Here is a 112,857-nt window from a genome sequence, read left to right on the forward strand (position 1 = left end):
GGATGTCGACCGGCTCGACCCCGAACGCTCCCAGGCCCTGGTCAGCCACCCCGAGCGGATCTCGGGCCTCCAGCAGGAGATCGCCCGGGACGTCGGCCACGGCACCCGGGACGTGGCACTGCGCTCCTGCGTCGCGGTCGTCTCCGGCGCGATGGCGCTCGGCCTCGCCGTCTACCGCCGCCCCCGCCGCGCCCTGGCCGCCGGCGGCCTCTCCCTCGCCCTGCTCGCCGCCTGCGGCCTCTCCGCGTACGCCACCTGGAACCCGGAGTCGGTGATGGAGCCGAAATACTCGGGGCTGCTCACCTCGGCCCCGCAGGTCGTCGGCAACGCGCGCTCGATCGTGACCGAATTCGGCGTCTACCAGCAGGAGCTGGCGAAGCTCGTCACCAACGTCACCAAGCTGTACGACGCCGCCTCCACCCTCCCCGCCTACCAGCCGGACCCGGCCACCCTGCGCGTCCTGCACGTCTCCGACATCCACCTCAACCCGGCCGCGTGGCACATCATCGCCTCGCTCGTCACCCAGTACCGGATCGACGTGATCATCGACTCCGGCGACACCATGGACCACGGCAGCACCGCCGAGAACCGCTTCCTGGACGCGATCCCCGACCTCGGCGCCCCATACGTCTGGGTGCGCGGCAACCACGACTCGGCGGCGACCCAGCGCTACGTCGCCGGGCTCAAGAACGCGCACGTCCTGGACGACGGGCAGACCGTCACGATCGCGGGCGTACGCATCGCGGGGATGGGCGACCCCGAGTTCACCCCGGACCGCTCGGCCGCGGACACCGACCCCGACGGCGCCGAACGCACGGCCGGGGGCCGGCTCGCCGCCGCCCTGCGCGCCCGGGCCCGCGCCGGAACCCCGGCCGACATCGCGGTCACCCACGAGCCGGCCGCCGCGCGCGAGACCGACGGCACGGTCCCGCTGGTCCTCGCCGGGCACCTCCACCGCCGGGAGACGGAGGTCATGAAGCTCGGCACCCGCCTGAAGGTGGAGGGCTCCACGGGCGGGGGCGGCCTGCGCGCCCTGCAGAACAAGGAACCCGAGCAGGTCCGCGCCTCGGTCCTCTACCTCGACAGCAACACCCACCACCTCCAGGCCTGGGACGAGGTGACCCTGGGCGGCCTGGGCCTGACCACGGCCGAGGTCGGGCGCCATCTGCCGACGCCCCGGTGACCTCCCGGGAAACCGTTTTGGCGATACCCCCCCGCAACCCGTATGCTTCTCACGTCCCCGACGCGCTGCGAAGCGCCCAGGCGGGCCAATTAGCCCTCATCGTCTAGTGGCCCAGGACGCCGCCCTTTCAAGGCGGTAGCACGGGTTCGAATCCCGTTGGGGGCACGCACAATCCTGTGCGAGACTTGTTCTCGCGCAAGCTTGGTCCTGTGGAGCAGTTTGGAGTGCTCGCCACCCTGTCAAGGTGGAGGCCGCGGGTTCAAATCCCGTCAGGACCGCTGTAGTTCACTTCGGTGGACTACGTGGCTGGGTAGCTCAGTTGGTACGAGCGATCGCCTGAAAAGCGATAGGTCGCCGGTTCGACCCCGGCCCCAGCCACCACCCGAAAGCCCCGTTCACCGAACGGGGCTTTCGTCGTACCCGGGGTGGGCCCGCCCAGTGTCCGGGATGGGCCCGCCCCCCCCCAGCGGGCCCCTCCCCTCAACTCAGGACTCCTCCGGCTCCCGGGTTCGTGCCCGCCAGCCCCGTACGCCCAGGACGATCGCCGCCAGTGCGGCCAGGGCTGTCAGGAGGGCCCAGTCCGGGACCGCGTCCGCGATGCCCTTCGTCCACTCCTCCACCGCGTACGAGTCGTCCACATCCAGCAGTCCGGGCAGCGCCGTCGCCCCGTCGTACGCCAGGAACAGGGCGCCCAGGGCGATGAAGAACAGGCCGGACAACAAGGACGTGGTGTGGAGTTCGAAGCGGCCCACCTTCAGCACCCTGCCGCGCAGCCACCTGCGGCCGCCCAGTTCGAAACGTTCCCAGAGCAGGGCCAGGAGGAAGAGCGGCACCGCCATGCCCAGGGCGTACACCGCGAGGAGCAGGCCGCCGTAGACCGGGCTGCCGCTCACCGCCGCCACCGTCAGGACGCTGCCCAGGATCGGGCCCGCGCAGAACCCGGCGAGGCCGTAGACCGCGCCCAGCGCGTACACGGACAGCGCGGTCGTAGGGCGGATCTTGCCGGACAGCTCCGTCATGCGGCGGCTCGCGAAGCCCATGCCGACGATCTGCGCGACGCCGAGCGCGATGATCAGCCAGCCGCCTGCCAGCACCAGCTGATCCCGGTGGCCGTAGAAGATCCGGCCCGCGTACGAGCCCGCCGCGCCCAGCGGGACGAGGGTGGTGGCCAGGCCCGCGTAGAAGATGCCGGTGCGGGCGAGCAGCTTGGTGCGGCTGGAGATCGAGTACGCGAAGAACGCGGGCAGGAGCAGCGCGCTGCACGGGCTCAGCAGCGCGAGCAGGCCGCCCAAAAACGCGGCGAGGTAACCGATGTTCGGGGTCACTTCTTCGCCTTCGCCGCCGCCTCGATGGCCTGCGCGAACGCGTCCATCGGCTGGGCTCCCGCGATGGGGGTGCCGTTGATGAGGAAGGAGGGGGTGGAGCTGGCGCCGAGGCCGTACGCCTCGTCCTGGTCCTTCTTCACGGCCGCCTTCGCCGCGTCGCTGTCGAGGTCCGTCGCGAAGCGCGCCGCGTCCGGCACGCCGGCCTCCTTGGCGAGCTCCTTCAGGCGGTCCGCGCCGAACCCCTTCTCCTTGGAGCCCTGCGCGTACGCCGCCGCGTGGAACTGCCAGAACTTCCCCTGCTGCCCGGCCGCCCAGGCCCCGCGCGCGGCGGCCTCCGACTCGGCGCCGAAGATCGGGAAGTTGCGCCACTCGATGCGCAGGGTGCCGTTGTCGACGTACTTCTTCACGAGCTGCTGCTCGGTGTCGCGGGCGAACTTGCCGCAGTACGAGCACTTGAAGTCGGCGTACTCGATCATGACGACGGGCGCGTCCGCGCGGCCCTGGGCGAGCGGGTCCTTGGCGTCGCGGCGGGCCAGCTTCTCCAGCTCGGGGTGGGCGCCGGCGGCCGGGTCGGCGGTGGACGCGGAGTCGTTGACGGTGGGCTTCGTGTCCGGGGAGGTCGCCTGGTAGGAGGCGATCCCGAGGACCGCGGCGGCGGCCACCGCGGCGATGCCGATCAGGATCGGCTTCCGGGACTTGGCGGCGGGCTTCGAGGGCGTCCGGCCGGTCTTGGCGGCGGGCTTCGCGGCGCTCTTGCCGGCCTTCGTGGACTTGGCGGGCTTCGTGTTCTTGGGCATGCGGAACTCCGGTGCGTACGGAAAATGCGTACGAGAAGAGAGGAAAGGGGGACGGCGGTCGCGTGAGGCGAGGACCGGCGTCTAGACCCTGAGCACCGAGAGTTCGACGGGGGTGGGCGCGCTGAGCGTGGGGCCGCGGACCGGCGGGTTGCGGTGGGCCGCGTACAGGCCGCACAGCGCGGCGGGGGCGACGCGGTCCTCCAGGACCGGGGCCTGGTCGTGGGCGGTGCGGGCCCGGACGGGAGCTGCCGGATCGGAGTCCTGGTGCCGGCCCCCCTGCTTGCAGCCCGGCGCGGCCGAGCCGTCCGTGAAGGCGGGCGCCGATGCCTTCTTCACCGGTACGCCCGCGGGCGCGGCCGAAGCCGTCGGGGCCAGCCCGCACAGCGCCACCGCGAGCACCCCGAGCACCATGAGCAGCACCGCGGTGAGGCGGCGGCGCGGGGCACGGGAGCGGGGCATGCCCGAAATGGTACGGGGTGGGTCCCGGAGCGCGCCTAAATGCGTTCGCCACTCGTCCTGGGCGGGTGAGATCCTGAATCAGGTATGTCTACTTCCTTCGCCGATCTCCAGACGCTGCTCGACGGGGCCTCGCTGCGCGACGCCCACCGCCTGGGCCGCCGTCTCGAAGGCGCCCGCCGCATCCGTAAGCCCGAGGCCCGGCAGGCCGTGCTCGACGAGATCGCCGCCGAGGCCCAGAAGTCCGCCGACCGCATCGCCCGGCGGTCCGCCCGCATGCCCGAGGTCAGCTACCCCGAGCAGCTCCCGGTCAGCCAGAAGAAGGACGAGATCCTGGAGGCGATACGCGACCACCAGGTCGTGATCGTCGCGGGTGAGACCGGCTCGGGCAAGACCACCCAGATCCCCAAGATCTGCATGGAGCTGGGCCGCGGCCTGCGCGGCATGATCGGGCACACCCAGCCCCGCCGGATCGCGGCCCGCACGGTCGCGGACCGCATCGCGGAGGAGCTCAAGGTCCCGCTGGGCGAGGCGGTCGGCTGGAAGGTCCGGTTCACCGACCAGGTCGACCAAGACGCCACGTTCGTGAAGCTGATGACCGACGGCATCCTGCTCGCCGAGATCCAGACGGACCGCGAGCTGCGCGGCTACGACACGATCATCATCGACGAGGCCCACGAGCGGTCCCTCAACATCGACTTCCTGCTCGGCTATCTGGCCCAGCTGCTGCCGAAGCGCCCCGACCTGAAGGTCGTCATCACCTCGGCGACCATCGACCCGGAGCGCTTCTCCCGGCACTTCGGGGACGCCCCGATCGTCGAGGTCAGCGGCCGTACGTACCCGGTCGAGGTCCGCTACCGCCCGCTCCTCGAAGAGGACTCCGAGGACTCCGACCGGGACCAGATCACCGCGATCTGCGACGCCGTGGACGAGCTCCAGGGCGAAGGCCCCGGCGACATCCTGGTCTTCCTGTCCGGCGAGCGCGAGATCCGCGACACGGCGGACGCGCTGATCAAGAAGAACCTCCGCAGCACCGAAGTGCTCCCCCTCTACGCGCGCCTCTCGCACGCCGAGCAGCACCGCGTCTTCCAGCAGCACAGCGGCCGCCGGATCGTGCTCGCGACCAACGTCGCCGAGACCTCACTGACCGTCCCCGGCATCAAGTACGTCATCGACCCGGGCACCGCCCGCATCTCGCGCTACAGCCACCGCACCAAGGTGCAGCGCCTGCCGATCGAGCCGGTCAGCCAGGCCAGCGCCAACCAGCGCAAGGGCCGCTGCGGGCGTACGAGCGACGGCATCTGCATCCGGCTGTACAGCGAGGACGACTTCGTCACGCGGCCCGAGTTCACCGACGCGGAGATCCTCCGTACGAACCTCGCGTCCGTGATCCTCCAGATGACCGCGGCCGGCCTCGGCGACATCGAGAAGTTCCCGTTCATCGACCCGCCGGACCACCGCAACATCCGCGACGGCGTCCAACTCCTGCAAGAACTGGGCGCGTTGGACCCTTCCGAGAAGGATCCGAAGAAGCGCCTCACCCAGCAGGGCCGCAAGCTGAGCCAGCTTCCCGTGGACCCGCGGCTTGCCCGCATGGTCCTGGAGGCCGACCGCAACGGCTGCGTACGCGAGGTCATGGTCATCGCGGCCGCGCTCTCCATCCAGGACCCGCGCGAGCGCCCGAGCGAGAAGCAGGCGCAGGCCGACCAGCAGCACGCCCGCTTCAAGGACGAGACCAGCGACTTCCTCGCCTTCCTCAACCTGTGGCGGTACGTCCGCGAGCAGCAGAAGGAGCGCGGCTCCAGCTCCTTCCGCCGGATGTGCAAGCAGGAGTACCTGAACTTCCTGCGCATCCGCGAGTGGCAGGACATCTACTCGCAGCTGCGTACGGTCGCGAAGACCATGGGCATCCACCTCAACGAGGAGGACGCGCCCGAGCAGCACATCCACACCTCGCTCCTGGCCGGTCTGCTCTCGCACATCGGCCTCAAGGACACCGACAAGAACGAGTATCTGGGCGCCCGCAGCGCCAAGTTCGCGATCTTCCCTGGCTCGGCGCTGTTCAAGAAGCAGCCCAAGCTCGTGATGTCGGCGGAGCTGGTGGAGACGTCCCGGCTGTGGGCCCGGGTGAACGCGAAGGTCGAGCCCGAGTGGATCGAGCCGCTCGCCCAGCACCTGGTCAAGCGCACCTACAGCGAGCCGCACTGGGAGAAGGACCAGGCCGCGGTCATGGCGTACGAGCGCGTGACGCTGTACGGCGTGCCGATCGTGGCCAACCGCAAGGTCAACTACGGCCGCGTCGACCCCGAGGCCTCGCGGGAGCTGTTCATCCGCAACGCGCTGGTCGAGGGCGACTGGCGCACACACCACAAGTTCTTCTCGGACAACCGCAAACTCCTCACCGAGGTCGAGGAGTTGGAGCACCGCGCCCGTCGCCGCGACATCCTCGTGGACGACGAGACGCTGTACGACTTCTACGACCAGCGGGTGCCCGAACACGTCGTGTCCGGCGCGCACTTCGACTCCTGGTGGAAGCACAAGCGGCGCGACGAGCCCGAACTCCTCGATTTCGAGCGCGAGATGCTCATCAACGAGAAGGCCGGGGCCGTCACCAAGGACGACTATCCGGACTCGTGGCGCCAGGGCCCGCTGAAGTTCCGGGTGACCTACCAGTTCGAGCCGGGCGCGGACGCGGACGGCGTGACCGTGCACGTGCCGCTCCAGGTCCTGAACCAGGTCACCGACGAGGGCTTCGACTGGCAGATCCCGGGCCTGCGCGAAGAGGTCGTCACGGAGCTGATCCGCTCCCTGCCGAAGCCGATCCGCCGCCATTACGTACCGGCGCCGAACTACGCCTCGAAGTTCCTGGAGCGCGTCGTCCCCTTGCAGGAGCCGCTGCCGGTCACCCTCGCCAGGGAGCTCCAGCGGATGGTGGGCGTCCCGGTCACGGCCGACGACTTCGACCTGACGCGCGTGCCGGACCACCTCAAGATCACGTTCCGGATCGTCGACGAGCGGCGCCGCAATCTCGCCGAGGACAAGGACCTGGAGGCGCTCAAGCTGCGGCTGCGCCCGAAGGCCCGTCAGGCTCTCTCCAAGGCCGCCGCGGCGACCGCGGGCCCCTCGGGCGAGTCCATCGAGCGCTCGGGCCTCACGGACTGGACGATCGGCACCCTGACGAAGGTCTTCGAGACCCGCAGGGCCGGCCAGCCGGTGAAGGCGTTCCCGGCGCTCGTGGACGCGGGCGAGACCGTCTCCGTACGGCTCTACGACACCGAGGCCGAGCAGCAGCAGGCGATGTGGCGCGGCACCCGGAAGCTGATCCTGCTGAACATCCCGGTGAACCCGGCCAAGTTCGCCTCGGACAAGCTGACCAACCAGCAGAAGCTCGCCCTGTCGCGCAATCCGCACGGCTCGATCCAGGCGCTGTTCGACGACTGCGCCATGGCCGCCGCGGACAAGCTGATCGCGGACCACGGCGGCCCGGCGTGGGACGAGGAGTCGTTCCGCAAGCTGTACGACAAGGTCCGGGCGGACCTGGTGGACGCGACGGTGCGCACGGTCGGCCAGGTCCAGCAGATCCTGGCCGCCTGGCAGGCCTGTGAGCGCCGCCTGAAGGCCACGAACAGCCTGACCCTGGTCAACAACGTCACGGACGTACGGAACCAGCTGGCGGCCCTCGTGCCGCCCGGCTTCGTCACGAAGACCGGCCTCAAGCGGCTGCCCGACCTGATGCGCTACCTGGTCGCGGTGGACCGCAGGCTCCAGCAGATGCCGACGGCCGTCCAGCGCGACACCACGCGCATGGAGAAGGTCCACGAGATGCAGGACGAGTACGCGTGGCTGCTCGAACAGCTGCCGCAGGGTCGGCCCGTTCCGCAGCAGGTCCTGGACATCCGCTGGATGATCGAGGAGCTCCGGGTGAGCTACTTCGCGCACGCGCTCGGCACGGCGTTCCCGGTCTCCGACAAGCGCATCGTGAAGGCGATCGACGCGGCTGCGCCGTATCGCGGCTATCGCTGTGAGTGAGTTCGACCTGACCCGCTGACCTGCTGTACAGTCTCATTCGCAGCCAAGCACCAACGGGCTGCGAAACAAGGTCCTGTGGAGCAGTTTGGAGTGCTCGCCACCCTGTCAAGGTGGAGGCCGCGGGTTCAAATCCCGTCAGGACCGCAGTAAATCGGAGCCCGCATCCCTCACCGGATGCGGGCTCCGGTGTTTCCCGGTGCGGCACCCGCAGCGACCCGAGAAGGCCCGGCTCCCCCAGGATCCGGGCCTTCTCGCCGTCTTGACGGGGTCACCTGCCGCCGGTACCCCTGCAAGGGAGGGGCACGGGGGCTCCCCGAGGAGGTGGTGCATGGCCGCGCCGTCGAGGCACGAGACACGGGCGCTGCTGCGTGCCCATCTGTCGGCCGCTCTGGGCTACCGCCACCTCACGCGTCACTGCGCGGTCTGCCATCGGCTCCTGAGGCTCGCCATGGAGGTCGCCGAGCCCTCGCGCCCCGAGGACGAAAGTCCCCTCAACCGGTGACCTATGGCGGGCCGGCGGCCGCCCCCGGGGTGGGAGGCTCTGACTGGAGGGCTCTTGACGGTGTGACGGGAGTCACGGAATGAGTTTCCGGAACGACTGAACTTACGCACCCCATACAACGCCCCGATTTAATATGTGCAATTGCACCACCCTGGACGGTGGTGCCACGGAGCCGACGGAAGGCCCCCCTGCGGAGCGGTCGCGCGAGGCTCCGGGGAGCTGCCGGAAGTGCCGGACAAGGCCGGACATAAAAAGATCGCGCTGGACCCGGCGGAGTCCAGCGCGATCAATGACGCAGCCCGTTGGGGCGGGCTGGGCGTCATGTGGAGCTATAGGCGGGCCTGGTCGGGGTGGGGGCCCCGGGTGGCCCGGATTATTGGGGTGTTGTTCAGGCCTCGCTGCGCTGCTGCGGAATACCCGCCAGCAGTGCGCGGACCTCTGCCTCGCGGTACCGGCGATGCCCACCCAGCGTGCGGATGGACGTGAGCTTGCCGGCCTTGGCCCAGCGGGTCACCGTCTTCGGGTCCACGCGGAACATCGTGGCAACCTCAGCCGGGGTCAGCAGCGGCTCGGCATCAGGGGTGCGAGCGGTCATGAGCGGCCTCCTCGGGAGAACCGAACCTTCTCGGTTCTTTCCTCTAAATTCTGCACCTTGACCCGCGTTGCCCGAAATGGCGGACGCGAGCCGAGTCGGTTATAGGACGAACGGCTTGTCCTCGGCACTACAACTACACCATCCGTCCAGCCACGTCGGCCAAACCGATGGAATTGCCCTCCCAGGTGTTCATCAGCGACGGAAGCCGATGGACCATGCCATAGCGGACAGTCACGCCACAGTGACGATCAGTCACAGAGCGATCAGGAGTCGTCAGACCCCCCATAGCAAGCAATACCGAGCAATCCGCCCTTAGTTGGGCGGAAGGGATCCTCCCCGGACCCCTTGTCCTATTTTGGCACGAGGGTGGGGTCTGGGCGCAAGGGTGAGATAAGTGCGGTCCGTCACGCTTAGGGCAAAGGCCCGGATCAGGACCTACGTCCTGCGGCGAACCCGCGAAGACCCTCCGAAAGCCTCTCGAAGACCCCCGAAGGCCACACGAAGATCCCACGGATGGCCTCATGAAGACCCTCCACCGGCCCCCCGACGCCCCCTCAGAACCGGCCGGCAGACCTCAGTTGGCCATCCGGCGCTCCTTGACGGCCCGCCAGCGCTCCGTGAAGCGGCCGTACGCCTCCTCCGCGCCGGCGTCGTCGCCGGCCCGCAGCGCAGCGATCCCCTCGGCCACGTCGGCCGCCGAGCGGTCCGCCTCCAGGCTGTCCTGCGAGAGCGCGTGCACGAGGCCGCCGTAGTCCAGCTCGACCATCGAACGCGGATGGAATTCCTCCAGCCAGCGCCCGACGTCCACCAGGCCCTCGGTCAGCGGCCCCTCGTCGATGTGGTCCCGCAGCGTCCGCAGCGCCCTCGCGAGGCGACGGCGGGCCTGGACCATCGGAGTGCGGTAGCGCAGCACGGGCGCGGTCGCACCCTCACCCGGTGCATACTCGCGCTCTTCGTCCGAAAAGACTGTGAACCAGCTCACAGGGATGTGCCAAACGCTCGTCAGGATCCACGGGCGGGCATCCGGATTCCGCTCCCGCCAGTGCTCGTAGTCCGCCTCGGCCTGCCTGCGCACCACCGGAGGCAGCAGCGCGTCCAGGACCGGCTCGGGGAACTGGCCCGCGAGACCTTCCAGGGCCTGCCAGCCGCGCAGCCGGGTCCGCCAGGGGCACACGCACACCACCCCGTCGAGCTCGGCCACGAACGCGTCCCCGCTCTCGTGCACCGGCACCGGGACGGGCGGGGTGGGCACCAAGTCGGCCAGTGCGCGCCGGAGTTCGTCCTGGGCTCCCGGGGTGCGCCCGCGCTCGGCGTAGCGCTGCCAGTGGCCGCGCTCGGGTTCAGGGAAGGCGGCAAGGGGCTCGTACACCCGCAGGTAGGACGCATACGGAACGATCACCGAGGACACCACCGCCATGTCCCGCATCGTCCCACGGGCACGCGCCCCTGTGCTCCTGACGGGGGTGATCCTGAGCACTGCGCCTGATCTACGGACGCGTAGGACTTAACCTGCTCCCGAACCAGGCCCGCCCCACCCGCAGGCGGGCCGTCAACCGCCGCTTCGTACTTGGGAGTCACCACCGTGACCGATGTGACCGGAGCCGATGACGTACTGCACACCCTCTTCCGCTCCGACCAGGGCGGACACGAGCAGGTCGTGCTGTGCCAGGACCGAGCCACCGGGCTCAGGGCCGTCATCGCCATCCACTCCACCGCCCTGGGCCCGGCCCTGGGCGGTACGCGCTTCTACCCGTACGCGACCGAGGCGGAGGCCGTCGCCGACGCCCTCAACCTGTCGCGCGGAATGTCGTACAAGAACGCCATGGCCGGGCTGGACCACGGCGGCGGCAAGGCCGTGATCATCGGTGATCCCGAGACGATCAAGACCGAAGAACTCCTGCTCGCCTACGGCCGGTTCGTGGCCTCGCTCGGCGGGCGCTACGTGACGGCCTGCGACGTCGGCACCTACGTCGCCGACATGGACGTCGTGGCGCGCACCTGCCAGTGGACGACCGGCCGCTCCCCCGAGAACGGCGGCGCGGGCGACTCGTCCGTGCTGACCGCGTTCGGCGTGTTCCAGGGCATGCGGGCCTCGGCCCAGCACCTGTGGGGCGACCCGACGCTGCGCGGCCGCAAGGTCGGCATCGCGGGCGTCGGCAAGGTCGGCCGCCACCTCGTCGGGCACCTGCTCGCGGACGGCGCCGAGGTCGTGATCACGGACGTGCGCGAGGAGTCGGTACGCACCATCACCGACCTGCACCCCGAGGTCGCCGTCGCCGCCGACACCGAGGCGCTGATCCGCACCGAGGGGCTCGACATCTACGCCCCGTGCGCGCTGGGCGGCGCCCTGAACGACGAGAGCGTGCCTGCGCTCACCGCGAAGGTGGTGTGCGGCGCGGCCAACAACCAGCTCGCGCACCCGGGTGTGGAGAAGGACCTCGCGGACCGCGCGATCCTGTACGCACCCGACTACGTCGTGAACGCGGGTGGCGTGATCCAGGTGGCCGACGAGCTCCACGGCTTCGACTTCGACCGCTGCAAGGCGAAGGCCTCGAAGATCTTCGACACCACGCTGGCCATATTCGCTCGTGCGAAGGAAGACGGCATTCCGCCGGCCGCCGCGGCCGACCGGATCGCCGAACAGCGCATGGCGGAGGCACGTCAACACTGAGCCTCCCGGGCGCCCGCCGACCGGGCTGAGAGACATGACTCACGCCGGTCGGCGGGTCGGGCGCCAAGAAGAGGTTAAAATCGCGGTTGACCAGCGAGGACGGGGCTCTTTGTTGGTTCTGCCAAGTGGCGCGTCATGCGGGCGGCGTACCGTATGGCCGCGGAAGCAGGTACCGTTGAAGCCCTACGGACGCGGTCTCTCCACGGAGAGTCCGTTCCGGATCATGAACGCGTGTCAAGACTCTGGGGCCGTCGAGCCCCGTCACCGAGGGGGTCGAGCCATGGGGCGCGGCCGGGCAAAGGCCAAGCAGACGAAGGTCGCCCGCCAGCTGAAGTACAGCAGCGGCGGGACTGACCTGTCGCGTCTGGCCAACGAGCTGGGCGCATCTACTCCGAACCCGACAGTGAGCCAACCGCCGAACGCGGAGCCACTGGAGGACGACGAGGACGACCCGTACGCCCGCTATGCGGATCTGTACGGGAATGACGACGAGGACGAGGACGAAGAGTCCGGTCCGTCGTCGCAGCGCCGCGGCGCTTGACTTCGCTGATCCCGCTTTCGCAGCAACGCATCTCTTCGCTGCTCTGAGCACACCGACCCGGTCCGGGGCCTTCGCCCCAGACCGGGTTTCGTGCTGCCTGTAGCGGCTTACGCGCTGTAGTCACCGACGAGCTCGGCACCGTCGCGGTGCTCGCCCCGCTCGATGATCTCGCCGGCGACCCAGGCATCCACGCCCCGGTCCGCGAGGGTCTGGAGCGCGACGTCGACCGAGGCCTCGGGGACGATCGCCATCATGCCGACGCCCATGTTGAGCGTCTTCTCCAGTTCGAGCCGCTCGACGTTGCCCGCCGTGCCGACGAGGTCGAAGACCGCGCCCGGCGTCCAGGTCGAGCGGTCGACCGTGGCGTGCAGGTGGTCGGGGATGACCCGGGCCAGATTGTTGGCAAGACCGCCGCCGGTGATGTGGCTGAAACCGTGCACCTCGGCCGTGCGGGTCAGCGCCAGGCAGTCGAGGGAGTAGATCTTGGTGGGCTCCAGGAGCTCCTCGCCGAGCGTGCGGCCGAACTCCTCGACGTGCTGGTCCAAGGTCATCTTGGCCCGGTCGAACACCACGTGCCGGACGAGTGAGTACCCGTTCGAGTGAAGACCGGACGAGGCCATGGCGATGACCGCGTCGCCCTCGCGGATGCGGTCGGCGCCCAGGAGCTGGTCGTACTCGACGACACCGGTGCCGGCGCCCGCGACGTCGAAGTCGTCGGGGCCGAGCAGGCCCGGGTGCTCGGCGGTCTCGCCGCCGACCAGCGCGCAGCCCGCCAGGACACAGCCTTCGGCGATGCCCTTCACGATGGCCGCGACCCGCTCGGGGTGGACCTTGCCGACGCAGATGTAGTCGGTCATGAACAGCGGCTCGGCACCGCACACGACCAGGTCGTCGACGACCATGCCGACGAGGTCGTGGCCGATGGTGTCGTACACGCCCATCTTGCGGGCGAGGTCGACCTTCGTGCCGACGCCGTCGGTGGCGGAGGCGAGCAGCGGGCGCTCGTAGCGCTTGAGGGCCGAGGCGTCGAAGAGGCCGGCGAATCCGCCGAGGCCGCCCAGGACCTCGGGGCGCTTCGTCTTCTTCACCCACTCCTTCATCAACTCGACGGCGCGGTCGCCCGCCTCGATGTCGACGCCCGCGGCTGCGTAGCTGGCACCAGTGGTCTCAGATGGCATGGGCATGGCTCTGGAGAACTTTCGTGTCGTACTGCAGGGGTCTTACGGGCGGCGCAGGGCGTCGGCGGCCGCGGTCGCGGCGGGGCCGGAAGCCAGCTCGGACTCCAGGAGCTGCTTGCCGAGCAGCTCGGGGTCGGGGAGCTCCATCGGGTACACGCCGTCGAAGCAGGCGCGGCAGAGGTTGTCCTTGGGGATCGTCGTCGCTTCGATCATCGCGTCGGTCGAGATGTACGAGAGCGAGTCGGCGCCCAGGGACGTGCCGATCTCCTCGATGGTCATGCCGTTGGCGATCAGCTCCGCGCGGGTCGCGAAGTCGATGCCGAAGAAGCAGGGCCACTTCACCGGCGGGGACGAGATCCGGATGTGGACCTCGGCGGCGCCCGCCTCGCGGAGCATCTTCACGAGCGCGCGCTGGGTGTTGCCGCGGACGATCGAGTCGTCGACGACCACCAGGCGCTTACCCCGGATGACTTCCTTCAGCGGGTTCAGCTTGAGCCGGATACCGAGCTGGCGGATGGTCTGCGAGGGCTGGATGAACGTACGGCCGACATAGGCGTTCTTCACCAGGCCCGAGCCGTACGGGATGCCGCTGGCCTCGGCGTAGCCGATCGCGGCGGGGGTGCCGGACTCCGGAGTCGCTATCACCAGGTCGGCCTCGACCGGGGCTTCCTCGGCGAGTTTCCGGCCCATCTCCACTCGCGAGAGGTAGACGTTCCGGCCGGCGATGTCGGTGTCCGGGCGCGCCAGGTAGACGTACTCGAAGACACAGCCCTTGGGCTTCGCTTCTGCGAATCGGGAGGTGCGCAGGCCGTTCTCGTCGATGGCGACGAGCTCGCCCGGCTCGATCTCGCGGACGAAGCTGGCGCCGCAGATGTCGAGCGCGGCACTCTCCGATGCGACGACCCAGCCGCGCTCCAGGCGGCCGAGCACCAGCGGGCGGATGCCCTGCGGGTCACGGGCGCAGTACAGCGTCTGCTCGTCCATGAAGACCAGCGAGAAGGCGCCCTTGACCTGCGGAAGGACCTTGGCGGCCGCTTCCTCGACGGTCAGCGGCTTGCCGTCGTCGTCCGTCTGGCCCGCGAGCAGCGCGGTGACCAGGTCGGTGTCGTTGGTGGCGGCGAGCTGGGTGGCCCGGCCGTTCTCCTTGGGCAGCTCGGCGACCATCTCGGCGAGCTGCGCGGTGTTCACCAGGTTGCCGTTGTGGCCGAGCGCGATCGAGCCGTGGGCGGTCGCCCTGAAGGTCGGCTGAGCGTTCTCCCACACGGAGGCACCCGTGGTCGAGTAGCGGGCGTGACCGACCGCGATATGACCTTGGAGGGAACCGAGCGAGGTCTCGTCGAAGACCTGGGAGACAAGTCCCATGTCCTTGAAGACGAGGATCTGGGAGCCGTTGCTGACCGCGATGCCCGCGGATTCCTGGCCCCGATGTTGGAGGGCGTAGAGCCCGAAGTAAGTGAGCTTCGCGACCTCTTCACCCGGAGCCCAGACACCGAAGACGCCGCAAGCGTCCTGGGGGCCCTTCTCACCGGGGAGCAGGTCGTGGTTGAGTCGTCCGTCACCACGTGGCACGCCACCGAGTGTAGGCGAGATCGACCACTGGTCCGAATTGGGGATACGGACAGGCGGACACCCTGCCCCCTTTTGTAGCTTTCGCGCCTCGCCCCCTCGCGGAGGTCCCCTTTTGCTCTCCGGCCACGTCCCCGCAGGTGGGCCGGGGTACGCGCCGGCCGCTCCCGGTGTTTGCGGCTGCGCCGTGAGGCCGTGCCGAGTGTGACGGAGTTCGCTCCCGGCGCGGGGCCGGGCCGGGGGCCCGGTGTGGGGGTGTGTGCGCTGCGTGAGGGCTGCGTGAGCCCGCTATCCCTGATTGCGCAGTTCCCCGCGCCCCCTAAACCCGCTTTCGACTGCGGACCGTGCATGGCTGGTCGCTCCCCCAAGTTCTCGGCTTCTCCCCCAAGGCCTAAAGGGCCAGGGGGGAGATTGAGGACGAGCGCCCTTCAGGCGCGAACGGGGTCTGGGGCGAAGCCCCAGGACCGGGCGACGGGCCGTAGCCGGGCGGCATCCGCCGAACGGCTACGACATCACCGGCAGCACCGCCGACAGGTCCGCCCGCTCGCCGCTCGCCGCGACCTTCGCCGAGTCCCGCGCCTCGGCCCACCCCGTACGCCCCGTCGCGAGCCGGATCCATGTGAGCGGGTCGGTCTCGACGACGTTCGGCGGGGTGCCCCGGGTGTGCTTGGGGCCGGCCACGCACTGGACCACCGCGTACGGCGGGATCCGCACCTCGACCGAGCCGCCCGGCGCCTTCACGGCGAGCGCGTCGACGAGCAGCCGGGTGCACGCGGCGAGCGCCTGCCGGTCGTAGGGGACGCCGAGTTCGGGCAGCGCGTCGTTCAAGTCGTCGGTGTGGACGACGAGTTCGACGGTCCGGGTCACCAGGACGTCGGCGAAGGTCATCGCGCCGAACCGGGTCGGCATGAGCCGGGTGTCCGCGGTGGCCGCGAAGAGCTCCTCGGTGCGGGCCGCCCGCCGCTCGAAGAGCGCGTCGAGGTCGGCGGTCGACGTCGCCAACTCCCGTGTCTGGTCGGCCACTTGGTCGCCCACCGCAGCCGTGGCGAACGGCCAGTCGAGCAGCGTGAGTTCCTGCTTGATCGGCTCCCCCTCGGCCAGGTAGCGGTCCAGCATGCCGAGCGCCATCGCGTGGTGCACGGCGAGCTCGCGCACCGTCCAGTCGCCGAGCCGGGTGGGCCGGGCGAGCTGCTCGGGCGTGAGAGTGGCGACGGCCTGGCGTACGTGGCCGAACTGGGCGAGGACGGCGGCCCGGATCTTCGCCGGGTCGTACTTGCGGGCGCGCTTCTTGGCCGGGGGCATGAAACCGAGCCTACGCCGGGCCGGGATAGCTCCCCAGACCATTTTCGACCTGCGCGAACGCCCGCTCGGCGCGCTCCGCGGCATCGGTGGCGACCCATCGCGCGGACTCCCCGCCGAGGATGCGGCGGTGGTGCTCGTTGATCAGCGCGTTGCGGGCGCCGGTCAGCTGGGCGGCCGCGACCGCGGCGAGCATCGGGTCGCCCCCCTCCCCGACGAGCAGCTCGGCCAGCTCCCGCTCCGCCTCGCGGAAGGCGAGGGAGGCGCGTTGGAGCAACACCGGTGTGTTCTGGATGAGTTGGCGGGCCTGGAGGGAGCGCGGGTCGTCGTTGAGGCCGACCGACGGGTCGCGCAGCTCGATCATCTCCAGGAACTGCCGGCGCACCGCGGCCACCGCCGACTCGCCGGACTCGCGCTCGCGCACGGCCCGTACGACATCGCCGACATGGTTCATCATCGGCGCGGTGACCAGGTCTTCCTTCGTGCCGAAGTAGTTGAAGACGGTCATCTTCGAGACATCGGCCGCGGCGGCGATCTCCGCCACCGAGACATGGTCGAAGCCGCGCTCGGTGAACAGGTCGAGCGCGGTGCGCCAGATCCGCATCGCGGTCTCCCGCTTCTTGCGCTCGCGCAGCCCCTCACCAGCAGTCATGCACATCACTGTACCAGGATGAAATTTAATCCAGGATGAAAGATTGACTCGGTACATTTTCTGGTCCATGGTGGTGCCCATGACCAAGACCATGACGAGCACCAGGACCATGAAGAGCGCCGACGCCCAGGCCACGAACGCCACTCGGCCTCTCATGACCAAGACCCAGACCCTCATCGCGATGGCCGTCTGCATCGCCACGATCCTGCTGGCCGTGCTCGACATGAACATCGTGTCGGCGGCCACCGTGCCGATAGCCCGCGATCTCGACCCGGCGCACGGAGTCGACAAGATCCCCTGGCTGATCAGCGCCTTCGCGCTCGCCTCGGCCGCGGCGCTGCCCCTGTACGGAAAGCTCTGCGACAGCCTCGGCGCGAAGAAGATGTTCGTCGGCGCCGTCGCCACCTTCCTGCTCGGCTCGGCACTGTGCGGCGCCGCCCAGTCGATGGCGGAACTGATCGCGGCGCGCGCCCTCCAGGGCCTGGGCGGCGGCGGGCTCATGAGCGTCACCATGGTCGTACTCGCCCAGCTCGGGACCGCGGACGGCAAGGGCGGCAAGGGCGGCAACAGGGGGAGCGGTGTCGGCGGGATCGTCGCGGGCACCGGCATGGCGATCGGCCCCTGGATCGGCGGCACCCTCGCGGACCACGCCAACTGGCGCTGGATCTTCTACATCAACCTGCCGCTCGGCATCGCCGCGCTGATCGGCGCCGTCCTCGTACTGAAGCTGCCGGTCTCCCCGGTCCGCCACCGCATCGACTACCTCGGCGCGACGCTGGCCGCCGCGTTCACCAGCAGCCTGCTCCTGGCGACCAGCTGGGGCGGCAAGCAGTACGCCTGGGGCTCGCCCGAGATCATCGGCCTGCTCGTGGCCTGCGTCCTGACCCTCGCGCTGTTCCTGCACCGCCAGACGACCGCCGCCGAGCCGGTGCTGCCGCTTTCGATGTTCAAGGTGCCCCAGCTGCGGTACGGCTTCGCCATCCAGGGGCTGCTCGGCGCCGCGATGATGGGCGCGCTGGTCTACGTGATGATCTACCTCCAGGCGGTGCGCGGCCTCGCCCCCGCGGCCTCCGGCCTCTACCTCATCCCCATGGCGCTCGGCATGACCGCCGTCGGCCTCTCGGCGGGCAGGCTCACCGACCGCGGCTGGCGCATGAAGACCTTCGTGCTGACCGGCACCGTCGCCTCCGCCCTCGCCCTCGCCGTGCTCGCCACCCTCGACACCGCTACCTCGCTGTGGCAGGTCCGGGGCGCGCTCCTCCTCATGGGCTGCGGATTCGGCCTGCTCATAGGCCAGCTCATCCCCTACGTCCAGAACGCCGCCCCCGCCCACCAGCTGGGCATCGCGACCACCAGCATCCGGTTCTTCCAGACGCTGGGGAACGCGCTCGGCGCCGCCGTCTTCGGCACGCTGCTCAGCCGGGTGTACGAGGCGAAGGTGCCGGGCGGCTCGACCAGCACCATCGCCCACCTGACCGGCGCCGCCCGCGACACCGCGGTGCACGGCTTCGTCTCCGCCATGGACGTGGTCTTCCTGGTGGCGGCCGGCGTCATGGCGGTCGCCGCGGTCCTGGCCGCCCGCCTCCCCGCCGAGACCCGGCCCGTCCCCGCCACCCCGGCAGAGACCAGGCAGCTCGTCGACGCCTGAACGCACTTCGGCCCCGTACCTCATCAACTGAGGTACGGGGCCGAGGAGTTGGCGCGTACTAGGCCAGCAGGGCGGGGATGGTCGCCTCGTGGGCCGTGCGCAGTTCGGTCAGTTCGAGGGTGAACTCGCCCTGGACGTCGATGGATTCGCCGTCCACGACACCGACCCGGGTCGCCGGAAGGCCGCGCGCCCCGCACATGTCGGTGAAGCGCAGCTCCTCGGAGCGGGGCACGGACACGATGGCGCGGCCGGCCGACTCGGAGAACAGGAAGGTGAAGGCGTCGAGGCCGTCGGGCACGACGAGCCGCGCTCCCTTCCCGCCCTTCAGGCAGGACTCGGCCACGGCCTGGATCAGACCGCCGTCCGACAGATCGTGCGCGGCGTCGATCATGCCGTCGCGCGAGCCCGAGATCAGGATCTCGCCGAGCAGCTTCTCGCGGTCCAGGTCGACCCGGGGCGGCAGCCCGCCCAGGTGGTCGTGGACGACCTGGGACCAGGCCGAGCCGCCGAACTCCTCGCGCGTGTCACCGAGGAGGTAGAGCAGCTGCCCTTCCTCGGCGAACGCGATCGGGGTGCGCCGGTTCACGTCGTCGATCACGCCGAGCACCGCGACCACGGGGGTCGGGTGGATCGCCGTCTCGCCGGTCTGGTTGTAGAGCGAGACGTTGCCGCCGGTCACCGGGGTGCCGAGCTGGAGGCAGCCGTCCGCGAGACCACGGGTGGCCTCGGCGAACTGCCACATCACGTCCGGGTCCTCGGGGGAGCCGAAGTTGAGGCAGTCCGAGATGGCGAGCGGCTTCGCGCCGGAGGCCGCCACGTTGCGGTAGGCCTCGGCGAGCGCGAGCTGGGCGCCGGTGTACGGGTCGAGCTTGGCGTACCGGCCGTTGCCGTCGGTCGCCATGGCCACGCCCAGGTTCGACTCCTCGTCGATCCGGACCATGCCCGCGTCCTCGGGCATCGCGAGCACCGTGTTGCCCTGTACGAAGCGGTCGTACTGGTCGGTGATCCACGCCTTGGAGGCCTGGTTCGGGGAGGCGACCAGCTTGAGGACCTGGTCCTTCAGCTCCGCGCCGGTCTGCGGACGCGGCAGCTTGCCCGCGTCGTCGGCCTGGAGCGCGTCCTGCCAGGAGGGGCGCGCGAACGGCCGGTGGTAGACCGGGCCCTCGTGGGCGACGGTGCGCGGCGGTACGTCCACGATTCTCTCGCCGTGCCAGAAGATCTCCAGCTGGGAGCCCTCGGTCACCTCACCGATGACGGTGGCGATGACGTCCCACTTCTCGCAGATCTCCATGAAGCGGTCGACGTGCTGCGGCTCGACGACCGCGCACATGCGTTCCTGCGACTCGCTCATGAGGATTTCCTCGGGCGAGAGGGAGGAGTCACGCAGGTGCACGGTGTCCAGCTCGACGCGCATACCGCCCGAACCGGCGCTCGCCAGCTCGGAGGTCGCGCAGGAGAGGCCCGCGCCACCCAGGTCCTGGATGCCCGCGACGAGCTTCTCCTTGAAGATCTCAAGGGTGCACTCGATGAGGAGCTTCTCCTGGAACGGGTCGCCGACCTGGACGGCCGGGCGCTTGGCCGGGCCGGTCGACTCGAACGTCTCGCTCGCCAGGACCGAGACGCCGCCGATGCCGTCGCCGCCCGTGCGGGCGCCGTACAGGATGACCTTGTTGCCCGGGCCCGACGCCTTCGCGAGGTGGATGTCCTCGTGCTTCATCACGCCGATGCAGCCGGCGTTGACCAGCGGGTTGCCCTGGTAGCACGCGTCGAAGACGACCTCGCCGCCGATGTTCGGCAGGCCCAGGCAGTTGCCGTAGCCGCCGATGCCCGCGACGACGCCGGGCAGTACGCGCTTGGTGTCGGGGTGGTCGGCCGCGCCGAAGCGCAGCGGGTCCACGACCGCGACCGGGCGGGCGCCCATGGCGAGGATGTCGCGGACGATGCCGCCGACGCCGGTGGCCGCGCCCTGGTAGGGCTCGATGTAGCTGGGGTGGTTGTGCGACTCGACCTTGAAGGTGACCGCGTACCCCTGGCCGACGTCGACGACGCCCGCGTTCTCGCCGATCCCGACGAGCATGGCGTCGTTCTCGGGGACCTTCTCGCCGAACTGCTTCAGATGGACCTTGCTGCTCTTGTACGAGCAGTGCTCGGACCACATGACCGAGTACATCGCGAGCTCGGCGCCGGTCGGGCGGCGGCCGAGGATCTCCCGGATGCGCGCGTACTCGTCCTCCTTGAGGCCGAGCTCCTTCCAGGGCTGCTCGACGTCGGGCGTCTCGGCGGCGTGCTTGACAGTGTCGAGGCTGTGTTTGATGGTGCCCTCGCTTCGCTCGGTCATCATGAGGCGTTGACCAGCTTCTTCAGGATCGAGGTGAAGAATCCGAGGCCGTCGGTACGGCCCGTACCGATCAGCGGCTCCACGGCGTGCTCGGGGTGCGGCATCAGGCCGACGACATTGCCGGCGGCGTTGGTGATGCCCGCGATGTCGCGGAGCGAGCCGTTGGGGTTCATGTCCAGGTAGCGGAACGCGACCCGGCCCTCGGCCTCCAGCTCGTCCAGCGTGCGCTCGTCGGCGACGTACCGGCCGTCCATGTTCTTGAGCGGAACCTGGATCTCCTGGCCGGCCTCGTAGTCGGCGGTCCAGGCGGTCTCCGCGTTCTCCACCCGCAGCTTCTGCTCGCGGCAGATGAAGTGCAGGTGGTTGTTGCGGAGCATCGCGCCCGGCAGCAGGTGCGACTCGGTGAGGATCTGGAACCCGTTGCAGATGCCGAGGACCGGAAGACCGGCCTTCGCCTGCTCGATGATCGTCTCCATCACCGGCGAGAACCGGGAGATGGCCCCGGCCCGCAGGTAGTCGCCGTAACTGAACCCGCCGGCGAGGACGACCGCGTCGACCTGCTTGAGGTCCTTGTCGCGGTGCCAGAGCGAAACCGGCTCGGCGCCCGCGATGCGCACGGCCCGCAGACTGTCCCGGTCGTCGAGCGTGCCGGGGAAGGTGACAACGCCGATGCGTGCAGTCACTTGGACTGCTCCTCGACCTTGACGGTGAAGTCTTCGATGACGGTGTTGGCGAGGAAGGTCTCGGCCATCTCGTGGATGCGGGCGAGGGCGGCCTCGTCGACCGGTCCCTCGACCTCCAGCTCGAAACGCTTTCCCTGACGTACGTCGCCGATCCCCTCGAAGCCGAGACGGGGCAGTGCGCGCTGCACCGCCTGTCCCTGCGGGTCGAGGATTTCCGGCTTGAGCATGACGTCGACTACGACGCGTGCCACTGGCACTCCCGGTGTGGTGTGGTGCGAAGGCGGTTCCCTCAGAGTACCCGCCCAAAAAATCTACGCGGGTAGATATAGCTGACCTCCGATCACGTTCCGGTTTCGGCCGCGACAACACGTGGGAAAAATCCCGAGAAAAAGTCGCCGAAGTCATTGCGTCGGGACACGCTGATGCAATTGGCTGGGCTTCACATTGCAATGGGTGCCGCTGTACAAAGGAATCCCAGCGAAAGCAACATTGCTCCATAACAGCCGGAAGGCCGGTATCGCCGCACGTCAGGCACGTGGGAGTGGCGAGACCGTAGGAAGGAACCGATATCCGTGGCTCAGCGCGTAGTGGTCACACTCTCCGATGACATCGACGGCGGAGAAGCGGCGGAAACGGTCACGTTCGGCCTGGACGGAAAGGTCTACGAGATCGACCTCAATCCCGCCAATGCAAAGAAACTGCGCAAGGCGCTCGCGCCTTACGTGACGGCGGGCCGGAAGCACTCGAAGTCCGGGAAGACGTATCGGCACACCGCCGTCGCGCCCGACCCGGCGGCCGTCCGCGCCTGGGCGCGCTCCAACAAGATGGACGTGCCGGCCCGCGGCCGGATCCCGAAGAAGGTCTACGAGGCGTTCGCCGAGGCGAGCTGACCTCCCGCCCGGGTCCCGCCCGGGGCAGGCCTGCACCCGCCCCGGACACCGGAGTTGCAAACCCCCCCTGCTGATCAGCTAGAGTCTGGAGCACGCCGAGGGGCAAGGCCGAAAGGCCCGGTCCACCGGAGCGTGCGGGTGTAGTTCAGTAGCAGAACATCCCCCTTCCAGGGGGAAGGCGCAGTGTGCAATTCCTGTCACCCGCTCTGCATTGCGTACCGATCCCCCTTGTGGATCAGGTAGAGTAGTGCTCGCACCACGCAGTGAAAGCTGTGTGGCGGCATGCGGACGTGGCTCAGTTGGTAGAGCATCACCTTGCCAAGGTGAGGGTCGCGAGTTCGAATCTCGTCGTCCGCTCAGGAAGCACTAAGGCCCCAGTTCATCGAACTGGGGCCTTAGTCATGTCCCGGTCCACTCCTGACATTTGTCATGCCTGGTGATGACACCGCGCACTGCCTGTGCCCCGTTTCCCGCGGAACGCTGAAGTCATGGCAGGCACAGCGAATGTGATCGAGGTCGAGGAGCTGCGGCGGACCTACGCCGGGGGCTTCGAGGCCGTTTCCGGAATCTCCTTCTCGGTGGCGCGGGGCGAACTCTTCGCGCTGCTCGGCACCAACGGCGCGGGCAAGACCTCCACCGTCGAACTCCTCGAAGGTCTCGCCCCGCCCAGCGGCGGCAGCGTCCGGGTGCTCGGGCACGACCCGTACACCGAACGGGCCGAAGTGCGGCCCCGTACCGGAGTGATGCTCCAGGAAGGCGGGTTCCCCGCCGAGCTCACCGTCGCCGAGACCGTACGGATGTGGGCGGGGTGCACCAGCGGGCGACTGGAAGGTACGCGGCGGAGCCGCTCCGTGAGGGGCGGTGGTCGGGTGACGGGCGGGCCCGTGGACGAGGCGATGGAGCTCGTCGGCCTGGGGCGGCGCTCCGACGTACGGGTCAAGCAGCTCTCGGGAGGCGAGAAGCGGCGGCTCGACCTGGCGCTCGCGCTGCTCTCGCGGCCCGAGGTGCTCTTCCTCGACGAGCCGACGACGGGCCTGGACGCCGAAGGGCGGCGCGACACCTGGGAGTTGGTGCGGGCGCTGCGCGACGGCGGCACCACCGTGCTCCTGACCACCCACTACCTGGAGGAGGCGGAGGCGCTCGCCGAGCGGCTCGCGATCCTCCACGAAGGGCGGATCGCGGCGAGTGGCCGGGTCGACGAAGTCGTCGCCGCCCAGCCCTCGCACATCGCCTTCGAGCTGCCCGACGGCTACCACCTCGGCGATCTGCCGCCGCTCGACCGGCTCGGCATCAGCAGCCACGAGACGAGCGGCCGCACCGTACGGCTGAAGACCAACGCGCTCCAACACGCCGCCACCGGGCTGCTGTTGTGGGCCAGGGACAGCGGGGTCGAGCTGCGGGGGCTCGACGTGCGCTCGGCCTCGCTCGAAGAGGCGTTCTTGAAGATCGCGCAGGACCAGCGCAAGGAAGAGGAGACCGTTCGATGACGACCACGCTGGACGCGGTACGGACCCCGGTGCGGACGACGGAGCGGACCCCCAACACCGCGGCGGACCGCATGAAGGCGCTGGGGCGCGCCGAACTCACCCTGCTCGGCCGCAACAAGTCCGCGATGTTCACCGTCCTCGCGCTGCCGACCGTGCTCACCGTCTCGATGCACTCGGCCGTCAGCAACCTGGACCTGAAGCAGACCGGGCTCACCGTCGGCACGGTGCTGCTGCCCGGCTCGCTCGGCTACGTCCTGCTGTTCGCGGTGTACTCGACCCTGACCGGCGTCTACGTCGTACGCCGTGAGGAACTCGTCCTGAAGCGGCTGCGCACAGGGGAGTTGCGGGACCTGGAGATCCTGGCGGGGGCGGCGCTGCCCGCGGTGCTCATCGGGCTCGCGCAGTCCGTGCTGCTCGCGGTGGGCGGCTCGGCCGTGATGGGCGTGGCGGTGCCGGGGACGATATGGCTCGCGGTCGTCGGGCTGCTGCTCGGCATGGTCGTGATGGGCGCGCTCGCCGCGGCGACCGCCGCCGTCACCAAGTCCGCGGAGGGCGCCCAGATCGCGGTCATGCCGATGATGATGCTGTCGATCGCCGGCTCGGGCATGGTCGTACCGCTGGACGTGCTGCCCGACAAGCTGGCCTCGTTCTGCGAACTGCTGCCGCTGAGCCCGGTGGTGGGCATGATCCGGGACGGCTGGACCGGCGCGGGCGCGGGCGAGGTGCTGCGGGAACTGCTCGTCATGGTTGTCTGGACGTTCATCGCGGTGCTGGTCGTGCGCAAGCGCTTCCGCTGGGAGCCGCGGCGCTGAGACGGGTCTGGAACAGGGGGACGGCAGGGTGTTCGGCCGGATACGAGCGTGGCATCGACGGCACTGGCACGACCGCAGCAGGGTCGAGAAGGTCGAGGTGCAGAGCCGGCTGATGTGGCGGTGCTCGATCTGGTTCCTCTTCCTCAGCTGGGACGTGCCGTTCATCCTTGAGGGGCTGCGGCACGAACCGCTGCCGCTGCCGCTGGCCCTCGGCGCGGCGACGGTCGTGACGGGCGCGGTGCAGGCCTTCCAGGGCAACAAGGTTCACCGGGCGGCCGTCGACCACTACCTGGGCCACGCCGAGGCGCCACGGCGCGGGCTGATCACGTCCGGGGCGCTCTGCGCGCTCTCGCTCGCCCTGCTCGCGGGGCTCCGGGTGGCGCACGGCATCGCGGATCCGACGCTCCTGCTGGTCGTGCTGTACATCATGTTGCCGTTCGGAATGACGTACTGCCTGCTCCTCCCGCCCCGCACGTTCCTGTGGCGGTTCGCGCTGCTCGGCATCCCGGTCGTGGCGGTGTTCGGGCCGGCCGGAGTGCCGGGCGCCCAGCTGATCGGCATGGCGATCGGGGTGGCCCTGTCCGGCACGTACGCCCTGTTGGTCTCGCGCTGCGGGGCCTGGACGCTGTCGGTGATGTGGGAGTCGGACCGGGCCCGCGAGACCGAGGCCCGGCTCGCCGTCGCGGAGGAGCGGCTGCGCTTCGGGCGGGACATGCACGACGTGCTCGGCCGCAACCTCGCCGTCATCGCGCTGAAGGCCGAGCTCGCCGTCCAGCTCGCCCAGCGCGGCCGGCCCGAGGCGGTGGCACAGATGGTGGAGGTGCAGCGCATCGCCCAGGAATCGCAGAAAGAGGTACGGGAAGTGGTGCGCGGCTATCGCGAGGCGGACCTCGGCGTGGAGATCGAGGGCGCCCGAGGGGTCCTTGAGGCGGCCGGGATCGGCTGCGAGTACAGCGGGCCTTCCGAGGGGCTGACCGTCGAGGTGCAGTCGGCGCTCGGCTGGGTGGTGCGCGAGGCCACCACCAACGTGCTGCGGCACGGGGATGCCCGCAGCGTGGCGATCAGGCTCGCCGTCGGCGGGCGCACCGCGACGCTGGTCGTCGAGAACGACGGCCTGCCGGAGCGACCCAACACCACCCCGGGCTCCGGCCTCGCGGGCCTGCGCGAACGGCTTTCCGCGCTCGGCGGCACCCTGGAGGCGGGCCCGGCGGGCGAGGGTCTTTTCCGGCTGACCGCGGAGGTGCCCAGATGAGCCGCGTACGCGTGCTGCTCGCGGACGACGAGCATCTGATCCGGGGCGCGCTCGCCGCCCTGCTCGGCCTTGAGGACGATCTGGAGGTGGTCGCGGAGGCCGCGTCCGGGCCCGAGGCGCTCGCGATGGCGCGGGCCCACCGGCCCGATGTGGCGGTGCTCGACCTGGAGATGCCGGGGGCGGACGGTGTGACAGTGGCCACAAAGCTGCGGGCCGAACTGCCGTCCTGCCGGACCATGATCGTGACCAGTCACGGGCGGCCGGGTCACCTCAAGCGGGCACTCTCGGCGGGGGTGCGGGGCTTCGTGCCGAAGACCGTGAGCGCCCAGCGGCTCGCCGAGATCATCCGGTCCGTACATGCCGGAAACCGTTATGTGGACCCGGAGTTGGCGGCCGACGCGATCTCCGCCGGGGACTCCCCGCTGACCGTGCGCGAGGCCGAGGTGCTCGGGTTCGCGGCCGACGGGGCGCCCGTCGCGGAGATCGCCGAGCGGGCCGCGCTGTCGCAGGGAACGGTGCGGAACTACCTCTCCTCGGCCGCCGCCAAGCTGGGCGCGGAGAACCGCCATACGGCGGTGCGTCTCGCCCGGGAGCGCGGTTGGGTATAGTGGTCTCCGCGCCACGGCGCATGCGAACGTAGCTCAGCTGGTAGAGCACCACCTTGCCAAGGTGGATGTCGCGAGTTCGAACCTCGTCGTTCGCTCAGAAGAAGAAGCCCCCGGCCACGCGGCCGGGGGCTTCTTTCTGTCCGTCTACGCCCAGCTGTTGCCGGTGAGCTGCTCGTACGCCTCGATGTACTTCCCCCGGGTCGCGTCCACGACCTCCTGCGGCAGCGCGGGCGGCGGCCGCTCACTGGTGCGGTCCCAGCCGGAGGCCGGCGAGGTCAGCCAGTCGCGGACGTACTGCTTGTCGTAACTGGGCTGGGCTCGGCCCGGCTCCCAGGTCGCGGCCGGCCAGAAGCGCGAGGAGTCCGGGGTGAGCACCTCGTCGGCGATGACGAGCTCCTCGCCCGCGAAGCCGAACTCGAACTTGGTGTCCGCGAGGATGATGCCCCGCTCGCGCGCGATGTCGCGGGCCCGGCCGTACACGGCGAGGGTGGCCTGGCGCAGCTGTGCGGCGGTTTCCGCGCCGATCTGGCGGGCCACCTCCTCGTAGCTCACGTTCTCGTCGTGGTCGCCGACGGCGGCCTTGGTGGCGGGCGTGAAGATCGGCGCGGGCAACTCGGACCCGTTGGACAGGCCCTCGGGCAGCGCGAGGCCGCACACCGTACGGGACGCGTTGTACTCGACCAGGCCGGAGCCCGCGAGGTAGCCGCGGGCGACGCACTCCACCGGGACCATGGCGAGCGACTTGCACACCAGGGTGCGGCCCGCCCAGTCGGCGGGGGCGCCCTCGGGGAGCTCCTCCGAGATGACGTGGTTGGGCACCAGGTCGGCGAGCAGGTCGAACCACCACAGCGAGAGCTGGGTGAGCACCCGGCCCTTGTCGGGGATCTCGGTGGGCAGCACCCAGTCGTACGCGGACATCCGGTCGCTGGCGACCATCAGCAGGTCGCCGGCCTCGTTCTGATAGAGGTCACGCACCTTGCCCGTGTGGAGGTGGGTCAGGCCCGGCACCTGCTGCGGCTCGGGCTTTTCTACGAATCCGGACACGGTTCCTCCGCGTAGGTTGATCCAGGAGCGATTCCGATTCTCTCGCATGCGGCCGGGTACCCAGGTCGCGGGTCTTGCGCGACGGCGCTCTTCGGAGTCAGTCCCGCTTGCAGATGCGGTCGAGGAGGTTGGCCGTGGCGCGCTGGATACGGCTGTCCACATGGCCGGGCCGGTCGAGCGCCGGCGACCAGGCGAAAGTGCCCGAAGCGAAGACGAGCGCGCCGGAGGGGGCCCGGTACAGCGACGTCTCCTGGTGGCGGGCGTGCTGCTCGCCGTCCCGGTACGGGGAGTGGGCCAGCAGGATGCGGTCCTGGTGCTCGGGGAGCGCGGTGCGCGGGTAGTAGCGGTCGGCCTCGCCCGCGACCAGACCGTCGATCTCGTCGCCGTCACCGGCCCCGGTCGCCTCCCACAGCCAGTGGTCCGCGTTGCGTACGACCATGGGGTACGGCTCGGGGACGCGGCCCGCGTACTGGATGCCCAGGAGCTGCTGCTCGGGCCGGGCGACCTCGCGCCACAGGGCGGGCCGGCCGGGGCCGCGCCGCTTGCGGCAGGTGAGGAGCCGGTCGGGCACGCCGGACGGGGACGGCCCCAACTCCACTTGCCAGTAAAGGGAGTTGGCGGACAGGAAGACGAGCGAGGTGCCGCCGTCGCGGGCCAGCTCGACGGTGCGGCGCATCGGGGCCGACCAGTACTCGTCGTGGCCGGGGAAGACGAGACCCCGGTAGCGGGAGGGGTCCACGCGGCCGGCGTGCAGGTCGCGGGCGTCCGCGTAGGCGAGGTCGTAGCCGTAGCGCTCGGCCCAGCGGATGAAGTCGTAGGCGTGGCCGACGTGCAGCGGCAGGCCCGCGCCCGCGTACGGACGGTCGAAGGAGACGGTGATCGCCGCGTCCTCCTCGCCGAGCAGCCGGCCCTCCTCGTCCCAGGCGTGGTAGAGGCTGGCGCCGGTGCGGCCGTCCTCCGGGAAGAGGTTGTACGCCTGCCAGGTGATGTCGGGCAGCAGCAGGAGCAGATCGGCGGGGTGGCTGTCGCGGACGGTGAACGGGATGTGCGAGCGGTAGCCGTCGGCGGTGGTCAGCACGGCGACATGCGCGCCGATCGAGGCGTGCGAGGGCACCTGGTAGCGCCAGGACTGCCACCAGTGGTGACAGGAGACCGTGCGGTCGGCCGCCAGTGGGGGCGGCTGGACGATCCCGGAGAGCCGGGGGCTGGTGGCGATCTTCGCGGCCCCGTCGCCGCCGTAGTGCCCGATCCGGTAGACGTCCACGGTGAACTGCTGCGGGGGGTCCACGGTGATGTGGAAGTCGATGGCCTCGCCGGGCGCGACGGCCCCGCTGGAGGCGAACCCCTTGATCTGCTGGCGTACGTCGTCGGCGGTGCGCGGGCCGGTGACCCGGGCGGTGCTGCGCGGGGTGTCGCGCTGGGCCGGCACGTGGTCGACGTACCAGGGCACCACGTGCCCGGTGTCGTCGAAGTAGGTCTCGCTGCCGCGCAGCCAGGGCAGCGGGCCCTGCCCGAAGGGGTCCGAGACGGCGTGCGCGAGGGCACCCGACTCCCAGCGCCGGATGTGGTCCGACCGTTCCACCCCCATGTCACTCCCCTCCCTCGATCCCCCGGGACAACAGTTGATGCGACTGTGGTGCGCCGTCTGACAGCTACCGGTCCCCAGCACATCACATAACGCACGCACTCCGTCACCGTTCGTCGCGAATTGACGTTAAGGGGAAGGCCTCATTCCGGATGTTTTCCGGCTGCCTTGCGCATGCACGGGGCCAACTCGGGGCAGTGGGGGGCCTGTTGAGGGCGGGGCGAGGTGCCCATGCCGAGCGGGGGTGAGTTCGGGCCTGCCGTACCGGCGTTGGGCGGGAGCGCCCCAGACCAGCCGTACCGGCGCCAAGTGGGGCCCTCAGACCAGCCGTACCGGCTTCTCCGGGCGGATGCCGACGGAGGACAGCCAGGCGCGCAGCGCATCCGCGTCCCCGTCCTCGACCAGGGTCAGCACGGGCGAGGCCAGATCCGAGCGGCGTACGTCGTCGACGAGGAGCGAGGGGCCGTCCAGCCAGTCGAGGCCGGGCAGCGCGCCCGCCGTGTCGACCGCCGCGCAGCACACCATCGCCGTGACATGGTCGGCGAGCAGCTCGCGGCCGGTGCGGGGCGGCTGGAGCGGGAAGAGCGGCATCGCGTCGGCACCCCAGGACTCCGGGCCCGGCGCGGGCGGTGCGGACGCGGCCTCCTCGCCGGCCACTTCCGCCGCGATTCCGGCGGCCAGGCGCTCCCCGGCCTCGCCGTCACAGGCGGTGAGGTGGTCGATGACGCGGGCCAGCGTCGGGGCGGCGGGCTCCGTGTCGCGGCGCTCGCCCAGCGCGTCGAGGACCCGGTGCAGCCGGGCCGCCTCGGTGCGCCACTTGCGGTCGACGACCTCCTCCGGGTACGCCGCCCAGTCGACCGGGGCCCAGTCGGGGCCGGGCTCTGCGGGGCCGCCGTGGAACAGCCGGGCGGCGAGCAGCGAGGTCGCCTCGTCCGCGGCGCCGGGCTCCTCCAGGAGGTCGCAGGCCGGCCGCTCGCCGAGCCGGGAGGTGAAGCCCTCGGCCAGCCGGTCGCGCCGGGACAGCTCGGTGAGCGCGGAGACCACTCCCGCATCGAGCCGGGAGGGCCAGCGCCCCATCCGCCAGGCGGGCAGCGCGACCCGGGTCAGCAGCCGGTCCCAGCCCGCGTAGGCGAGCCCGACCTGCTCCTGGGCGACGATGCGCACCCCGTAGTCCACCGCCTGGGCGCGCTCGGACGCGGCGGCGGCGACCCCGCGCTCCATTTCGGCGGCGTGCACCCGGCAACCGCGCAGGAGCAGCCGGGCGATCGATCCGACGAAGCCGAGCGGTATGCGCCGCAGCGGGCCGAGCCCGGGCCTGGTGGCCACGCCGACGGCCGCGTCGAGACCCCGTACGAACCGGCGGGCGGCGGCTATGTCCGGGTGCGCGGAGGGGCCCGTACCGGCGACGACGGGGGCGAGGATCGCGCGCAGCTCGCCGACACGCATCCACCACATGAAGGGCGATCCGATGACCAGGACCGGCGCGGCCGGCATCCGCCGGGCGCGGCCGGAGCGCACATCGGCGCCGCGTATGAAGCGAGCGGGCATCGCCACCTGCTCGGTGGTCGCGTGCGCCGGATGCGTACGGTCCTCCAGCCAGCTGTCGCAGTCGGGCGTCAGGGCTATCGCTGAGGGCGGGGGCACATCGAGCCGCTCGGCCAGGTCCCTGACCAGGCGGTACAGATCGGGGGCGGCCGATTCGGCGAGGTCCACCGTGGGGGACAGGGCCGGTCTGGCCCGGACGATCACTGCCGCCACGGCGGCCGCGAGCAGCAGCACGAGCAGCGCGGTGGCGATGACCGCCCAGCGCGCGCTGTCCCAGCCGCTGCCGTCGATGCGGCCCTGCGCGGCCGCGACGATCAGCACGACGGCGACGGCCGCCGGCAGCAGGGCCACGGCCAGCGCCCTGCTACGGATGCGCAGCACGGCGAGAGCCCGCGAGCGCGCATGCTGCGCACCCGCCTCTCCACCCATTCCGGTACCGGACACAGCCGGACTTCACCCCCTCTGCCCTGCGGCGGCGTTGCTCACTCCCCCACTGTGGCACCCGCCACTGACATCGCAATGCCGGTGGGCCAAGTGCCGGAACGCCTTCGCCGCACCCTAGTTGGGGCGTCGGCAGGAGTCATCCGGATGGGCCACTCGTCACCCGATGGAATGGCTTTGGGCAAAGGTGCGGTTGTTCCGGGCCGGGCCGTCGCGGGGCTTCCGCCGGGGTTCCACGGGACTGCTACACGGCTCCCACAGGGCTTCCGCGGCGCTGCTGCAGGGCTTCAACGGGGTTCCAACGGCGTAGGCCAAGCGCCCGCCGGGGGCCCGGTGGGAAAACAGCGGGGCCCCGGTGCGTACACCGGGCCCCGCGGAATTCTGGCGGAGTTCAGCCCTGTGTCCCGGCCGCCTTGCGCGCGATGTCGGTGCGGTGCTGCGAGCCGTCGAGCCGGATCCGGCCGACCGCCGTGTACGCCCGCTCCCGGGCCTGGGCGAGGTCCTTGCCGGTGGCGGTCACCGAGAGGACCCGGCCGCCCGCGCTGACGACCGCGTCGCCGTCCCGCTTCGTCCCGGCGTGCAGGACGTACGCGGCCGGCTCGTCCTGGGCCGCGACCTCGGCCAGGCCCTCGATCGGGTCGCCGGTGCGGGGCGTCGCGGGGTAGTTGTGCGAAGCGATGACCACGGTCACGGCCGCGTCGTCGCGCCAGGTCAGCGGCGGTTCGGCGTCCAGCGTGCCGTTGGCCGAGTGGAGCAGCACGCTCGCGAGCGGCGTCTTGAGGCGGGCGAGCACGACCTGCGTTTCGGGGTCGCCGAACCGGGCGTTGAACTCGATCACCCGCACCCCGCGCGAGGTGATCGCGAGGCCCGCGTACAGAAGTCCGGAAAACGGCGTTCCGCGGCGGCGCAGCTCGTCGACGGTCGGCTGGAGCACGCTCGCCATGACCTCGTCGACGAGCTTCGGGTCGGCCCACGGAAGCGGCGAATAGGCGCCCATGCCACCGGTGTTGGGGCCCTCGTCGCCGTCGAGCGCGCGCTTGAAGTCCTGCGCGGGCTGGAGCGGCAGGACGGTGACGCCGTCGGTGATCGCGAAGAGCGAGACCTCGGGGCCGTCGAGGAACTCCTCGATGACGACGCGTTCGCAGGCCAGCGCGTGCTCCCGGGCGACGGCGAGGTCGGCCGTCACGACGACACCCTTGCCGGCCGCGAGACCGTCGTCCTTCACCACGTACGGAGCACCGAAGGCGTCCAGCGCCTCGTCGATCTCCTCGGGGGTGGTGCAGACGTAGGAGCGGGCGGTCGGCACGTTCGCCGCGGCCATCACGTCCTTGGCGAAGGCCTTGGAGCCCTCCAGCTGGGCGGCCGCCTTCGAGGGGCCGAAGCAGGCGATGCCCGCGGCCCGCACGGCGTCGGCGACCCCGGCGACGAGGGGCGCCTCGGGCCCGACGACGACCAGGTCGCTCTTCAGCCCGGCGGCGAGGCGGGCGACCGCGTCCCCGTCCATCGGGTCCACGGGGTGGAGCTCGGCGACCTCCGCGATCCCGGCGTTGCCGGGGGCGCAGTGCAGCGCCGTCACGTCGGGGTCGAGGGACAGGGAACGGCACAGGGCGTGCTCGCGGGCACCGCCGCCGATGACAAGGACCTTCACGGCAGCCAGCCTAGCCGCCGCGATGGCGTGATCTTTGTGCGGGCCACCAGGTGGACCCCTACCCCTCGTTCGTATATTCCTCCACCACGGTCGCCCCGAGCTCGCGCACGATCAGGTCGTGCCCGGACAGCGCGTTGTCCACGAGATCCGGGTCGTCGTCCTCCGGAGTGTCGTCCTCAAGGCGCACCGGCGGAGGCTCCTCCTGCCGTACCTCGTGCCGTACGGGAGCGGCGGCCTGCGGCTGCTGCTGCGCGGGCTGTACGGGAGCGGGCGTGGCCGGGGTCGCGGGCTGGGGGGCCTGCGGGGAGGCCTGCGGCGGCTGGTACTGCTGGACGGGCGGGGACGGGGGCCGGGACGGGCCTCCGCCGAAGTTGCCCGCGGCGGGCGGGGGCTGGGTGCCGCCGGACGGGTCGATGATCGCCTCGACCTTCCACTGCACCCCGAACCGCTCGGAGAGCACGCTGCGCAGCACGTCCTCGCTGCCGCTGCTCGCGAAGTTGTCACGGGCGCCCGCGTTGATGAAGCCGAGCTGGACAGTGGTGCCGTCGAAGCCGGCCACCTGCGCGTTCTGACTGAGCAGGATCCAGGTGAAGCGCCGCTTGTTCTTGACGGCCTCCAGAATGTCCGGCCACATGTTGCGCACCTGCAGGGCGTTGCCCTGGGCGGCGGGGGCCGGGGCGGGCGCCTGCTCGGCGGGAGCGGGGGGCGCGGCGGGAGCCGGGGCGGGCTCGGAGGCGGGCGTGGCCGAGGGCCAGGCGCCGGCGGAAGGCGCGGGGGACGACGCGCCGGGCCACGCCCCGGGACGGCCGCCCCCCTGCCCGGGCGCGGCAGCGGACGGCCAGGCCCCGGCAGAACTCTGCTGAGCGGGCTGCGCCGGCTGGGGCTGAACGGCGGGCGCCTGCTGAGCAGGCTGCTGCACAGGGGGCTGCTGCACGGGCGCCTGCTGGACCGGCGGAACGGGAGGCGCGACGGGCCCCGAGTGGGCGGGCCCGCCCACGGGCGCCGGCCCCCCCGCCCCCGCACCCCGCACAGCAGCCCGAGCAGCCTCGGGCCCGCCGGGGCCGCCCTGCATCGGCGCATGCGCCTCGGGCCCGGGCACGTATCCCATGGCGAGCCCACCGGCAGGCGCCGCCTGGAAGTTGGCCCCGCGCTCAAGGCGGTCGATACGGGCCTGGAGCGAGCGCTCGTCGTCGTACGCGGCGGGCAGCAGCACCCGGGCGCAGATCAATTCGAGCTGGAGCCGGGGCGAGGTGGCCCCGCGCATCTCGGTGAGCCCGGCGTTGACGAGATCGGCGGCCCGGCTCAGCTCGGCGGCCCCGAACACCGAGGCCTGCGCCTGCATCCGCTCGACGACATCGGCGGGGGCGTCGATGAGCCCCTTCTCCCCGGCGTCGGGAACGGCGGCGAGGATGACAAGATCCCGCAACCGCTCCAGCAGATCGGCAACGAAGCGACGGGGATCGTTACCGCCCTCGATAACGCGATCGACCACCTCGAACGCGGCAGCACCATCGCCCGCCGCGAAGGCATCGACAACGGAATCGAGCAGAGACCCATCGGTGTACCCGAGCAGGGCGGTGGCCATGGCGTACGTCACACCGTCCTCGGCGGCACCGGCGAGCAGCTGGTCCATGACCGACATGGAGTCACGCACGGACCCGGCCCCGGCCCGCACGACGAGCGGCAGCACGCCGTCCTCGACGGGAATGCCCTCGCGACCGCAGACGTCCCCGAGGTACTCCCGAAGCGTGCCCGGCGGCACAAGACGGAAGGGATAGTGATGCGTACGCGACCGAATGGTCCCGATGACCTTCTCGGGCTCGGTGGTGGCGAAGATGAACTTGAGGTGCTCCGGCGGCTCCTCGACGACCTTCAGGAGGGCGTTGAAGCCGGCCGAGGTCACCATGTGCGCCTCGTCGATGATGTAGATCTTGTACCGGCTGGACGCGGGCCCGAAGAAGGCCTTCTCGCGCAGCTCACGGGCGTCGTCGACACCACCGTGCGAAGCGGCGTCGATCTCGATCACATCGATGGAACCCGGTCCGTTGCGCGCGAGATCCCGGCAGGACTGGCACTCCCCGCAGGGCGTGGGCGTCGGACCCTGCTCACAATTGAGACATCTGGCAAGAATCCGGGCACTGGTCGTCTTGCCGCAGCCACGCGGCCCGCTGAACAGGTACGCGTGATTGACCCGGTTGTTCCGCAGCGCCTGCTGCAGCGGGTCGGTGACATGCTCCTGCCCGATGACCTCGGCGAACGACTCGGGGCGGTAGCGGCGGTACAGCGCAAGGGACGACACGCATACGAGGTTATCGGGGCCCACTGACAACCGGCCCCGCCGACGGCGCTCCGGCCACCGCGCACCTGCCGAAACAGCGCCCCACCCAGGGGAAACGAAGTCCCCCGCCCCACAAAATCAAGCGCCCCCCACGCACCCGCCAGAGCCAACCTACCCTTGCTGCCTTCCGGCCCTGGGGGAGTTCAGTCAGATAGCGCCACGTGAGGGGCTCCGCACAGGGTACCCGATCCCTGACGTGGGAACGAGTTCGCGAGCACCCCTCAACGTCTTGTATTGTTTGCCGCGGAGGATTCGCCTAGTGGCCTAGGGCGCACGCTTGGAAAGCGTGTTGGGGGCAACCCCTCACGAGTTCGAATCTCGTATCCTCCGCCAGTGCCTCACCGGGCACGATGTCGATGGGCCCCACCGTTCGCGGTGGGGCCCATCGACGTTTGTGGTCTCGGTTCGACGTTTGTGGTCTCGGTCCTGGTCTCGGCTGCACCCGCACCGGAACGGGATGAGCTCCGTACGCATGCTCATCCCGCGCTCCTTTGGGCAGCGCTCAGACCCCGGTCGAGATCCCGAACTCCGCTCCCGAGATCTCCGCAAGGGATGCCGTCACGGCTCGGAGGGGCTCCTGCAGGGCGCCCAGGTCCGTGCGGAACGCCTCGGCCTGGGGCCAGGTGCGCTCGTGGTCGAGCGGGCTGACGTGCGTCGGGCGGTGGGCCTCCCAGGCCGTGAGGAGGGGGTGCCAGCGCGTCATGAAGGGGCGGAGAACCTCGTTCAGGAGGTCATGCGCCACCGACTGGACGCTGGGGGCCGGCCCCGGCTCCAGGCCGATGCTGTAGCGGCGGAGCGTGTCGCGGGTGAACGGGAACAGGCTGTTCAGGGAGGTGAGCGCCTCGCGCAGACTGCCGCTGTCGGCGGGGAGTTGCTGTACGCCGATGCGGCTCACCAGCTCGACCTGCAGGTCGAAGGCGGCCATCCGCTCGGCCTCTGTGACCCTCATCGGCATGCTCTCCTTCCGTACGCCGGGAACCGGGAGTCCGGGGCTGTCCAGCGTAGTGGCCGTGGCTCCCAGGCTGGAGAGGACCGCGCGGCGCAGTGTCTCCGCGCGGGCCGAGTCGCCTTCGTGGTGGAGCCAGGAGTGCGCCGTGATCGGGTGCAGGTGATGCGGGACGGGCGTGAGCAGTCCGCGGGCGGTCAGTTCGGCCAGACCGGCGCTCGCGCGGCGCAGGGCAACGGCACGTGGCAGCCGGTCGGCCGAGGCGAGGACGGTGGCCACGGTCTCGGCGGTGGCCGGAAGCGGGGACAGGGCGAGTGCGCAGCGCAGCACATCCTGGGCCTCGGCGGGTGCGGTCAGGGCGTCGCGCACGTGGTCCGCCGTGACCTCGTCGCCGGCGAGGATGTCGAGCAGGGAGCGTCCCGGTTCGTACAGCCGGCTGGCCAGGGCCGCGGGACTCTGACCGGCGGCCACCGCACGGCCGAGCAGTCCGAGTGCCCCGGGGTGTCCCGCGGCGGCATCGGCGAGCTCGGAAGCGCCGGCGAGGGCGGCGGCCGCCGCTTCGGGGAGTGGTTCCAGATCGAGGTGTTCGCCGTGTCCCCCATAGGCGCGGCTGCGGGTGATGAGCAGCGTGCGGACCAGGGGGTGCGGAGCCGTGAGCTCCGTGACGGCGCGCGGTGACAGGCCGTGGGGCACGTCGTCCACGACGTACAGACAAGGGCCGTCGGGTGCCTGCGGCGGCTGCGGGGCGCCGGCGCGTACCCAGTGCACGCCGCCGGGGAACACGGTGCCGAACCGCAGCGCGTACTCCCGTGCGAGCCGGGTCTTGCCGATGCCCGGCATGCCGCGCAGCTGCACGGGGCCGGCCGAGGTGCGGCCGGTGACGAGGGGTGCCTCCTGGGCGTGCAGGGCACTGTGCAGGCGCCACAGTTCGGGCAGCCTGCCCGTGAACTCCCCCACCGCGGCGGGCAGATCGCCGTGCACGCGTGGGGGCGCGGCGTCCAGCCGCATGGGGCCGGGCACCTGCCGCAGGTGCGCCAGCACATCCTGGACCAGGGTCTCCGGTTCGCCGTGCCGGGTGTCGCGCAGCTCCACCGGGTGGATGTGCGCGGTGTCCGGTTCGGGGTTGACCACCAGGACGCGGCGGCGCGGATCGCCCTCGCCGAGGCCCGCGAGGAACGCGGCGGTCAGCTCCCACTGACAGGCGGGGCGTTCGGGGTAGCCGAGGGAGTAGTACGCCAGCAGGACGCGGGAGTCGGCGAGCGCGCAACGGATGGTGTCGCTGATGCCGGCGAATCCGGCGACCGCGGACTCGTCCGTGAACACCTTCAGCCCGACCGCAATGAGCTCCTCGTGGAGTCGACGGACTTGCCCGGCGTCTTTGCGGCTGTAGCTGAGGAAGACGTCCCACACGGTGCCATACCCTACTGTGGGGAACCGGGGAGGCGATCATGACGCAGTCCGGCGAGGCGCCGCGGCGCGGGCGTACGGGACCTTCGCAGGTCACGGCGAAACTGACGATCCCGTTCGTCGGCGAGGTGACGGGCATCTGGGAGCCTGCGGACGCCGAGCGCACGGCCGCCTGGGAGCTCTACTTCCAACTGGCCAGCCGGGTCGCGGTCGTTCCGCTGGAACGGGACGAGGGTGTGCTGCGCGAGGCGCTCACCTCGCTGTACTCCCTCTATGACGTCACCCGCGGCATCCTGCACAAACACGGCCCGGCCGTCGCACCGCCGGTGCCACAGGGCCGGCTCACCTTCGGCGTGCTGGCGATGGTGACGCTCAACCGCGTCCTGCGGCCACTGCTGACGGTGTGGCATCCACGGCTCGCGGCGTATGAGGCGCTGCGGCCGGAGGGCACGGATCCGGTGAGTTACGAGCGGGCCTGGCCCGAAGCAGACGAGTTGCGGCGGCAGCTGGACACCACCCGTCAGGCACTGCATTCACTGGCACGAACGCTGCAACAGGTGGCCGAGGTGGGCGATCTGATCGATCTGCCGGTGCCCAGACCGCCCCTGCCTCCGCCGGCTCGTGCACCACTGCAGCCGCCCACGCCGCCGGACCACCCGGGCCGGCGTGATGGCGAGGGGCCCGTTGGGGGCACCCCCCCCCGCTGATCAGGGGTAGTACGGCGTCCTGCCGAGGTCGGCGCCGCGGGCGGTGTGCAGCTCATCGGACGCGCCCCCATGGTCGACCAGGCCTCAGGGCCCGCCGGGCAGGGCGAGTTCGTGGTCGCCGTCCGTCAGGGGCGGTGGGAGGCGGTCGAGGACGGTGAAGGCGGAGTCCAGGCCGGTGAGCCGGAACAGCCGCATGACGCTGCGCCTCCCGCGGACCAGCCGCAGGGTGCCGCCTCGTGCGGCCACGTCGTCCTGGATCTCGTCGAGGAGCCGCAGGCCGCCCGCGTCCATGAACGTGACCGGACGCAGATCGACCACCACTTCCGGCGCTTCCCGGTCGATCATTCGCTCCACCGCGGGGCCGAGGACAAGCCGCGCCTCGATGTCGATCTCCCCGAACAACTCCAGGACGGTGGCCGTTTCCGCCGCCCGATCCCACAGGCCGAACCCGGACACATCGGCACGCATGAGAAACCCCCCAACGATCCCCTCGGGAAAACGATCCCTTCGGGGCGGACGGACAGCACACGGGCCGGCCGGCCACTCCCCAGCGCCGGAAGCAGAGCAGAGCCGCCAGGGTCCGGGGCCGCACTGCTCGTGGCGTCCTTTCATCATGCCCGTTTGTCGCCCATCCGACCCGCTTCCGACCGGAGTTGACCGGACCTGCCCAGCCCCTTACGTACCCGTACGTACCCGATTCATCATGCTTCGCCTCACAGTGGTGGTTCCTCCGACTGGCGGGGGACGCGGATCGTCTCCGTGGGGCGTAACTGGCGGCGTCTGGCGGGGAGCTGGGCCGGTTCCGCCGGGTGGTTGCGGGGGCCGCGGGCGCGGGAAGCGGGGCCGGTCAGGAGGGTGCTCGTGCGGTACAGGTACTGGACCTTGATGCGCAGGGCCCAGGGGTCGATGGGCTTGATCAGGTAGTCGGCGACACCCAAGTGCAGTGCCTGGGAGGCCATTTCGCTGTCCTGGCCCATGCCGGTCACCAGGATGACGGGGATCAGCTGCGTCTGCGTCAGGCGGCTCAGATAGCGGGCCACGTCCAGACCGCTCACGCCCGGCATCACGACATCGAGGATGGCGACCGCTATTCCCCCGTGCAGCGCGGCCTTGAGGGCGGCGTCCCCGCTGGTCGCGAGCTCGAGCGGATATCCGAGCGGCGCGAGGATGCTCTCCATGGCGAACAGGTTGTCCTCGTGGTCGTCGACCAGTAGCACCTTCATGTCCGCGGACATGGCCCCATCACCTTCACTCGGGAGCGCCGGATAGGCATATGCCCGTTCGCGGCCGCTCGTACGCAGTCGGGGAGCACCACTGTGGTGTGCATGTGGGGGATGCACATGTGGCGTGCATGGCCGGGTCTGTCCGTACATAGTGTTCGGCTGACTCGTGTGGACCGAATTCTCGCACCGAGCGCCCCGGAACATCAGGGTGTCGACAATGCCCGTTCCGCCCCTCTTGGCGACACGGGGTGCCGACACGCACGTGCCACTGGCTCATGTCCCGCCCTGCTCACACCTATGGGTGAACCCCTGCCACTCGGATCCGGGGCCCGTCGGAGCTGCGAAAACCCCAAGATCCGCTTGCAGCGGACGCGGAAGCCCGGCTTCCTGCCGCCTGAACCACCGTTCACTGTGCGGAACTTGATACCGATCAGCCTCCAGAATGACCGGATGATGATCCCGTCATCCCCTTTCGTACGGTACGCGGCCAGGAACGGCGAGCGATGAACACACCCGCCTCCCCCATGCTCTTCACTTCGTTCGAGCAGGGGGGACCCCCGTCGGCCCGCGACCACTCGGCCGCCCTCACCCCCGCGGTGATCGGCGCCGTACTCGTGCTCGTCGCCGGCTGGCTGCTCCTCGCCACCGTGCCCCGCACGCTCGACGAGGAGCGGGCGTTCGCGTCGGCGGCCGGCTGCCCGGTCGCCGAGGTCTCCACGGAGTGCAGACGCACCGTCACGGCCACGGTGACCTCCGCCACGGCCGACCACAAACACCGCTCGACGTACTACTGGCTGGGTATCGGCCACCTCCAGGAGGGGCCCGGGGTGCTGCCGGGGCGGCTCAAGTCCGGTCCACTGAGGGCAAGTTCAGCAGCGCGGCCCGCCGCGGGGGTGCCGCGGCGCGTCAAGATGGACGGCCGCACGCCGGTGTTCGCCGCCGTGCGACCCGGCGCCGCGCTCCACCTCACGTACTGGCGCGGCGAGATCAGGTACGTCGAGTTCCGGGGCCTGCGCCAGTACACGACGGCGGATCCGCGGGGCGGCTACCGGCTGCCGCTGGCCGCGGCGCTCGTGCTGCTCTCCGTGGGCGGGGCGTGCCTGCGCAGCGCGTACTGCTGGGTCCGGCCCGCCGAACCGCCCGCGCACGAGCCCTGGCGGATCACCGTGCCGCTGGCGTCGGTGCTGCTCATCTCGTGCTTCGCCTTCGGTACGCCGTGGGTCACCGGCGGGGTGCCGACCGCTCTGCTGCTCACGGCGGTCGGGGCCGTGCCGCTGCTCGCCGGGGCCGTCTGGCTGGCGCGCCGCCACCATCGGCGCACCACCGACACGATCAAGGTGACCCCGCTGATCCCGCTCGGCGAGCAGTGCTTCCCTGGCACGATCTTCGGCGAAGTCCCGTACAGCTACGAGGAGTTCGGTCATCTGGTGGCCGCTCCGGGGCTGCTCGCCGCCACCCCCGATCCGGCCGGTCGCATCGCCCGCCGTCCCGTGCCGCGCACCCTGACGGCCGTTCGGGTCCGTCCGCCGTACTGGACCGACCCGGGCCCCCGGCCCGCCCCCGGCGCGCAGGTGGTGGAGTGCCGGGATGGGGCGACGCCGGTCTATGTGGTGACCGAACAGCGTTACACCGCTTTGGTGTTGGGTGCGCTCAGGCGTCCTGCGGAGGTGCAGCTGCGGGCGAGCTGCACCGCTCTGTGGGCGTAGCGTCCACAGAGCGGCAGCCCATATGGAGGTCGGCCCTACGCCTGAACGGCACCGAGCCCCGTGGGCCCCTACACCCCGAACGGCGCGGGGTAGCGGATCACTCCCGTCGGGGCGGCCGCCCCGTCCGGCCGCAGCCGGAGCGCCATCATCGCCTCGTCCGGTACGTCGAAGGGGGCCCGGATACCGAGGCCGGAGGCCGGAGTGAAGCCGAAGCGGGGGTAGTAGTCCGGGTGGCCGAGTACCAGGACCAGGTCCTCACCCAGCTCCCGGGCGGCATCGAGCGCGGCCCGCACCGCTGCGGAACCGGCGCCCGTGCGCTGGTACTCGGGCGCCACCGCGACCGGCGCGAGGGCCAGCGCCGGGGCGTCGCCGACCCGGCACCGGGTCAGCAGGGCGTGGCCCACGACCGTGCCGTCCCGCGTCTCGGCCACCATCGAAAGGCCGGGGATCCACGCCGGGTCGTCCCGCAGCGCGTCCACGAGGTCGGCCTCGTCCGCGGTGGGGAACGCGGCCAGGTTCACGGCCCGTACGGCTGCCCTGTCCGCCGCGTCGGCCCCGTCCGCAGCCGCCTCGGGCCGCGTTCTCCAGGTGTTGCCGGAAGCCATGTGCGGGGCGGAAGCCATGTGCGGGGCGGAAGCCATGTGCGGGGACGACGTGGCGCCAGAGGCCTTGTCGGCCAGGTCCGCCATGTCGGCGGGCGTTGTGTGGCCGGGAGACGTGTGGTCGGGAGACATGTGTGGGGTATCCATATGCTGCCGATCGTTCCATTTGCCGCAGGCCCGAGCCACCGGATTATCGCCGGGCACCCTACTCGTCCGGGACCTCCGCCGGGCAGCTCGTTCCCTCCTCCGGCACCGTGCCGTTCGCGAAGAAGGCATCCACCTTGGCGCGGATGCACTGAGAGGCGGAGTACGCCCCGTGCCCCTCGCCCTCGTATGTCATCAGGACACCGGAACCGAGCCGTTTCGCTGTGTCCTGGGCCCATGGGTACGGCGTCGCCGGGTCGCCCTTGCCGCCCACGACCAGGATCTTGGGCGCACCGGGATGGTCTATCCGGCGGATGTAGTCGGTGCCCGTCGGCCAGCCCGCGCAGGCGACGGCACGCCCGGCCGAGCCGGGCCCGAAGTACGGTGATTCCTCGGCGAGTTGCTTCTGTACGGAATCGAACTCCTTCGCCGGGTCGGCCGGCCGCACCGGATCGTCCGCGCAGTTGATCGCGAGCATCGCCTCGTCGGAGTTGTCGGCGGGCGCGTAGTCCATGCCCTCGTTCAGCGAGGCGAGAACGGTGGGGTCGTCCTCCTGAAGGAGGGCGGCGATCCCCGCGGACAGCGTGGGCCAGGCGGCCTGGCTGTAGAGGGCGGCCTGGACCGCGCTCTGCAGGTCGTCGCCGGTGAAGTCCCGGTCGTCGGCACCCGTCACCACGTTGCCGTCGGCGAGTTTCGCGACCGCCGTCTCGAAGGTCGCCCTGACCTCCGCCGGGCTGGTGCCGAGCTCGCAGTTCCGCTGGGCGCAGCCCACGAAGAACGCGTCGAGCGCCTTCTGGAACCCCTTCGTCTGCACCAGCGCGTCCTGCTCGGCGCTGCCCTGCAGGGTGTCGACGGCATCGAGGGCCATCCGCCCGGTCTTCTTCGGGAACTGGCTCGCATAGACAGCGCCGAGCCGTGTCCCGTACGAAATCCCCAGGTAGTTGAGCTTCTTGTCGCCGAGCACCTGGCGCAGTACGTCCATGTCGCGGGAGGCGTTGATGGTGCCGACGTGGTCGAGGACCGGGCCGGTCTTCTGGCGGCAGGCCTTGGCGACCCGCTCCGCCTCGGCGACCGCGGCGGCCCCCGTGTCCGGCGCGTGCCGGCTCTCGCCCTCCAGTTGCGCCGGCTCGTCCTCGCCGCCGCAGCGCACGGGGGAGCTGCGCGCGACGCCGCGCGGGTCGAAGCTCACCAGGTCGTAGTGCTTGCCGATCCCGGCGGCCTCGGCGCGGAACGCGGCCAGGCCGTCGACCCCGGAGGCGCCGGGTCCGCCGAAGTTGAAGACGACGGAGCCCATGCGGTCCTTACCGTGTGCCGCGGTCTTGAAACGGGCCAGCGCCAGCGATATGGCCCCCTTGCCGAGGTCCCCGTAGTCGACCGGCACGCTGAGGGTGCTGCACTCCATCTCCCTTACGGAATCGAGGAGTTCACCGGTCTGGCCCTCGGTGGGCTTGCACGGTTCCCAGCCGATCTTCTGCTGGTAGAACCGGCTCAGATCCGGATCCGGCCCGGCGGCGCGGGGTCCGGCCGCGGGGCCGATGAGCACGAGGGTCGCTGCGCCGGCCCCGGCTGCGATTGCACGTCTCGCGAGCATGGGCTCTCCCTTCCAGGAGGCCGAGTCCCTCGTTCAGGCTAAGCGCTTTGCGGGATATGCGGCGATTTGAGTGGGGGCTGGCCGCTCCCGGGCCGTGGCATCGTGCGGCTCCGCCGCGTTGGGGCGCACCCCAGGCGCGACACCTATCGCACCGGTCGCACTCCGTAGCCCCTCTGTGACTGCTCCCCCAGCCACTCCGCGAAGCCCACGGCCCCCTGGACGTCGGGGTGGGTGGAGGCGAGGTGGCCGGCTCGGAGGGCTCGGCCCATGCGGCCGGGGACGGGGGCGGGCAGGAGGACGGCGCGGCGCGCCGTGGCGGCGCGCCAGGTCGCGGCCAGGGCGTGCAGGTCGGTCCGCTCCGGTCCCGCCGCCTCGATACGGCGGCGGCGCGGGGCGGCCTCGGCCGCGTCCGCGACGGCCCGGGCGGCTTCCACGGCGGCGATCGGCTGCGTGATCACACTCTTCGACGCGAGCAGGACGCGGGCCCGGGCCGTCGCCTTGAACACTCCCGCGATCAGCTCGTGGAACTGCGTGGCCCGCACAATCGTCCACGGCACCGGGCCCGCCATGACGGCGTCCTCCTGGGCCACCTTGACCTTGTAGTACGGCATCGGCACCCGGTCGCAGCCCACGATCGACACGCACACGTGGTGGCCCACGCCGGCCGCGCGCTCCGCCGCGACCAGGTGTTTCGTACCGTCCACGAGGGTGGCGCGCATGGTGCGCGGGGAGACGGAGTTCGCGGCGTCGACCACTACGTCGCAGCCCGCGAGCGCAGCCTCCAGGCCCTTGCCCGTGGACAGGTCGACCGGGTACTCGGCCGAACTCCGGCTCAGTACCCGCACGTTGTGCCCGCGTGCCCGCAGCTCCTCGACGACATGGCGGCCCAGCGTGCCGGTGCCTCCGGCGACGGCGATGTCCAGGGTGCTGGTGCCGTCGGCATTGATGTGGTTCGCGTCTGTGTGGTTCATGCCCAGGGGACGGGACAGCCCCGTCAGCTGTGACACGTCATCCGTGAACACGTCGTCCATGACACACACCGCTGACGATCAGGTGTGGAGGGATTCCGCGGCCTCGCTGTGGCCCTCGGGTTCCAGCTGGATCGTGGAGTGGGCCACGTCGAAGTGGTCCCCCACGCAGCTCTGGAGCCGGGTGAGCAGTGCCCCGTACCCGCCGTCCAGGGCGGCCTCCTTCACCACCACATGTGCGGTGAGCACAGGCATCCCGGAAGTCACCGTCCAACCGTGCAGATCATGTACGTCGACCACACTCGGCTCGTCGAGGAGGTGGCGGCGCACCTCGGCGAGGTCGACGTCGTCCGGGGCCGCCTCCATCAGGACGTGCAGGGCGTCGCGCAGCAGTCCGTACGTCCTCGGCACGATCAGCAGCCCGATGACGATGGAGGCGATCGGGTCGGCGGCCTGCCAGCCGGTGAACAGGATGACCAGGCCGCCCACGATCACCGCGACCGAGCCCAGTGCGTCGCCGAGCACCTCCAGATAGGCGCCGCGCAGGTTGAGGCTCTTGTCCTTGGCATCCTTGAGCAGCCACAGGCCCACGAGGTTCGCGGCGAGCCCGCCCACCGCGACCGCGAACATCAGCCCGCCCTTGACCTCGACCGGCTCGCTGAAGCGGCGGATCGCCGACCACAGCACCCAGACGAAGATCGCGGCGAGAAGCAGGGCGTTCAGGACCGCCGAGAGGATCTCCACCCGGTAGAAGCCGAAGGTCCGGCGCGGCGTCGGGGCGCGCTGGGCGAGCGTGATCGCGCCCAGTGCGAGGGACACCCCGATCGCGTCGGTGAGGCTGTGCGCGGCGTCGGCGAGCAGCGCGAGGCTGCCGGAAAGCAGCGCGCCGACCACCTGGATGAGGGTGATCGACGCGCTGATGCCGATGGTCCACAGGAGCCGCTTGCGGTACGTGCCGCTGAGCGTGCCGGATGCGGCGGAGGGCGCGCCGTGGTCGTGTCCCATGCGCGCCTCCTCGTGTGGGTGTGGCCCCCGCACATTAGAGGATCACGAGGTGTGGGCTCCCGCCACTGAAGGCACGACCGCCAGTGAAGGCACGACCGCCGCCGGCACCTCGGGCAGCCGCACCCGGTCCGCCGAGGTCCCCGTCCCGGTGGGCCGCATCCACCCCGGGGCCGCCCCCGTCTGAGCCGCGGTATGGGGGTGGCTGCCATGCGGCAGGGCTTCCGGGAGGTCCTCGGCGCCATAGCGGCGTACCGAGAGATGCCAGTTCAGGATGCCCGCGATCCAGTCCTGGAGTTCGGCCACGTAGGTGTCGAGCACCGCCCGCCCGTGCTCGTCCAGCTCGAAGTCCTCGTAAAGAACGGGCAGTTCGTTCTCGATGACGTGCTGGAACTGGCGCAGCCGCGAGCGCATCAGGTCGTCGACGATGCGCAGGCCCGTCGGGTAGTCGCAGTTGAAGAAGTTCTGCACGACCAGGATGCCGTTGTGCAGCTCGCCCTCGTACTCGATCTCCTTCTGGTACGAGAAGACGTCGTTGAGGAGGCAGCAGTAGTCGGCCGCCGCGTTCTCCAGGCTGCGGATGGGGCCGCTCTCGTGGATCCCGGGCGGCAGTTGGCCCGCGTGGCGGAGCCGGGAGAGGCTCATGGTGAGGTCGGAGCCGAAGGTGTTCCGGCGCATCTCGATGTAGTCGACGGGGTCGGGGATGCGGTGCTGGGCCTGGTTGTGCAGCTCCCAGAGCCAGCTCTCCAGCATGAATTCGACGGACCGGCGGAACGCGGCGCGGGCCTCGGGGGACATCGGTCCTGCGGTGCGTGCCCACAGGTCGGCGAGGCCGCGCTCCATGGGGGTCCGGGCCAGCGGGAGCCCGGCCTCGGGCTCGTCGACCGGCATGCACGCGGAGAGCCGCTCGTTGTTCGCCCGCGCCCCGGCCAGGTTGCGCGGGCGCCCGTAGATCAGCGGGTAGTAGTCGTCGCCGTACGTGCCCCAGGTCAGCCACTGGGCGCTGAGTTCCAGCTCCTCCGGGGTCGCGTCGGGGTCGAGTCCGGCGGAGCAGAGCGCGAAGTCGTAGCCCGCCAGCTTCTCCTTGTCCCAGATGTCGTGGAGCAGCCCCATACGCTCCGCCCAGTCGAGGGACGCCACACGTGCGCGGGCCACATGTGGGCTGAGCGACAGTGGGTACGGCACATCGAACTCGGGCAGCAGCGACGGGCCGACCTTCTGCATCGGTACGTGCGTGAAGCTGCGCTGCCGGGCGGCGGCCGGGCGCCCGAACAGTGTGGTGACGTCGAGCGCCGAGGTGCCGAGCACCCCGCCGAAGAGGGAGGGACCGACGACGGCGTCCTCGTTCATGTAGCGGCTGGAGCGCATGTGCCACTCGTGGCCGCCGGACTGCCAGTCCTGGAGCCCCTTGACATACGCCGCGACGCCCGCGCACTGGTCCGGCGTGAGGCCCTTCTCCAGGCACAGGGCGGGGACTTCGGTGAGCGCGGTGTTCTCGAACTGCTGGATCCGCGAGGTCAGCAGATCGTTGACGGCCTCTGCGGCCTCCTGCGTCGTGCACCCGAGAAAGGTCTCAAGTACCAATACGCCATTGCTGAGTTCGCCCTCGTCCTCGACCTCGCGCTGGTAGGAGAAGAGGTCGTTGCGCAGGTGGACGCCATCGGCGAAGGCGTCGGTGAGGACCCTGAGCGGCCTCGACCCGGCTACGCAGGCGGGGAGTTCGGCGTTCGCGGCGTACTCGATGAGACCGGCGGACCAGGGTGCGCCGCCCACCTTGCGGCGCATCTCGATGTACTCGACGGGGTTGGCGATCCGCCCCGCGTTGATGTTGGCGAGTTCCCACAGCGACTCGTTGAGCAGGTTGCGGGTGCTGATGGCGAAGCGCTCGCGCCACGCCTGCGTCATCGACGGGACGGTGCGCGCCCACAGGTCGGCGAGGCCCGCCTCGACCGGGTTGGTCGCCTCGGGGAACCCGTCGGCGAGGTCCATCGGCATGAACGCGGGCAGGCGGTCGAGGTACTCCTTGCCGCCCTTGCGGTCCAGGGTCCGTTTGAACATCTCCAGGAAGTGGTCGTCGAAGAAGAACACCCACACGTACCAGTCGGTGACCAGGGCGAGCTGCTCCGCGTCGCAGTCGGGGTGGGTGTACGAGCAGAGCAGCGCGTAGTCGTGCGCGTCGAGGTCCTTCAGCTCCCAGATCCCGGAGCCCTCCAGCATGCCCATCTGCCGGGCCCAGGTGCGGGAATGCGCTCTGGCGGACTCCAGATGGGGATTGAGCCTGGCCGGATACGGCAGATAGAAATCCGGCAGGACAAAAGGCTGGCTCACTGCGGTGGCTCCTCCTGGATACGCACGTGCCCGATATGCACATGGCTGATACGCACATGGCCGGTACGCACATGCTTGATACGCACGTGATGGTCCGAGCCGAACTACCCGGCCGGGCCACGGGCATTCGGGGGCCTCAGGTCTGTCATACGAAAGCGTGATGCGAAGCGCGAGCCGATTCGAACGGGCCCTCTGTCGCCGGGTGGGGGCCGCGTGCGGCTGTGTCTGTGCGCGGTGGAGTTCGCGTGCGGCGGTGTCCGCGTGCGCCGACGCCTTCGGCCGTCGATCATCTAGGCATGAACACACCCCTTCGGCTCGCCCAGCAGCCCGAGGCCGACGAGCTGCTCGGCCGCAGCCCGCTGGCCGCGCTGGTCGGCATGCTGCTCGACCAGCAGGTCCCCATGGAATGGGCGTTCTCCGGCCCGTACACGATCGCCCGGCGCATGGGGGCGGACGATCTCGACGCCGGGGCCATCGCCGCGTACGACCCCGAGGCCTTCGCGGAGATCCTCAAGGAGAAGCCGGCCGTACACCGCTACCCGGGGTCCATGGCCAAGCGCATCCAGCAGCTCTGCCAGTTCCTCGTCGAGGAGTACGGGGGTGACGCGGCGGGGGTGTGGACGGGGGTCGGGACCGGCGCCGAGCTCCTGGCCCGCCTCAAGGCACTGCCCGGGTTCGGCGAGCAGAAGGCGAAGATCTTCCTCGCGCTCCTGGGCAAGCAGCTCGGGGTCCGGCCGAAGGGGTGGCGCGAGGCGGCCGGGCCCTACGGCGAGGCGAACTGCTTCCGCTCCGTGGCCGACATCACCGGGCCGGAGTCGCTGACGAAGGTACGGGCGTACAAACAGGAGGCGAAGGCGGCGGCGCGGGGGAAGTGAGCGGTCTGGGGGTTCTGGGCCCCCCGGGGAACCGGCCCGCCGGTGGCCCAGCAGCACCGGCAGGCCCAACCTCCTGGGCCACCGCCCCAGACCCCGGGGCCCCACCGACCCGCCCGCGCAGGGGGTCGGGAGGGCCGAACCCTGGGGCTCCGCCCCCGACCCCTACGAGGGGCTCTACCCCTCGCGGCAGGGCTTCGCCCCTCAGCAACCTCACCCACCGGGCACCCCGCGCAGCGGCAGATCTCAGCCCCTCCGGCGCTTGAGGAGCGGGGTCTGGGGGCGGCGCCCCCAGTGCCGAGCCGGCCACCGGGCCGAAGGCATCCCCACTCCCCCGGAGGGTCTGGGGAAGGGGCGGGGTGGGGGGATCCCAGCAGAACACCCTGCCCCCTGCCCCCTGCCCCCTCTCCCTACCTCCTCCGCGTCCCAAAGATCGAACGTGAAATCTCCCGCCCCAGCTGCGTCCCCACCGACCTCGCCAGTGAGCGAAAAATCCCGCTCCCCACCACCTGCTCCGCGAGCGACGCATCCTGCTTCCTGGGACGCGCCGAACCCTTTTCGGACGGAGCGTCCAGTGCGGCCTGTACCGACGCCGCTTCCCTCGCCTGTTCCGCCGCCGACAGCTTCTCGAAGGCCGACTCGCGGTCCACCGGTTCCGCGTAACGGGCGTACAGGAGAGAGGACTTGACTGCCGCCTCCAGGGCCGCCGCGTCCACGGGGGCCATCAAGGACTGCGGGGCCCTCAGGCGCGTCGCCGCGACCGGGGTCGGCGCGCCGTTCTCGCTCAGTACGGTGATGACCGCCTCGCCCGTGCCGAGCCCGGTCAGGACTTCTTCGAGGTCGTAGGGGGAGTTCGGGAAGGTCCGTACCGTCGCCTTCAGGGCCTTCGCGTCGTCCGGGGTGAAGGCTCTCAGCGCGTGCTGGACGCGGTTGCCGAGCTGGGCGAGGACGTCGCCGGGGACGTCTTTGGGGGTCTGGGTCACGAAGAAGATGCCCACGCCCTTGGAGCGGATCAGCCGTACCGTCTGCGTGATCGACTCCAGGAACGCCTTCGACGCGCCGCTGAACAGCAGATGCGCCTCGTCGAAGAAGAAGACGAGTTTGGGCCGATCCACGTCCCCGACCTCAGGCAGCTTCTGGAAGAGGTCGGCGAGCAGCCACATCAGGAAGGTGGAGAACAGCTGGGGTTTGTCCTGGACGGCCGGCAGCTCCAGTACCGATACCAGGCCCCTCCCGTCCGGGGCCAGCCGCAGCAGCTCGCTCGTGTCGAATTCCGGCTCACCGAAGAACGATTCCGCCCCCTGCTGCTCGAACGCCGTGACCGAGCGGAGGATCACCCCGGCGGTGGCTGATGACAGGCCGCCGATTCCCTTGAGTTCCGGCTTTCCCGCGTCCGAGACCAGGAAGCCGACCACCGCTTTCAGGTCCTTCAGGTCGTACAGCTCCAGGCCCTTGCTGTCCGCGTAATGGAAGATCAGGCCCAGTGACTGCTCCTGGGTCTGATTGAGTTGCAGCACTTTCGACAGGAGAACCGGGCCGAAACTCGTGACCGTCGCGCGCAGCGGGATGCCCGGGCCGATGCCGCCGAGGCCGTAGAACTCGCAGGGGAAGCCCGCCGCCTCCCAGTCCTGGCCGACCTGCGCGGACCGTTCGGCCACCTTGTCGCCGGGCTTGCCGGGGGCCGAGATGCCCGACACGTCGCCCTTCACGTCGGCCAGGAAGACCGGCACGCCGTTGGCGGAGAGCTGCTCGGCGATGAGCTGGAGGGTCTTGGTCTTGCCGGTGCCGGTGGCCCCGGCGACCAGGCCGTGCCGGTTGAGCATGGAGAGCGGGATACGGACCGGTGCGTCCGGGAGGCACTGGCCGTCCCAGAGCAACGCGCCCAACTCCATCGCGGGGCCCGTGAAGCCGTAGCCGGCGGCGATCTCGGCGGCGGGCGGTGGCAGCGAGGTGGAGGCCGGAGGGGGCGCGGACGGATCGGCGGGCTCCGGGTTCCGAACCCGCGCTCCGGTTTCATCCGGCCCGCCGGCGCCCATGGGCTCGGGCGCGGCCGCCGTCCGGTCGCTGTCGGTCATGACGGCCCCCCGCGTCGGGTTGCATCTGATTTGCTGGGTCTTGCCCAGGATTGCACTCGCGCCCCATGGCTGCGCCCGGAGCCGCTCGCCCGGTAGGCTTTCCGTGTGATCTTCAAGCGCATCGGAAGCGGGCGGCCCTATCCCGACCACGGCCGGGAAAGCACCCGGCAGTGGGCGGATGTCGCGCCGCGCCCGGTCCGGCTCGATCAGCTCGTGACCACCAAGGGGCAGCTCGACCTGGAGACCCTCCTCGCGGAGGACTCCACGTTCTACGGCGACCTCTTCGCGCATGTCGTGAAGTGGCAGGGCGACCTCTACCTGGAGGACGGGCTTCACCGGGCGGTTCGGGCGGCGCTCCAGCAGCGCCAGGTTCTGCACGCCCGCGTACTCGAAATGGACTGAGTCCGACAGCCGGATGAGCCTTTCGGACCCTTTGAGGCGCATACGGGCGCACACGCGCGCCAACCGTTGATCATTTAGTAGGCATCATCACGGGTCGGCACTACCCTGCGCCTATGAGCATGCTCACTCCCCCCGGCATGGGCGGAAAGTACCGCATCAAGGGTGACACTTACCCGCGGATGCGACGTCCCCGAAAGCGCGGCCGGCTGATCCTCGCGCTGGTCGGCGCGATCGTGGCCCTCGGCCTGATCGGCTGGGGAACGATCCAGCTCATCGACGTGTTCGGCGGCGGCGGGAAGTCGCATGCTGCCGCGGACCACAAGAAGGACTGCCCCACACCCGGCGCCTCGGGCGCCCCCCAGGCGCTGCCCAAACCCGCCCAGATCACCGTCAACGTCTACAACGCGACCGAGCGCGCGGGCCTGGCCAAGTCGGTCGCCGACGAGCTGAAGAAGCGCGGCTTCGCGATCGGCAAGGTCGGCAACGCGCCCGGGGAGTACGACAAGAAGGTCCCGGGCAACGGAATACTGCTCGGCGCCGCCGCAGCCACCCGCGGCCCCTTCTCCGTACTCGGCACCCAGCTCAAGGGCGCCGCGCAGAAGACCGACACGCGCAACACGCCGGACGTCGATCTGATTCTGGGGACGACGTTTGCCGACCTGAACACGCCTAAGGACGCGGACACGGCCCTGGCCGCCCTGGCCAAGCCCGCACCCGCGCCCTCGGGGACGTGCTGAGAACCTTCCAAGAGCCCTTTGAAGGGACCTAGTCGGCGGTCCCGTACATGCGGTCGCCCGCGTCGCCCAGGCCCGGCACGATGTAGCCGTGCTCGTTCAGGCGCTCGTCGACCGAGGCGGTCACCACGGTCACCGGCGTGCCCGCCAGCTCGCGCTCCATGACCTCGACGCCCTCGGGGGCGGCGAGCAGCACCACGGCCGTGACGTCGTCGGCGCCGCGCTTGATCAGCTCGCGGATGGCCGCCACCAGCGTGCCGCCGGTCGCCAGCATCGGGTCCAGGACGTACACCTGGCGGCCCGAGAGGTCCTCGGGCATGCGGGTCGCGTACGTGGAGGCCTCCAGGGTCTCCTCGTTGCGGATCATGCCGAGGAAGCCCACCTCGGCGGTCGGCAGCAGGCGCACCATGCCGTCGAGCATGCCGAGACCCGCCCGCAGGATCGGGACCACCAGGGGACGCGGGTACGAGAGCTTCACGCCCGTCGTCGGCGTCACCGGGGTCTCGATGTCCACCTGCTCGGTGCGCACGTCCCGGGTGGCCTCGTAGGCGAGCAGGGTGACCAGCTCGTCGGCGAGCCGCCGGAAGGTCGGGGAGTCGGTGCGCTTGTCGCGCAGCGTGGTGAGCTTGTGCGCCACGAGAGGGTGGTCGACAACATGGATCCGCATGACGTCCACAGTAACCGGGGCGTAGCGGCCCCGCGTCCCACCTGCTGCTCTTCGGCGCTGGCGTCAAGCACCCGAACGGGGGGAAGGTGGGAGGCAGGAGACGACCCGGGGCGGTGTGAGCCAATGCCGGACGAGCACGACGACGAGCGGCAACCGGAGAGCGACGCGGATCGCCGGCGGCGGCGCGCCCAGTTCCTGCGCGAACTGCACGAGGCGAAAGCGCTGCGCGACCGGGTCCAGCCCCGGCGCGCCCGGGCCGCCCGGATGCGCCAGGCCATGCGCATGCGGACCTTCCGCTGGTGAGCCGCGAAACGGCGCCCCGGGCCCGTGATCACGGCGATCGGGAGCCCTTGGCCGTGGCGGCCCGGACCCGTGGTCCCGGCGCGTCGCACTTCGTGATCACGGTGCGTCAGACCCCGTGATCACGAGGGGTCGAACCCCGCGTTCGCGACGACCGGAAAAACGCAACCGCGGAAGAACTCTCGCAACGGCGGTGTTTTCTGCCACGATTCCGAATGAAGCCACAGCCGGGGGGACCCCCAACCGGCACGCCTATGACCAGTGGGAGAGTCACGGTGTACTTCGCCGCACTGCTCGCGCGCACCGAAGACGGGTGGGAAGCGAGCGACACAGAGCTCGACGATGTGGAGACGCTGTCGGATCTGGCCGACCTGGCCCGGGAAGCAGCAGCCGACGGGGCCGACGACACGGTGCTCGTCTTCATCGAGCAGGAGGACGCCTGGTTCGGCGTCGTCCGCGTCGACGGCGAGGAGGACCCGCGCGTCTTCGTCTCGAACGCCGCCGTCGCCGCCCGCTCCTCGTACGGGGCCATGCTCACCGACGAACTGCTCGGCCACGACCAGGACGACGAGGAGGACGAGCTGGACACCCTTGACCTCGACGGCACGGAGGACGGCTACGAGGACGAAGCGGCCGCGGACGAGGTGGGCGGCGACGACCTGTCGGACGGCGCCGCACCGGCCGGGCCGCTCGGCGAGAGCGCGATCCTCGCCGACCTCGGGGTGAGCGAGCGCCGCCTCCTGGCGCTCGACGGCGACGCCCTCGTGACGATCGCGGACGCGCTGGGTGCGGCCGAGGTCCTGGAGGCCGTCCGCTAGTGCTCCACCCGCACGATCCCGTACGCGAGCGGTGGGCGGAGCCGATGCGCTCCGCCCTGGCCGGGGCCGCACAGGCCGAGTCGGCCGGCGATGTGCCGGTCGGCGCGGTCCTGCTGGCCCCGGACGGCGCCTTCCTCGCGGCCGGGCACAACGAACGCGAGGCGACCGGCGATCCGACCGCGCACGCGGAAGTCCTCGCGATCCGGCGCGCGGCTCACAAGACGGGCGAGTGGCGGCTGACCGGCTGCACGCTCGTCGTCACCCTGGAGCCGTGCGTGATGTGCGCGGGCGCCATCGTGCAGTCCCGGATCGAGAGGGTCGTCTACGGAGCCCGCGACGAGAAGGCGGGCGCGGCCGGTTCGCTGTGGGACCTCATACGCGACCAGCGCCTCAACCACCGCCCCGAGGTGATCGCGGGCGTCCTTGAGGAGGAGTGCTCGGCGCAGCTGACGGCCTTCTTCCGGCAACGGTGACCCAGCTCTCGCAGAACCGATTTCAAACCACGGCCCACCTTGGGCTAAGCTCTCTCTCGGTAGCGTGTCCGAGCGGCCGAAGGAGCTCGCCTCGAAAGCGAGTGTGGGGAAACTCACCGAGGGTTCAAATCCCTCCGCTACCGCTTCCGAAGGGCCCCGACAGCGTCGGGGCCCTTCTTGCGTACCCGGTCCACGAGGCCGTACGGACGCAGCCCGAACGCGAAGAAGCCCCGGTCGGGGGAGACCGGGGCTTCGACGTCAGGACGGGGGGAGCGGCATCGGGGGGACAAGCCGCTCCCCCCGACGAGAACAGAACCTGCAAGTCCTGCGCCGCAGTCAGGGGGGAAGCTCGCGGCGCGGACCCCGCAGTGAGGTCCTGTTCCTCGCCCGCCGCATTCCTGCCAGATGTGGTGGGCTCAAGAACCATCCTGCTCTCCCGTCACGTCCTTACCGTCGGGCAAAGGGCCCCGATCATCAGGCCCTTGGTCCTTAAAGGCCGGGTGAGTACCGGCCAAGCGGCGGTTAGACTCACCCGACCGCACAGGGGTAACGCCGTCGCCGGGGAGGGGCAAGGCACAGTGGACGTCAAGAAGGTCCTGCTCTACATCGCCGTGGTTTTCGTGCTGTACACGATCATCACGTCGCCGGTGCAGGCCGCCGGGATGGTCCAGACCGGGTTCGAGGGCATATCCAGCGCGGCCAAGGGCGTCGGAGAGTTCATGACCAACCTGGTCCGTTGAACCCGTCCACCCTGTCGCAACAGACGCAGTCGTAGGAGAACTCATGATCCGCCACCTGGTCCTGTTCAAGCTCAACGAGGGCGTCGAGCGCGACGACGAGCGTGTGGTCGCCGGTGTGAAGGCCTTCCGGGAGCTCGACGGGATCGTGCCCGAGATCGAGTTCTGGGAGTGCGCCTGGAACATCACCGACCGGCCGATCGCGTACGACTTCGCCATCAACTCCGCCGTGGCGGACGCGGACGCTCTGAAGCGGTACCTGGAGCACCCCGCGCACCAGGCCGCGGCCGGCCAGTGGCGCGAGTTCGCCACCTGGGTGATCGCCGACTACCCGTTCTGAGCGGGCCCCCGGTCCTCTGACGGATCCGGTACGCAGCCCGGCCCCGCACCTGAGAGGTGCGGGGCTTTTTCGTGCCCCCATTCACCCTCAAGCAGGGGCCATATGCCCCAACTTGCCCTCAACACGTGGTTATACGGTGCTTGCACATACTGGACATGTCTTGTGATGCTATGACCGCTTTTGACGGATGAGTTGACCGAGGACTAAGGGGTGGCGTGACCGTGCCGGCCAGTACTACGCCTCAAGCGCCGCCCCAGAACGAGCCGCAGGACGCCCCCGAAGTGCCCGCCCAGGACTCCTCGGAGGGCCCCAGGGGCCCCGCCAGAACGTCCACCAGGGGCGCCGACACCCGCGCCCTCACCCAGGTGCTTTTCGGCCAGCTCAAGGAGCTCACGCCGGGCACCCCGGAGCACGGCCGGGTGCGCGGGGCGCTGATCGAGGCCAACCTGCCGCTGGTGCGGTACGCGGCCTCCCGCTTCCGCTCCCGCAACGAACCCATGGAGGACGTCGTCCAGGTCGGCACGATCGGACTGATCAACGCGATCGACCGTTTCGACCCGGACCGCGGCGTCCAGTTCCCCACCTTCGCGATGCCCACCGTCGTCGGCGAGATCAAGCGCTACTTCCGCGACAACGTCCGCACCGTGCACGTCCCGCGCCGCCTGCACGAGCTCTGGGTGCAGGTGAACGGCGCCACCGAGGACCTCACGACCCTGCACGGCCGCTCCCCCACCACCGCCGAGATCGCCGAGCGGCTCAGGATCGGCGAGGACGAGGTGCTCGCCTGCATCGAGGCGGGCCGCTCGTACCACGCGACCTCCCTGGAGGCCGCCCAGGAGGGCGACGGGCTGCCCGGCCTGCTCGACCGGCTCGGTTACGAGGACCCCGCGCTCGCCGGTGTCGAACACCGCGATCTGGTCCGCCACCTTCTCGTACAACTGCCCGAACGCGAACAGCGGATCCTGATGCTCCGCTATTACAGCAATCTGACGCAGTCCCAGATCAGTCAGGAATTGGGAGTGTCGCAGATGCATGTGTCAAGGCTCCTCGCCAGGAGCTTCGCCCGACTTCGATCCGCAAATCGAATCGACGCATAACCGGTTCGAGTGAGCCGGGCTCCCGTCTCGGGCCGGTAAAAAATTTCCGACCGAAAAACCCCACACCCCCTGTTTCCTGCACGTACTCCGGCCCACGTTGTCGACATGTCACTACAGCGTGTTGCCGACATGTGACATTCTGCGGAAACCGCGTTTGCCGCAGCCCCGCCTCCGGTATTCAGGTGGAGGCTGCTTCCTCCGATGGTCGTGGCCCAACGCGACCGTCCGCGACCTCAAGGGGGTGGCATGTCCGCAGAACAGGGCAGCTCGAAGGTGCTCACGCTCACCAAGAGCGCACCCGCACCGACCGTGCGCCGGCACGCCGCAAACACCGCAGCCATCGACACCCGCACGCTGTCCCGCTCCCTGTTCCTGCGCCTCGCCACGCTGGACACCGACAGCCCGGAGCGTACGTATGTACGCGACACGCTCATCGAGCTCAACCTGCCGCTCGTGCGGTACGCGGCGGCCCGTTTCCGCAGCCGCAACGAGCCGATGGAGGACATCGTCCAGGTCGGCACGATCGGTCTGATCAAGGCGATCGACCGTTTCGACTGCGAACGCGGCGTGGAATTCCCCACGTTCGCGATGCCCACGGTCGTCGGTGAGATCAAGCGGTTCTTCCGCGACACCTCGTGGTCGGTGCGGGTGCCGCGCCGCCTCCAGGAGCTGCGGCTCGCCCTCACCAAGGCCAGCGACGAGCTCGCCCAGAAGCTCGACCGCTCGCCGACCGTCCCCGAACTGGCCGCCGTTCTCGGCGTGTCCGAGGAGGACGTGGTCGACGGGCTCGCGGTCGGCAACGCCTACACCGCCTCCTCGCTCGACTCGCCCGCCACCGAGGACGACGGCGGCGAGGGCTCGCTCGCGGACCGGCTCGGCTACGAGGACACGGCGCTCGAAGGCGTCGAGTACCGCGAGTCGCTGAAGCCGCTGCTCGCCAAACTCCCGCCCAGGGAGCGGCAGATCATCATGCTCCGCTTCTTCGCGAACATGACGCAGTCGCAGATCGGCGAGGAGGTCGGCATCTCGCAGATGCATGTCTCGCGCCTGCTCACCCGCACCCTGGCCCAGCTCCGCGAGGGCCTCATCTCGGACTGACTCTCCCCGACTCCCGTGCCCCTCTGGTTAATTGACGCTCCGTCAGACACACTGGCGCGATGCGACGACGTACTGCGCTGATCGGTGTCTCGGCGGTGGTGGTACTGGGCCTGGGCGGCACCCTCGCCGCCTGTGCCGGCGGCGGGGAGCGGGCCGGGTATGTGGCGGTCGGTGCCGCGGGTCCCGGGCCCTCGGCCCCGGATCACGCGGTGCCGCCGCGGGACGGGGTCCAGCTGGTCCCGCTGGACGGTTCGACCGCGCCGGGACCGTCCGGGTCCGCGGGTACGGGTCCTGGTGCGGGTCCCGGCCCTGGTACGCCTTCGGTGCCGCCGGGGCCCGGCGCCTCGGCCGGGCAGACGCCTGTGGTTGCGGGGGACCCTTCGAAGTCCCCTGCGGCACCCGGGCGTTCAGGTTCGGGCGGCTCGTCCGGCGTGCCCAAAGCCCCGGGTACTCCTGGCGCCCCGTCCGGTACGCCCTCCGGCTCCGCCAAGCCCGCCGGGCCCGCGGTGCTCGGTCTCGGGGCGCCCAGCCGTTCGGCGGGGGATCACCGGTGGTGCGAGAACGTGACCGTCCAGTTCCGCAACAGCGGGGGTACGGCGGTGAAGTCGGGCAGCGTCATGTTTGCGACGCACATTGTCGGGATGCTCGGCATGGACTGGGCGACCATTACGTCCAGCCAGGCTCTGCCGCTGCCGATCCCTGCGCATGGGGCGGTCTCACATACGTACGGGGTGTGTGTGGAGGCGTGGCGGGTGCCGCTGGGGATGCATGTGGAGACGCGGTCGGTTACGGCCAGTTGGGGGTAGGGGGTTTGGATTCCCCACCCCGCACCTCCCCGCTGTGACACTCTGCGGCTCCGCCGCGTGGCCTCCGGGGGAGCCGGGTTGGCTGCCGGCCGGTGGGCGGTGCTGGGGGCGCTGCCCCCAGACCCTCGCTCCTCAAACGCCGGAGGGGCTGGTTCTTGCCGCCCGGGCTCGCAAGTCTTCCGCCGGCGCCGGTCAAGGCCTGGCTGGCCGGTCAAGGCCTGGCTGGGCCTATGTGCCGTAGCCGGGCCGCCGCACGCCTCGGGCAGCAACTCCCAGCCAAGTCACCGGAACGCGCCGTCTTTTGTCGAGAGCGACGCCGACCGAGCCCCCCGGGGGGCCTGGCCTGCCTCAGCCCAGCGCCAGCCAGGCCACCGCCGCGAGGACGACGATCACCGCGACCACTCCGACGATCAGGCCGACGCGCGGACCTGCCGGAGCCGCTGCCGGGGTTGCCGCCTGGCGGCCCTGCGGGGCGCCCTCGTCGACGAAGGCGCGGAACATCTGCGTGGAGCCCGCCGGGTCGTAGTTGCCCTCGGGACCCTGGGGCGCGTGGGGGTTGTGTGCCATGGGGCAGGACCCTAGCGAAGATGGGTGCCCGGCCCAACCCCCGCCCCCGCGCGAAGACACCCGCGAGCCAACCCGGGCCCAGCGCACAGACGCTGAGAACACCCCGTCGGCCATCGCCCAGCTCCGCGTGAAGCGACCAGCGAGCCGGCCCCGGCCGCCGGAACGCCCCATCGAATACGCACCACGAGCCGCCCCCCACTCCCGCGCGGAGCAGCCCAGCTCCAACCCACCACCCGCTCAGGGACGCGGGAAACAGCGCGACCAGCCGCACACAGCCCGTACCCGCGCACCCCCAACACCACCCCCCACCTGCAACTTAACTTCCCGCACGCAAAGGCTTTGCTCACCCTTTGCCAGCCCGGAGGGTATTTCGTTTGCCTTCGGCAACCAACAATCTTATGGTTGCCCGAAGCAACAAGATGTCGGGAGGTGTCGTCCATGGCCGCACAGAGTCTTTACGAGGAGCTGGCCCGGCAGCTCAGCGCCATCGGGGCCGTCAAGCGCGGGCTCGCGCGGATCCTGCCGCCCGAGTGCCCGGGCGGGTCCGCCGCCGTGCTCACCCTCCTGGAGCGGCACGGCGAGATGCGGATCAGCAGGCTCGCCGAACTCCTCGCGGTGGACATGTCGGTGACGAGCCGTCATGTCGCGCACGTCGCGCAGCGCGGCTGGATCGAGCGGTCCGCCGACCCCGCCGACAAGCGCTCGCGGATCCTGCGGCTCACCCCCGCCGGCCAGGTCGTGATCGACGATCTCGGGCTGCGCACCGCGGAGATGTTCGCGCACACGCTCAAGGACTGGACCGACGACGAGGTCGGACAGCTCAACACGATGCTGGCCCGCCTGCGCGACTCTTTCGGGGACTGCCGGGCGCCACACACCCGTACACCCGCTTAGCACCACACCCGTACACCTGCCCAACAGACGTACAAGACAAGGAACTTCATGGCTACGACCACACCAGCCGGTGTGCGGGGCGGCCACGCCAAGCATGGCGGGCACGCGCCCGCCGGTGACGGCGCGCCGATGACTCACCGGCAGATCATGGAGGCGCTCTCCGGGCTGCTGCTCGGCATGTTCGTCGCCATTCTGTCCTCGACGATCGTCTCCAACGCCCTGCCGCACATCATCAGCGACCTGGGCGGCGGCCAGTCCGCGTACACCTGGGTCGTGACGGCCTCGCTGCTTGCGATGACCGCGACCACCCCGCTCTGGGGCAAGCTGTCCGACCTGTTCAGCAAGAAGCTGCTGGTCCAGATAGCCCTGGTCATATACGTCGGCGGCTCTGTCGTCGCCGGGCTCTCGCAGAGCTCCGGCATGCTCATCGCCTGCCGGGTCGTCCAGGGCATAGGCGTCGGCGGGCTCTCCGCGCTCGCCCAGATCATCATGGCCGCCATGATCTCGCCGCGTGAGCGCGGCCGTTACAGCGGCTACCTCGGCGCCACGTTCGCGGTTGCGACGGTCGGCGGACCGCTGCTCGGCGGCCTGATCACCGACACCGACTGGCTCGGCTGGCGCTGGTGCTTCTACGTCGGTGTGCCGTTCGCGATCATCGCGCTGATCGTCCTGCAGAAGACCCTGAAGCTCCCCGTCGTGAAGCGGGACGTCAAGGTCGACTGGACCGGCGCCTTCCTGATCAGCGCCGCGGTCTCGCTGCTCCTGGTCTGGGTGACCTTCGCGGGCAACAAGTACGACTGGATCTCGTGGCAGACGTACGCCATGGTCGGCGGCTCGATCGTGCTCGGCGCGCTGTTCGTGTTCGCCGAGTCGAAGGCCAGCGAGCCGATCATCCCGCTGCGCCTCTTCCGCAACCGCACCATCACCCTTGCCTCGCTCGCCTCGCTCTTCGTGGGTGTCGCGATGTTCGCCGGCACGGTCTTCTTCTCCCAGTACTTCCAGCTGGCGCGCGGCAAGACGCCGACGATGTCCGGTGTCATGACGATCCCGATGATCGGCGGACTCTTCATCGCGTCCACCGTGTCCGGGCAGGTCATCACCAAGACCGGCAAGTGGAAGGCCTGGCTGGTCAGTGGCGGTGTGCTGGTGACGGCGGGCCTAGGTCTGCTCGGCACGATGCGCTACGACACCCCGTACTGGCACCTCGCGATCTACATGGCGCTGATGGGCCTCGGCATCGGCATGATGATGCAGAACCTGGTGCTCTGCACCCAGAACCAGGTCTCCCCCGCCGACCTCGGCTCGGCCTCCTCCGTCGTCGTCTTCTTCCGCTCCCTCGGTGGTGCGGTCGGCGTCTCGGCGCTCGGCGCGGTCATGGCCAACCGGGTCACCCACTACGTCACCGACGGCCTCACCGCGCTCGGCCCGCAGGGCGCCGCGGCGGCGAAGAGCGGCGGCGGCTCCGGCACGATCCCGGACCTGGCCACGCTGCCCGCGCCGATCCGCACCGTCATCGAGAGCGCGTACGGGCACGGGGTCGGCGATGTGTTCCTGTACGCGGCACCGTGCGCGCTGCTCGCGTTCCTGATCACCCTGTTCATCAAGGAGATTCCGCTGCGCACGAATGCGGTCGGCGCGGCCGAGTCCGAGCCCGCGGCCGAGCAGGCGACTGTCGCCGCCCCGGCTCCGGCTTCAATTCCCGCCCAGGCGGCGGCAGTTGAGGCTCCCGTCATGGAAAGCGCCCCTGATGGCATTCCGGTGCACGGTACGGTCCGTGCGGCCGAGGGGGCGCCCGTCGCCTCCGCCGCCGTCACGCTGATCTCACTCGGCGGCAGCCAGCTCGGCCGCGCGGTGGCGGGGCCCGACGGCGGGTACCTGCTCACCGCTCCGGGCGCCGGTTCGTACGTCCTGATCGCGGCCGCCGACGGCTTCCAGCCACAGGCCTCGACCGTGGTCGTGGGCACCGAGGCGCTCGCGTACGACATCCTCCTGTCCGGCACCAGTGGCCTCACGGGTGCGGTGAAGGCCGCCGAGACCGGGGCGCCCGTCGAGGGCGCGATGGTGATCGTGACCGATGTGCGCGGGGATCTGCTGGCCACGGGCAAGTCGGGCGCGGCGGGCGAGTTCACCTTCGGTGAGCTGGTTCCGGGCCAGGTCACGGTGGCGGTCAACGCGGACGGGTTCCGCCCGCTGGCGCTGCCGGTGGAGATCGCGGGCTACGGCGTGACCCGTATCGAGGCCGCGCTCCAGGCCGGGGCGCTGGTCCAGGGCACGATCCGGGGCGGCGGCGACCGGCGTCCGCTGGCGGATGCGCGGGTCACGCTGCTCGACGCGGCGGGCAACGTGGTCGCGGGCGCGACGACGGGCGACGACGGCGCGTACGCCTTCGCCGACCTGAACTCCGGCGAGTACACGCTGATCGCGACCGGCTACCCGCCGGTGGCCGGCTCGCTGACCGTGACCGGCCGCGGCGTGGACGGCCACGACATCGAACTCGCCCACCCCGGCGAGTAGTTGAGACCCCCGGGTACGAGCCTGCTTCGAGCGGAGGCGGACATGCGTACCCGGCGTGGAAATGGGCCCCGGGGAAGGAGCGGCGGGCAGGGGACGGCCGGCCGTCCCGCCCCCGGGGCCCGGCCTTTTGCACATGGCCTTCTGAACTTGGCGTTCTGAACTTGGCCTTCTGCACCTGAGTTGCACTTGAGGAGAGAAAACGGGATGGGACTGCGGGCACAGGTACGGACGCGCGACGGCTGGGCGGTTTCGCACGCCGTGGTGACGATGACCGACATGACCGGCACGCAGGTGCTGCGCGCCTCGGCGGCGGAGGACGGCTCGGTGTCGGCGGACGTGGCCCTCGCGCCGGGCCCGTACACGGTGATCGTGACGGCCGTCGGGTACGCGCCCGCCGCCTCGACCGCGCTGGTCACGGCGAGCGGCCGGGCCGCGGTCGGCACGGTGGTGCTTGCCCGGCAGGGCGGGGTGGAGCTTCCGCCGCCGGGCCCCTGGACGATCGACCCGGCGCACTCGTCGGTCGGCGCGGTCGCCCAGCACCTGGGGATCTCCAGTGTGCACGGGCGGTTCGGGGAGTTCGGCGGGCGGATCGAGATCGCGGAGGACCTGGAGAAGTCGCGGGTCGAGGCGGTCATCGGGGCGGCGTCCATCGACACGGGCAACGCGATGCGCGACGGGCATCTGAAGTCCCCGGACTTCCTGGACGTCGAGCGCTTCCCCGAGATCACCTACCGCAGCACGGACCTGGTCCCGGCGGGGCCGGACCGCTGGACGGTACGGGGTTCGCTGTCCCTGCACGGAGTGCTCCGCGAGGTCGACCTCGACCTCTCCTACCTGGGTACGGGGCCGGATCCGTGGGGCGGGGTGCGGGCGGCGTACCGGGCGACTGCGGAGCTGCGGCGCGAGGACTTCGCGATGAACTACAACCAGGTGGTGCAGGCGGGGATCTCGGCGATCGGCACGACGCTGCGGGTGGAACTGGACATCCAGACCGTGCAGGGTACGACCCTGCCGAGCGTCTGACCCTGCCGGGTCGGGGGGCGGCGCGTTCGCCTACGGGCCGACGCGGGCCTGGTGCGCAGTTCCCCGCGCCCCTCAACCCCCTTTCGGCCGCGGGCCGTGCGTGGCTGGGTGCGCCCACACAGGGGGGACCCCCATCGCGGCGGAGCCGCAAATGTCACAGCCCCGCGCCCCTGACAGCACCGGGTACAGGCATCTCCAGCCTGTCATGGGGGTCCCCCTGGCCCTTAAGGCCTTGGGGGAGTTTGAGGACGAGCGCCCTTCAGGCGCGATACGGGGTCTGGGGCGGGGTGGGGGGATTCCCCGGTCAGGCAGAACCCTGCCCGCTCAGCGCCTCGATCCCCGCCACAAGTAGCGACAGCGCGAAGTCGAAGTCGCGCTGTCGCATCTCCTCCACCGTCTGCCCGCCCCGCGCCGCCATCAACTCCGCCGCATCCACGAACTGCTCCCGGTACTCCGGCCGTTCGGTCAGCGCCCCCATCGCCTGGGCGAAGTACTCGTCCTGCGTGACCCCCGCATCCTCACAGCGCCGCACGAACGTCCCCTCGATCGTGCCGAAGCCGTACACGAACTGGAAGACCGCCGAGAGCCCGCCCATCTGCCCGTGCGGGGGAAGCCCCGTGCGGGCCAGGATCCGCTGAGCCGTGTGCGAGAAGGCCATCGCGTGCGGCCCGATGTTGAGGTAGCGGCCGATGAGCGCGGACGCCCAGGAATGGCGTACGAAGACCGCGCGGTAGCCGGCGGCGACCGCGCGGAGCTGGTCGCGCCAGTCGGCGGCCTCGTCCTGCATGCCGGGCAGTTCGACCTCCGAGAACACCGAGTCGAGGGCGAGTTCGAGGAGGTCGTCCTTGGTGTCGACGTACCAGTACAGGGACATCGCGGTCACGCCGAGCTCGCCCGCGAGGCGCCGCATGGAGAACTTGGCGGACCCTTCGGCGTCGAGCAGCCGTACGGCCTCGGCGGTGATCCGGTCCCGGTCGAGGGCGGGCTGACCGGCCTCGGGGTCCGCCCGCCGCGCCCGGTTCCCCGCCTTGCTCCCGAGCCACACGCTGGTACGCGCCGCATCCTTCGTACGGTCCGCCGCCGACACCATCGCCGCCCTCCTCGGGCCTTGGTCCTGCCGACCCCGCAGGGTCCTGTCCGTAAGGGCCACGCCCCTCAGGGGGCTATGTCCGGAATTCGGAGGTCTCACCCCCCTCGATGCTATGCGGCGGGAGCCGCCCCGGCGGGTGCGGGAGTGGTTCGTTCCGCGCGGTGCAGCAGGAACGCCGCGAGCAGGCCGCCCGCGAGCACCGCGACCGCGCCGACCAGCTGGCTGGTCTCCAGGCCGGAGGCGAACGCGTCCGCGATCCGGCCCCGTTCGGCGTCGTCGTGAGCGGCGGCGAGCGCGGCGGGCAGCGAGGCCGCCGCGACCGGCACCAGCGCCGCGAACCGCGAGCCCAGCACCGCGCCGAGCACCGCCACGCCGAGCCCGTTGCCGAACTCGCCCAGCGTTCCGTTCACACCCGCGCCCACGCCCGCCTTCTCCGGCGGGATCGCGCTCATGATGGCGTTGGCCATGGCCGGCATGGAGAACGCGATGCCCGCGCCCATCACGACCAGGCCGAGCAGCGTGCCGCCGTAGCTGTGCCCACCGAGCAGCGCGATCGAGGCGAGCCCCGCCGCGCTCGCGGTCATGCCGATGGCTATGGCACGCGGGGTGCCGACCTTGGTGACCAGCTTCGCGCCGACCCCCGACATGTTGAGCACGACGACGCTGAGCGCGAGCGGCGCCGTGCGCACACCCGCCTCCAACGGGCCGTATCCGAGCACGAACTGGAGGTGCTGGGTCAGCAGGAACAGCGAGCCGCCCATGCCGAACGCGACCAGGATCGAGCCCGCGACCGCTCCGATGAATTTCTGGTTCCGGAAGAAGTGCATGTCCAGCATCGGGTGCTCGATCGACAGCTCCCAGCGTACGAACGCCGCGAGGAACACGAGGCCGACGGCCGCCGAGGCCAGCACATGGCCGGAGAGCCAGCCGTGGCCCGGCCCGGAGATGATCGCGTACACGACACCGGTCATGCCGATCGTGGAGAGCAGCGCCCCGAGCAGGTCGGGCCGGTCGCCCTGCGGGTTCTTCGACTCCGGTACGAGGGCGACGACGGCGATCAGGCCGAGCACCGCGACCGGGATGTTGACCAGGAAGATCGCGCCCCACCAGAAGTGGTCGAGCATGACCCCGCCGATCAGCGGCCCGGCGGCGAAGCCGAGCGAGTTGACGGTGGCCCAGATGCCAATGGCCTTGACCCGGGCCTCGTCGTCGAAGATCTGGACGACGACGGCGAGGGTGGTGGTCATGAGCAGCGCCCCGCCGACGCCCATGCCCGCGCGGGCGGCGATCAGCTGCCCCGAGTTCTGCGCGAGGCCGGCGGCCAGCGAACCGATGCCGAAGAGGGCGAGGCCCGCCGCGAGCATCTTCTTGCGTCCGTAGCGGTCGGACGCGCTGCCCGCGGTGAGCAGCAGGCCCGACTGGACCAGCGAGTACGCGTTGATCATCCACTGGATGTCGGCGGTGGACGCGCCGAGTGAGGTGGTGAGCGAGGGGATGGCGACGTTGAGGACGGTGTTGTCGAGCAGCACCGTCAGCTGGGCCACGCAGATGACGCCGAGGATCAGCCAGCGCTGCGGGTGCCCGGTGGGGGTGGTCGGATTCTCGGCTGTCGTTGCCGTCATTGCGGCTCCCTGACTCCTTATACGGTGTAAGTGGGTGAGCGGTGTACACCGTAAGGGAGGTTCTTCTACGCTGTAAAGCGATTTATGGGCGACGCGGACTTGGGTGGGCGGGCGGGTGAGGAGCCCGCCATGGCAAGGCTTGCCGGACCAAACCCTCGAATGCGTCAACTGGCCCTCGCAACAGGCTCGTTGATGCCTGCGCTCGCGCCCGCAGCGCATGCGACCCCGGCCCACCAGGGTGCGCCGGGGCTCCGCCCCAGACCCCGGGAGGCGCCCCACCCCGCCCCTTCCCGAGACCCTCCGGGGGCGGGAAAGGGTGAAGCCAGGTTTCCTGGGGCTCCGCCCCAGACCCCGTTCGCGCCTAAAGGGCGCTCGTCCTCAATCGCCGGACAGGCTAAAGATGCCGGTGCCGACCAGCACCACCCCTGCCAGGGGCGCGGGGAACTGCGCGACCAGCCCCCACCGGCCCGCGGATGAAGCCCCCCCCCCCGCCGAGCGCCTAGCTCACCCGCGCTGTCAGGTCGTAGAACGTCGCCGTCCCCACCGTCACCTTCTTGAAGGACGACTCGACCCAGCTGCTGATCCCGCTCCCTCCGCCGCCCATCATTCCCCCGCCACTGGCGATGAAGTAGTGGACCTTCCCTTCGGCCACGTACTTCTTGAACTGCTCCAGCGTCGGTGACGGGTCGCTGCCGTTGAAGCCTCCGATCGCCATCACGGGCTTCCCGGTGGCGAGTTGATAGCTCGCGGCGTTCTGCGAGCCGATCGCGGCCGCGGCCCAGGTGTACCGGTCCGCGTCCTTCGCCAGGAGCGCCTCGGCCTCGGCGCTCACCTTCGCGCCGTCGAGCAGACCGCCCATGCCGCGGCCCATTCCGCCACGCTCACCGGTGGCTCCGCCGCGCTGCCCCTGCGCACCACCGGGCTGCCCCATGCCGCCCCCCGGCATGCCCTGGCCCTGGCCCGCCCCCCGGCCCGGCCGGCCGCCGTTCTGCCCACCAGCCTGCCCGGCACCGGCACCCGCACCGGCACCCGCACCGGGCCCCGCATCCCCGCCGAACCGCATCCGTCCACCGCTTCCCCCGGGCCCGCCCCCCATGCTCGCCCCAGCAGGGCCCGCCGTCACGATCGAGCCGGTGTGCCCGGTGTTGAGCGTGCTGAGCGAGTACGCCGCCGGGCCGGCCAGCGAGGCCGCGAGGCCCAGCCCGGCCACCCCCAGCGCCACCCTCCGGTTCAGCCGGCCAGCGAGCGCGAGACCCAGCGCCGCCGCGAGGCCGCCGATCAGCACCGTCCAGCGCAACCACGGCAGATAGTCCGGGGTGCGTCCGAGCAGCACGTACGACCAGACGGCCGTGGCCGCCACCGTCACCCCGAGCGCGAGCGCCGCCCAGATGCGCGATCGCTCCTCCCACAACACCGTGACCCCCATGCCGACGAGCGCCGCGATGTAGGGGGCCAGGGCCACCGTGTAGTACTGGTGGAAGATCCCGGCCATGAAGCTGAAGATCACGGCGGTCATGAGCAGCGCCCCGCCCCAGGCGAGGAACGCGGCGCGCGCGGTGTCGGTGCGCCTGGCCCTCCAGGTGACGACGAGGCCCGCGATCAGCAGGAGCAGGGCCGCGGGAAGCAGCCACGAGATCTGGCTGCCGATCTCGGAGTTGAACATGCGGCCAAGGCCCGTCTCGCCCCAACCGCCGCCTCCTCGGCCACCGCCGCCCGCGCGCATGGCGCCGGGGAACTCCATGCCGCCCGCCCTCGCGCCCCCGCCGCCGACGCTGCCCGTCTCGTCGCCGCTGATGCGGCCGAGCCCGTTGTAGCCGAAGGTGAGCTCAAGGATGGAGTTGTGCTGCGAGCCGCCGATGTACGGGCGCGACGACTTGGGCCACAGCTCCACGGCGGCCACCCACCAGCCGCCCGACACCACCAACACGCCGGTGGAGAGCGCGAGTTGGCCCAGGCGGCGACGTACGGAGGTCGGCGCGCACACCGCGTACAGGACGGCCAGCGGCGGCAGGATCAGGAAGGCCTGCAAGGTCTTGGTCAGGAACGCGAAGCCGATCGCGGCCCCGGCCCACACCAGCCACTTGGTGCGGGCGTCCTCCAGCGCGCGCAGCACGCAGTACACGGTGACCGTCATCAGGAGCGCCAGCAGCGCGTCCGGGTTGTTGAAGCGGAACATCAGCGCCGCGACCGGGGTCAGGGCCAGTACCGCGCCCGAGATGAGACCCGCCGCCGGGCTGAACCGGCGCCGCACCGCCGCGTACAGGACGGCGACCGTACCCACGCCCATCAGCACCTCGGGCAGCAGGATCTGCCAGGAGCCGAGGCCGAAGAGGCGTACCGACAGGGCCATCGGCCACAGCGAGGCAGGGGGCTTGTCGACGGTGATGGCGTTCGCCTCGTCGAGCGAGCCGAAGAAGAAGGCCTTCCAGCTCTGGCTGCCGGCCTGGACGGCCGCCGAGTAGAAGGAGTTCGCGTACCCGGAGGCGCTGAGGTTCCACAGGTACGCGGCGAAGGTGGCGGCGAGCAGCGCGAAGAGCGCGGGCCGCACCCAGGCGGGATCCTCGGGGCGGCCGCGCCACAGCCGGCTCCGGGCGGCCCGGTGCCCGGCCGCCGCGACCCCCTCGTGCGGATCGGCCTGATGGGAGGTCGTGGTCATCGTGCGTGGCCCTTCGGGTGATCGGGAGAAGGAGTGCGGTCCGGGAAGACCCAGGCGCGGAACAGCAGGAAGCGGAGGACCGTCGCCGCGAGGTTCGCGGCCAGCAGGACGGCCACCTCGGTGGAGTGCGCGGCGTCCGGGTCGGCCGCGTCGAGGGCCGCGAGCGAGCCGCTGGTGAGCGCGAGGCCGATGGCGAAGACCGCGAGGCCCCGCGCCTGGTGGCGCACCGCCCGGTCCCGGCCGCGTACCCCGAAGGTGAGCCTCCGATTGGCCGAGGTGTTGGCGACCGCCGACACCAACAGGGCTGCCGCATTGGCGAGTTGGGGTCCCATCGCGGTGCGCGAGAGCGAGTACAGGAGAAGGTAGAAGAGTGTGGAGAGCGCGCCGACCGCGCAGAACCCGACGAGCTGACGGGCGAGCCCGCCCGGCACTCCGCTGAGCTGCCGGTCCCTCGGGTCGTCGCCGAACGGCCGCGAGAGCCGGTCGAGCGGCAGCGCCCCGACGGCCAGCGCCCGCCCGACCCGCCACACCCCCTTGAGGTCGTCCATCGCGGTACTGACGATGTGCACGGTGCTGGCCGGGTCGTCGACCCAGTCCACCGGCACCTCGTGGATCCTGAGCCCGGCCCGCTCGGCGAGCACCAGCATCTCGGTGTCGAAGAACCACCCGGTGTCCTCGACCATCGGCAGCAGCCGCTGCGCCACATCGCGCCGGATCGCCTTGAACCCGCACTGCGCGTCGGAGAACCGCGCCGCGAGCGAGCCGCGCAGGATCAGGTTGTACGTGCGCGAGATGAACTCCCGCTTGGCGCCGCGCACCACCCGCGAGGAACGGGCGAGCCGCGAGCCGATGGCGAGGTCCGAATGCCCGGAGATCAGCGGCGCGACCAGCGGAAGGAGCGCGTTGAGATCGGTGGACAGGTCCACGTCCATGTACGCGAGCACGGGCGCGTCCGAGGCCGACCACACGGTACGCAGCGCCCGCCCGCGCCCCTTCTCCTCCAGCCGAAAGGCCCGCACTTCGGGAATCTCGCGCTCAAGTCCCGCCGAAATCCTGGGAGTCGAGTCGGTGCTGGCATTGTCGGCGACCGTGATCCGGAAGCCGTACGGAAAGGTCCGCGCGAGGTGCTCGTGCAGCCGCCGCACACACCGCTCCAGGTCCTGCTCCTCGTTGTGGACGGGGATCGTCACGTCGAGTACGGGGGTGCCGGCCGGCTGGACGGGCAGGTGGCGGCGCGCCGGGAGGGCCGCCGGATGCGCCGGGTTCACCGCGTGCGGCGCGGGCGCGGCACTCGGGGAGCGCACGGCGCGGGCCGTACCGGCGGCGCTCGTGGCAGAGGGTTCGGTTCGCATGCCGCGACCCTCGCGAGAGCCGCTGTCACACCTGTGTGGCCGGCCTGTGGCGAGGCTGTGAGATCTGGGGTGCGGCCTCGGGCACGCCCGGCAGCTCGACCCCGAACACCGTCCGCCCAGGACCGCTTCGCACCGTGACCCGCCCCCCGTGCGCGGCGACGACGGCCTGCACGATGGCGAGGCCGAGACCGGTGGAACCGGCGTTGCGGGAGCGGGACGCGTCGCCGCGGGCGAACCGTTCGAAGACGTGCGGGAGGAGCCCGGGCGGGATGCCGGGCCCGGTGTCCTCGATCTCGACGACGGCCCGGGGCCCGCGCACCTCGACCCGGGCGGTGACGGTGGTGCCGGGCGGGGTGTGCGTACGGGCGTTGGCGAGCAGATTGACCAGGACCTGCTGCAGCCGCTCCCGGTCCCCGCGTACGGCGACGGGCTCGCCGGGCAGTTCGAGCAGCCACTTGTGGCCCTGGCCCGCGGCATGCGCGTCCCCGACCACGTCGACGACCAGCGCGGAGAGATCAGTGCTCTCGTACGAGAGCGGGCGTCCGGCATCGAGGCGGGCGAGCAGCAGCAGGTCCTCGACGAGCCCGGTCATCCGGGCCGCCTCCGACTCGATGCGGCCGAGGGAGTGCCTGGTGTCGGGCCCGACGTCTTCGCGGCCGCGCCGGGTGAGCTCGGCGTAGCCGCGGATGGAGGCGAGCGGGGTCCTGAGCTCGTGGCTGGCGTCAGCGACGAACTGCCGCACCCGCGTCTCGCTCTCCTGCCGCGCGCTGAGCGCCTCGTGGACGTGGTCGAGCATCCGGTTGAGCGCGGCGCCCACCTGGCCGACCTCGGTGCGGGCATCCGCCTCGGCCCCCGGCACGCGCTCGTGCAGCGCCACTTCCCCGCTGTGCAGGGGTAGTTCGGACACCCGGGTCGCGGTGGCGGCGACCCGCCGCAGCGGCCGCAGGGCCACCCCGACGATGGCCGCACCCGCGATCCCGGCGGCGACAAGACCGGCGGCGGTCACGCAAACGACCACAAGGACAAGGGTGTTGACGGTGGCGTCGAGCCGGTCGGTGGGGAAGCCGAGCACGAAGGTGTTCTCGCGGTCCCACACGGCCCGGTAGTCACCGAGGCCGGGGATCGTCACGGAGTGGACCTTGCCGTCCTTGGGGACGGCGGCGAGCGCGCCGGTCTGCTCGGCGGAGAGCGACTGGGTGGTGCCTCCCCGGCCGTCCGGGGCCTCGACGGTCTGCTTGCCGGTGAGCCCGCCGACGGACAGCACGCTCGCGCCGACAGTGTGCAGCGGGTTCCCCGGCTTGCGCACGATCATGTCGAGGCCCGTGCCGTCCAGGGCGCCGAAGCCCGGCGGGGCGTCGCGGCCGATCATGTGCCCGGCCGTACCCGCCCGCAGCTGGTCGTCCAGCTGGCGCTGGAGGTTGGCGCCCATGGCGAGCACGGTCACCGTGCCGATGACCGCGCCGACCACGGCGAGCAGCGCCACCGCCGACACGACGAGCCGCGTACGGAGCGACCAGGGCCGCCGGAACCCGCCCACGCGCCGCTACTCGCCGGGCTTGATCAGATATCCCGCGCCGCGCCGCGTGTGGATCATCGGGGAGCGCCCGGCGTCGATCTTGCGCCGCAGGTAGGAGATGTACAGCTCGACGACATTGGCCTGGCCGCCGAAGTCGTACGACCAGACGCGGTCGAGGATCTGCGCCTTGCTGAGCACCCGGCGCGGGTTGCGCATGAGGAAGCGGAGCAGCTCGAACTCGGTCGCGGTGAGGTGGATGTTGACCCCGCCCCGGGTCACGTCGTGGCTGTCCTCGTCGAGCGTGAGGTCGCCGACGGCCAGCACGGATTCGCTGCGCAGGGCCGCCGTGCCCGAGCGGCGGATGAGCCCGCGAAGCCGGGCCACGACCTCCTCCAGGCTGAACGGCTTGGTCACGTAGTCGTCGCCGCCCGCCGTGAGCCCGGCGATCCGGTCCTCCACGGAGTCCTTGGCGGTGAGGAAGAGCACCGGCACGTCGGGGAGCTCGCGGCGCAGCCGCCCGAGGACGGCGAGGCCGTCCATGTCGGGCAGCATGATGTCGAGGATCACGGCGTCGGGCCGGAAGTCCCGGGCATCGCGCACCGCCCCGGCCCCGTCGCCGGCGCTGCGCACGTCCCAGCCCTCGTAGCGCAGCGCCATGGAGAGCAGTTCGCTGAGCGGCGCCTCGTCGTCCACGACGAGCACTCGGACGGGGCTGCCGTCCGGCCGCAGCATTTCGGTCCGCCCCTGGGGCGAGGAGGTAACGGTCATGGCCCCACCCTGTGAGCCGGCGGTGAGAACCTCCTTGCCCGATCCTGTGATTTGCCTGAGAAAGTGGGCGGGGGCCTTACGGTCGGCTCCTTGCGATCTGCTGCCACGGTCGGCTCCTTGCGGTCGGCTCAGCCGGGCAGTGGGCTCGGGCGCGGCGGGGTGCGGCCCGGCAGCCCGAAGAGGCGGGCCCCGTTCCCGTAACAAACCGCCCGAAGCCACTCGTCCCCGAGCCCGAGCCGCTCAAGGGCCTCCAGCTGATGGAGATAGGGGTACGGGATGTTGGGGAAGTCGGACCCGAAGAGAATCCGCTCCCCCAGATCCAGCAGCCGCCCCCGCTCCCGCACGGGGAAGGGCGCACCGCGCTCACTGAAGTCGGTGAAGGCCATGGTCGTATCGAGCATGACCGAGCCGTACGCGTCGGCGAGGTCGAGGAAGTCGGCGTACTCCGGCATCCCCATGTGCGCGACGATCAGCCGCAGCCGGGGGTGCCGCGCGAGCACCCGCCCGACGGGGCCGGGCCCGGTGTACTTCCCGGCCGCGGGCCCGGACCCGCAGTGAATGACGACCGGCACCCCGGCCTCGGCGAGCAGTCCCCAGACGGGATCGAGCAACGGATCCCCCGGGTCGTAACTCCCTACCTGCACATGGGACTTGAAGACGAGAGCGCCGGAATCGAGGGCGTCCCGTACGTAGGCTGCGGCCCCGGGCTCGGCGAAAAAGGTAGCGGTGTGAAGACAGCCGGGAGTCCGGCCGGCGAACCCGGCACTCCACCCATTGAGCCACTCGGCCATCCGAGCCCTGTGGGGGTAGATCATCGAGGTGAAGGCGAGCACCCCGAACTCCTCCCGGAGCAGCCGCAGCCGCTCGGCCTCCTCCTCCCGATAGGTGATGGGCCACTCGACTCCGCCGACGAGCTCCCCGGCCGAGTCGAAGTACTCCCACACCTTGTTGAGCACGCGCTCGGGCATGAAATGGGTGTGTACGTCGACGAGCCCCGGCAGCCCGAGCCGCCCCCAGAACGCCCGAACGGCAGCCCCGCTACTGCTTCCGCTCAAATCCATAACTCCGCTCGACCTTGGCGACATGGACGCTGTAGCCCTCGTACCACTCGGCCCGCCCGCGCCGCTGCGCCTGCTGGTGCTCCAGGCGCCCCCGCCAGGCGGCGATGGCCTCCTCGTCCCGGAAGTATCCGACGGTGATCCCGAGCCCACCGGGATTCCGCGCGGTCTCGTACCCGAGATACCCGGGTATCTCGGCGACGAGCTCCTGCATCAGGACGGAGGTCTCCCCGTACCCGCCGTCGGATCCGTCGGCGCCCTCCCTCCGGAGGGAGGTGAACACCACGGCGTAGTAAGGAGGTTGAATCCCGGAAACCAGCCCGTGCACTTGCTCTTGATCGCTCATGCCCCCACCCTCGGCCGCCTCCACGGACCGTGTCCAGATCCCTTACCGGAAGGGATCCAAAGGGGATCCAGTTCTTGACCATCGCCCCCGGCAGGCATCACCCCGTTCGCGCCCACGCACCCCGAACCGCAGACGCCGGACCCCAGCCCCCTTCAGAACAACTGATCCTGCACCCCCTCCTCCTTGGGCACCTCCCGCACCGGCACGCTGACGCCGCTGCCCGCGCCGGCACCGACGGCGGCAAGATCCCACCCGCTCATGAGCCGCGTGTCCAGCACGAGAACGGAGCCCCCCGCCTCCAGGTGGAGATCCGGCCCGGCGGCAGCGACGAGCCGCCCGCCGACGACCCCGCCGTCCACCAGCTCAGTGACGACCCCGGAGGCCGGCGCGAGCCCGGCGAGCCCGAACTCCCGTGCGTGGTCGACCACTTGGCACTCGATCCGCTCCAGCGACTCGGGCCAGCCGGCGAGCGCGAGGGCCCGCGCGTGCAGCCGGGCGACCTCGGCGGCCCGCTCGTCCGCCCCGGGAAGCCGGGCCCGTACGGCCCGCTTCTCGGCGTACGGGATCCGGTCCGGCACCCCGAGCGCGGCCCTGAGCAGCTCCTCGCAGCGCCGGGCCGCCATCAAGGGCCCCCGCCCGAGCCAGCCAAAGGCCACCGCCCCCTGTTCGAGCAGCCGGGCCGAACCCCGCTCCTCAGCGGTGATCCCGACCTTGACCATGCCGCTCCCGAACCAGGCGAGGTAGACGCGATAGGTCCGGGGATCGTCGAGGTACGTATCGGCGGCCACGGAATGCGCCCGGTCGAGCCGCGCACACTCGGCACACCGCGCCTGAGTACTCCGCCCCGGCATTGCCGCCGCCACAGGACACCGATTCCCCCGAGCCCCCACACAGCTCCGCTCCCCCACCACCCGAAACGCCAGCTCACGCCCGTACCCGAGCGGACTGCTCCGCCCCTCCTCCCAAAGAAGCCGAGGCCCCCCGTCGCCCCACCGAACCCCGACACACCGCCACAACCCAGCCACGTTCCGAAGCTACCTCCCGGCACTGACAACGGGGCCGGCCGCTCGCAGGAATCCGGGCCCTCGCCCAGCGGGCTGATGCCTTCTCAGTCCGCCGGACGAGGGGCCCGGTTGGGCCCCGGAGACCCGTATGGCAGCTTCGGTGAGCGGTGTGGGAGATATCGGATTAGCCTCCCAATTGAGCGCAAAAGTGGATCTTTTGATGGTGCGCTCCACTGACCCCAGGAGGAAAAATGCGCAAGCTTCAGAAGGCCGCTGTCGCGGCCGCCATGCTGGGGACCCTGAGCCTCATAGCCACCGGCACGGCCACCGCGCAGAACGCGGAAGGCGGGGGTGAGCGCGGTGGGCATGGCCACTGGTGCAAGACCCATGACCTGAACATCGACATCCTCGGCCAGGTCGGGTTGCTCAACGGTCTGCTGGGCAATGCGCTCAACGGCGAGGGCAATCCCGGCGCACAGTTCGACGGCGTCGGCTCCAGCTGCTGACACCGCCGTTACTGGGCATCAGGGAATCGCATTACGCAATTCACCGAAATGGGGCTCGGCGCCCGGGACACAAGCCCGGCGCCGGGCCCCTGCTCCGTGCGGGCCATGATCGGCCGCGATCGGCCGGTCGGCCGTAGCCATGCCGGGCGGGCGCCGCCCGATTCCGTCGGCCGCCGAAGATCGCGGCGCCGCTCCGCTTCGGCGTCGTACGCCCCAACGCAAGAGGCCCCGGACTCTCGTCCGGGGCCTCTCACCTGTGTGCACTCGGCAGGATTCGAACCTGCAACCTTCTGATCCGTAGTCAGATGCTCTATCCGTTAAGCTACGAGTGCTTGTGCTTCCGGGGTTTTTTCTGCCCCGTCGGCGTTGCGAGAACAACATTACATGACCTGCGCCGTGACGCGAAATCCATTAGCCCTACCGCCTCTGACCTGCGGGAATGTCTCTGCGTGAGCAACCCCGGGGACGCCGGGCGGGGTCGGGCGCGGGGCGAGGACGGCCCCGGAGCGAGCCACGGGCGGCACGGGAACGGCCCGGCGAAGGCCGGCGGAGACTCGGCGAAGGCCGGCGGAGACTCCGGGAAGGCCCGAGGAATGGCCGAAGCCCCGGCCGTGGGGCCGGGGCTTCGGGTCTTGCTGGCGGAGGCGGAGGGATTTGAACCCTCGATGGGCTTTAAGACCCAAACCGCATTAGCAGTGCGGCGCCATAGACCGGACTAGGCGACGCCTCCAGCACACCGTCGCGTGCGCGAGTGGTGCGTGCAGATGATGACACAGCCTTGCGGGCCGTCACCAATCGCACCCCACGGTACTAGGCAGGTGGGCACCAGAGCAAAGCCGTTCTGCGGCGCAACGCCGGGCGTTGACGCGCGTTAGACCGCTGGAGCCTTCAGGGGGCCTCAGAAGCCCACCGGGGGCCCGGACCGTCCGCCGGAAGTCCGCCCGTACGACTGGAGATACGAGACCCATGCTGCGCCGCCTCGCCGTCACCGCCGCCGCCTCCCTCACCGCGCTCGCCGCCGCGCCCGCCGCCTCCGCGGGACCCCTGCCCGTCCCGCTGTCCCTGCTCGGCGACGGCCACACCGAGGACCGCCTCACCGTCACCATCGAGCACAACCCCGGTGTCGAGGGGAAGTACACGCTCGAATGCCACCCCGCGGGCGGGAGTCATCCGCGCCGCCAGCAGGCCTGCGACAAACTCGACTCCGTGACGACCTGGGGCAAGGACCCCTTCGCTCCGGTGCCCAAGGACCAGTTCTGCACGATGATCTACGGCGGCCCCGCCACCGCGCACATCACCGGCAGCTGGGCCGGACGGCCCGTCGACGCTACGTACAGCCGTGCCAATGGGTGCGAGGTTTCGCGGTGGGACAACCTGGTGCCGGTGCTGCCGAGCGCCAGGTAGGGGGCCCCGTACGCCCATCGCGCGTACCCCTTGGTCACACAACCTTGGTGAGAGCTCCCCCTCATCCGCCGTCGCTCCGACATCCCCAGCCTTTAGACTCCCTCCCAGTGACAGGCCGCAAGGTGCAGTGGTTCAGGGAGGAAGCGTCGTCGTGAGCAGCAGGCCATCCCGAGGCGCTGCTCGCCTCGCAGCCATACTTGACGCCCTTCCGGACGGGCTCCTGCTCGTCAACTGCAACGGCACGGTCGTCAACGCCAACACCGTCGCGCTGGAAATGCTGGAGGCGCCCGGTACGGGGCTCGTGGGGCGGGGAGTTCTCGACCTGTTGCCCACCTTCGACTCCAAGCTCATCCCCGGCTCCATGCGCCGGCCCGAGAGCGAGGACGACCAGGGCCGCACCAAGCCCACCCGGATGATCGCGCGCCGCACCGACGGCACCGAGTTCCCGGTCGAGGTGACCAGCGCCAACCTGGAGGACGGGCGGGACGCGTACGCCTCCTACGGAAGCGGCGGCGGGCCCGGTTCGTACTCGGGCGACGAACTCCTGATGCTCGTCGTACGGGACCTCTCCGGCACCGTCGACACCGAGGCGGAGCTCGCCCGTTCGCAGCGGCAGACCGAGATGATCCTGCGCGCGGCGGCCGAGGGTGTCGTCGGGACCGACACCGACGGGCGGGTCGTCCTGGTCAATCCCGCGGCCGCGCAGATCCTCGGCTACCGGGCCAGCGACCTCGGCGGGCAGGAGCTGCACCCGCTGGTGCTGCACTCGCGCGAGGACGGCGAGCCGTTCCCGTACGAGGGGAGCCCGCTCGCCGACACCCTCAAGTCCGGGCGCAAGCACCGGGTGCGCGGGCAGGTCATCTGGACCAAGAGCGGCGCCCAGGTGCCGGTCGACCTCACCACGGCGCCGGTGCGCGACGGCGACCTGCTCGTCGGCGCGGTCATGACCTTCACCGACCGGCGCCCGTTCGAGGAGCAGGCCGCCAAGCACGCCGAGGTCCTGGAGCGGGAGACCGCGCGCTACGACGCGCTCGCCGCCCGGCACCAGCAACTGCTCTCGGTGCTCGCGGGTTCGCTGCGCGGGCCGCTCGACGAGCTGCGCGCCGAACTCGCCGCCCTCGCCGCCGACGACGCGGGCCAGCTGTGGCCCGAGGCCAACCAGGTTCTGCACCACCTCGCGGCCGGCTACTCCCGCATCACCACGCTCGTCGACAACGTCCTCGGCTACCAGCGGCTCGACGCGGGCAGCGAGGAGCTCAAGAAGGCGAAGGTGCTTGTCGATTCGGTGGTCGGCGCCGGTGTCGACGGTGCCGTCGAGCTGATCGGGCCGGGGCGCGCCCAGTTCGCCGTGCACACCCCGCCCATCGAGGCCGAGGTCGACGCGCCCCGCCTGGCGACCGCGCTGGCCCACCTGATCGCGGACGTCGCCGGCGTCGACGCGACCGGCAAGGCGCCGGTCGCCGCCGGTGGCTACATGGACTCGACCGTGGTCGTCGCGGCCGCGGTGCGCGGCGAGGTCGTACGCATCGAGGTGCGCGGGCCCTACGCAGGGGGCGACCCGGTGCACGGGCCCATCGTGCGCGGCATCGTGAAGGCGCACGGCGGTGTCCTGCAGACCGTGGACGTGCCGGGCATGAGCGGTTCGGCGTACGTGCTCGAAGTGCCGCTCGGCGCGGGGGCGGGAACCGTCGAGGTGCCCGCGGCACCGCAGCCCGACGAGGCGCTGCTGCCCGCCCAGCAGGACGGCGGCGGGCGTCGGCGGGCCCGGCGGGCGTCCACGGATGCGTTCCTGGAGAGCCCGGTCAGCGAGGAGAAGTCCCCGACGGGTCGTCGGCGGGCTCGGGCCGAGGGCGGTTCGGGGTCCGGGGCGGACGGTTCCGGTTCGGGTTCCGACTCCGGGTCGCCTTCTGGTTCTGGTTCCGGTGGTGCCGAGGAGGGCGACGGCCCCGCCGGGGAACGAGCCCGGATTCCGGGTCAGCAGAACACCGGGACCGGTGAGCTGTCCGAGTCCGTCGAGGGTGCGGGCGGACGCGGGGGTGTTTCCGGTTCTGGGGACGCGTCCGGGGCTCCGTCCGGGTCCGGGCGGCGGCGTGGGCGGCCCAGTCCTGCCGAGCAGGCAGTCGGGCGGGCCACCGGACAGGCCTTGGGGCAGGCCGCCGAGGGTTCCGTCGTCACCGGTGCGGAGAGCGCCCGCGAGTCGTCCGGCATGGGCCGGGCCGCGCTGGGCGAGGCCGTGCCGCCGCAGGGAGTGCCCACCGAGGCCACTGGACGCCGGGCCCGCCGTGCACTGCCCGCGCCTTCCTCCGCCGAGGCACCGGTTGCCCCTTCCTCCGGCTCCCCCGAGAACGTCGGCGAGCCGACCGGGCGCCGGGCCCGCCGTGCGCTGGGTGCCGCGCCGGCCGGGGGCAGCGCGGCGAGTGGTTCTACGAGCGGCTCTGCGAGCGGGCAGGAGGGTTTGGTGCGGACCGCGTTCGCGCTCCCGCCCGCCGATGCCGACCAGGCGCCGCATCCGGCTCCCGTGCCGTCGGCCCCGGCCCCGGCCCCGGGTGGTGCGGCTGACGCTGCGGCGTCCGGGCAGCATGACCCCGTACGTTCCTCCGGTTCCTCCGGTTCCTCCGGTTCCGCCGGTTCCGCCGGTTCCGCCGGTTCCGCCGGTTCCGCCGGTTCCGCCGGTTCCGCCGGCTCCGCACCTTCTGCGGAGGAGGCTGGGCGGGTAGGTGCGGGACATGTAGGTGCTGGGCATATGGGTGCCGGGCACGTAGGTGCTGCTGAGCATGTGGGCGCTGGGGCTGTGGGTGCGGAGGCCCTGGGTGGCCGGGCTATGGGTGCCGGGCCTGTAGGGGCCGGGGCCATGGGTGTTGAGCCGACGGGGGCTCGGGCTGTGGGTGTCGGCCAAGTGGATGCCGGCTCCATGGATGGCGGCCCTATGGGTGCCGAGCCCATGGGTGCTGAGCCCACAGGTGCCGGGCACATGGGGGCCAACCCCACCCCGGCCGGGCCGGGCCAGAACGTCCCCGCCCGGAACAACCCCGCCCCCGGCGACCCCGTGGCCGATCACACCCCGCCTCAGCCGCACCCCGCCGAGCAGCCCGAGTGGGCGGCCCGCGCGGTTCCGGCGCCGGGTGCGGCCGGTCCCGTACCGCCGCAGAACCAGAGCCAGAACCAGGCCCAGGGCAACCAGCCCCAGCCCGCGCCCCAGCCCTCCCCCGCCCAGCCCGCCCGCCAGCCGCTGCCCGCCGAGACTCCGCCCGGGGGCATCCCGGCCGTCGGCGGGGACACACAGGGACGGGCGTTCAGTGTGCGGGCGCTCGGGCAGAACGCGCCGTTCAGCCAGGCGCAGGCCCAGGCGTCGGCCCAGACCTCCGGCGGCTCGCTCGGCTCCGGGCGCCGGCGCAAGCTCGGCACGCCCCCCGAGGGCGTGGAGCGCCCCGCCGAACCGGCCGCCCGGCCGCACCCCGTACTTCCCTCGCCCCCCTCCGAGGGCCGGGGCCGCGCGTACGCCATCGGGGCGCCCGACGAGGGTGCCGAGGGTCCCGAGCCGCTGGACGGACCCGGCGGCGCCGTCGAGGTGGCCAACCGGCCGCAGCCGCAGCCCATCGACGACGAGCTGCCCCCCGAGCCGCTCGACAACCCGCGCCGGCTGCTCGTGTGGCCCGCGCCCGACGTCTCCACCCAGCAGGCGCTGAGCGAGCGCGGCTACCGGCCCGTGGTCGTGCACTCCCGCGAGGAGGTCGACGCGCAGATCGCCGCGTTCCCCGCCGCACTGTTCGTCGACCCGCTGACCGGCCCGATCACCCGTACCGCGCTCCAGTCCCTGCGCCAGGCGGCCGTCGCGGCCGAGGTTCCCGTCCTGGTCACGGCGGGGCTCGGGCAGGCGACGCGGGAGGCGGCGTACGGCGCCGATCCCGCCGTCCTGCTCAAGGCCCTCGCGCCGCGCGACAGCGAGCAGCACCCGTCCCGCGTCCTGTTGATCGAGGAGCACGAGGAGATCGCGGTCGCGCTCACCGCGACGCTGGAGCGGCGCGGCATGCAGGTCGCCCGCGCCGGAACCGACTCCGAGGCGGTCACCCTGGCCGCCCAGATGCGGCCGAACCTGGTCGTGATGGACCTCATGCAGGTACGCCGCCGACGTGCCGGAATCGTCGACTGGCTGCGCGCCAACGGCCAGTTGAACCACACCCCGCTGGTCGTCTACACCTCGGCCGGCATCAACCAGGCAGAACTCCCGAAGCTCTCGTCCGGCGAGACGGTCCTGTTCCTGGCAGAACGCTCCACGAGCAGCGAGGTCCAGGGCCGCATCGTGGACCTTCTGGCAAAGATCGGCACGAACTAGCCTCGCGGCTTTTCTGGGGGGCTGAGGCCGGACGGTCGACTGCGGGCCGTCGAGGGCTGGTCGCGCAGTTCCCCGCGCCCAGGGTGCTTCGCCTGCCCCGGTCAGCCGTTCAGCCGAGGGCTCAGGTTCTGCATGCCGACGTATGTCAGGTGCCCTGAAGGGGCGCGGGGCTCCGACATGGTGCGGCTCCGCCGCGATGGGGGTCCCCCTGTTCGAGCGGAGCCGGGAACTGGGGGCGCGACCGGCCACGGACTGCCCGCACCCGAAAATCCCGCACCCCGGCGAAGCGCCTAGCGGAGCAGGGTCACATCCAGCTCCCCATCCGCGTACTGCCGCCGAATCACCTTCTTGTCGAACTTGCCCACGCTCGTCTTCGGCACCGCCTCGATCAGCGCCCAGCGCTCCGGGAGCTGCCACTTGGCGATCTTTTCGGCGAGGAAGGCCTTCAGGGCTGCGTAGTCCGCGGTGGCGCCGGGCTTCAACACGACCGTGGCGAGCGGGCGTTCGCCCCATTTGTCGTCCGGGACGGCGACGACCGCCGCCTCGGCGACCTCGGGGTGCGCCATCAGCGCGTTCTCCAGCTCCTGGCTGGAGATCCATTCGCCGCCGGACTTGATGACGTCCTTGGCGCGGTCGGTGAGGGTCAGGTACCCGTCCGGGCTGATCACACCGACGTCGCCGGTCCGCAGCCAGCCGTCCGGGCTGAACTTGTCGTCCGGGCGGAAGTCCTCTCCGCCCACACCGCCGAAGTACGCACCCGCGATCCAGGGGCCGCGCACCTCCAGCTCGCCCGCCGACTCCCCGTCCCAGGGCAGGAATTCGCCGCCGGGCCCGGCAAGGCGCGCCTCGACCCCGGCGGGGAAGCGGCCCTGCGTGATGCGGTACGGCCACTGCTCCTCGGCGCTCAGCCCGGCCGGCGGGTTGGACATGGTGCCGAGCGGCGAGGTCTCGGTCATGCCCCAGGCGTGGCAGAGCCGCACGCCGATCTTGTCGTACGCCTCCATCAGCGAGGGCGGACAGGCCGCGCCACCGATCGTGACCCTCCGCATCGAGGTGAGGTCGCGCGGACGGGCGGTGACCTCGGCGAGCAGACCCTGCCAGATGGTGGGGACGGCGGCCGCGTGCGTCGGCTTCTCACGCTCGATCATGTCGGCGAGCGGGGCGGGCTGCAGGAAACGGTCGGGCATGAGCATGCTCACGCCGGCCATGAAGGTGGCGTGCGGCAGGCCCCAGGCGTTCACATGGAACTGCGGCACCACGACCAGCGTCGTGTCCGCGTCGGTGAGCCCCATCGACTCGGCCATGTTGACCTGCATGGAGTGCAGGTAGATCGAACGGTGGGAGTAGACCACGCCCTTGGGGTCGCCTGTCGTGCCGGAGGTGTAGCACATGGCGGCGGCGCTGCGCTCGTCCAGCTGCGGCCAGTCGTACGTCGTCGGCCGGCCGGCGAGCAGCTCCTCGTACTCGTGCACCTGCGGGCCCGCACCGTCGATGTCGTCGAGGAGGGAGCGGTCGCCGGGGCCGGACACGACGAGGTGCTCCAGCGTCGGCAGGTGCGGGAGCAGCGGGGCGAGCAGCGGCAGCAGCGAACCGTTGACGATCACCACGCGGTCGGCGGCGTGGTTGACGATCCAGATCAACTGCTCGGCGGGCAGCCGCAGGTTGAGGGTGTGCAGCACGGCGCCCATGGACGGGATCGCCAGGTACGCCTCGACGTGCTCCGCGTTGTTCCACATCAGCGTCCCCGCCGCCTGGCCGTCCTCGACGCCGAGCTCGCGCAGGGCGTGGGCCAGCTGAGCGGCCCGGGCACCGATCTCGGCGAAGCTGCGACGGTGCGGCTCGGCCTCGCCGGTCCAGGTCGTGACCTGGGACTTGCCGTGGATCGTCGACCCATGGGTCAGGATCCGCGAGATCAGCAGCGGTACGTCCTGCATGGTGCTCAGCACGGCGTCCTCCCGGTGAGCGCTACGGTGCGCTCTGTGGCGATAGGGGTGTGCCGAATTCTGCTCACGTACCGCTCGGTATGTCACTACCCGGGAGTAGTTTCAGCCGCGGATCCGCGAAGTTACCTGCAGAAACCCCGGCCGGGTGCCCGTTCCGCGGCCGAGGCCGTCACGCCGCGTCACCGTATGCCCCTCCCGCCGCCCGGGCGGGCGTCAGCGTATGGGCTCCAAGCTCCGGGTCCTCGCGGAGCTTGCCAAGGGCGCGCGACACCGCGCTCTTGACCGTGCCGACCGAGACCCCGAGCACCTCGGCGGTCTGCGCCTCGCTCAGGTCCTCGTAATACCTGAGGACGACCATGGCCCGCTGGCGGTCGGGGAGCTTCATGACCGCCCGCCACATCGCGTCGTGCAACACCTGCTGGTCGGCCGGGTCGGGGCCGGGCACGACCTCCGGCTCGGGCAGCTCGTCGCAGCAGAACTCGTCGACCTTGCGCTTGCGCCACTGCGAGGTACGGGTGTTGAGCAGCGCGCGGCGCACATAGCCGTCGAGCGCCCGGTGGTCCTCGATCCGGTCCCAGGCGACGTACGTCTTGGTGAGCGCCGTCTGCAGCAGGTCCTCGGCATCGCTCGGGTTCGCGGTCAGCGAGCGCGCGGTGCGCAGCAGCACGGGGCCCCTGGCGCGGACGTACGACGAGAACGACGAGTACGCGTGGTGGGGCGTCGCCGCTCGGGAGGCGCTGGTGCAGACGGGCGTTGTCATGTCTCCACGCTATGAGCGCCGAGGCCCGCCGGGATCGGCCCCAGGTCCCGAAGCGGTGTCCGCCTCAGGTTGTAGGGGTGGGGGTGGCCACACCTCCTGAAGGTGGAGGACGCATCCTCGGCCCTCAGGGTTCACCCTCCCGGTCCGACACCGCGCCGGCCCGCGTGCGAGCGGCCGGAACGCCCTCCGGCTCAGCCGGTGCGGAAGGCTCCCGACCACCGGTCCGGCCGGGGCCGAGGACGCCCGGCCTCCCTCAGCCGATGCGGGCGACCGGTGCGTCGACCTGGTTGCGGTCCACGACCAGCCGGTATCCGCCGTGCGACTCGGCGACATCCCCCGCGTACTGGTGGATCCTCATGTGCTGCCAGGCACTCTTGTGCAGCGACGCCTCCTGGTACAGCGCGGGGCCGGTGTGCCAGCGGGCGAACCAGATCGCCGCCGGAAGGTCCTTCACCCCCGCCTTCCTGGCCTGCTCCATCTGCCGTACGCCGGAACCCGCGCTGCTGTAGAACCCCGGCAGGTAACCTCGCGCGCGCACCTCCCGGTTCCAGGCCCGGACGAAGTCGAGCGTGGTGCGGGCGCACGAGGCATTGCCCACGTTGTACGCCTCCAGGTCGAGGTAGAGCGGGCTGCCGGTCTGCATGCCGAGCGCCCGCGCCGCCTGGACAGCCTGGCCTCCCTCGGACCTGCCCTGCTTCACCGGCTGGCTGCCGATCCGCACTCCCTTCTTGTTCTCCGCGTACACACACGGGGCCTGCGAGCCCACGAACACGGGCAGCACCTGCCAGCCCATCCGGTGCACCTGGGTCACCCAGCTCTTGTTCAGGTTCCGCTGCACCGGGCAGTGCCGGCCGCGGCCCGCGTAGTAGATGCCGACGGCGCGGTACGGCGAACTCCGCCAGGCCCGCATCACGGCCAGCGAGGGTGTGTTGCAGATGTCGAAGGCGGCGCCCTTGAAGGGCGTGGCGGCCACCGCCGCCGCCTGCTCCTCCTGCCACCCGTCCGCGGCCGCGGAGGGGGCCAGCAGAGTGGCGAGGGTGAGCAGAGTGGTGGCGAACGTGGCGAGGGTCAGCTTGAGACGGCGCATGGCCCGAGTGAACGACCGCCCGCCCCGACCGGCCACCGCTCGGCCCACCGCCTCCGCCGTCCGAGCACAGGATCAGTCGGCCGGGCCAGTGCCGGCCCGGTGACCGGCCGCCTGATCCGTGCCAACCAGCCGGGTGCCATGAGCCCCTGATACCCCCTCAGTCACCACCGATCGCCTCTTGACGGATCCTCAGCCCTCCCTCCCCAGAACCAGCCCCGACGTGGGGACGCCCGTACCCGCCGTGACCAGGACGTGGGCCGCGTCGGGTATCTGGTTCACCGACGTGCCCCGGAGCTGGCGGACCGCCTCCGCTATGCCGTTCATCCCGTGCAGGTACGCCTCCCCCAGCTGCCCCCCGTTCGTGTTGAGCGGGACCCCGTCCGCCGCCACGAAGTCGGCCGCCTCACCCGGTGTGCAGAAACCGAACTCCTCCAGCTGCATCAGCACGAATGGCGTGAAGTGGTCGTACAGGATCGCCACATCCATCTCGGCGGGAGTGAGCCCGGACGTCCGCCACAGCTGTCGCGCGACCACCCCCATCTCCGGCAGCCCCGCCAGCTCGTCCCGGTAGAAGCTGGTCATCTCCTCCTGCCGGCGGCCGGCCCCCTGCGCGGCCGCGGTGATCACGGCGGGCCGCTGCCGCAGGTCCCTGGCCCGCTCCGTGGTGGTGACGACCACGGCCTGGCCGCCGTCGGTCTCCTGGCAGCAGTCCAGGAGCCGCAGCGGCTCGACGATCCAGCGCGATGCCGCATGGTCGGCCAGGGTGATCGGCCTGCCGTGGAAGTAGGCCGCCGGGTTGTTCGCGGCATGGCGGCGGTCGGTGACCGCTACGTGGCCGAACGCCTCGGGCGTCAGGTTGTAGGTGTGCAGATAGCGCTGGGCGGCCATGGCGACCCAGGACGCGGGCGTGAGCAGCCCGAACGGAAGCGACCAGCCCAGCGCCGCCCCCTCCGCCGAAGGCTCCCGCTGCTGCACCCCCGAGCCGAAGCGCCGGCCCGAACGCTCGTTGAACGCCCGGTAGCAGACGACCACTTCGGCCACCCCGGTCGCGACCGCGAGGGCTGCCTGCTGCACGGTGGCACAGGCCGCGCCGCCCCCGTAGTGGATCCGCGAGAAGAACGACAGCTCGCCCATGCCGACCGCCTGCGCGACGGTGATCTCCGGGCTGGTGTCCATGGTGAACGTGACAAGCCCGTCGACGTCCGAGGGCGCAAGCCCCGCGTCGTCGAGCGCCGCGTGCACCGCCTCGACCGCCAGCTTCAGCTCACTGCGCCCCGAGTCCTTGGAGAACTCGGTCGCCCCGATCCCGACGACGGCCGCCCGCCCACCGAGCGAGTCGGCCTTGCGCACGCTCATGACTCACCCCCGGCAGGCTCGGGGACAGCCACCCGCACCATGCCGGTGACGTGATGGCCCAGCCCGTTCGCCCCCGTCACCCGCACCTCCGCGACCTCCCCCTCCACAGCCGTCACCGTGCCGGTCAACGTCATGGTGTCCCCCGGATAGTTGGGCGCGCCCAGCCGTATCCTCACGGACCGCAGCCGGGCCGTCGGACCGAAGTGGTCGGTGATGTACCGGCCGACCAGGCCGTTGGTGGTCAGGATGTTCATGAAGATGTCCGGCGACCCCTTCTCGCGCGCGATCTCCGCGTCGTGGTGCACGTCCTGATAGTCGCGGGAGGCCACCGCCCCGGCCACGATCAGCGTCCGGGTGATCGGGATCTCAAGCGGTGCCAGCTCGTCTCCGGCCTTCACGCCCCCACCCCCTCTCCCGTGTGGGCCTCCTCCACCGAAGGCCGCCTCTCAGCCTTCTCCGCCAGCTTCTCCGCCACGATCAGCTCACCCAATTCCGCGAGGAGTTCACCTCCGCATCCGAGATACGCATCGAGCTGTCGCCCCCACAGGAAGTGCCGGTGGACGGGGTGTTCCAGGTCCGCGCCGAGCCCGCCGTGGAGATGCTGGCCCGCGTGCACGACGCGGGTGCCCGCCTCGGACGCCCACCAGGCCGCCGTCAGCGCGTGCGTCCCGTACGGCAGCCCCTCATCCCGTCGCCAGGCCGCCTCATAGGAGGTGACCCGTATCGCCTCGGTGTCCATGTACGCGTCGGCCGCGCGCAGCAGCACGCCCTGGTTGGTGGAGAGCGGCCGGCCGAACTGCTCCCGGGTCGTGGTGTGCCGGACCGCCCTGGCCAGCGAGCCCGCGCACACCCCGGCCTGGAGCCCCGCGAACGCCGTCCGGGCGGTGGCCAGCACGTCCTCGTACGCCTCCGCCCCGCCCACCCGCTCGGCCGGGGTGCCGTCGAGTGTGAGCCGCCCGGCCGACCAGGGCGCGGTCGTCTCCACTGCCTCGGCCCCAGCATCGGCGACCCGCACCAGCCACAGGCGGCGCTCCTCGTCGGGGACCAGCACGTGCGTGGCGTCCCGCAGCCACGGCACGAGCGTCGCGACCCCCGTCAGCTCGCCCTCCGCCGATGCCCGTACGCGCCCTTCGGACGCGGGGAACGCCCCGGTCGCCACGGCGCTGCCCTCGCGCAGGGCGGGCAGCAGCCGTTCGCGCTGTTCGGCCGTGCCGTGTGCGGCGAGGGCGAGCACTCCGTAGACGCAGCTCGCCGCGAACGGGACCTGGGCCGTGGTCCTGCCCTGCTCCTCCAGGGCGAGGACCAGGCCGAGCAGGCCGACCTCCTCGACGGCCGCCACCAGGCCGGCCCCGCACAGCGCCTTCCACAGCTCGGCGTCGGTTCCCGTACCGGCCGCGGTCAGCCGTTCGTGCGTCGAGAGGTCACCGAAGATCTGCCCGGCGAGCTCGCGGACGGCCGACTGTTCCTCGGTGGGTGTGAAGTCCATCAGGCCACCTCCGCACGGAACACGGGGAGCTCCAACTCGTCGTCCACCCGCAGGAATTCGAGCCGTACCGGCATCCCGATCCGCACCTTGTCCGGCGTCACCCCGACCACGTTGCTGATGATCCGCACCCCCTCTTCGAGCTCGACCAGGCCCACCGCATAGGGCGGGTCAAAGGCGGGGAAGGGCGGGTGGTGCATCACGACGTACGAGAAGACGGTGCCGCCGCCGCTCGCCTCGACCGTGTCCCACCGCCCCGAACCGCAGGCGTTGCACCCCGGCAGCCAGGGGAAACGCAGCTCGGCGCAGTCCTCGCAGCGCTGGATCAGCAGCCGGTGCTCGGCGACTCCCGCCCAGAACCCGGCGTTGTCCCGGTTGACGACCGGCCTGGGCCGCAGCACCCGTGGAGGCGCCTCACCCGCCTCCCTCCCCTCAGCCCGAGCGAGATCCTCCTCGGGAGGCCGCGAACTCAGTGGGGCAGGCGTGTACTTGAGGATGCGGAAGCGGTGCGTGCCCGCGAGCTCGCCGTCCACCGAGACATCCATCCGTGTGGTGACGAAGTGCCCGGTCCCCAACTTGGTGGTCTTGCGCTCCGACACCGTCTCGATCACCGCGTCGTAGGTGACGCGGTCACCCGGCCGCAGGTCACGGACGTACTCCTGCTCGCAGTCCGTCGCCACCACCGAGGTGAACCCGGCGCCGTCGAGCAGCTCGAACAGCTCGTCGTAGCCGGAGGTGCGGCCCGTGCCGTCGCCGTGTCCGGAGAGGCCGCCCATCGTCCACGCCTGGAGCATCGTCGGCGGCGCTATGGCGCCCGGCCCCGTATACGCGGGGTGGGCGTCGCCCATGGCCTCGCACCAGTGCCTGATCATGGGCTCGTTGACAAGGTCCTTGCCGACCCCCGCGGTCGCCGCCGGCTGCCCCTCGAACTTCTTCAACCGGCCAAGGAATTCCGCCTCGTTCACCCCGCTCACCTCTTCCCCCGTTTCATCCCGAGCCGCATCGTCGCGACGATCTCCCGCTGCACCTCGCTCACCCCGCCCCCGAAGGTGTTGATCTGTGCCGCCCTGTTCATCCGCTCCAGCTCCCCGTCCCCGAAGGCGCCGGGCGAACCGCCCCTGATCAGGCCCGCGTCCCCCACGATTTCCCGACACATTCGATACGTTTCGACCGCGGACTCCGTTCCCGTGAACTTCACGCCGCTGGCGTCTCCGGGCGCGAGAATCCCGGCTCCCACATCGCCCACCAAACGCCAGCTGAGCAGGCGATTCACCGCCAGCCGGGCATGCGTGGCGGCTACCTTCACCTTCACCCATCCGTGGTCAACCGGGTGCCGCGAAGTCACCGGATCGGGCGTACACGCATACGCGAGCGCCGCCTCGTAGAAGTCCTCGGCCTGCATGCCGATCGCGGCGAGTGCGACCCGCTCGTGGTTGAGCTGGTTGGTGATCAGCCCCCAGCCCGCGTTCTCCTCGCCGACCAGGTTTCCCAGCGGCACCCGGATGCCGTCGTAGTACGTCGCCGTGGTGGTCAGTCCGCCGACCGTCTCGATCGGGGTCCACGAGAATCCGGGCGCGTCCGTGGGCACCAGGATGATCGAAATCCCCTTGTGCTTGGGCGCGTTGGGATCGGTGCGGCAGGCGAGCCAGATCCAGTCGGCGTTCTGGGCGTTGGAGGTGAAGATCTTCTGCCCGTCCACCACCCAGGACTCCTCGTGCCGTACCGCCTTGGTGCGCAGCGAGGCGAGGTCGGTGCCGGCCTCCGGTTCGCTGTAGCCGATGGCGAACACGAGGTCGCCGCTCAGGATCCTGGGCAGGAAGTACGCCTTCTGCTCGGCGGTCCCGTACTTCATCAGGGTCGGGCCGACCGTGTTCAGGGTGACCATCGAGACGGGTGCGCCCGCCCGGTAGGCCTCGTCGAAGAAGACGAACTGCTCGTCGGGGCCGCGCCCCTGACCGCCGTACTCGACGGGCCAGCCGAGCCCGAGCAGCCCGTCGGCGCCGATCCGGCGCAGCAGCGCCCGCTGCTCGTCCGGGCCCGCCCCGAGCGGGGGCCCGTCGGGCATCAAGCGAGCGAAGTACGTGCGGAGTTCGGCGCGCAGCCGCTGCTGGCGCTCGGTCGGGGCGAGGTGCACGACGGCGGCCTTTCCGTGCGTACGGGCAACTCCGCGCATCAGCCCGTACAAGCACCGGGCAGAGCTACGGATCAGGGTTTCTGACTGTCCGTCAGATTCAACTCCCCTGTCAATGCCCCGGGGCAGCGGACGACATCGACGCCCGCATGCGAGCGGCCCGGGCGACGGTGCCGAAGCACTGTCACCCGGGCCGCCGATCACCCCATGGACCGGACCCCGCGACGGGAGAGGAGGCTCACCACAGGCGGGAGAAGTTCACGGCGACGTTCCCGTTGCCCTGGTTGATCGACGTGAAGGCCGAGCCGTTCACCTGGGCCGTGTTGCTCTGGTTGGTGGCACCGGCTCCGACGGCCTGCTGCTGTGTGGTGGACGAGTTCCCATGGTTGTCGTGACCGACTCCGCTGCCGACGACGTTCGCTACCGCCGCGTTCGATCCGTGGCCCGCGATGGCGCCGTTGTCGGCGGAGGCCACACCCGAGAAGAGGGCGACTGCGAGAGGCAGCGCGGCAACGGCGGCGAGGACGCGGGCGGTACGGATGCTTGCCATGTCAATTCCTCCAGGAACCAGAAGTACGGGTAGTTCGGCTCGTTCCAGGTCGCACCTACTAGCTGCAAGTACGGCCTGGTCCAAGGCAGTTGGCCGACCGCCCCGGACGCTGTGACGACGTCGCGAGATCAGAGTTGCCCACCGAATCCCCGGCGAACCAGTCATCGCGGCATCTTTCGCCCGCAAGCGTGAGGACATGTCGATAAACCCTCAATGCGCCCCCAAAGCTCTCGCCACGGCTCGATCACGGGCGCCGGAGCCGCCCCCGCGCAAGAGAAGAACCGTTTCCGCTCGGATTCGGCCAATCTTCGACCGCCATCGAAAACTCGCCCGGAGGACACCGATACGGCACCGGATCGTCACCCGGGCCCTCCCGGGCACCCTCTCAATCGCGCCGGTCACCCCTGAAGGGGATTCCCTTTCTCGAACATTCGTACGAACATGGAGCCATGGCCACCCCCGACCGGCAGGCCGCCACCCTGGCCCTCGCCCACGCCCTGTCCGCCGCCGAGCGCGGCCTGCCCGTCATCCCGCTGTCCCGCACCAAGCTCCCGGCGCTCCCCTCGCCACACCGGGAGGATCCCCGGCCGGTGCTCTGCCGGGGCGAGTGCGGGCTCACGGGGCACGGGGTGCACGACGCCACCACCGACCCGGCCGCGGTGCGCGCCCTGTTCGCGGCCGCACCCTGGGCCACCGGTTACGGCATCGCCTGCGGCCGGCCGCCGCACCACCTCATAGGCATCGATCTCGACACCAAACCTCCGGCGGCCGATGCGACGGCGGCGCTCCAACACCTGGCGCTGCGGCACCTGTTCACGATCCCCGAGACCGTGGTCGTGATCACTCCGAGCGGAGGCCGGCACGTCTGGCTGACCGGCCCGCCCGGGGCCGTCGTGCCGAACTCCGCGAGCCGCCTCGCCCCCGGCATCGACATCCGGGGCGCCGGCGGTTATCTGGTCGGGCCCGGTTCGCTGAGCACCCGGGGCGTCTACCGCCTCGCACCCGGCACCGCCCACCTCGTCCCGGCCCCCTGCCCCGGCGCACTCCTGGACCTGCTCACACCCGCCGCGCGCCCTCACCATCCCCAACAGCATGGTGATCACCAGGGGCAGGGCCTGGTCCAGTTCGTTCTGGCCGCCCACGAGGGCCAGCGCAACACCCGGCTGTTCTGGGCGGCGTGCCGCGCGTACGAGAACGGCATCGGCGAGGAGCTCGCAGGGGCGCTCGTCTCCGCCGCGATGCGTACGGGGCTCACCGAACGCGAGGCCCTCGCGACCATCGCGTCGGCGGCCCGGATGACCACGGCTCGGTGACGGGCCGGGGCCGGCGCGGGACCCGGCCGGGCATGCGAAAGGGGCGCCCCGGAAATCCGGAACGCCCCTTCTCCGCAGGCCCTTGGGCCGGCACACGCGGTGGGTGTGGGATTTGAACCCACGGTGACTCGCGCCACGACGGTTTTCAAGAGGGTGCTGAGGCAGCGCTCTCAGACATAGCTGACCTGCTCGTTCGTCACCTATACGCTCCTTCGTCCTGCCTGACGGTCCACGCCTGGTCCACAAGTCGATCGGAATCGAGCATCAGGTACCGCCACAGGGCCAGCGTCCGGATCATGCGCTGCGCTCACGAGCCGACCTGCCTGCAGCTCCGCTGAGCATGACGGGTCTCCACGCCACGCGCGTCGGGCAGCGCGCCATGATTCGAAGACTCCAGGCAGTTGATCAAGCAGGCCCTTGGCGGCGAACAGTGCCACGCTCGCCACACCTGAGCCAGCTAGAACCCAGAGCGTGAAGGTCACCTCCACTGTTTCCGTGCTCCTTTCAGCGTCTGCGACGCGTCCGTTAGTAGGCGCTTCCCAGGAAAGCTGTGCGCACCAGCTGTCCACCAGCACCTCGGACGCTTCTGCCGAACCCCGGACAACTGGCTCGCCTCGCCCTAGTCTGAGACGAACTGGGCTGGACAGTTCTGGCTGCTACTGGACGACCCTGGACAGGCGGCAACGTCGAGCACAAAACGGGGTGGGCGATGGACAACGAGTACCTCGCGAAACAGCTGAGTCGATTGCGCATCCGAGCTGGGAACCCCTCACTGCGCGACCTAGAGCGGCTCACCGAACGCCAAGGACGACGGATGAGTCGCGCCTCAATCCAGGATAAGTTCTCCGGTAGTAGCGCTCTAAAAATGGTCCAGGTTCTCGCCCTGGTCCAGGCATGCGCCGACTACGCTCGTTCGATCGGCGCTCCACTTTCCGCCGCAGAAATGGACGAGCAAGCATGGCGAGAAAAAGTGGGACGGGCACCTACGCCTCGGAGTCAGCCCAACCCAAGACCTAACGGGGATGACAGTAATAGCAGCACATTGGCCGCCCCACCTGAAATTAAGCTGCTTATCGAGCCCCTGATTCACGCTGGCATGGACGATATCGTACGCATCGCTACCGAGAAGGTGAATCAACCTCTCGAAACCTGGCTACCTACTGTACTCTCCGCACTGGGGGAGGCACAGATGGACCCCCAAGGATTTCTAAACCTAGCCATCCGCGAACCCGCCTCGCGGACGGTACAAATTCTCAATGCGATCGCAGAGGAGGAGGACGGGTCAGGAAATGTCGCCAGCCTGTACTTTCAAACGTGCCTGCTAGCTAAGCACGCTGCCGAGCTGCCGAAGCTCCTCGTTGCACTTCGCCGACACGACGGGGAGCTAAGCTACTGGTGCGCCAATGGATTCATCGACACGATCCTCGGCAGGGGCGAATGGCCGGGAAGCACCAGGACAGATCTGACCGACATCCTGCGAGCACTGCGCGCGGCCACCCTGAAGGATGACGCCGACAAACTCGCAGAGGCTATCGGAACGCACTCACGACCTAAACTCGCGCTGACAACAGCCGGATCATTCCCTGCTTCTTTCCTTGGAGATCGAGAGCTAATCTTATATGCAGCATCCCAAAGCGGAAACAATCGACTTTTGGACATAATCGCCTGCCTGAGAGAGGAAGCGATCCCAGGTATCGATCCACACGAAGCGCTGGATTTCATACTTCCATCGGTACCCAAGGAGGACCGCACTCGCCTCTCCCACGCACTCAGTGACGCAGGAATGCATCCCGAGGCTGAAATGCTAATGAAATTGACAGACCAGGCTCCATCCTAGTTTCCCGACCGCGCGCAATGGGAAGCAATTCCCAATCTTGGCTAAGTTGGCATTCCAACAACCGAGCCTCACAGGCAGTACGTCCCAGGCACCCCGCAGGACACATCTCGCCTCGCATGGTCTTCCAGCGCGTGGGCCGACGCTACGCTGCCGCCATGGCTGAGGCTTTCGTCACCGGGGATAACCACCCGTCGTGCGGCATCTGTCCTTCCCGGCGCTTTCCTCTGGGCGAGTTCGACGTGTTCGAGCGACCCTCAGCCGAGTGCCCGTTCAACCCCGCTGACGGCCACCGGTACACGGCGGCTGGGGTACCCGTGTGCGTGCATCCCCACAAGATCGGACTGGTGCCCCGCCGGTACAAGACCGACGGCGTCCCCTTCGCAGTGGAGCTGAACCTGCCGGATCATCCGGCCGACTTGGATGCGTACTTGCGTGAGGTCATGCACAGCGCAGCGCCCGGAGTGCTGGAACTGCTCATCGAACGAGCCACCCACGAGATCCCCAGGGCCTTTCCCGATGTGGACGTGCTCCAGGCGCTGCGCCGCGCGCTCAACTAGCTGGCAGTGGCGAAGCCAGGCACGAAGCGGCGGCCCCCATCGAGGATGCCCACGGGCTCGTACTTCGCCATGACTGCCTCCCTACGCTTCGCGGTCTCCTCCTTGCCGAACCAGTACCGCTCGTTCATCGGTCCCCACGCTGCCCGGTAGACCTGGTGGGTGTAGTCGCCGTGGTCCCATTCCCCGATGGCTTCGCAGTCGGTGGCGTGAACGAACTTGATCCCGGTCCGGTCCTGGATACGGGACAGGACAGTGAACTGCGCGGCGAGCGCGTGGATCATCTCGTCCACCGGGATGGCCACAGGGACCTCCGCGGCTTCCTCATTGCCATCGGTCATCTCGTAGACGGCCGACTTGATCGCCATGGCGCGCATGGCCTCGGGGAACAGGGGCTCGGTGTCCTTGGCGATGTCGAACTCGTGGACCAGGGCGTAGCCCATGAAACTGGTCCAGTCCTCGTCGTACTTCGCGCATGCGGTGCGCAAGCGGTCGTACTCGGAGTCGGCCTCAACCGCCGTCAGGATCTGCCGGGCTCGCTCCGCGACCCGTTCGGGGGCCGGTCGTACTAGCGTTGCTTTCACTGCTGCACTCTCCTTTGGTTGGGTGCATCGGTGGACCCGCCCGGCTACCGACCGCCGTCATACGGGGCAGCCGGGCGGGAGTCTGTCGTCATGCGGATGTCGATCAGGACCTCCCTGACCGTGTTGGGGAGCCGCTAGGACGCGGCCAGGGAGGCGTTCATGTGGTCGGGCTGGCGATCGCCACTCCGAGTACGAAACCGACCGATCCGGCAATGGTGATGATGAGAATCGGGCCCGCATAGCGGCCGATCCGGGCGGCTAATCGCCTCACGACGACTGGCCCCCGCTGCGTGCGTTCACTGCTCGAACCTTGTCGGTCAAACCGGAAGGCCGGTGCTGCGGGCACTGGCACGGCGGATAAGCCATCGACCCGGGCGGAAGGTCCGGTCCCTCCGCTGCATCGAGTCTCAGCGTTCCGTCCGTCCCCCGCTCCTTGGTCAACTCGGCGAGCAATGCCCGCGCTTGGCTTCTCATGACGCAGCTCCTCGCGGACGACAACGGCGAGCGTTTCGCCGATCTTTCCTACCTCTACGCAACCGCCTGACCACGCACGGCGGTACCGTTGCAGCAACGTCGGGACTTGAAAGCCTTGAAAGTCCGTACGGGCCAGGGGAGTTGATGCTCATGACGAGGCGCCTGCCGAACCAAGCACTCGCCCGGCTGCTGGCCGAGAGTCGCTGGACTTATCGGCAGTTCGCACGGGCCGTAAACCGAGTCGGCACCGAGACCGGATCCCCCCTGCGCTACGACGAATCCGGGGTGAGCCACTGGCTCGACGGAACCATGCCCCGCAAGGCGGTTCGCACCTGCATCCTCGAAGCGCTGTCCCGGCGCCTGGGCCGCCCCATCACCTATGCTGAGGCTGGCCTGCCCGCGCCCACCGATCACTCCCTTGGGTCCACGGATACCGTGGAAGGGATGATCGACCTGGGGAGGCAGGACATGGACCCGTCACGTCGGAGCATCCTGGGCGCTGCTCTCTTCTCCGTTGCCCTCACCATCCCCGGCTGGCCCGATGTCGTCGGCCGTGCCGAAGCTGTTCAGACCGGCCGCGCCTCGCGCATCGGCATGAACGAGGTGGACATGGTCATCGCCATGACCGAACGCGTCTCGGAACTCGATGACCAGTTCGGCGGACGGCACGCCCGCCCCATGGCAGCCTCATTCATGGTCAACACTGTCGCCGCGTACCTGCGGGCCGACGCTCCGGAAGCCGTACGGCTCGCGATGCTCTCGGCGGCCTCCGACCTGCTGTACCTCACCGGTTACATGGCCGTGGACGAAGGACTTCACGGGCTCGCGCAGCGCTACTACGTCAAGGCACTGGAGCTTGCCGGAGCGGCAGAGGATCACCTCACGTACTGCACGACCCTGCGCGGCATGAGCGTGCAGGCGGTAGACCTCCGGCATGGAGCCAAGGCCATGGAACTGGCTGACGCTGCCGCCGCAGCCTCGCCCAAGGCTGGGCCTCGGATGCGCGCCTTCCTCGCCGGACAGCAAGCGCACGCCTCTGCCCAGACCGGTGACCGCACCAGCGCCCTTCGGTACATGCGCGAGGCGGAAGCCTCCATGGACCGTGCCGAGTCACGCAGCAAGGCGTTCGGCTCCTACGACCCGTCGTCGCTCAACTACCACGTGAGCCAAGTCCGTTACGAACTCGGTGACGTGCCCGGCTCCATCGAAGCCCTGCAACACTCCGACGAGCTCCGCTATGGCGTCTACAGGCGCGCACGAGTCCGTCACCGAGCCACGCTGGCCGAACGGCAGCTAGAGGTAGGCCACTTGGAAGCAGCCTGCGCCACCTGGAACCTGTCGCTCGACGACTACCCCATGGTCCAGTCCGGCCGCGCTGACGATCGCGTGAAGACCATGTTCAGCCTGATCCGCCCTCATCTGAAGAACAGTGCCGCCCGCGACCTCTACGAACGGGCCCGCACTGTCGCCCCGCCCGCTCTCGTCGGGTAGGGCGTGTCCGGTGAATCGCGATCCGGCCGTGTGACAGCCTCAGCCGCCCGCGATGGCAGTGAGGAACTCGATCTGGTCGTCGTCAGCGAGCGGCATGGCCCGGTCCGGACTCGTGACGAGCTCACCGTTGAGGAAGACTCTGTGAGCTTGACGCAGCCTTCCTGAGCCATCGAGGAGAATCACGCCCAACTGGGGGTAGCTTGCCTTCAGTTCGGTGAGCGCTTCCCCGAGGGTGTTGGCCTTCACGCTGAGCGTCCGCTGGTTGTCGACCGCACGCAGCAGGGCGCCGCTGAATTCAAAAGTCATGGCAGGGATCTGTCCACGACAACACCTTCCCAATCGCCCCTGCCAGCTACCGATCCCACCGGACAGCCCCTAGCCCTAAGTAGCGTGGCTGATGGGGGCCTCGCGCTCTGACGGTCACCCCCACAAGCCAGCCACGACGCTCCCGCACTGTGACGATCACTCGCCACGTGTGCCCACCCGGACCACAGCGGGCCTGTGCCACCCTGCCTTTGGCCTGTGCGTCGGCTGACACCTGGTGGTCGCCGCTGAATCGGCCGGCACGCTGATGCGGGGCCCGGCGCTCGTCGTGGTGCTCGGCGGCGGTGCGCCTGCTGCCTCTAGCTGGGCGGGTCGGATGCTGGCTGGTGGGGTTGCTTTGCGGGTCCGGCTGGCCTGCTCTTCGGGCAGTTGCGGCGCGAGCGGTGGGGCCGTCGCGCGGCGGTGGCGGAGACATGGAGCAGAGCGGCGGCACGGCCGCCGCGCCGCGCGGCCCGCGTGAGCGGGCCGCCTTGATCCAGTAAAGAAACTCTGAACAGCTCGGTAGATGTAGCTCACCGACGCTTGTCGTGCCCTTCGAGCCTGTCTCGCAGCGTCTGGGCCCGCTCTGCTGCCTCTTGCGGCGTGATCTCGCCGCGTACACGCCTGCGTCGTGCCTGGTCTGCGTTTAGCGCGCGGAGGTTATCCATCGCTGCTTCGTACTCGGCCCGCGCCTTTTCTACCAGGGCCTTTGCTTGCTCGGCTTCAGCATCTATCTCCGCGTCACTCTTGCCGCTGTGCGCGATGGCATCTTCCTCTGCCTGGTGCTGCTCGGCCCTCTTCTTGTCTTCCTCGTACAGGTACTTCCGGATGTCGTCGGGGTCGCTGAGCTTTCGGACGAACACCCCTCGGCCCTGGACTGAGTAGATCAGTCCCTCATCCCTGAGCACACGCAAGGCGTTCTGCGCGGTGGAGTTGGCGATACCGAACTCTTCTTGCAGCTCACGAGCGGAGGGCAGTTTGCTGCCGGGGCGCAAGTCCCTGTCCTTGATCCGCTTGCGGAGAGCATCAGCAGTCTGGATATACGGCGGGCGAGTGTCGGCGGGAGCCGTCTGCCACCCACGCCGGAGGCCAGCCAGACCGACGTATGGCGGGTCAGACTCATTGCTGGACGGAGAGGGTTCCAGCTCCTCCTGGGGCGCACGGACGTAGCTGCCCCGGCCGAGGACGGAATAGATCAGACCTTCGTCCTTGAGTAGGCGCAGGGCGTTCTGCACGGTGGAGCTGGCGATGCCGAAGCGTCGTTGTAGCTCACGGGCAGACGGGAGCTTCTCTCCGGCCGATAGCTCGCCTTGCTGGATCGCGCGGCGCAGTACGTCGGCGGCTTGGACGTAAGGCGGTCTCGGATCGTCTTCCAGGGGCAAGGTCATGCAACCGAGGGTAGCGGCGGTGTCGCCCGCTCGGCACCCTCGCGTACCCCCTGCGTTTCACCTACCCGACCGTTCTGGGTGTGCCGACCGTTGCGCGTATGCCGACCGTTGTGGTTTGGTTGTTCCACGGCCGAACAAGCGGCCGAACCTGATCGAAGGGGCTCAACAGCCATGGCCAAGCCGCGTATTCGTGTGGGACTGACGGACTCGACCAACTTCATGTGCGGCACGCTGCCGGTGCCGAAGTACACGGATGTGGAGAACGGGATCATCGCGACCGACCGTGACAGCGGACAGCCGCTCAACACCGTGACGCTGTTCATGATGGAGGGCGACCGGGCGGAGGCAATGAAGATCACCGTCGCGAAGAACGGTCTGCCGGACGGTCTGAAGCCCGGCGTGTTCGTGCGGCCGGTCGAGCTGTTCGCCACGCCGTGGGCGCGGATCTTCAACGGAAGCCTCTCCGAAGGTGTCGCCTACCGGGCCGCTGGCCTGGAACTGGTCGCCATGCCCGGTATGGCGGCGGCTGGTGCGGACAAGGCCGCGTAGCAGGTTCCCGTGACCGGTGGTCCTGGGCGGGGCGGCGTTCCTTGCTTCCCCGCCCGGCCCCGGCCCCTTTTCTCCCCGCCGTTCCGGGCGGGATGCCAAGCCTGATCAAGTGAAGGAATCTGCTGGTGAACGCAGTAAACGAAGCGATGGGCTATGCCTATCTGGTGGTGGCCGTGGGCCTGCTGGCCCTCGCCATCTGGGCGGTGGTGTGGTCGGTGCGCTATGTGTGGGCCGACAAGATGGAGCGCCGCAGCATCCGCCAGGCCGTACGGATCAGTTGGGGCTGGAAGCGGCTCGCGCAGATGGCCGGGCTGTCGGTCACGGACAAGATGCCGACCGCGCTCGCCTCGGTGATGACCACGGACGGCAACAAGGAGATCAAGCCCCGGGTTCTGACCCCGCGTCTGAAGGTGAAGCCGGACCGGTTCGGCGTCATCGCGCACGCCAACTGCCTGCCCAAGGTGGGCTTGGAACAGTTCCAGAAGGCGGCCCCGTTCCTGGCGGACGCCTGGCGCTGCACCCGGGTGTCTGTCCTGCCGGACAAGCCGGGCTCGGTCATCATCCGGGGCGTGCGGGTCGACCCGCTGATCACGCCCACCACGCACGTCCCCACGGGCAAGCCTCCGTGCGACATGACGGTGTGGGACCTGGGCGTGGACGAGTACGCCATGCCCGTAAGCGTGTCGCTGCGCGATGTGCCGGGGGCGACCGTGGCCGGACTTCCGGGCTACGGCAAGACCTCCTGCATCGTGTGCTTCATCTGCGACCGCGCCCCCTCCCCGCTGGTGCAGATCGCCATGGCCGACGGCAAGGTCTCCAAGGCTCATGAGGGCGACTACGCCGACCTGGCAGACCGGTTCTTCGCCTTCGTCGGTGACGACCTGGCCGAAGCCAATGCCCTGTTCAAGCGGCTCGTACAGCTCCGCCGTGACCGCTCGGCGGCGATCAAGGATCTCCTGGGCGTCAAGAACATGTGGCACGTCGGCCCGTCCGAAGCGTGGCCGCTGGTCGTCCTCGTCATCGACGAAGCCCACACCTACTTCCGCGACCACAAGGGCTCGGACCCGGCCACCAAGAGGCTTGCTGCGCTGGCAGCGGAGAACGCCCGGCTCGTGGAAGCGCTCGTGAAGATGGGCCGCAGCGTCGGCATCTTCGTCCTCCTGGCCACGCAGAAGTCCACGGGCGACGCGATCCCCACGTTCATCCGCGACGTGTGCCCGGTCGGCCTGTCCTTCGCGCAGAAGACGGCAGAAGCCGCCGTGGCCGCCCTCGGCGACGACGTCCGCAACTGGCCGGACGCCAACCCGATCAACCTCCAGGACCCGGCCTATGTCGGCGTCGCCTCGATGTCGAGCCCCGGCCGGGTCGGCTTCACCCGCATCCGCACCCCGGAAGTCTCCGACACCGACGCCGCCCGCATCGGCGCCGAAACCGCGCACCTGACCCGCGACCCGGCCGCCCTCCTCAAGCAGCTGGCCGCCTCACGCGGCTGGAACAACTGGGACGACACCACCGACCTCGACCTCCCGGAAGCGGCCTGACTCCCGCCCGTGCAACGCCACTTCGACACCTCGAAGGGAGGTGAACCCCTTATGTCTGAAGACCGGATCACACAGCGCACGGTGACCGTGGTCATGGGCGTCATCGCAGCCCTGGCGTTCGTCTTCTCCTTCGGCAACGTCTGGGCCCTCGCGCTCCGCCTCGGCGTCCCCGCCCCGGTCGCGCCACTCATCGCCCCGATGGTGGACCTGTCCGTGGTCGGCCTCCTGGTCGCCCTGCGCTACCTGTCCCTGCACGGCGTCCCCGCCACGGAGCTCAAGGCGGCAACCCGCCTGATGCACCTGTCCGGCCTGCTCACCCTCGCCCTCAACATCGCCGAACCCCTCGTTGCCCGGCACTACGGACGCGCCGCCGTCGATGCGGTCGCCCCGCTGCTCCTGCTCGGCTGGGGCAGCGTCGGCCCGGCCCTCCTGCGCCACTTCCACGCCACCACCCACCCCACCCCGGAACCGGTGGCGCCCGACACCCCGGCCCCCGCGCCCGCCGTGGAAGACGACACCGCAGAAACGATCCCCCCGCCCGACACGGCACCCGCCCCCGGACCGCTCCCCGCCCCGGCACCCCCGGCCGTGGAGACACCCCGCCCGGCGGCGCCACCGGCACCGGCACCGGCCCTGGTTGTGGTTCCGGCGCCCAAGGTCCCGGCGCCCCTGCTGGACACGGCCCGCTCCATCGCGGACTCCCATCAGAAAGAGCACGGCGAGCCCATCACCGCCGTTCAGCTCAAAGCCCGGCTCGGTGTCCCGCTCCCGCTTGCCACGGCCGCACACGCGGCCCTGACCGGCTGACCCATTCGGCCGGCACAACTCCCCACCCCACCTGGCCCTGTTCCTGGGTCTGGTCCGGCATGCCCCTGTGCAGCGCCAACGCGCCTTCTACAACCTCCTGTTGGCGCTGCACAGGGGCCCTGCTCCTCACCACCGCTCTAGGAAAGGAATCCGGTTCCATGTCCCGCGCTCTGCGTCTGCCGCACGTGTCCAGCCTCGCCGTGCGTGACCTCATCGACCTGGCGAACGGCGACGACTTCGACGGTGTGACCGCACAGATCCGCAACCTTCGCGGCTGCACCAGCCCCGTCAATCTCACCGGCTTCACGGAGACCCGGCACGCCACGACAGGCGAGCGGCTTCGCTACTACGCCTCCAGCCAGGAACCCACCGGCCGCCTGCTGACTCCCTGCGGCAACCGCCGCGCCACCCGCTGCCCCGCCTGCTCCCGCCTCTACGCCGCCGACACCTACCACCTGATCCGCGCCGGACTGTCCGGCGGCAAGAACGTCTCTGAAACCGTCCGCTCCCACCCCCGTGTATTCGTAACGCTCACCGCGCCCTCCTTCGGACGCGTCCACAACCACCGCACCACCCCGACCGGCACGCCCCGCCGCTGCGCCTGCGGCACCCACCACCCCGAAGACGCGCCCGAACTCGGTACCCCGCTGAACCCCAAGACCTACGACTACACCGGCGCCGTGCTCTGGAACGCACACGCCGGTGAGCTGTGGGGCCGCTTCACCACCTACCTGCGCCGTGCACTCGCCGTGCACTTCCGTGTCACGCAGAAAGCGTTCAACGACTCCGTTCGGCTGTCCTTCGCCAAGGTCGCCGAGTACCAGAAGCGGGGTCTTGTCCACTTCCACGCGGTGGTCCGCTTCGACGGACCGGACGGACACACCACGCCCCCGCCCGCCTGGGCCACCGTGGCCGCCCTGAAAACCACCGTTCCCGTTGCGGCCCGCCGCGCCCGGCTCACCCTGAACACCGACGCAACCGGCGAACGGGAAGTCGCCTGGGGCCGCAAGATCGACGTACGCGAGATCAAGGCCCTGGGGGACGGCAAGGACACCGAGCAGGCCGTTGCCTCCTACGTCGCCAAGTACGCCACCAAGAGCGCCGAGGGAACCGGCACCGTTGACCGCACCCTGATCTGCCGCCCCTGCAACGGGCGCGGCCACGTCAAGGCACCTGACGGCTTCTTCAACCCGTGCGAGTCCTGCGAGGGCACCGGACAGTCCGAACCCATCAAGAACCTGTCCGTGCACCGCCACGTCCGCCAGATGATCCGCACTGCCTGGAACCTCGGCCACCTGCCGGAACTCGCCCACCTCAAACTCTGGAAGTGGGCCCACATGCTCGGATTCCGCGGCCACTTCTCCAGCAAATCCCGCGCCTACTCCACCACCCTCGGCGCCCTGCGCGACGTACGCCGAGCCTGGCGCATCGCCCAAGCCGAACGCGTCCGCACCCGCGCCGGACACCCCACCCCCGCCGAGGAAATCACCCTCGTCGTCTCCCACTGGTCCTACATCGGCTCCGGCTACCGCCCCGGCGAAGAGTTCCTTGCCGCCCAGACCCGCCACGAAATCGCGCTCGCCCGCGACCACGCCGAACGCATCAAGACCGAAGGAGAGGACCACCTGTGACCGCCGCACCTCCCAAGGGCGACGCAAAGCTCACCCTGGCCGAAGCGCTCGACGAGATCGGCATGTCTCGGGCCGCGTTCTACCGGATGCGGGCCCGTGGCAAGGCACCCCAGTGCCTCAAGATGCCCAACGGGCAGATACGCGTGCGCCGTTCGGACCTGGACGCCTGGTGGGCAACCTGTGAGGTGCCCGCGTGCTGACGTACGACGTGAAGATCTGGAGCATCCGCAAGCGCGACAAGGCCACGCCCTACCAACTCCGCTGGCGCGTCGGCATCCGGCCATTCTCCAAGAGCTTCAAGATCAAGGCACAGGCGGACGGCCGCCGGTCCGAACTCCTCACCGCGCTGCGCAACCGTGAGCAGTTCGATACGGAGACCGGTCTTCCCGCATCCGAGACGCAGGCGCTCAAGTCGCCCAGTTGGTTCGCGCACACGTTGGCGTACAGCGAGATGAAGTGGCCTGGCGCCTCGGCCAAGCACCGCGCGAGCATCGCTGACGCCCTCTCGACAGTGACGCCCCGGCTCGTTAAGGACAGCCGGGGTGCCCCGGCCCCGAAGGTGCTCCGGGCGGCGCTGTATTCCTGGGCCTTCCGCTTCGTCCTGGACGACGAAGGGGCATGGCGTCGGCGCCTGGACGTGGCGACTCCTCCTGAGGACATCGCGGCGGCCCTCGCCTGGATCGGGCGGAAGTCCATGGACATCACCAACCTGAACACCCCTGCCGTGACCCGCTCGGCGCTCGACGCGCTCACGTTGAAGCTCGACGGCAAACCGGCAGCTGACAACACGGTGAAACGCAAGCTGACCGTGTTCAGCAACTGTCTGCGGTACGCCGTAGAGCGTGAGGTCCTGGCGACGTTCCCCCTCTCCAAGGTGGACTGGACGGCCCCGGAGACTGACGACGAAATCGACTTCCGGTACGTCCCTGGCCCCAAGCTCGCACGGAAGCTGATCGACGCTACGGCCACTCAAGGTGCCCGTGGTCGGCATCTCAGAGCGTTCTTCGGCTGCCTCTACTACGCGGCCAATCGCCCTGGTGAGGCGACCAGCCTCCGTGAGGAGGACTTCACCCTTCCCGAAGAGGGCTGGGGGGAAGTGGTGCTGTCCACCAGCACGCCGCGCGTCGGCTCAGCCTGGACGGACACCGGCGAGTCCTTCGACACGCGCGGCCTCAAGAAGCGGGCCCGGAAGGCGACGCGCTCCGTACCGATCCCGCCCGTCCTGGTCGGCATGATTCGCGAGCACATCAAGGAGTTCGGGGCCGCCGAGGACGGACGGCTGTTCCGCGCGGTCCAGGGCGGCCACCTGCTGTCCAAGGAGTACGGGGAGGTGTGGAAGGCAGCCCGACTCGCGGCGCTCACCGAGTCCGAAGCCGAGTCCCCCTTGGCCGACGTGCCGTACTCCCTGCGGCACGCTGGCGTCTCCCTCTGGCTTGCGTCCGGCGTCTCCCCTGCGGAAGTCGCCCGCCGCGCCGGTCACAGCATCGCGGTCCTGTTCCGCTTCTACGCCAAGGCGATTCACCGGAGCCAGCAACGCTCAAACCAGCAGATCGAGCGGGCCTTGGAAGCGGCAGAGGAGGAGTAGGAGAGCACGCACCATGGGCCCCTTGTGGGACAACTCAGGCGCCATCCCCACCCAATCTACGGGTCGGGGGTGGCGCCTTTCGTGCTGCTGGGCTTCGTGGCCCGTGGTCCACACACGACCTCATGAGGCGGCCCTGACCTGCGAGTTTCTACCTCCGCCCGCTGGAATCCCGGTCCACATCGGGTCCACACACGATGATCCAAAGCGCTACAGGGGCGGATCAAGGTGAGACAGGCCCCACGGAAAAGGGGCGCCCCGGAAACGGGACACCCCTTCTGACCAGCACACACGCTGACCTGCTGCGGTGGGTGTGGGATTTGAACCCACGGTGACTCGCGCCACGACGGTTTTCAAGACCGTTCCCTTAGGCCGCTCGGGCAACCCACCCACGCCCCGCCGACCAGCGGCGGAAGCGGCTACAGCCTACCGGCAACGGGTCAGTTGCTGTCGCCCTTGCGTTCGCCGAGGGTGATCGTGACCGTGGTCTCCTTGCCGTTCCGCTGGTACGTGAGGGGGACCTGGTCGCCCGGCTTGTGCGTCCAGATCTCGCTGATCAGCGTCGGACCGCTGTCGATGGGCATGTCGCCGAACTTGGTGATCACGTCGCCGGGCTTCAGACCGGCCTTGTCCGCCGGGCCGCCCGGGGTGATCGGCTGCTGGCTCGCGTTGCCCTGCGGGGAGATCTGGGCGCCGTCCGTGCCGCCGCCCGGGGCCGCGCCGTTGCCCTGCTGGATGCCGACCGAGGCGCCGATCACCGGGTAGACCGGCTGGCCGGTCTTGATGAGCTGCTCCGCGACGTTCTTCGCCTGGTTGATCGGGATGGCGAAGCCGAGGCCGATCGAGCCCGCCTGGGACTGGCCCATGCCGCCGGTGCCCGCCGACTGGATCGCCGAGTTGATGCCGATGACCGCGCCGGCCGAATTGATCAGCGGGCCGCCCGAGTTGCCCGGGTTGATGGAGGCGTCGGTCTGCAGGGCGCTCATGTACGAGGCCTTGGATTTCTGGCCGTCGCTGGAGGCCACCGGGCGGTTCTTGGCGCTGATGATGCCGGTGGTGACGGTGTTGGAGAGGCCGAAGGGGGCTCCGATCGCGATCGTCGAGTCGCCTACGGCCACCTTGTCGGAGTCGCCCAGGGCCAGCGGCTTCAGATCCCCCGGGGCGTTCTTCAGCTTCACGACGGCCACGTCGTAGCCCTGCGCGCGGCCCACCACTTCGGCGTCGTACTTCTTGCCGTTGGAGAAGGTCGCGGTCAGCTTGCCGCCGCCGCTCGCCGCGGAGGCCACCACGTGGTTGTTCGTGAGGATGTGGCCTTCCTTGTCGTAGATGAAGCCGGTGCCCGTGCCGCCCTCGCCGTCGGTGCCCTGGGCGTCTATCGTCACCACGCTCGGCAGCGACCTGGCTGCCACGCCCGCGACCGTGCCCGGGTCGCGCTTGAAGTCCTTGGGGGTGTCCGAGGACGCGACCGTGGTGGAGCCCGAGCCGTTGCCGTCCCGGTCCGCGGCGAAGTAGCCGATGGCTCCGCCGATGCCGCCGGCCACCAGGGCGGCCGCGACCACCGCGGCGATCAGCCCGCCGCCGCGCCTGCGCGGGGCCGGGGGCTGCGGGGCGCCCCAGGGCTCGCCTCCATTGCCCCCGCCGCCGCCTCCGTAGGAGGGCAGCGTGGGCGGGGGAGGCGGCCAGCCCGCTCCGCCGCTCTGCGGGGGAGCCGACTCGTGCGCCGCGTACGCCGGCTGGGCCGGAGCCCCCGGCGTCGCGGGCATCGGCTCGGTGACCGGGTCCGGACCGGGCTGCGGGGCCGGCGTGGACGCCTGCGGTACGGCCTCGTGGACCAGCGTGCTCTCCGCCTCGCCGGCTACGGCATCCGAGGGAGCGGGGGCGGCGGGAGGTGCAGCAGGTGCAGACGACGGGGCAGGCGGGACGGCCGGGACCGCGGTGCCCTCGTTCTCGGTGCTCACAGCTTGCTCTCCTCGGTTTCCACTCGGCCCTGGGGACGGATCGGCGGGCTGGCTGATGTCGGTGGTGCGGGTGGTGCTCAGCGGTCGTGCCGGGCGCCGGCGTGGAGCCGCGGCGACAACCATGGTGCGCCAGGGGTCTGACATCGGATCCTGCACTGTGCAGATGACCGCACTCAGCTTTTCCCACCGCACGTCAGGCCACTGTAAGCAGGAGCTGTGTATTCGTGCGCCAACCTGTGACCCGACGGTGGCACGATGACGCGGTGACCCAAGCACGGCAGCACAGCCCGCACACCCCAGACCACACCCGCGTCCAGGTGGTTGCCCATCGAGGAGCCTCCGAGGACGCCCCCGAGCACACTCTCGCCGCGTACATGAAGGCGATCGAGGACGGGGCCGACGCCCTGGAATGCGACGTCCGCCTCACGGCCGACGGGCATCTCGTCTGTGTCCACGACCGGCGCGTCAACCGCACCTCCAACGGCCGCGGTGCCGTGTCCGCCCTGGAGCTCTCCGAGCTCGCGGCGCTCGACTTCGGCTCCTGGAAGGACAGCGAGGAGAGCCCGGACTGGGGGGACCGCGAGTTCACGTCCGTGCTGACCCTGGAGCGGCTGCTCGAACTCGTCGCGGACGCCGGGCGCCGGGTGGAGCTCGCCATCGAGACCAAGCACCCCACCCGCTGGGCCGGCCAGGTCGAGGAGCGTCTCCTCGACCTCCTCAAGAGGTTCGGCCTCACTGAGCCGCCGCCGGCCGGTGAAACCTCCCCGGTCCGCATCATGAGCTTCTCCGCGCGCTCCCTGCACCGGGTCGCGGCTGCGGCCCCCGACATCCCGACCGTCTACCTGATGCAGTTCCTCTCCCCGCGGCTGCGCGACGGGCGGCTGCCGGCCGGGGCGCGGATCGCGGGCCCCGGCATGCGGATCGTGCGCAACCACCCGGCGTACATCGAGCGGCTGCACCGAGCCGGGCACCGCGTGCACGTCTGGACGGTGAACGAGCCCGAGGACGTGGATCTGTGCGTAAGCCTCGGAGTGGAGGCAATCATTACCAACCGCCCCAAACAGGTTCTGTCCCAACTGGGCCGCATGTAACGCCCATTACAGGGAGTGCACCGGCGCGTTCGCTCCGTATCCGATCGTGACGAATGCGTCGCCCGTCGTCGGTTGGCCGGTTTCCGGTCCAGTCCATTGGGGCATCCACACCGTGGCGTGGGGCGAAGGAGGTCTCGGGGGTGGCGTTGGTGGTGGCACAGGAGGTGCCCACGTCGTCGAGCATGGCCGTACCCCATGGCCCTGCGGGCGTGGGCAAGGCGAGACACCGGATGCGTGAGCAACTGCTCGGCAGCGGGGTGTCCGAGCCGGTCGTGGACGATGCCGTTCTGATCCTGTCCGAACTGCTCAGCAATGCCTGCCGGCACGGCAGGCCACTGGGGCGGTCCGACATAGGCGACGGCGACATCGAGGCAGCTTGGCGAATCGACAAGGCAGGGCGGCTGACGGTCGAGGTGACGGACGGGGGCGGCCCGACACGGCCCGTCCCGGCGACACCGTCGGTGACCGCGCGCGGCGGCCGGGGGCTGAACATCATCAGCGCCCTGGCCCAGGACTGGGGCGTCCGGGACAGCGCGTCCGGCGAGGTCACCGTGTGGGTGATCCTCACCGCGGGGCACCGTCACGACGATTTCGCTACGCGCGTCACAGGGCCGACAGCGGCGGTGGCGGGCCTGGAGTTCGCGGACGCGTTCGACGACCTGGACTGAACAGCCCCGGGCCAAGGCCTGGCAGGCGCGTACGACCGGGGCGGCGCGCGTTACGACACCCGGAGGCACGCCGGCAGCCTCCGGGCCAGGCCGGGCAACCGGCGCTGCCGCCCGTGGCCGTTCCCTACGGCTAGGCTCGCGCCCGACACAGCGACACCGCACCACCGCAGTCGGGAGAGCCACACCATGGCCAAGAAGCGTCCGCAGGCGAAGGCCGTCAAGCCGCAGATCAGCGACGGGGAAATCCCGGTCGTCGGGGCTCGTGAGCCCTGTCCCTGCGGCTCCGGCCGCCGTTACAAGGCCTGTCACGGGCGGGCCGCCTCGCATGCCGTGACCGAGCTGGTCCAGCGTCCCTTCGAGGGCCTGGCCGGCGAGTGCGACTGGGTCGCGCTGCGCGAACTGGTCCCGGCCGCGACCGTTCCGCTGACCCTGAAGGACGGGCTGCCCGAGGGCGTGCCGTCCGTGACGCTGGCGACCGTGCTGCCGATGGCGTGGCCGGCGCTGCGCCGCGAGGACGGGTCGGTACTGATCGGCCTGCAGAACGAGACCCCCTCCGGCGACATCAGCCGCGACCTCGCCGACACGCTGAAGCGCGCGCTGGTCGCCGAGCCCGGCTCGCCGGTCGCCGCCCGACGCGCCGAGTCCGACGGCGTACGCCTTCAGGACCTGCTCGACCCGGCCGCCGCGTTCGAGCCGGAGGTGCACACCGGCTTCGAGTTCTGGGTGCCGGACGCCGACAGCGCGGCGACCGAGGTGACCGCCTCCCTGGAGCGCGCCAACGCCGCCGCGATCCCGACCGTACGGCTGAAGTCGGTCGACTCCTCGTACTGGTGCGAGACCCCCGAGAAGAACCACTTGCGGTGGGTCATGCCGTACCCCGAGGAGAAGCTCCTGGACGCGCTCGCGCGGCTGCACGCGGCGGGGACGTCCTCGCTCGGCGAGGGCACCCGGCTCGTCGGCTCCTTCCGGGCGCACGGCCTGACCGTGCCGGTCTGGGACCTGCCGAGCGACATGGGCGCCGAAGAGTGCGAGAAGCCGGCCGCCGAGTTCGCCGAGCGGCTCGCCGGGGCGCTCGCCAACGAGGACCCGCTCACCGCGGACGAGCGCCGGGCCCGGGGCGGGCTCACCAACCGCCAAGTGACCCTCAGCTGAGAGTGACGGTGGGGACGGTTTCGGTCGACCGACAGGTGACTCCTGTCACAACTCGCCGTACGCACAGGTAAATCGGTGTCCGAATTACCGAGATCGAATTTGCGAACGACAGATCTCTTGTTACCGTTCTAAGAGCCCGGTCGCTGGTGCATCCCCCGTCGCCAGCGATCGGGCCCTTCCATTTGCCGGTTCGGTCAACGAGCCGTGGGTTCCGTGGAGTTGCTACCGGAACGCAGGAGCAGCGGTGAGTCCTCTCCCGCCCCGGAGAACTCCGACACCGCCGAATACGCCCCCGCTCCGGCGAACCGCCCCAGCTCGTTCTGGTGCGGGGTTTCACAGGAATCCGGCTGGTCGTCGGCCGCCACCTGGCAGTTCGTCTCGACGGTCCGGCCGTCCGGGCCCATCAGCGTGAGGACCGCGCGCAGCTCCTGGCCGGTGGCGTTGCGGTAGTAGGCGCGCGCCCAGATGTCGCGCCCCCGGTTCAGCACGCAGGTCTGCGCCTCGACCCCTTCGGGGGAGACCAGTTCGGGTCCGCAGTGCGCGGCAGCGTCCTCGGGGGCCGGCAGCAGTGGCTTGTTCACCCGCGCGAGGGCATGGGTCAGGGGGCTTTTTGCGTCATCCGCCGCGCCCCCGCTCTCGGGCCCTCCGGCGGGCCCGGCGGAGGCCGCCAGCGGGAGCAGCACGGTACCCACCACTACGGCCGTGAGCCCGGCCATGCGGAGGTGCTGGAGATTCATGGAGGGACCCACCTGCCCTGGAATTCCTGATGGTGGGCCGAAGGTATCCACGGAAACCGCGCGCCCCGTGGTGCGCTCCCCCAATTCCCGTACAACCAGGGCCCGCTCACACACGAAAGAGTGAAGGCGGCTCGGGAACCGAACCGCCTTCTCGCTCATTGGGCGTCCCGGCTCCCACGTGCTTCCCGGGGCCGCCCGTTCTCAGTACGCCAGCCGGCTCCCGCCGTCCGGTGCGCTGGTGCTCGCCTCGACCAGCGCGTCCACCACCGCCTCCACGTCCGGCAGCCAGAGCCCGGCCGCCCCCAGCGGGGGACGCTCCCAGCGGATCTGGCCCTTGCCGGTCTGCGACGGGGGCAGCACCAGATATCCGCCCTCGCTGTGGAAGCGGAGCGAACTGGGCACCCAGTCCTTGGAGTAGAGCAGCTCGCCCAGGCGCTCCATCGAGTACGGAGCGACCAGGAGCGACCACCGGGTGGGGGTCGCCACGACCGGGCCGAGCCGCACGCCCATGGAGTCGAGGGCGGCGAGCGCCCGGGCTCCGGCGACGGCCGGGAGGCTGATCGCGCAGGGCGCGCCGGCGCCGGTGGCGAGCAGGACCGGCGCGGCCGGCCGGTTCGTCCACCACCAGCGGATCATGCGCTCGTCGGTGGTCGCCGCGAGCAGTACGGGGTCGAAGGGGTGCGCCCCGGGCACCACACATTCGGCGTCGGGACAGGCACAGCCGCGCCCGCCCGCGGCCAGTCCCACACCGGGGAGCACGGGCCATTTCCATCGGGTCGCACAGGTCAGCGCGGCGCCGAGCTGAGCAGCCCTTTCACTGCGCCGGAACCGGAACCTGCGTCGCCTTCCGAGGATCTCGCGCATGGGCGCTCGTTCCTTTCCGTTGAACGCCGAGTCCACATCACACCATGTGTGCATCTCTTCACTGCGCGTACTTGCTCTGTGAGCTTGAGCCTGCGGTACGGGGAACCCGCCAGGACCGATCATGGGCGGTCACCACTGGCTGCGACGGCCACTGCCCGTAACCATTTAAAGCATGGCGAAGGGTGGCGCGTACGTGGCGCTTGCCGTCCTGTGTACAAAAACCCCGCCGCTCGGGGATGAGGCGTGGCCGGTCGGCTCTTAAGACGCTCAGGCCGGCCGCAAAGTTCCGAGGCCTCCTCAACTGCCCCGGACCACACCGATTACGTACCCAACGCGGTTGAAACGACGCACAGTTGAACGGCTTCAGTCGACCCCAGGGCTGGGCCACCAGGGTCATTTTTTGGCCAAGTTCAACGCCCCACGGACACCAATAGTCCCGCTATGACAATGCTGGACATCCCCTCACTTGTGCGTGTACATGTGGATGCATTGATAGCGGCGCAGAATGACATGGGGGTTTGCGATGCTATTGAGCAGAATCAACCAGTCGGAAAGCCGGCTGCCATGAGCGCCCCTCACCTGCCGAAAGTGGCTGGAATCGATCCAGCCGTTCCGCCCCCCGCGCACACTCATGCGCCTCTGCCCTCACCCGCCGCCCACACCCCACCCAGTGCGGTACTCCAGGACCGCCTCGCCGGCTGGGTCTCCGACCTCACCACGCTGCACGAACTCACCGAGCGGCTCGCCCGCACCACCGCTCTCGACGACGCCCTGGACGAGCTCCTCAAGGCCGGCGCCGCGCTGGTCGGCGCCCGGCGCGGCCTGGTCGTCCTGGAGCCCTCCGACGGACTGGGCCCGGCCGTCACCACCGGCCTCGGGCTCGCCCACTCCGACCTCGGCCACATCGAGACCGTGCCGCGCAGCGCCACCGCGTACGGCCGGATCCTGGACGGGCTGCCGGACGCCGACGGCGGCCCCGACCTCATGGCGGACCCGGACGGGATCGACCCGCGCCACCGCGAGGTAGCGGCCCGCCTCGGCTACGCCGCCAGCTACGCGCTCCCCCTCACCACCGACGCCGCGGGCCGGCTCGGCGCCGCCGTCTGGCTCTACGACGAGAGCGCGGAGCCCGTCGAGCGCCAGCAGCACCTGGTCGGGCTCTACATCCGGTACGCGGCCGAGCACCTGGCCCGGCTCGTCGAACTGGAGCGGGCCCGCGCCCATGTGGCGACCGTCGCCGAGGAACTGCTGCCCAGCCGGCTGCCCCGGGTCGCCCACGTCCAGCTGGCCGCCCGCCACCGCACCGGGCCGCGCGGCGGCGGCGACTGGTACGACGCGCTGCCACTGCCCGAGGGCGCGCTCGGCCTCGCGGTCGGCTCCGTGACCGGGTCCGGGCCGAGCGCGGTGGCCGCGATGGGACGGCTGCGCGCCAGCCTTCGGGCGTACGCCGTCATGGAGGGCGAGGATCCCGTCGCCGTGCTCTCCGACCTCGAACTCCTGCTGCGGCTCACCGAGCCCGCCCGCTCGGCCACCGCGCTGTTCGCCTACTGCGAGCCGTCCCGGCGCAAGATCGTGCTCGCCGGGGCCGGACACACCCCGCCGTTGATCGTCGGGGACCGGCGCACCGAGTTCGTGGAGACCTCGCTCTCGGCGCCGCTGGGCATGCTGGCCTGCTGGGAGGCGCCCAGCGTGGAGATCTCGCCCGACCCCGGCGAAACGGTGCTGCTGTACACGGACGGTCTGCTGTACCGCACCGGCGATCCCATGGACAGGGCCTTCGCGCGCCTGCACGCGGCCGCGGCGAGCGTCCCCAAGACGGTCCGCGACGACCCGGAGGCCGTGGTCGACCACGTGCTGCGCACCGTGCTGCCCGACGGCCTCGACGAGGCGGACAGCGCCGAGGACGTGGTGCTTCTCGCGGCCCGCTTCGCCTAGCCACGGTAAGAGGCACTACGACCCTGGACCCCCTTCCGTACGCCCGTACGATGGTGGGGGTCCCCCGTTGGTCCTGGAGACCCCGGGGGAGTCCGACGTCGTACTTAGTGGAGGCAGACCGTGGCTGACCAGCTCACGCCGGAGACCCCGGAAGAAGCGGACGAGAAGCCCATCCAGCAGCGGAAGAACGGCCTGTACCCGGGCGTGTCCGACGAGCTGGCCGAGAACATGAAGTCCGGCTGGGCCGACACCGAGCTGCGTGGCCTGGAGCCGATCGCG

General features: G+C 70.5%; 97 protein-coding genes, 12 tRNA genes and 1 other RNA gene (2 of these 110 running past the window's edge). 54 read left to right on the plus strand and 56 right to left on the minus strand.

Annotation, left to right across the window (positions count from 1 at the left end; translation table 11 throughout):
• The 4 genes from ACSHXC_RS18600 to ACSHXC_RS18615 all read left to right on the plus strand — a co-directional run.
• On the plus strand, positions 1-1,183 hold the 3' portion of the coding sequence (locus ACSHXC_RS18600) for a metallophosphoesterase family protein (protein ID WP_438292644.1). It extends 227 nt beyond the left edge of the window; the window shows 1,183 of its 1,410 coding nt (coding positions 228-1,410); the start codon falls outside the window, past its left edge; the stop codon is at positions 1,181-1,183.
• A 92-nt stretch (positions 1,184-1,275) separates the two neighbouring features.
• A tRNA-Glu gene (locus ACSHXC_RS18605) sits at positions 1,276-1,348 on the plus strand.
• Positions 1,349-1,386: 38 nt separating this feature from the next.
• A tRNA-Asp gene (locus ACSHXC_RS18610) sits at positions 1,387-1,461 on the plus strand.
• Positions 1,462-1,487: 26 nt separating this feature from the next.
• A tRNA-Phe gene (locus ACSHXC_RS18615) sits at positions 1,488-1,564 on the plus strand.
• Between the two features lie 104 nt (positions 1,565-1,668).
• Here the strand turns inward: ACSHXC_RS18615 and ACSHXC_RS18620 are convergent.
• From ACSHXC_RS18620 to ACSHXC_RS18630, 3 genes are all read right to left on the minus strand, one after another.
• Positions 1,669-2,508, minus strand: coding sequence for a cytochrome c biogenesis CcdA family protein (locus tag ACSHXC_RS18620; protein ID WP_438292645.1), 840 nt, complete (start codon positions 2,506-2,508; stop codon positions 1,669-1,671).
• On the minus strand, positions 2,505-3,305 hold the full coding sequence (locus ACSHXC_RS18625) for a DsbA family protein (protein WP_438292646.1): 801 nt from the start codon (positions 3,303-3,305) through the stop codon (positions 2,505-2,507). Before ACSHXC_RS18625 ends, ACSHXC_RS18620 begins: the two co-directional genes overlap by 4 nt.
• A gap of 81 nt (positions 3,306-3,386) precedes the next feature.
• A complete protein-coding gene (locus ACSHXC_RS18630; protein WP_438292647.1) occupies positions 3,387-3,764 on the minus strand; it encodes a hypothetical protein in 378 nt (125 codons plus the stop codon).
• Positions 3,765-3,848: 84 nt separating this feature from the next.
• On the opposite strand from ACSHXC_RS18630, the gene hrpA reads away from it, so the two are divergent.
• The 3 genes from hrpA (at position 3,849) to ACSHXC_RS18645 (ending at position 8,292) form a co-directional block, all read left to right on the plus strand.
• Complete coding sequence (hrpA, locus tag ACSHXC_RS18635; RefSeq protein ID WP_438292648.1) at positions 3,849-7,790, plus strand: ATP-dependent RNA helicase HrpA; 3,942 nt, start codon at positions 3,849-3,851, stop codon at positions 7,788-7,790.
• A gap of 69 nt (positions 7,791-7,859) precedes the next feature.
• A tRNA-Asp gene (locus tag ACSHXC_RS18640) sits at positions 7,860-7,934 on the plus strand.
• Between the two features lie 184 nt (positions 7,935-8,118).
• Positions 8,119-8,292: a DUF6274 family protein gene (locus ACSHXC_RS18645; protein WP_438292649.1), complete on the plus strand. Its 174-nt coding sequence runs from the start codon at positions 8,119-8,121 to the stop codon at positions 8,290-8,292.
• Positions 8,293-8,680: 388 nt separating this feature from the next.
• Here the strand turns inward: ACSHXC_RS18645 and bldC are convergent, their stop codons facing one another.
• A complete protein-coding gene (bldC, locus tag ACSHXC_RS18650; protein ID WP_003949541.1) occupies positions 8,681-8,887 on the minus strand; it encodes a developmental transcriptional regulator BldC in 207 nt (68 codons plus the stop codon).
• A gap of 574 nt (positions 8,888-9,461) precedes the next feature.
• The gene (locus tag ACSHXC_RS18655; RefSeq protein ID WP_438292650.1) at positions 9,462-10,304 is read right to left on the minus strand and encodes a hypothetical protein; all 843 of its coding nucleotides are present in this window, start codon (positions 10,302-10,304) and stop codon (positions 9,462-9,464) included.
• Between the two features lie 165 nt (positions 10,305-10,469).
• On the opposite strand from ACSHXC_RS18655, the gene ACSHXC_RS18660 reads away from it, so the two are divergent.
• Complete coding sequence (locus ACSHXC_RS18660; protein WP_438292651.1) at positions 10,470-11,558, plus strand: Leu/Phe/Val dehydrogenase; 1,089 nt, start codon at positions 10,470-10,472, stop codon at positions 11,556-11,558.
• Positions 11,559-11,838: 280 nt separating this feature from the next.
• Positions 11,839-12,099 (plus strand): DUF3073 domain-containing protein, encoded by a 261-nt coding sequence (locus ACSHXC_RS18665; RefSeq protein ID WP_114041155.1) that lies wholly within the window; start codon positions 11,839-11,841, stop codon positions 12,097-12,099.
• A 107-nt stretch (positions 12,100-12,206) separates the two neighbouring features.
• On the opposite strand, the gene purM is transcribed toward ACSHXC_RS18665, so the two are convergent.
• From purM to ACSHXC_RS18685, 4 genes are all read right to left on the minus strand, one after another.
• Positions 12,207-13,277, minus strand: coding sequence for a phosphoribosylformylglycinamidine cyclo-ligase (gene purM, locus ACSHXC_RS18670; protein WP_438292652.1), 1,071 nt, complete (start codon positions 13,275-13,277; stop codon positions 12,207-12,209).
• 42 nt (positions 13,278-13,319) lie between these two features.
• Entirely contained in the window at positions 13,320-14,846 is a 1,527-nt protein-coding gene (purF, locus tag ACSHXC_RS18675; protein ID WP_438292653.1) for an amidophosphoribosyltransferase, read from the minus strand.
• A gap of 501 nt (positions 14,847-15,347) precedes the next feature.
• The gene (locus tag ACSHXC_RS18680; protein ID WP_438292654.1) at positions 15,348-16,145 is read right to left on the minus strand and encodes a sterol carrier family protein; all 798 of its coding nucleotides are present in this window, start codon (positions 16,143-16,145) and stop codon (positions 15,348-15,350) included.
• A 10-nt stretch (positions 16,146-16,155) separates the two neighbouring features.
• Complete coding sequence (locus ACSHXC_RS18685; RefSeq protein ID WP_438292655.1) at positions 16,156-16,794, minus strand: TetR/AcrR family transcriptional regulator; 639 nt, start codon at positions 16,792-16,794, stop codon at positions 16,156-16,158.
• A 154-nt stretch (positions 16,795-16,948) separates the two neighbouring features.
• Here ACSHXC_RS18685 and ACSHXC_RS18690 point away from each other — a divergent pair, with 154 nt between their 5' ends.
• Positions 16,949-18,442, plus strand: coding sequence for an MFS transporter (locus tag ACSHXC_RS18690; protein WP_438296680.1), 1,494 nt, complete (start codon positions 16,949-16,951; stop codon positions 18,440-18,442).
• A 58-nt stretch (positions 18,443-18,500) separates the two neighbouring features.
• Here ACSHXC_RS18690 and purL read toward each other — a convergent pair whose 3' ends face one another.
• From purL to purS, 3 genes are read right to left on the minus strand one after another with little or no spacing between them, the layout of a single operon-like run.
• Positions 18,501-20,780: a phosphoribosylformylglycinamidine synthase subunit PurL gene (purL, locus tag ACSHXC_RS18695; RefSeq protein WP_438296681.1), complete on the minus strand. Its 2,280-nt coding sequence runs from the start codon at positions 20,778-20,780 to the stop codon at positions 18,501-18,503.
• A complete protein-coding gene (gene purQ, locus ACSHXC_RS18700) occupies positions 20,780-21,463 on the minus strand; it encodes a phosphoribosylformylglycinamidine synthase subunit PurQ (RefSeq protein ID WP_189965949.1) in 684 nt (227 codons plus the stop codon). The genes purL and purQ overlap by 1 nt, the downstream gene beginning before the upstream one ends.
• A complete protein-coding gene (purS, locus tag ACSHXC_RS18705; RefSeq protein ID WP_078966365.1) occupies positions 21,460-21,720 on the minus strand; it encodes a phosphoribosylformylglycinamidine synthase subunit PurS in 261 nt (86 codons plus the stop codon). Before purS ends, purQ begins: the two co-directional genes overlap by 4 nt.
• A 315-nt stretch (positions 21,721-22,035) precedes the next feature.
• Here purS and ACSHXC_RS18710 point away from each other — a divergent pair, with 315 nt between their 5' ends.
• The 8 genes from ACSHXC_RS18710 to ACSHXC_RS18745 all read left to right on the plus strand — a co-directional run bounded on the left by ACSHXC_RS18710 (position 22,036) and on the right by ACSHXC_RS18745 (position 26,607).
• Positions 22,036-22,353 carry a histone-like nucleoid-structuring protein Lsr2 gene (locus ACSHXC_RS18710; RefSeq protein WP_189965947.1) on the plus strand — a complete coding sequence of 106 codons (318 nt, stop codon included), beginning with the start codon at positions 22,036-22,038 and terminating at the stop codon, positions 22,351-22,353.
• A gap of 134 nt (positions 22,354-22,487) precedes the next feature.
• A tRNA-Gly gene (locus ACSHXC_RS18715) sits at positions 22,488-22,559 on the plus strand.
• A gap of 78 nt (positions 22,560-22,637) precedes the next feature.
• A tRNA-Gly gene (locus ACSHXC_RS18720) sits at positions 22,638-22,710 on the plus strand.
• Between the two features lie 131 nt (positions 22,711-22,841).
• Positions 22,842-23,840 (plus strand): ABC transporter ATP-binding protein, encoded by a 999-nt coding sequence (locus ACSHXC_RS18725; RefSeq protein WP_438292656.1) that lies wholly within the window; start codon positions 22,842-22,844, stop codon positions 23,838-23,840.
• The gene (locus ACSHXC_RS18730) at positions 23,837-24,652 is read left to right on the plus strand and encodes an ABC transporter permease (RefSeq protein ID WP_438292657.1); all 816 of its coding nucleotides are present in this window, start codon (positions 23,837-23,839) and stop codon (positions 24,650-24,652) included. The genes ACSHXC_RS18725 and ACSHXC_RS18730 overlap by 4 nt, the downstream gene beginning before the upstream one ends.
• A gap of 97 nt (positions 24,653-24,749) precedes the next feature.
• Positions 24,750-25,904, plus strand: a complete 1,155-nt coding sequence (locus tag ACSHXC_RS18735) for a sensor histidine kinase (protein ID WP_438292658.1) — start codon at positions 24,750-24,752, stop codon at positions 25,902-25,904.
• On the plus strand, positions 25,901-26,512 hold the full coding sequence (locus ACSHXC_RS18740) for a response regulator transcription factor (protein ID WP_189965939.1): 612 nt from the start codon (positions 25,901-25,903) through the stop codon (positions 26,510-26,512). Before ACSHXC_RS18735 ends, ACSHXC_RS18740 begins: the two co-directional genes overlap by 4 nt.
• Positions 26,513-26,534: 22 nt before the next feature.
• Positions 26,535-26,607: transfer RNA gene (locus tag ACSHXC_RS18745), tRNA-Gly, on the plus strand.
• A gap of 49 nt (positions 26,608-26,656) precedes the next feature.
• On the opposite strand, the gene ACSHXC_RS18750 is transcribed toward ACSHXC_RS18745, so the two are convergent.
• From ACSHXC_RS18750 to ffs, 6 genes are all read right to left on the minus strand, one after another.
• The gene (locus tag ACSHXC_RS18750) at positions 26,657-27,556 is read right to left on the minus strand and encodes a phosphoribosylaminoimidazolesuccinocarboxamide synthase (protein ID WP_438292659.1); all 900 of its coding nucleotides are present in this window, start codon (positions 27,554-27,556) and stop codon (positions 26,657-26,659) included.
• A 97-nt stretch (positions 27,557-27,653) separates the two neighbouring features.
• Complete coding sequence (locus ACSHXC_RS18755) at positions 27,654-29,144, minus strand: N,N-dimethylformamidase beta subunit family domain-containing protein (protein ID WP_438292660.1); 1,491 nt, start codon at positions 29,142-29,144, stop codon at positions 27,654-27,656.
• 315 nt (positions 29,145-29,459) lie between these two features.
• A complete protein-coding gene (locus ACSHXC_RS18760) occupies positions 29,460-31,130 on the minus strand; it encodes a hypothetical protein (RefSeq protein WP_438292661.1) in 1,671 nt (556 codons plus the stop codon).
• Positions 31,131-31,518: 388 nt separating this feature from the next.
• Positions 31,519-32,775 carry a phosphoribosylamine--glycine ligase gene (gene purD / locus ACSHXC_RS18765; RefSeq protein ID WP_438292662.1) on the minus strand — a complete coding sequence of 419 codons (1,257 nt, stop codon included), beginning with the start codon at positions 32,773-32,775 and terminating at the stop codon, positions 31,519-31,521.
• 58 nt (positions 32,776-32,833) lie between these two features.
• Complete coding sequence (locus tag ACSHXC_RS18770; RefSeq protein WP_438292663.1) at positions 32,834-35,074, minus strand: DNA polymerase III subunit gamma and tau; 2,241 nt, start codon at positions 35,072-35,074, stop codon at positions 32,834-32,836.
• 114 nt (positions 35,075-35,188) lie between these two features.
• Positions 35,189-35,287, minus strand: an RNA gene (gene ffs / locus ACSHXC_RS18775) — signal recognition particle sRNA small type.
• Between the two features lie 71 nt (positions 35,288-35,358).
• Between ffs and ACSHXC_RS18780 the strand changes: the two genes are divergently transcribed.
• Positions 35,359-35,446 (plus strand) — tRNA-Ser (locus ACSHXC_RS18780).
• 169 nt (positions 35,447-35,615) lie between these two features.
• Here ACSHXC_RS18780 and ACSHXC_RS18785 read toward each other — a convergent pair.
• Positions 35,616-37,469, minus strand: a complete 1,854-nt coding sequence (locus ACSHXC_RS18785) for a TIR domain-containing protein (RefSeq protein ID WP_438292664.1) — start codon at positions 37,467-37,469, stop codon at positions 35,616-35,618.
• A gap of 38 nt (positions 37,470-37,507) precedes the next feature.
• On the opposite strand from ACSHXC_RS18785, the gene ACSHXC_RS18790 reads away from it, so the two are divergent.
• The gene (locus ACSHXC_RS18790; RefSeq protein WP_438292665.1) at positions 37,508-38,173 is read left to right on the plus strand and encodes a hypothetical protein; all 666 of its coding nucleotides are present in this window, start codon (positions 37,508-37,510) and stop codon (positions 38,171-38,173) included.
• Positions 38,174-38,257: 84 nt separating this feature from the next.
• Here the strand turns inward: ACSHXC_RS18790 and ACSHXC_RS18795 are convergent, their stop codons facing one another.
• Both ACSHXC_RS18795 and ACSHXC_RS18800 read right to left on the minus strand, forming a co-directional pair.
• Entirely contained in the window at positions 38,258-38,641 is a 384-nt protein-coding gene (locus ACSHXC_RS18795) for an STAS domain-containing protein (RefSeq protein WP_438292666.1), read from the minus strand.
• A 245-nt stretch (positions 38,642-38,886) separates the two neighbouring features.
• Entirely contained in the window at positions 38,887-39,408 is a 522-nt protein-coding gene (locus ACSHXC_RS18800) for a response regulator (RefSeq protein ID WP_438292667.1), read from the minus strand.
• Between the two features lie 491 nt (positions 39,409-39,899).
• Here ACSHXC_RS18800 and ACSHXC_RS18805 point away from each other — a divergent pair, with 491 nt between their 5' ends.
• The gene (locus ACSHXC_RS18805) at positions 39,900-41,102 is read left to right on the plus strand and encodes a hypothetical protein (protein ID WP_438292668.1); all 1,203 of its coding nucleotides are present in this window, start codon (positions 39,900-39,902) and stop codon (positions 41,100-41,102) included.
• A gap of 68 nt (positions 41,103-41,170) precedes the next feature.
• Here the strand turns inward: ACSHXC_RS18805 and ACSHXC_RS18810 are convergent, their stop codons facing one another.
• From ACSHXC_RS18810 to ACSHXC_RS18830, 5 genes are all read right to left on the minus strand, one after another.
• Entirely contained in the window at positions 41,171-41,836 is a 666-nt protein-coding gene (locus ACSHXC_RS18810; RefSeq protein ID WP_438292669.1) for a GNAT family N-acetyltransferase, read from the minus strand.
• Positions 41,837-41,909: 73 nt separating this feature from the next.
• Entirely contained in the window at positions 41,910-43,439 is a 1,530-nt protein-coding gene (locus ACSHXC_RS18815) for an alpha/beta hydrolase (RefSeq protein ID WP_438292670.1), read from the minus strand.
• 143 nt (positions 43,440-43,582) lie between these two features.
• Positions 43,583-44,410: an SDR family oxidoreductase gene (locus tag ACSHXC_RS18820; RefSeq protein ID WP_438292671.1), complete on the minus strand. Its 828-nt coding sequence runs from the start codon at positions 44,408-44,410 to the stop codon at positions 43,583-43,585.
• 78 nt (positions 44,411-44,488) lie between these two features.
• A complete protein-coding gene (locus tag ACSHXC_RS18825) occupies positions 44,489-45,412 on the minus strand; it encodes a cation diffusion facilitator family transporter (protein WP_438292672.1) in 924 nt (307 codons plus the stop codon).
• Positions 45,413-45,454: 42 nt separating this feature from the next.
• Positions 45,455-47,737, minus strand: a complete 2,283-nt coding sequence (locus ACSHXC_RS18830) for a terpene synthase family protein (RefSeq protein ID WP_438292673.1) — start codon at positions 47,735-47,737, stop codon at positions 45,455-45,457.
• A gap of 296 nt (positions 47,738-48,033) precedes the next feature.
• On the opposite strand from ACSHXC_RS18830, the gene ACSHXC_RS18835 reads away from it, so the two are divergent.
• Entirely contained in the window at positions 48,034-48,612 is a 579-nt protein-coding gene (locus tag ACSHXC_RS18835; protein WP_438292674.1) for an HhH-GPD-type base excision DNA repair protein, read from the plus strand.
• 407 nt (positions 48,613-49,019) lie between these two features.
• Here the strand turns inward: ACSHXC_RS18835 and ACSHXC_RS18840 are convergent, their stop codons facing one another.
• Positions 49,020-50,501 carry a helicase HerA-like domain-containing protein gene (locus ACSHXC_RS18840; RefSeq protein WP_438296683.1) on the minus strand — a complete coding sequence of 494 codons (1,482 nt, stop codon included), beginning with the start codon at positions 50,499-50,501 and terminating at the stop codon, positions 49,020-49,022.
• Positions 50,502-50,789: 288 nt separating this feature from the next.
• Between ACSHXC_RS18840 and ACSHXC_RS18845 the strand changes: the two genes are divergently transcribed.
• A complete protein-coding gene (locus ACSHXC_RS18845) occupies positions 50,790-51,086 on the plus strand; it encodes a type II toxin-antitoxin system VapB family antitoxin (protein ID WP_053725882.1) in 297 nt (98 codons plus the stop codon).
• A 137-nt stretch (positions 51,087-51,223) separates the two neighbouring features.
• Complete coding sequence (locus ACSHXC_RS18850) at positions 51,224-51,823, plus strand: LytR C-terminal domain-containing protein (protein WP_438296685.1); 600 nt, start codon at positions 51,224-51,226, stop codon at positions 51,821-51,823.
• A gap of 28 nt (positions 51,824-51,851) precedes the next feature.
• On the opposite strand, the gene upp is transcribed toward ACSHXC_RS18850, so the two are convergent.
• Positions 51,852-52,487: a uracil phosphoribosyltransferase gene (upp, locus tag ACSHXC_RS18855; RefSeq protein WP_114038765.1), complete on the minus strand. Its 636-nt coding sequence runs from the start codon at positions 52,485-52,487 to the stop codon at positions 51,852-51,854.
• Positions 52,488-52,610: 123 nt separating this feature from the next.
• Between upp and ACSHXC_RS18860 the strand changes: the two genes are divergently transcribed.
• The 9 genes from ACSHXC_RS18860 (at position 52,611) to ACSHXC_RS18900 (ending at position 58,156) form a co-directional block, all read left to right on the plus strand.
• Positions 52,611-52,790 carry a hypothetical protein gene (locus ACSHXC_RS18860; RefSeq protein ID WP_189965864.1) on the plus strand — a complete coding sequence of 60 codons (180 nt, stop codon included), beginning with the start codon at positions 52,611-52,613 and terminating at the stop codon, positions 52,788-52,790.
• A gap of 272 nt (positions 52,791-53,062) precedes the next feature.
• Positions 53,063-53,605: a tRNA adenosine deaminase-associated protein gene (locus ACSHXC_RS18865; RefSeq protein WP_438296687.1), complete on the plus strand. Its 543-nt coding sequence runs from the start codon at positions 53,063-53,065 to the stop codon at positions 53,603-53,605.
• 44 nt (positions 53,606-53,649) lie between these two features.
• Positions 53,650-54,078 carry a tRNA adenosine(34) deaminase TadA gene (tadA, locus tag ACSHXC_RS18870; RefSeq protein ID WP_438296689.1) on the plus strand — a complete coding sequence of 143 codons (429 nt, stop codon included), beginning with the start codon at positions 53,650-53,652 and terminating at the stop codon, positions 54,076-54,078.
• 58 nt (positions 54,079-54,136) lie between these two features.
• Positions 54,137-54,221, plus strand: a tRNA-Ser gene (locus tag ACSHXC_RS18875).
• Between the two features lie 435 nt (positions 54,222-54,656).
• Positions 54,657-54,818, plus strand: a complete 162-nt coding sequence (locus ACSHXC_RS18880; protein ID WP_189965863.1) for a hypothetical protein — start codon at positions 54,657-54,659, stop codon at positions 54,816-54,818.
• A gap of 43 nt (positions 54,819-54,861) precedes the next feature.
• Positions 54,862-55,155: a Dabb family protein gene (locus tag ACSHXC_RS18885; protein ID WP_438292675.1), complete on the plus strand. Its 294-nt coding sequence runs from the start codon at positions 54,862-54,864 to the stop codon at positions 55,153-55,155.
• A 221-nt stretch (positions 55,156-55,376) separates the two neighbouring features.
• Positions 55,377-56,252: an RNA polymerase sigma factor SigF gene (locus tag ACSHXC_RS18890; protein ID WP_438292676.1), complete on the plus strand. Its 876-nt coding sequence runs from the start codon at positions 55,377-55,379 to the stop codon at positions 56,250-56,252.
• A gap of 246 nt (positions 56,253-56,498) precedes the next feature.
• The gene (locus ACSHXC_RS18895) at positions 56,499-57,350 is read left to right on the plus strand and encodes an RNA polymerase sigma factor SigF (protein ID WP_053725878.1); all 852 of its coding nucleotides are present in this window, start codon (positions 56,499-56,501) and stop codon (positions 57,348-57,350) included.
• Between the two features lie 59 nt (positions 57,351-57,409).
• Entirely contained in the window at positions 57,410-58,156 is a 747-nt protein-coding gene (locus ACSHXC_RS18900; protein ID WP_438292677.1) for a hypothetical protein, read from the plus strand.
• A gap of 348 nt (positions 58,157-58,504) precedes the next feature.
• Here ACSHXC_RS18900 and ACSHXC_RS18905 read toward each other — a convergent pair whose 3' ends face one another.
• Positions 58,505-58,723, minus strand: coding sequence for a hypothetical protein (locus tag ACSHXC_RS18905; protein WP_344371120.1), 219 nt, complete (start codon positions 58,721-58,723; stop codon positions 58,505-58,507).
• Positions 58,724-59,161: 438 nt separating this feature from the next.
• On the opposite strand from ACSHXC_RS18905, the gene ACSHXC_RS18910 reads away from it, so the two are divergent.
• The 3 genes from ACSHXC_RS18910 (at position 59,162) to ACSHXC_RS18920 (ending at position 63,154) form a co-directional block, all read left to right on the plus strand.
• The gene (locus ACSHXC_RS18910) at positions 59,162-59,617 is read left to right on the plus strand and encodes a MarR family winged helix-turn-helix transcriptional regulator (protein WP_438292678.1); all 456 of its coding nucleotides are present in this window, start codon (positions 59,162-59,164) and stop codon (positions 59,615-59,617) included.
• A 48-nt stretch (positions 59,618-59,665) separates the two neighbouring features.
• On the plus strand, positions 59,666-62,131 hold the full coding sequence (locus ACSHXC_RS18915) for an MFS transporter (RefSeq protein ID WP_438292679.1): 2,466 nt from the start codon (positions 59,666-59,668) through the stop codon (positions 62,129-62,131).
• Positions 62,132-62,335: 204 nt separating this feature from the next.
• A complete protein-coding gene (locus ACSHXC_RS18920) occupies positions 62,336-63,154 on the plus strand; it encodes a YceI family protein (RefSeq protein WP_438292680.1) in 819 nt (272 codons plus the stop codon).
• Positions 63,155-63,458: 304 nt separating this feature from the next.
• On the opposite strand, the gene ACSHXC_RS18925 is transcribed toward ACSHXC_RS18920, so the two are convergent.
• From ACSHXC_RS18925 to ACSHXC_RS18965, 9 genes are all read right to left on the minus strand, one after another.
• Positions 63,459-64,244, minus strand: coding sequence for a TetR/AcrR family transcriptional regulator (locus ACSHXC_RS18925; protein ID WP_438292681.1), 786 nt, complete (start codon positions 64,242-64,244; stop codon positions 63,459-63,461).
• Positions 64,245-64,354: 110 nt separating this feature from the next.
• Entirely contained in the window at positions 64,355-65,866 is a 1,512-nt protein-coding gene (locus ACSHXC_RS18930; protein ID WP_438292682.1) for an MFS transporter, read from the minus strand.
• Between the two features lie 499 nt (positions 65,867-66,365).
• Complete coding sequence (locus ACSHXC_RS18935) at positions 66,366-68,522, minus strand: ArnT family glycosyltransferase (RefSeq protein ID WP_438292683.1); 2,157 nt, start codon at positions 68,520-68,522, stop codon at positions 66,366-66,368.
• Entirely contained in the window at positions 68,519-69,874 is a 1,356-nt protein-coding gene (locus ACSHXC_RS18940) for a glycosyltransferase (protein ID WP_438292684.1), read from the minus strand. Before ACSHXC_RS18940 ends, ACSHXC_RS18935 begins: the two co-directional genes overlap by 4 nt.
• A 25-nt stretch (positions 69,875-69,899) precedes the next feature.
• On the minus strand, positions 69,900-71,411 hold the full coding sequence (locus ACSHXC_RS18945; protein WP_438292685.1) for a sensor histidine kinase: 1,512 nt from the start codon (positions 71,409-71,411) through the stop codon (positions 69,900-69,902).
• Positions 71,412-71,417: 6 nt separating this feature from the next.
• Positions 71,418-72,158, minus strand: coding sequence for a response regulator transcription factor (locus tag ACSHXC_RS18950; protein ID WP_438292686.1), 741 nt, complete (start codon positions 72,156-72,158; stop codon positions 71,418-71,420).
• A 128-nt stretch (positions 72,159-72,286) separates the two neighbouring features.
• Complete coding sequence (locus tag ACSHXC_RS18955; protein ID WP_438292687.1) at positions 72,287-73,219, minus strand: amidohydrolase family protein; 933 nt, start codon at positions 73,217-73,219, stop codon at positions 72,287-72,289.
• Positions 73,197-73,562 (minus strand): antibiotic biosynthesis monooxygenase family protein, encoded by a 366-nt coding sequence (locus tag ACSHXC_RS18960; RefSeq protein ID WP_438292688.1) that lies wholly within the window; start codon positions 73,560-73,562, stop codon positions 73,197-73,199. The genes ACSHXC_RS18955 and ACSHXC_RS18960 overlap by 23 nt, the downstream gene beginning before the upstream one ends.
• 152 nt (positions 73,563-73,714) lie before the next feature.
• Positions 73,715-74,587, minus strand: a complete 873-nt coding sequence (locus ACSHXC_RS18965) for a DUF2797 domain-containing protein (protein ID WP_438292689.1) — start codon at positions 74,585-74,587, stop codon at positions 73,715-73,717.
• Positions 74,588-74,817: 230 nt separating this feature from the next.
• Here ACSHXC_RS18965 and ACSHXC_RS18970 point away from each other — a divergent pair, with 230 nt between their 5' ends.
• Positions 74,818-75,072, plus strand: coding sequence for a hypothetical protein (locus ACSHXC_RS18970; protein ID WP_438292690.1), 255 nt, complete (start codon positions 74,818-74,820; stop codon positions 75,070-75,072).
• 259 nt (positions 75,073-75,331) lie between these two features.
• Here the strand turns inward: ACSHXC_RS18970 and ACSHXC_RS18975 are convergent.
• Positions 75,332-75,404 (minus strand) — tRNA-Arg (locus ACSHXC_RS18975).
• 304 nt (positions 75,405-75,708) lie between these two features.
• Positions 75,709-75,802 (minus strand) — tRNA-Ser (locus ACSHXC_RS18980).
• 236 nt (positions 75,803-76,038) lie between these two features.
• On the opposite strand from ACSHXC_RS18980, the gene ACSHXC_RS18985 reads away from it, so the two are divergent.
• Both ACSHXC_RS18985 and ACSHXC_RS18990 read left to right on the plus strand, forming a co-directional pair.
• Positions 76,039-76,476: an SSI family serine proteinase inhibitor gene (locus tag ACSHXC_RS18985; RefSeq protein WP_438292691.1), complete on the plus strand. Its 438-nt coding sequence runs from the start codon at positions 76,039-76,041 to the stop codon at positions 76,474-76,476.
• 151 nt (positions 76,477-76,627) lie between these two features.
• Entirely contained in the window at positions 76,628-80,809 is a 4,182-nt protein-coding gene (locus ACSHXC_RS18990) for a PAS domain-containing protein (protein WP_438292692.1), read from the plus strand.
• Positions 80,810-81,099: 290 nt separating this feature from the next.
• Here the strand turns inward: ACSHXC_RS18990 and ACSHXC_RS18995 are convergent, their stop codons facing one another.
• From ACSHXC_RS18995 to ACSHXC_RS19035, 9 genes are all read right to left on the minus strand, one after another.
• The gene (locus ACSHXC_RS18995; protein ID WP_438292693.1) at positions 81,100-82,755 is read right to left on the minus strand and encodes a long-chain fatty acid--CoA ligase; all 1,656 of its coding nucleotides are present in this window, start codon (positions 82,753-82,755) and stop codon (positions 81,100-81,102) included.
• Positions 82,756-82,921: 166 nt separating this feature from the next.
• Entirely contained in the window at positions 82,922-83,512 is a 591-nt protein-coding gene (locus tag ACSHXC_RS19000; RefSeq protein WP_438292694.1) for a SigE family RNA polymerase sigma factor, read from the minus strand.
• Positions 83,513-83,765: 253 nt separating this feature from the next.
• A complete protein-coding gene (locus ACSHXC_RS19005) occupies positions 83,766-84,599 on the minus strand; it encodes a DUF1906 domain-containing protein (RefSeq protein WP_438292695.1) in 834 nt (277 codons plus the stop codon).
• 189 nt (positions 84,600-84,788) lie between these two features.
• Entirely contained in the window at positions 84,789-85,955 is a 1,167-nt protein-coding gene (locus ACSHXC_RS19010) for a lipid-transfer protein (protein WP_438292696.1), read from the minus strand.
• A complete protein-coding gene (locus ACSHXC_RS19015) occupies positions 85,952-86,353 on the minus strand; it encodes a MaoC family dehydratase (RefSeq protein WP_438292697.1) in 402 nt (133 codons plus the stop codon). The genes ACSHXC_RS19010 and ACSHXC_RS19015 overlap by 4 nt, the downstream gene beginning before the upstream one ends.
• Complete coding sequence (locus ACSHXC_RS19020; RefSeq protein ID WP_438292698.1) at positions 86,350-87,441, minus strand: acyl-CoA dehydrogenase family protein; 1,092 nt, start codon at positions 87,439-87,441, stop codon at positions 86,350-86,352. The genes ACSHXC_RS19015 and ACSHXC_RS19020 overlap by 4 nt, the downstream gene beginning before the upstream one ends.
• A complete protein-coding gene (locus ACSHXC_RS19025; RefSeq protein ID WP_438292699.1) occupies positions 87,441-88,412 on the minus strand; it encodes a bifunctional MaoC family dehydratase N-terminal/OB-fold nucleic acid binding domain-containing protein in 972 nt (323 codons plus the stop codon). Before ACSHXC_RS19025 ends, ACSHXC_RS19020 begins: the two co-directional genes overlap by 1 nt.
• Positions 88,409-89,572: an acyl-CoA dehydrogenase family protein gene (locus ACSHXC_RS19030; protein WP_438296691.1), complete on the minus strand. Its 1,164-nt coding sequence runs from the start codon at positions 89,570-89,572 to the stop codon at positions 88,409-88,411. The genes ACSHXC_RS19025 and ACSHXC_RS19030 overlap by 4 nt, the downstream gene beginning before the upstream one ends.
• A gap of 235 nt (positions 89,573-89,807) precedes the next feature.
• Positions 89,808-90,119: a hypothetical protein gene (locus tag ACSHXC_RS19035; RefSeq protein WP_438292700.1), complete on the minus strand. Its 312-nt coding sequence runs from the start codon at positions 90,117-90,119 to the stop codon at positions 89,808-89,810.
• Between the two features lie 449 nt (positions 90,120-90,568).
• Between ACSHXC_RS19035 and ACSHXC_RS19040 the strand changes: the two genes are divergently transcribed.
• The 3 genes from ACSHXC_RS19040 (at position 90,569) to ACSHXC_RS19050 (ending at position 93,826) form a co-directional block, all read left to right on the plus strand.
• Positions 90,569-91,432 carry a bifunctional DNA primase/polymerase gene (locus ACSHXC_RS19040; RefSeq protein ID WP_438292701.1) on the plus strand — a complete coding sequence of 288 codons (864 nt, stop codon included), beginning with the start codon at positions 90,569-90,571 and terminating at the stop codon, positions 91,430-91,432.
• A 709-nt stretch (positions 91,433-92,141) separates the two neighbouring features.
• Positions 92,142-93,269: a hypothetical protein gene (locus tag ACSHXC_RS19045; protein WP_438292702.1), complete on the plus strand. Its 1,128-nt coding sequence runs from the start codon at positions 92,142-92,144 to the stop codon at positions 93,267-93,269.
• 116 nt (positions 93,270-93,385) lie between these two features.
• On the plus strand, positions 93,386-93,826 hold the full coding sequence (locus ACSHXC_RS19050; RefSeq protein WP_438292703.1) for a hypothetical protein: 441 nt from the start codon (positions 93,386-93,388) through the stop codon (positions 93,824-93,826).
• On the opposite strand, the gene ACSHXC_RS19055 is transcribed toward ACSHXC_RS19050, so the two are convergent.
• Entirely contained in the window at positions 93,823-94,407 is a 585-nt protein-coding gene (locus ACSHXC_RS19055) for a hypothetical protein (RefSeq protein ID WP_438292704.1), read from the minus strand. The two genes, ACSHXC_RS19050 and ACSHXC_RS19055, sit on opposite strands and share 4 nt — an antisense overlap.
• Before the next feature lie 624 nt (positions 94,408-95,031).
• On the opposite strand from ACSHXC_RS19055, the gene ACSHXC_RS19060 reads away from it, so the two are divergent.
• Positions 95,032-96,372 carry a tetratricopeptide repeat protein gene (locus tag ACSHXC_RS19060; protein ID WP_438292705.1) on the plus strand — a complete coding sequence of 447 codons (1,341 nt, stop codon included), beginning with the start codon at positions 95,032-95,034 and terminating at the stop codon, positions 96,370-96,372.
• A gap of 39 nt (positions 96,373-96,411) precedes the next feature.
• On the opposite strand, the gene ACSHXC_RS19065 is transcribed toward ACSHXC_RS19060, so the two are convergent.
• Positions 96,412-96,678: a MoaD/ThiS family protein gene (locus tag ACSHXC_RS19065; protein WP_438292706.1), complete on the minus strand. Its 267-nt coding sequence runs from the start codon at positions 96,676-96,678 to the stop codon at positions 96,412-96,414.
• A 530-nt stretch (positions 96,679-97,208) separates the two neighbouring features.
• Entirely contained in the window at positions 97,209-98,063 is an 855-nt protein-coding gene (locus ACSHXC_RS19070) for a GntR family transcriptional regulator (RefSeq protein WP_438292707.1), read from the minus strand.
• 171 nt (positions 98,064-98,234) lie between these two features.
• Between ACSHXC_RS19070 and ACSHXC_RS19075 the strand changes: the two genes are divergently transcribed.
• The 6 genes from ACSHXC_RS19075 to ACSHXC_RS19100 all read left to right on the plus strand — a co-directional run bounded on the left by ACSHXC_RS19075 (position 98,235) and on the right by ACSHXC_RS19100 (position 104,176).
• On the plus strand, positions 98,235-98,612 hold the full coding sequence (locus ACSHXC_RS19075; protein WP_438292708.1) for a hypothetical protein: 378 nt from the start codon (positions 98,235-98,237) through the stop codon (positions 98,610-98,612).
• A 125-nt stretch (positions 98,613-98,737) separates the two neighbouring features.
• Positions 98,738-100,153 (plus strand): FtsK/SpoIIIE domain-containing protein, encoded by a 1,416-nt coding sequence (locus tag ACSHXC_RS19080; RefSeq protein WP_438292709.1) that lies wholly within the window; start codon positions 98,738-98,740, stop codon positions 100,151-100,153.
• Between the two features lie 51 nt (positions 100,154-100,204).
• On the plus strand, positions 100,205-100,960 hold the full coding sequence (locus ACSHXC_RS19085; RefSeq protein WP_438292710.1) for a DUF2637 domain-containing protein: 756 nt from the start codon (positions 100,205-100,207) through the stop codon (positions 100,958-100,960).
• A 158-nt stretch (positions 100,961-101,118) separates the two neighbouring features.
• Complete coding sequence (locus tag ACSHXC_RS19090) at positions 101,119-102,591, plus strand: replication initiator (protein ID WP_438292711.1); 1,473 nt, start codon at positions 101,119-101,121, stop codon at positions 102,589-102,591.
• On the plus strand, positions 102,588-102,791 hold the full coding sequence (locus tag ACSHXC_RS19095) for a helix-turn-helix transcriptional regulator (RefSeq protein ID WP_386033550.1): 204 nt from the start codon (positions 102,588-102,590) through the stop codon (positions 102,789-102,791). Before ACSHXC_RS19090 ends, ACSHXC_RS19095 begins: the two co-directional genes overlap by 4 nt.
• Positions 102,785-104,176, plus strand: coding sequence for a tyrosine-type recombinase/integrase (locus ACSHXC_RS19100; protein WP_438292712.1), 1,392 nt, complete (start codon positions 102,785-102,787; stop codon positions 104,174-104,176). The genes ACSHXC_RS19095 and ACSHXC_RS19100 overlap by 7 nt, the downstream gene beginning before the upstream one ends.
• Positions 104,177-104,478: 302 nt before the next feature.
• Here the strand turns inward: ACSHXC_RS19100 and ACSHXC_RS19105 are convergent.
• Together ACSHXC_RS19105 and ACSHXC_RS19110 are read right to left on the minus strand one after the other, a co-directional pair.
• Positions 104,479-104,563: transfer RNA gene (locus tag ACSHXC_RS19105), tRNA-Ser, on the minus strand.
• Positions 104,564-104,613: 50 nt separating this feature from the next.
• The gene (locus ACSHXC_RS19110; protein WP_438292713.1) at positions 104,614-106,131 is read right to left on the minus strand and encodes a trypsin-like peptidase domain-containing protein; all 1,518 of its coding nucleotides are present in this window, start codon (positions 106,129-106,131) and stop codon (positions 104,614-104,616) included.
• A 263-nt stretch (positions 106,132-106,394) separates the two neighbouring features.
• On the opposite strand from ACSHXC_RS19110, the gene ACSHXC_RS19115 reads away from it, so the two are divergent.
• The 3 genes from ACSHXC_RS19115 (at position 106,395) to ACSHXC_RS19125 (ending at position 109,042) form a co-directional block, all read left to right on the plus strand.
• Positions 106,395-107,222 carry a glycerophosphodiester phosphodiesterase gene (locus tag ACSHXC_RS19115; protein WP_438292714.1) on the plus strand — a complete coding sequence of 276 codons (828 nt, stop codon included), beginning with the start codon at positions 106,395-106,397 and terminating at the stop codon, positions 107,220-107,222.
• Between the two features lie 53 nt (positions 107,223-107,275).
• Positions 107,276-107,890 carry an ATP-binding protein gene (locus ACSHXC_RS19120; RefSeq protein WP_438292715.1) on the plus strand — a complete coding sequence of 205 codons (615 nt, stop codon included), beginning with the start codon at positions 107,276-107,278 and terminating at the stop codon, positions 107,888-107,890.
• A 186-nt stretch (positions 107,891-108,076) separates the two neighbouring features.
• Complete coding sequence (locus tag ACSHXC_RS19125; RefSeq protein ID WP_438292716.1) at positions 108,077-109,042, plus strand: DUF5926 family protein; 966 nt, start codon at positions 108,077-108,079, stop codon at positions 109,040-109,042.
• Between the two features lie 194 nt (positions 109,043-109,236).
• Here ACSHXC_RS19125 and ACSHXC_RS19130 read toward each other — a convergent pair whose 3' ends face one another.
• Both ACSHXC_RS19130 and ACSHXC_RS19135 read right to left on the minus strand, forming a co-directional pair.
• A complete protein-coding gene (locus tag ACSHXC_RS19130) occupies positions 109,237-109,779 on the minus strand; it encodes a hypothetical protein (protein ID WP_438292717.1) in 543 nt (180 codons plus the stop codon).
• 201 nt (positions 109,780-109,980) lie between these two features.
• Positions 109,981-110,643, minus strand: coding sequence for a bifunctional DNA primase/polymerase (locus ACSHXC_RS19135; protein WP_438292718.1), 663 nt, complete (start codon positions 110,641-110,643; stop codon positions 109,981-109,983).
• A 447-nt stretch (positions 110,644-111,090) separates the two neighbouring features.
• On the opposite strand from ACSHXC_RS19135, the gene ACSHXC_RS19140 reads away from it, so the two are divergent.
• Both ACSHXC_RS19140 and ACSHXC_RS19145 read left to right on the plus strand, forming a co-directional pair.
• Positions 111,091-112,578: a PP2C family protein-serine/threonine phosphatase gene (locus ACSHXC_RS19140; RefSeq protein ID WP_438296693.1), complete on the plus strand. Its 1,488-nt coding sequence runs from the start codon at positions 111,091-111,093 to the stop codon at positions 112,576-112,578.
• A 120-nt stretch (positions 112,579-112,698) separates the two neighbouring features.
• Positions 112,699-112,857: the 5' portion of an aminopeptidase P family protein gene (locus ACSHXC_RS19145; RefSeq protein ID WP_438292719.1), read on the plus strand. 1,308 nt of this gene lie beyond the right edge of the window; the window shows 159 of its 1,467 coding nt (coding positions 1-159); the start codon lies at positions 112,699-112,701; its stop codon lies off the right edge, out of view.

The sequence above is a fragment of the Streptomyces sp. HUAS TT7 genome (assembly GCF_051550175.1).
GTDB lineage: Bacteria > Actinomycetota > Actinomycetes > Streptomycetales > Streptomycetaceae > Streptomyces.

What these genes read in the sequence shown, in the direction of transcription:
- ACSHXC_RS18885 (WP_438292675.1), top strand. Translation starts at nt 54,862, where the DNA reads ATGATCCGCCACCTGGTCCTGTTCAAGCTCAACGAGGGCGTCGAGCGC.
- ACSHXC_RS19005 (WP_438292695.1), bottom strand. Translation starts at nt 84,599, where the DNA reads ATGCGCCGTCTCAAGCTGACCCTCGCCACGTTCGCCACCACTCTGCTC.
- ACSHXC_RS18800 (WP_438292667.1), bottom strand. Translation starts at nt 39,408, where the DNA reads ATGTCCGCGGACATGAAGGTGCTACTGGTCGACGACCACGAGGACAAC.
- ACSHXC_RS18910 (WP_438292678.1), top strand. Translation starts at nt 59,162, where the DNA reads ATGGCCGCACAGAGTCTTTACGAGGAGCTGGCCCGGCAGCTCAGCGCC.
- ACSHXC_RS18625 (WP_438292646.1), bottom strand. Translation starts at nt 3,305, where the DNA reads ATGCCCAAGAACACGAAGCCCGCCAAGTCCACGAAGGCCGGCAAGAGC.
- purM (WP_438292652.1), bottom strand. Translation starts at nt 13,277, where the DNA reads ATGCCATCTGAGACCACTGGTGCCAGCTACGCAGCCGCGGGCGTCGAC.
- ACSHXC_RS19010 (WP_438292696.1), bottom strand. Translation starts at nt 85,955, where the DNA reads ATGAGCGTGCGCAAGGCCGACTCGCTCGGTGGGCGGGCGGCCGTCGTC.
- ACSHXC_RS19020 (WP_438292698.1), bottom strand. Translation starts at nt 87,441, where the DNA reads ATGGACTTCACACCCACCGAGGAACAGTCGGCCGTCCGCGAGCTCGCC.
- ACSHXC_RS18905 (WP_344371120.1), bottom strand. Translation starts at nt 58,723, where the DNA reads ATGGCACACAACCCCCACGCGCCCCAGGGTCCCGAGGGCAACTACGAC.
- ACSHXC_RS18690 (WP_438296680.1), top strand. Translation starts at nt 16,949, where the DNA reads ATGACCAAGACCCAGACCCTCATCGCGATGGCCGTCTGCATCGCCACG.
- ACSHXC_RS19090 (WP_438292711.1), top strand. Translation starts at nt 101,119, where the DNA reads ATGTCCCGCGCTCTGCGTCTGCCGCACGTGTCCAGCCTCGCCGTGCGT.
- ACSHXC_RS18895 (WP_053725878.1), top strand. Translation starts at nt 56,499, where the DNA reads ATGTCCGCAGAACAGGGCAGCTCGAAGGTGCTCACGCTCACCAAGAGC.
- ACSHXC_RS19000 (WP_438292694.1), bottom strand. Translation starts at nt 83,512, where the DNA reads ATGACAACGCCCGTCTGCACCAGCGCCTCCCGAGCGGCGACGCCCCAC.
- ACSHXC_RS19130 (WP_438292717.1), bottom strand. Translation starts at nt 109,779, where the DNA reads ATGAATCTCCAGCACCTCCGCATGGCCGGGCTCACGGCCGTAGTGGTG.
- ACSHXC_RS18915 (WP_438292679.1), top strand. Translation starts at nt 59,666, where the DNA reads ATGGCTACGACCACACCAGCCGGTGTGCGGGGCGGCCACGCCAAGCAT.
- ACSHXC_RS18955 (WP_438292687.1), bottom strand. Translation starts at nt 73,219, where the DNA reads ATGGATTTGAGCGGAAGCAGTAGCGGGGCTGCCGTTCGGGCGTTCTGG.
- ACSHXC_RS19075 (WP_438292708.1), top strand. Translation starts at nt 98,235, where the DNA reads ATGGCCAAGCCGCGTATTCGTGTGGGACTGACGGACTCGACCAACTTC.
- upp (WP_114038765.1), bottom strand. Translation starts at nt 52,487, where the DNA reads ATGCGGATCCATGTTGTCGACCACCCTCTCGTGGCGCACAAGCTCACC.
- ACSHXC_RS18850 (WP_438296685.1), top strand. Translation starts at nt 51,224, where the DNA reads ATGGGCGGAAAGTACCGCATCAAGGGTGACACTTACCCGCGGATGCGA.
- ACSHXC_RS19125 (WP_438292716.1), top strand. Translation starts at nt 108,077, where the DNA reads ATGGCCAAGAAGCGTCCGCAGGCGAAGGCCGTCAAGCCGCAGATCAGC.
- hrpA (WP_438292648.1), top strand. Translation starts at nt 3,849, where the DNA reads ATGTCTACTTCCTTCGCCGATCTCCAGACGCTGCTCGACGGGGCCTCG.
- ACSHXC_RS18680 (WP_438292654.1), bottom strand. Translation starts at nt 16,145, where the DNA reads ATGCCCCCGGCCAAGAAGCGCGCCCGCAAGTACGACCCGGCGAAGATC.
- ACSHXC_RS18795 (WP_438292666.1), bottom strand. Translation starts at nt 38,641, where the DNA reads ATGCGTGCCGATGTGTCCGGGTTCGGCCTGTGGGATCGGGCGGCGGAA.
- ACSHXC_RS19120 (WP_438292715.1), top strand. Translation starts at nt 107,276, where the DNA reads ATGCGTCGCCCGTCGTCGGTTGGCCGGTTTCCGGTCCAGTCCATTGGG.
- ACSHXC_RS18940 (WP_438292684.1), bottom strand. Translation starts at nt 69,874, where the DNA reads ATGCGAACCGAACCCTCTGCCACGAGCGCCGCCGGTACGGCCCGCGCC.
- ACSHXC_RS19065 (WP_438292706.1), bottom strand. Translation starts at nt 96,678, where the DNA reads ATGACTTTTGAATTCAGCGGCGCCCTGCTGCGTGCGGTCGACAACCAG.
- ACSHXC_RS18840 (WP_438296683.1), bottom strand. Translation starts at nt 50,501, where the DNA reads ATGGAGTTGGGCGCGTTGCTCTGGGACGGCCAGTGCCTCCCGGACGCA.
- ACSHXC_RS18790 (WP_438292665.1), top strand. Translation starts at nt 37,508, where the DNA reads ATGACGCAGTCCGGCGAGGCGCCGCGGCGCGGGCGTACGGGACCTTCG.
- ACSHXC_RS18835 (WP_438292674.1), top strand. Translation starts at nt 48,034, where the DNA reads ATGAACACACCCCTTCGGCTCGCCCAGCAGCCCGAGGCCGACGAGCTG.
- ACSHXC_RS18950 (WP_438292686.1), bottom strand. Translation starts at nt 72,158, where the DNA reads ATGACCGTTACCTCCTCGCCCCAGGGGCGGACCGAAATGCTGCGGCCG.
- ACSHXC_RS19135 (WP_438292718.1), bottom strand. Translation starts at nt 110,643, where the DNA reads ATGCGCGAGATCCTCGGAAGGCGACGCAGGTTCCGGTTCCGGCGCAGT.
- ACSHXC_RS18920 (WP_438292680.1), top strand. Translation starts at nt 62,336, where the DNA reads ATGGGACTGCGGGCACAGGTACGGACGCGCGACGGCTGGGCGGTTTCG.
- ACSHXC_RS18655 (WP_438292650.1), bottom strand. Translation starts at nt 10,304, where the DNA reads ATGGCGGTGGTGTCCTCGGTGATCGTTCCGTATGCGTCCTACCTGCGG.
- purL (WP_438296681.1), bottom strand. Translation starts at nt 20,780, where the DNA reads ATGACCGAGCGAAGCGAGGGCACCATCAAACACAGCCTCGACACTGTC.
- ACSHXC_RS18665 (WP_114041155.1), top strand. Translation starts at nt 11,839, where the DNA reads ATGGGGCGCGGCCGGGCAAAGGCCAAGCAGACGAAGGTCGCCCGCCAG.
- ACSHXC_RS18935 (WP_438292683.1), bottom strand. Translation starts at nt 68,522, where the DNA reads ATGACCACGACCTCCCATCAGGCCGATCCGCACGAGGGGGTCGCGGCG.
- ACSHXC_RS18630 (WP_438292647.1), bottom strand. Translation starts at nt 3,764, where the DNA reads ATGCCCCGCTCCCGTGCCCCGCGCCGCCGCCTCACCGCGGTGCTGCTC.
- ACSHXC_RS19140 (WP_438296693.1), top strand. Translation starts at nt 111,091, where the DNA reads ATGCTGGACATCCCCTCACTTGTGCGTGTACATGTGGATGCATTGATA.
- ACSHXC_RS18860 (WP_189965864.1), top strand. Translation starts at nt 52,611, where the DNA reads ATGCCGGACGAGCACGACGACGAGCGGCAACCGGAGAGCGACGCGGAT.
- ACSHXC_RS18960 (WP_438292688.1), bottom strand. Translation starts at nt 73,562, where the DNA reads ATGAGCGATCAAGAGCAAGTGCACGGGCTGGTTTCCGGGATTCAACCT.
- ACSHXC_RS19085 (WP_438292710.1), top strand. Translation starts at nt 100,205, where the DNA reads ATGTCTGAAGACCGGATCACACAGCGCACGGTGACCGTGGTCATGGGC.
- bldC (WP_003949541.1), bottom strand. Translation starts at nt 8,887, where the DNA reads ATGACCGCTCGCACCCCTGATGCCGAGCCGCTGCTGACCCCGGCTGAG.
- ACSHXC_RS18810 (WP_438292669.1), bottom strand. Translation starts at nt 41,836, where the DNA reads ATGTCTCCCGACCACACGTCTCCCGGCCACACAACGCCCGCCGACATG.
- ACSHXC_RS18730 (WP_438292657.1), top strand. Translation starts at nt 23,837, where the DNA reads ATGACGACCACGCTGGACGCGGTACGGACCCCGGTGCGGACGACGGAG.
- ACSHXC_RS18925 (WP_438292681.1), bottom strand. Translation starts at nt 64,244, where the DNA reads ATGGTGTCGGCGGCGGACCGTACGAAGGATGCGGCGCGTACCAGCGTG.
- tadA (WP_438296689.1), top strand. Translation starts at nt 53,650, where the DNA reads ATGCGCTCCGCCCTGGCCGGGGCCGCACAGGCCGAGTCGGCCGGCGAT.
- ACSHXC_RS19045 (WP_438292702.1), top strand. Translation starts at nt 92,142, where the DNA reads ATGGACAACGAGTACCTCGCGAAACAGCTGAGTCGATTGCGCATCCGA.
- ACSHXC_RS18985 (WP_438292691.1), top strand. Translation starts at nt 76,039, where the DNA reads ATGCTGCGCCGCCTCGCCGTCACCGCCGCCGCCTCCCTCACCGCGCTC.
- ACSHXC_RS19060 (WP_438292705.1), top strand. Translation starts at nt 95,032, where the DNA reads ATGACGAGGCGCCTGCCGAACCAAGCACTCGCCCGGCTGCTGGCCGAG.
- ACSHXC_RS18645 (WP_438292649.1), top strand. Translation starts at nt 8,119, where the DNA reads ATGGCCGCGCCGTCGAGGCACGAGACACGGGCGCTGCTGCGTGCCCAT.
- ACSHXC_RS18820 (WP_438292671.1), bottom strand. Translation starts at nt 44,410, where the DNA reads ATGAACCACACAGACGCGAACCACATCAATGCCGACGGCACCAGCACC.
- ACSHXC_RS18725 (WP_438292656.1), top strand. Translation starts at nt 22,842, where the DNA reads ATGGCAGGCACAGCGAATGTGATCGAGGTCGAGGAGCTGCGGCGGACC.
- ACSHXC_RS19050 (WP_438292703.1), top strand. Translation starts at nt 93,386, where the DNA reads ATGGTCTTCCAGCGCGTGGGCCGACGCTACGCTGCCGCCATGGCTGAG.
- ACSHXC_RS18900 (WP_438292677.1), top strand. Translation starts at nt 57,410, where the DNA reads ATGCGACGACGTACTGCGCTGATCGGTGTCTCGGCGGTGGTGGTACTG.
- ACSHXC_RS18815 (WP_438292670.1), bottom strand. Translation starts at nt 43,439, where the DNA reads ATGCTCGCGAGACGTGCAATCGCAGCCGGGGCCGGCGCAGCGACCCTC.
- ACSHXC_RS19035 (WP_438292700.1), bottom strand. Translation starts at nt 90,119, where the DNA reads ATGGCAAGCATCCGTACCGCCCGCGTCCTCGCCGCCGTTGCCGCGCTG.
- ACSHXC_RS19070 (WP_438292707.1), bottom strand. Translation starts at nt 98,063, where the DNA reads ATGACCTTGCCCCTGGAAGACGATCCGAGACCGCCTTACGTCCAAGCC.
- ACSHXC_RS19040 (WP_438292701.1), top strand. Translation starts at nt 90,569, where the DNA reads ATGGCCACCCCCGACCGGCAGGCCGCCACCCTGGCCCTCGCCCACGCC.
- ACSHXC_RS18825 (WP_438292672.1), bottom strand. Translation starts at nt 45,412, where the DNA reads ATGGGACACGACCACGGCGCGCCCTCCGCCGCATCCGGCACGCTCAGC.
- ACSHXC_RS18685 (WP_438292655.1), bottom strand. Translation starts at nt 16,794, where the DNA reads ATGACTGCTGGTGAGGGGCTGCGCGAGCGCAAGAAGCGGGAGACCGCG.
- ACSHXC_RS18755 (WP_438292660.1), bottom strand. Translation starts at nt 29,144, where the DNA reads ATGGGGGTGGAACGGTCGGACCACATCCGGCGCTGGGAGTCGGGTGCC.
- ACSHXC_RS18970 (WP_438292690.1), top strand. Translation starts at nt 74,818, where the DNA reads ATGCGCAAGCTTCAGAAGGCCGCTGTCGCGGCCGCCATGCTGGGGACC.
- ACSHXC_RS18805 (WP_438292668.1), top strand. Translation starts at nt 39,900, where the DNA reads ATGAACACACCCGCCTCCCCCATGCTCTTCACTTCGTTCGAGCAGGGG.
- ACSHXC_RS18930 (WP_438292682.1), bottom strand. Translation starts at nt 65,866, where the DNA reads ATGACGGCAACGACAGCCGAGAATCCGACCACCCCCACCGGGCACCCG.
- ACSHXC_RS18740 (WP_189965939.1), top strand. Translation starts at nt 25,901, where the DNA reads ATGAGCCGCGTACGCGTGCTGCTCGCGGACGACGAGCATCTGATCCGG.